The sequence below is a fragment of the Pseudomonas putida genome, from assembly GCF_001636055.1.
In the GTDB taxonomy this organism is placed as follows: domain Bacteria; phylum Pseudomonadota; class Gammaproteobacteria; order Pseudomonadales; family Pseudomonadaceae; genus Aquipseudomonas; species Aquipseudomonas machongensis.
Genome location: NZ_CP011789.1, coordinates 519,045 through 631,620, shown reverse-complemented (window position 1 = coordinate 631,620; position 112,576 = coordinate 519,045). Strand labels below are relative to the sequence as shown.

Sequence of the window (112,576 nt, the reverse complement as noted above, 5' to 3'; positions counted from 1 at the left end):
ACCCTGATGATGGCGCGCATCAGTCCACAGGCGCTGGCAGGGGGCGGCCTGGGCGCGGCGAGCTATTCGTTCGTGTCGATCTTCTGCCTGGGCGTGATCGCCGCGGTCGGCACCCTGGTGGCCTTCCGCAAAGGCGCAGGTGACATCGCCGGTGCCACGCGCCTGGCGCAGAACGGCCTGTGGTTGGCCTGGGGCCTGGCGCTGGGCGCGGCCCTGGTGTTGTGGAACCTCAAACCTTTGCTGCTGCTGTTCGGCCAGCGTCCCGACAACGTCGACATGGCCATGCAGTTCCTTACCCTGCTACCCCTGGCGCTGCCCGGCTACCTGACCTTCATGGCCCTGCGCGGCTTCACCAGCGCACTGGGCCATTCGACCCCGGTGATGGTCATCAGCCTGGTGGGCACGGTACTCAACTACCTGTTCAACCACGCGTTGATCGAAGGCATGTTCGGCCTGCCCAAGCTGGGCCTCATGGGCATCGGCCTGGTCACGGCCGTGGTGTCGCTGGGCATGGCCATCGCCCTGGCTCTATACATCCACTGGCACCGTGCATACGACGCCTATCCGCTGCGCAAGGGCCTGTCACACCCATCGCTCGATGCACTTCGCGAGTTGTGGCGGCTGGGCCTGCCGATCGGCGGTACCTACATCGTGGAAGTCGGCTTGTTCGCCTTCGCCGCCCTGTGCATGGGTGTACTGGGCGATACCGAGCTGGCCGCCCACCAGATCGCCCTGCCGATCATTTCGGCAGCGTTCATGGTGCCGACCGGGCTGTCCTATGCGGTGACCATGCGAGTCGGGCTGTACTACGGCGCAGGCAACCTGCTGGCCGCGCGCAGCGCCGGGCGCATCGGGATCGGCCTGGGCGCGGTGGTGATGTTCACCTTCGCGGTGCTGTTCTGGCTGTTCCCGGAGACCTTCGTGGGGCTGCTGGTCGACCGCAATGATCCGGCGTTCGCCGCCATCTTCGCGCTCGCCGTGCAGCTGGTGATGGTGGCCGCCTGGTTCGAGCTGTTCGACGGCACGCAGACCATCGCCATGGGCTCGATCCGCGGCCTGAAGGACGCCAAGACCACGTTCGTGATCGGTCTGCTGTGCTACTGGCTGGTGGGCGCGCCATGCGCCTGGGTGTTCGCCTTCACGCTCGGCGGGGGTGCGGTGGGTATCTGGTGGGGCTTGGCGCTGGGGCTGGCGTGTGCGGCGGTGGCGCTGACGCTGGCATTCGAATGGCGGATGAAGCGGTTGCTGGGCAAGGCGGCCGTGGGGGCGGCGGTTTCGGCCTGAAATCAGTGGCGGCCCTATCGCGGGCCGCTACCGGCTAAACACTCACCAACTGCGGCTTGGCCGCCTGGAACAGGTAGACGATCAGCTCATCGATCGGCAGCGGCCGGCTCACCAGGAACCCTTGCACCTGGTCGCAACCGAAATCACGCAGCAGACCCAGTTGCTCATCGCTTTCCACCCCTTCGGCCACCACTTCCAGGTTGAGGTTGTGCGCCAGGTTGATCATCGCGTGCACCAGCTTGCGGTTTTCTTCGCGCTGTTCCATGCCGGCGACGAAGCTGCGATCGACCTTGAGCAAGGTGATGGGCAGGCTGTTCAGGTGCACGAACGACGAAAAACCAGTGCCAAAGTCATCCAGCGAGAAACGCACACCCAGGCGCCCCAGTGCATCCATGGTCTGGCGCACCACTTCGTTGCGGCGCATCACCGCGGTCTCGGTCAGCTCGAACTCCAGCCAACGCGCATCGACGCCGTGTTCGACGATCAGCCGGCTCAGGGTCGCCAACAGCTGGCTGTCCTGGAACTGGCGGAAGCTCAGGTTCACCGCCATGTGCAGCGGCGCCAGGCCGTGCTCGCCCAGGGCCTGCATGTCACGCAGGGCGCGGGAGATCACCCAGTAGCCCAGCGGTACGATCAGCCCGCTCTGCTCGGCCAGCGGCACGAACTCGCTCGGCGGCAGCAGGCCACGCTCGGCATGCCGCCAGCGCACCAGTGCCTCGAGGCCGACGATGGTGCCGTCCTTGAGGTTCAAGCGCGGCTGGTAGTGCAGCTCCAGCTCGTCACGACGCAGGGCCCGACGCAGCTCGCTTTCCAGGTCGGCGAGGCTGCGGGCGTTGCTGTTTATTCGCTCGTTGAACACGTAATACGTGCAGCCTTGGCTGCCCTTGGCCTGGCGCATGGCGATGTGCGCATGCCACATCAACGGATCGGCGCCCGCTTGCGCACGGGCATGGGCCAGGCCCAGGCTGCAACCAAGCAGCAGGCTTTCGCCATCGATCCAGTACGGCTCGGCCAGGGCTTCGACGATACGCTCGGCGGTGCGCTCGGCGCGGCTGGGGTCGCGGCGGGTGTCGATCAGCAGCGCGAACTCATCGCTGCCCAGGCGCGCCAACTGATCACCGGCCTCCAGCTGCTGCTTGAGTCGGTTGACCACCTGCAGGATCAGGCGATCACCGCCCTGGTGCCCCAGGGCGTCGTTGACGTGACGGAAGTTGTCCAGGTCCAGGTGACCGAGGGCCAGGCCGCGGCCTGCGTTCTCCGCCAGGCGTGCGCTGAGCAGTGCCTGGAAGCCCTGGCGATTGGCGATGCCGGTGAGCGGGTCCTGCTCGGCCAGGCGTTGCAAGGTGGCGACCAGCACACCGCGTTCACGCACATGACGCAACGAGCGGCGCAGCGCGTCACTGCTCAGTTGCCCACGCACCAGCCAGTCACTTACGCCCACCGGAGGCGTCTCGGGCTCGTGCTCCAGCAGCAGGATGGTCGGCAGGTCGCAGCGTCCGGGTGTCGGCTGCAGGTCGGGCGTGGCCAGTACCACGGCTTGGCGATCGTGAACGAACAGGCTGTCCACCGCCTCCCAGTTCGGCGCAGTCAGCAGTACCGCGCTGCCAGCCAGCGGCTGGACACATTCGCGCAGCAACGCAGCCCATTCCGGCTCATCGGCCAACAGCAGCAAGCGCAACGGTTCGACGGGCGTGGACAAGCGGGCTCCTTAGGGCTCGAACAGTGTGACCGAGGATGTGCCGTATCCTAACCGACAAGTGGAAATGATTCTCACTTTTATATGTGGCGTTCCCTGCCCCGCATCTCGACGGATTTTGCCGTGCATCCTGCGCGAAAGTCGCAACGCCCGCAAATCTGAATGGTGCGCTGCATCACACTGTCAGACGGTCGCGCCATAACCGACCCATGCCTGCTAGAATGCGCGGCTATTTTCTGGTTACTCCCGGTTTCTAGCATGTCCCGACTCAACCCCCGGCAACAGGAAGCCCGAGACTACGTCGGCGGCCCTCTATTGGTGCTCGCCGGTGCAGGCTCCGGCAAGACCAGCGTGATCACGCGCAAGATTGCCCACCTCATCCAGAACTGCGGCATCCGTGCCCAGTACATCGTCGCGATGACCTTCACCAACAAGGCCGCGCGCGAGATGAAGGAGCGGGTCGGCACCCTGCTGCGTCCAGGCGAAGGCCGGGGCCTGACGGTGTGCACCTTCCACAACCTGGGCCTGAACATCATCCGCCGGGAACACCAGCGCCTGGGCTACAAGCCGGGCTTCTCGATCTTCGACGAGTCCGACATCAAGGCGCTGCTGTCGGACATCATGCAGAAGGAATACTCCGGCGACGACGGGCTGGACGAGATCAAGAACATGATCGGCTCGTGGAAGAACGACCTGATCCTGCCCGCCGAAGCCCTGGAGAAAGCGCGCAACCCGCGCGAGCAGACCGCCGCCATCGTCTACACCCACTACCAGCGCACGCTCAAGGCGTACAACGCGGTGGACTTCGACGACCTGATCCTGCTGCCGGTCAAGCTGTTCCAGGAGCACACCGACGTGCTGGAACGCTGGCAGAACCGCGTGCGCTACCTGCTGGTCGACGAATACCAGGACACCAACGCCAGCCAGTACCTGCTGGTGAAGATGCTCATCGGCATGCGCAACCAGTTCACCGTGGTGGGCGACGACGACCAGTCGATCTACGCCTGGCGTGGCGCGCGCCCGGAAAACCTGATGCTGCTCAAGGAGGACTATCCCTCCCTGAAAGTGGTGATGCTCGAGCAGAACTACCGCTCCACCAGCCGCATCCTGCGCTGCGCCAACGTGCTGATCGCCAACAACCCCCACGACTTCGAGAAGCAGCTGTGGAGCGAGATGGGCGTGGGCGACGAAATCCGCGTGATCCGCTGCAAGAACGAGGAAGCCGAGGCCGAGCGCGTGGCCATGGAAATCCTCACCTTGCACCTGCGCACCAATCGCCCGTACAGCGACTTCGCCATCCTCTACCGCGGCAACTACCAGGCCAAGCTGATCGAGCTGAAGCTGCAGCACCACCAGGTGCCCTATCGCCTGTCGGGCGGCAACAGCTTCTTCGGTCGCCAGGAGGTCAAGGACCTCATGGCCTACCTGCGCCTGCTGGTCAACCCGGACGACGACAACGCCTACCTGCGGGTGATCAACGTGCCGCGCCGCGAGATCGGCTCGACCACGCTCGAAAAGCTCGGCAACTACGCCACCGAGCGCGGCGTGTCGATGTACGCGGCAAGCGAGGAGCTGGGCTTGGGCGAGCACCTCGATGCGCGCTACACCGAGCGCCTGCAGCGCTTCAAGCACTGGCTCGACGGCGTGCGTCACAAGGTTGCCCTGGAAGACCCGATCGCTGCGCTGCACGAGATGGTCAAGGACATCGACTACGAGAACTGGATCCGCCAGAACACCGCCAGCGACAAGGCGGCGGATTTCCGCATCGGCAACGTCTGGTTCCTGATCGATGCGCTGAAGAACACCCTCGAGAAGGACGAAGAGGGTGACATGACCATCGAGGACGCCATCGGCAAGCTGGTGCTGCGCGACATGCTCGAGCGCCAGCAGGAAGAGGAAGAAAACGCCGAGGGTGTGCAGATGATGACCCTGCACGCCTCCAAGGGCCTGGAATTCCCCTACGTATTCATCATGGGCATGGAGGAAGAAATCCTCCCCCACCGCTCGAGCATCGAAGCCGACACCATCGAGGAAGAGCGCCGCCTGGCCTATGTGGGCATCACCCGCGCCCGTCAGACTCTGGCCTTCACCTTCGCCGCCAAGCGCAAGCAGTACGGCGAGATCATCGACTGCACGCCCAGCCGGTTCCTGGATGAACTGCCGCCGGACGACCTGGCCTGGGAAGGCCTGGAGGATGCGCCTGTGGAGGTGAAGGCGGCGCGGGGCAATAACGCGCTGGCCGACATCCGGGCCATGCTCAAACGCTGACCAACCGTTACTCTTTAAACCTTTGCCGCGACCTTCTGGATGCGGCCACCTTTGCTACATCGAGGAATACACAGTGGAAGCACTGCAGCAGAAGATTCGCGAAGAAGGCATCGTGCTTTCCGATCAGGTTCTCAAAGTCGACGCGTTTCTCAACCACCAGATCGACCCTGCGCTGATGCAACTGATCGGTGACGAGTTCGCCCGCCTGTTCGCAGACTCGGGCGTGACCAAGATCGTCACCATCGAAGCGTCGGGCATCGCCCCGGCGGTGATGACCGGCCTGAAGCTGGGCGTGCCGGTGATCTTCGCCCGCAAGCATCAGTCGCTGACCCTGACCGAGAACCTGCTGACCGCTTCGGTGTATTCCTTCACCAAGCAGACCGAGAACACCGTGGCCATCTCGCCGCGTCACCTCAACAGCAGTGATCGCGTGCTGGTGATCGATGACTTCCTGGCCAACGGCAAGGCTTCACAGGCGCTGATTTCGATCATCAAGCAGGCCGGCGCCACCGTGGCGGGCCTGGGGATCGTCATCGAGAAATCGTTCCAGGGCGGTCGCGCCGAGCTGGACAGCCAAGGCTATCGCGTCGAATCGCTGGCTCGGGTGAAGTCGCTGGAAGGTGGGGTCGTGACCTTCATCGAATAAGGCCGCTACGCGAGCTCTGTGGGAGCGGGTTTACCCGCTCCCACAGGGGCCAGCATGTCCGAGCGTTTATTTTGCAGCCTGCAACCCCGCCAGCAGCAACCGCTGGTACAGCTCCTCCTTCAGCCCCTGCGGTTCACTCAGCCCCATCCGCACCAGATGCGCCGTATAGGCCTGAGGTTCTGGCGCATCCAGCGCCGCCTTGCCCAGCTCCAGCACCTCGCTCAGCTTGAACTTGCTCTTGAGCCAGTTCAGCGCCCGCAGCAGGTCCTGCTCCTCAGGCGTGAAGTCGCTGCCCAGCGGGTACTCGGGGAACAACCCCGCATACCGCGCCCTGATCGCTTCCAGGCGCTCGGGCGTGTTGTCGGTGAAGCGTGCCGATAGCTCGAAGTCCCGCGCCAGCTTGCCGGCCTTCTTGGCCTGCTCCATCAAAGGTTTCTGAAAACGTGAGTCACTGATTGCCAGCAACCGTGCGATCACCTCGCTGTCGGTCTGCCCACGCAGATCGGCGATGCCGTATTCGGTGATCACGATGTCACGCAGGTGCCGGGGAATGGTGCAATGTCCATACTGCCAGAACACATTCGACGTCACCTCGCCACCCGCCTCGCGCCAGCTACGCAGCAGCAGGATCGAGCGCCCGCCCTCCAGTGCATGGCCCTGGGCGACGAAGTTGTACTGCCCGCCCACACCGCTGAGCACCCGGCCATCTTCCAGCTGATCGGCCACCCCGGCACCGAGCAGGGTCATGCCAAACACCGTGTTGACGAAGCGCGCATCGCGGCGCTGGCGACGCTTGAGTGCTTCGTCGCCATACAGCTCGTTAATGAAGCTGATGGCGGTCATGGCGAAGCGTTTGCGCTGCTCAAGAGGCATCTGCCGCAAGCGCTGGTAGAAATCTGCGGTGCCGAGAAAGAACCCGCCATGCACCAGCACGCCCTGCTCGTCGGCCGGGCGCCGCACCACGCCTGCTTCGGCCAGCGCCAGCAGGCCGTTGACGAACATCTCGCTGCAGCCGTAGAGCCCTTGGGCGAAGGCATCCATACCACCCTCACGCTCGATCAGCGTTTTCCAGGGGTTCAGGTCCAGGTCTTCGAGCAACGCGCGGTAGGCGTCGTTGTCGTCCTGGCGCGCGAGCAGCGCTGCGGCCACGGCATCGCCCATGGCGCCGATGCCGATCTGCAGGGTGCCGCCATCACGCACCAGGGTGCTGGCGTACAGGCCGATGCAGTGGTCCTGGAGGGTGACCGGCATGTTCGGGGTGCAGAACAGTCGACGCTGCTCGGGGGTATCGATCAGCAGGTCGAAATCCTGTGCAGGCAGTTCGGCGTCGCCCGGCATGTAGGGCAGTTCGGCATGCACCTGGCCGAGCATGAGGATGGTTTCGCCTGCGGCACGGCGTTTGGCGATCATTGGCAGCAGGTCGAGGGTAATGTCGGGGTTGCAGGCTAGGCTCAGGTGATCCGGACGCTCGGGCGTAGCGGCAACGATCTGGGCGATGAGGTTCAAGCCCTTGGCGTTGATATCGCGCGCAGCGTGGCTGTAGTTGCTACTGACGTAGTCCTGCTGGGCGGTCTCGCTGTGCAGCAGCGAACCGGGCTGCATGAAGAACTGCTCGACACGGATGTTGGCCGGGAGGGTGTCGTTGCGCAGGTCGGCGAGGTAGTCGAGCTCTTCGTAGTCGGCGAAGACGCGCTCGACGAAGGGTTCGAGGAAGCGCCGCTGCAGGCCGTCACCCAGCGGCGGTCTGCCCAGGCTGAGGGCGGTGTAGATTGTCAGGCGCCGCTCGGGCAGGCTGCGGATGCGGGCATAGAGGGCGTTGACGAAGGCATTGGGTTTGCCCAGGCCCAGGGGCAGGCCCATGTGGATATGGGCCGGGAGGCGGGCCAGGACCTGGTCGACGGCCTGGTCGATCGAGCAGCGATGGGGCATCGGGGGCTCCTGTGGCTTTGTGGGGGCTTGCAGGCTGTGACCATTACCCTGGCTGATTTGCTGACCAGACCGGCCCTTTCGCGGGCAAGCCCGCTCCTACAGGTTGGGACCATTGCCCTGGCTGATTTGCTGAACAGGCCGGCCCTTTCGCGGGCAAGCCCGCTCCTACAGGTTGTGATCATTACCCTAGCTGATTTGCTGACCGGGCCGACCTTTTCCCGGGACCGGCACCTACCCATAAATGCAAAAGCCCGCCATCAATGGCGGGCTTTACGCAAATCCAGTCCGGTCTACAGCCCGGACATCTTCTTGATCGCCCCCTTGAGCTCCTCATCCGAGCAGTCGGCGCAGGTGCCCTTGGGCGGCATGGCGTTGATGCCGGTGATGGCCTTGGCCAGAATCCCGTCGAGGCCGCCCTGGTGATCGGCGCGCTCTTTCCAGGCCGCCGTGTCGCCGATCTTCGGCGCGTTCAGCAGGCCCGTGCCATGGCAGGCATTGCAGTGCTTGGCGATGATTTCGTCGGGTGTCTTGGCGCCACCGCCACCGGCCGATACGGCCACTTCCATGCCTTTGCACTCCTGGCCCTGGACGCACACCTGCCCCACCGGCTCCAGGCGCTTGGCGATGTCGTCGTTGGTCGCAGCGCTTGCATTGAGTGCCCAGAGGGCGAATACGGCTGCTGGTACGGCCAGCATTTTCTTGATTTGGTTCACGCGTACACCCTCATGGTGGCTAATCACGCCCGCCGCCACGGTTGGCGAGCGTTGAAAAGTATAGCGGCTACCCGGAAGGCGTGAAACGACCCCACACAGGAAAGGGGTATTGGCGAAACAATACGCTGCGCTGGATCAAAAGTTCGAAGGCGTGGCAGCACTGATCAGGCGGGCAGGTTCGTCGAAAGGGTTGCGGAAACGGTGCGGACGGGTGCTCTCGAAGTAGTAGCTGTCGCCCGCTTCGAGGATGAAGGTTTCGGCGCCGACCACCAGTTCAAGACGGCCTTCGAGGAGGATTCCGGTCTCTTCGCCATCGTGTGTGAGCATCTCTTCACCCGTGTCGGCCCCCGGCGGATAAACCTCGTTGAGAAAGGCGATGGCACGGTTGGGGTGCGATTTGCCGACCAGCTTCATGGTCACCGCGCCGTCGGAAATGTCGATCAGCTCGTGGGCCTTGTAGACGATCTGGGTGGGGCTTTCCGGCGCAAGCTCGACGGAAAAGAACTCGACCATCGACATGGGAATGCCGCTCAGCACCTTGCGCAGGGAGCTGATCGACGGGCTCACGCTGTTCTTCTCGATCATCGAGATGGTGCTGTTGGTTACGCCCGCCCGTTTGGCGAGTTCGCGCTGGGACAGGCCCTTGAGCTTGCGGATGGCTTGCAGTCGTTCGCCGACGTCCAAAGCTTGCGCCTCCAGAAACGGTCGAGATGGGGTCAAATGTGAACGATATCATGGCAATGCCGTTCAGTATTTACAACACGCAAGACCCCAGCCTGTCCGCTTCAGCGCCTCATTCGCCGTAATAATCCAATGGCACGCGCCGCAGGTTGCAGAAGATCTGGTAGGGAATGGTGCCCGCCTGTTGCGCCACGTCACTGGCCAGGACCTGCTTGCCCCACAGCTCGACCGGGCTGCCGATACCCGCTTCGGGCACTTCGGTGAGGTCGACGCAGAGCATGTCCATCGAGACCCGACCAATCAGTTGAGTACGCTTGCCGGCGACCACCACCGGGGTGCCGGTGGGCGCGTGGCGTGGGTAGCCATCGGCGTAACCCATCGCGACCACGCCAACCCGGGTCGGGCGCGGGCTGGTGAACTTGGCACCGTAGCCGACTGGCTCACCGGTCGGCAGTTCGCGCACGCTGATGATCCGCGATTGCAGGGTCATTACCGGTTGCAGGCGCGCAGCTGCGGCCTGCTCGACTTCGAACGGCGTGGCCCCGTACAGCATGATGCCCGGACGCACCCAATCACTCGGCACCTGCGGCCAGCCCAGCACACCGGGGGAGTTGCGCAGGCTGCACTCGGCGGCCAGCCCCTGGCGGGCGGCCTGGAACACGGCGACCTGCTGCTCGGTGGTCGAGGCATCGAGCTCGTCGGCACGGGCGAAGTGGGTCATCAGCACGATGCGCGCGACCTTGCCGCTGGCCAGCAGGCGCTGGTAGGCCTCGTGGTAGTCCTTGGGGTGCAGGCCCACGCGGTGCATGCCGCTGTCGAGCTTGAGCCAGATGTTCAGCGGCTTGCGCACAGCGGTCTGCTCGATCGCTTCGAGCTGCCACAGCGAGTGCACCACGCACCACAGGTCGTGCTCGGCGATCAGCGCCAGCTCGCTGGCCTCGAAGAAGCCTTCGAGCAGCAGCACCGGAGCCTTGATCCCTGCGGCACGCAGCTCCAGGGCCTCTTCGATGCAGGCAACGGCGAAACCGTCAGCCTCGGTCTCCAGCGCCAGGGCGCAACGTACCGCACCGTGGCCGTAGGCATCGGCCTTGACCACGGCAAGGGCCTTGGCGCCGGACAATTCACGGGCCAGGCGGTAGTTGTGACGGAGGGCTTGGAGGTCGATCAGGGCACGGGCGGGGCGCATGGAGGGCAGCCTTCTGGTGGATCTGTTTATGACGGAGGAACGGTGCTGGCCTTTTCGCGGGCAAGCCCGCTCCCACAAGTCCTCATCCTGCCGTGGGAGCGGGCTTTCCCGCGAAGAGGCCAGCGCTGCAATTACTGGTGAGCCGATACCGGGCTACCGTGGCCAGCACTCTCGCGGCTGTTGCCGTAGCGCGAGATATCCAGCCCTTCGGCACTGATCTGCGGCTTCTTGCGCGCGATCAGGTCGGCCAGCAGGCGACCGGAACCGCAAGCCATGGTCCAGCCCAGGGTGCCGTGACCTGTATTGAGGAACAGGTTGCGGAACGCGGTGCCACCGACGATCGGGGTGCCATCCGGAGTGGCCGGGCGCAGGCCGGTCCAGAAACTGGCCTGGCTCAGGTCGCCGCCGCGAGGATAAAGGTCGTTGACGATCATCTCCAGCGTTTCGCGTCGACGCGGGTTCAGCGACAAGTCAAAACCGGCGATTTCAGCCATGCCACCGACACGGATACGGTTGTCGAAACGGGTGATGGCGACTTTGTAGGTTTCGTCGAGAATGGTCGACGTCGGCGCCATGTCGGCATCGGTGATCGGCACGGTCAGCGAGTAGCCCTTGAGCGGATACACCGGTGCCTTGATGCCCAGCGGCTTGAGCAGTTGCGGCGAATAGCTGCCCAGCGCCAGCACGTAGCGATCGGCTGTCTCCAGCTTGCCGTCGATCCACACGCCATTGATACGGTCACCGGCATGGTCCAGGCGCTGGATGTTCTGGCCGAAGCGGAACTCGACGCCCAGCTTGATGGCCATGTCGGCCAGCTTGGTGGTGAACAGCTGGCAGTCGCCGGTCTGGTCGTTGGGCAGGCGCAGGGCGCCAGCAAGGATGTCCTTCACGCCCGCCAGCGCAGGCTCCACGCGGGCGATGCCGTCGCGGTCGAGCAATTCGTAAGGCACGCCAGACTGCTCGAGCACGGCAATATCCTTGGCTGCGGCATCGACCTGGGCCTGGGTGCGGAACAGTTGGGTGGTGCCCAGGGTGCGGCTCTCGTAGGCGATGCCGGTTTCGGCGCGCAGCTCGTCGAGGCAGTCGCGGCTGTACTCGGACAGGCGCACCATGCGCTCCTTGTTCACCGCATAGCGATTGGCGGTGCAGTTGCGCAGCATCTGCGCCATCCACAGGTACTGGTCGACGTCACCGGTCAGCTTGATGGCAAGCGGTGCGTGGCGCTCGAGCAGCCACTTGATGGCCTTGAGCGGCACGCCTGGCGCGGCCCAGGGCGAGGCATAGCCGGGCGAGATCTGGCCAGCGTTGGCGAAGCTGGTTTCCATGGCCGCAGCCGGCTGGCGATCGACCACCGTCACTTCGAAACCTTGCCGGGCCAGGTAATAGGCACTGGCGGTTCCGATCACACCGCTACCAAGTACCAGAACTCGCATCGTTTATCCCTCGCACGCGGTACACCGCAGTCTTTTGTTGAAATGGCATGGATGCGCGCAGTATAAGAATCTCAGCCCAGTGCTTTTCACTATATAAAAACCTATATTTGGCGAGAATTCTCGGCAAAAACGCCTTTCACGGAGGGGCATCCCCTATGAGAACCCAACACCAAAGCAAACGTGAACTGGACAAGATCGACCGCAACATCCTGCGCATCCTGCAGAATGACGGGCGTATCTCCTTCACCGAGCTGGGCGAGAAAGTCGGGTTGTCCACCACCCCCTGCACCGAACGTGTCCGCCGCCTGGAACGTGAGGGCATCATCATGGGCTACAACGCCCGCCTCAATCCGCAACACCTCAAGGGCAGTCTGCTGGTGTTCGTCGAGATCAGCCTGGACTACAAGTCCGGCGACACCTTCGAAGAGTTCCGCCGCGCCGTCCTCAAGCTGCCGCATGTGCTGGAGTGCCACCTGGTGTCGGGAGACTTCGACTACCTGGTGAAGGCGCGCATTTCCGAGATGGCCTCGTACCGCAAGCTGCTGGGCGACATCCTGCTCAAGCTGCCGCATGTGCGCGAATCGAAGAGCTACATCGTGATGGAAGAAGTCAAAGAGAGCCTCTGCCTGCCAATTCCGGACTGAACCGTCAGACCAGCACCTGGCGGGTGCTGGCGATATAGCCATGGATCAGCCGCTCGGCCTCGGGCTCGATCGGCTGCTGCGGACCACGACCACGGGGGCAGGCCATGCGCGGCGTGGTACCGAACAGGCGGCAGATCAGCGGGCGCTCTTCATAGACGGTGCAGCCTTGCGGGCCGAGGTGCACACAGTCCAAGCGCTCCAGCGCGGCATCCTGCTCGGCCTGGGTCTTGCGTGGCAGGCGAGCCATCTCTTCACTGGATGTGGTAACCGGGCCACAGCAGTCGTGGCAGCCGGGCTCGCATTCGAAGGACGGGATGAGTTCGCGCAGGAACTGGATCTTGTGGTTGCAGGGCATGGGCGGTGTGTCGTCGAGGTTTGTGAGGATTATAGGGCCATTCGCCGAGCAAGCCCTCGCCCGGTTGCCCAACCGCGAAACCCCAGCTTATCCTCGCCCCCTTCGCACCGACTCCAGGGCCTTCCCAGATGATCCACAGCGCGCAGCACGCCGCCTCCTACTATGCCGCCAGCAGCGCGCCGCAACCGGACTACCCCAGCCTCGAAGGCGAGCACAGCGCCGATGTGTGCATCGTCGGCGGCGGTTACTCGGGCCTGAATACCGCCATCGAGCTGGCCGAGCGCGGCTTCTCGGTGATCCTGCTCGAAGCCCGCAAGATCGGCTGGGGCGCCAGCGGTCGCAATGGCGGGCAGTTGATCCGCGGCGTTGGCCACGATGTCGAGCAGTTCCTGCCAGTGCTCGGCGAGGATGGCGTGCGCAGCCTCAAGCTGATGGGCCTGGAGGCCGTGGAGATCGCACGTCAGCGTATCGAGCGCCACGCCATCGCCTGCGACCTGACCTGGGGTTACTGCGACCTGGCATACAAGCCCGCCGAGCTGGACGGCTTCGCTGAAAATGCCGAAGAGCTGCGCAGCCTGGGCTACCGCCACGAGGTCCGCGTGGTGCCCGCGTCCGAGATCCGCAGCGTGGTCGGATCCGACAGCTTCGTCGGCGGCCTGGTCGACATGGGCTCGGGCCACCTGCATCCACTCAACCTGGCCCTGGGCGAAGCGGCCGCCGCCGAGCGCCTGGGCGTGAAGCTGCACGAGGGTTCGGCAGTAACCCGCATCGACTACGGCCCGCAAGTCCAGGTGCACACGGCGCGGGGCCGCGTGCGCGCCAGTACGCTGGTGCTGTGCACCAACGCCTACCACAACGACCTCAACCGCGAACTGGGCGGCAAGGTGCTGCCCGCCGGCAGCTACATCATCGCCACCGAACCCCTGGGCGAAGCACGTGCCCGCCAGTTGCTGCCACAGAACATGGCCGTGTGCGACCAGCGCGTGGCGCTGGATTACTTCCGCCTGTCCGCCGACCACCGCCTGCTCTTCGGCGGCGCCTGCCACTACTCCGGACGCGACCCGAAGGACATCGGCGCCTACATGGGCCCGAAGATGCTCAAGGTGTTCCCGCAGCTGGCCGGCGTGCGCATCGACTACCAGTGGGGCGGCATGATCGGCATCGGTGCCAATCGCCTGCCGCAGGTCGGGCGCCTGGCCAGCCATGCCAACGTCTATTACGCCCAGGCCTACTCCGGCCACGGCCTGAACGCCACGCACCTGGCCGGACGCCTGCTGGGCGAGGCCATCAGCGGCCAGCAGGCGGGGCGCTTCGACCTGTTCGCCAAGGTACCGCACGCGACCTTCCCTGGCGGCAAGCACCTGCGCTCGCCGCTGCTGGCGCTGGGGATGCTCTGGTACCGACTCAAGGAGCTGCTCTGATCACGCTCGCCAGAATGGCTTGCACCCTTCCTCCCGAGCCTGCTGGCGGCTGATGCCGATATCCAGCAACTGGTGATCGCTCAACTCGCGCAGCACCCTGCGCGAGCGCCAGCGATGCACCATCAGCCCCAGGCGACCCAAGCCCACAGGGGCACTGGAAACCTTGGGCCACTGCCCTGCGCGCAATTCTTCCGCCAACAGTTGCAGCCGTACATCGCTCAAGCCGTTCATTGCCATGTCTCCTGATTGCCTCGAAAGCTGGAGAAAGCATGCGCTCGGCAGACATGCACGATACAGATTCAACACAGGATTATTATTTCCATACAGAATTGGCGCAACGACGGCTGAATGCCGTATTTTTGGCCAATCTGTATCGCTCACCTTGCCCAACGTGTGCAGGAGTATGCCGTGACCCTCTACATGAACCTCGCCGAATTGCTCGGTGCCCGGATCGAACAAGGCCTGTATCGTCCCGGCGAACGGCTGCCGTCGGTGCGCTCATTGAGCCTGGAACACGGCGTCAGCCTGAGCACCGTACAGCAGGCCTATCGCCAGCTGGAGGACAACGGCCTGGTGGCTCCGCGCCCCAAGTCCGGCTACTTCGTCACGGAAAATCGCAGCCTGCCGGCCCTGCCCGCCATCAGCCGCCCCGCCCAACGCCCTGTGGATATTTCCCAGTGGGAACAAGTGCTCGAATTGGTACGTGCCAGCCCTCACCCCGACGTGATCCAGCTCGGCCGCGGCATGCCCGACATCGAGAGCCCGACGCTCAAGCCCCTGCTGCGCAGCCTTGCCCAGCTCAGCCGGCGCCTGGACATGCCAGGGCTGTACTACGACAACATCCACGGCAACGAAGCCCTGCGTGAACAGATCGCCCGCCTGACGCTCGACTCAGGTTGCAACCTCGGGCCAGGCGACCTGGTGGTGACAACTGGTTGTCACGAAGCGCTGTCGACCAGCATCCGCGCAGTGTGCGAGCCGGGCGACATCGTCGCGGTGGATTCGCCCAGCTTCCACGGCGCCATGCAGACGCTCAAGGGCCTGGGCATGAAGGCGCTGGAGATCCCCACGGACCCAACCACTGGTATCAGCCTGGAGGCGCTGGAACTGGCGCTGGAGCAATGGCCGATCAAGCTCATCCAGATCACCCCCAGTTGCAACAACCCGCTGGGCTACATCATGCCCGAGGCGCGCAAGAAGGCCCTGCTGACCCTGGCCCAGCGCTACGACGTGGCGATTCTCGAAGACGATGTGTACGGCGACCTGGCCTACACCTACCCACGCCCACGCACCATCAAATCGTTCGACGAGGATGGCCGCGTACTGCTCTGCAGCTCGTTCTCCAAGACTCTGGCCCCAGGCCTGCGGGTCGGCTGGGTGGCGCCCGGGCGCTATCTGGAGCGGGTGCTGCACATGAAGTACATCAGTACCGGCAGCACGGCCTGCCAGCCCCAGTTGGCGATCGCCGACTTCATCGCCGAAGGCCACTATCAGCCGCACCTGCGCCGAGTCCGGGCGCAGTACCAGCGCGCCCGCGACCAGATGAGCGACTGGGTGACCCGCTACTTCCCGCCCGGCACCCGCGCCAGCCGGCCCCAGGGTGGCTTCATGCTGTGGGTGGAACTGCCCGAGAGCTTCGACACGCTGCGGCTCAACCGTGCGCTACTGGAACAGGGCGTACAGATCGCCGTCGGCAGCATTTTTTCGGCGTCGGGCAAGTACCGGCACTGCCTGCGCATGAATTTCGCCACCCGCGCCACCCCGGAAATCGAGGCGGCGGTACGCAAGGTAGGTGAAACTGCCTATCGCCTACTGGCGCAGGACAGTGACGCCGGGTAACTTTGCAGCGCTTTGCACGGTCCAACCTTCCAGTGACCTGTCGTACAGGACGATTCGCCTTTGAGACTCCAGCGGGCTCTGCCCCTCCTGCTGGCGCTGCTGCTCGGCCTGAGCGGCTGCGCCAGCGTCGATGCACCTCGCGACGTGAGCCAGGCGCTGCCGGCCAACGACTCGGCGTTCGGCCGCTCAGTCCAGCGTCAGGCCGCGCCCTATGAGGGGCGCTCCGGCTTTCGCCTGCTACCGAACAGCAACGAAGCCTTCCGCGCCCGCGCCGAGCTGATTCGCAACGCCCAGACCAGCATCGACCTGCAGTACTACATCGTCCACGATGGCCTGAGCACCCGCGCCCTGGTGCACGAGCTGCTGCGCGCCGCCGACCGCGGCGTGCGGGTGCGCATCCTGCTCGACGACACCACCAGCGATGGCCTGGACAGCCTGATCGGCACCCTCGCCGCCCACCCTCATATCCAGATTCGCGTGTTCAACCCGCTGCACCTGGGCCGCAGCACCGGCCTGACGCGTGCCATGGGGCGGCTGTTCAACCTGTCGCTGCAGCACCGACGCATGCACAACAAGCTGTTCCTGGTCGACAACAGTATGGCCATCGTCGGCGGCCGCAACCTGGGTGACGAGTACTTCGACGCCGAGCCCAACCTGAACTTCACCGACATCGACCTGCTGGGTGTAGGGCCTGTGGCCGAGCAACTCGGGCACAGCTTCGACCAGTACTGGAACAGCGCCCTGAGTCGGCCGATCGGCGACTTCCTGTGGAGCACGCCGGACGCCAGCGACCTGCGCGCTAGCCGCCAGCGCCTGGAAACCTGGCTGGCGCAGGCCAGGGTGCAGCGCAAGGCGCTGTACGACCGACTGATGGCCTATCAGACCGCGCCACGCCTGGACATCTGGCGCAACGAGCTGATCTGGGCACACAGCCAGGCGCTGTGGGATGCGCCGAGCAAGGTGCTGGCCCGCGGCGAGCCCGACCCCCAATTGCTGATGACCCAGCAACTGGCGCCGGACCTGAAGAACGTACACCGCGAGCTGATCCTCGTCTCGGCCTACTTCGTGCCGGGCGAGCCAGGCCTGCTGTACCTCACCAGCCGCGCCGACGCCGGCACCTCGGTCAAGCTGCTGACCAACTCGCTCGAAGCCACCGATGTGCCGGCCGTGCACGGCGGCTATGCACCCTATCGCCGAGCCCTGCTAGAACATGGCGTGGAGCTGTTCGAGCTGCGTCGCCAGCCCGGCGACCCGAGCGCCGCGCGCGGCGTCCTCAGCTTCAAGGGCCAGTCCGACTCGAGCCTGCACAGCAAGGCAATGGTCTTCGACCGGCGCAAGACCTTCATTGGCTCCTTCAACTTCGATCCCCGCTCGGTGCTGTGGAACACCGAGGTCGGGGTGATGGTCGACAGCCCCGAGTTGGCCGAGTACACCCGCGCGCTGGCCGAACAGGGCATGGCGCCGGCCTTGAGCTATCAACCGAAGCTGGTGGACGGGAAGATGGTCTGGGTGACCGAGGACAATGGCCAGGTGCATACCCTGACCGCTGAGCCGGGCGGAATATGGCGCCGGTTCAATGCCTGGGTGGCCAAGGCGGTGGGTTTGGAGAAGATGCTCTAGCGGACGGGCCGCGCGAGTGCGGCCCGGCTATTTCAGGCAGAGGCGGGCTCGAACGCACCGGGACGCCGGGTCAGCAGCACCAGCCCTGCAGCCCCTGCAGCCATCAGGAACAGCAAGGCATGTCCACTGACCCACTGGCTCCCTGCCCCGGCCAGCAACGGCCCGAGCAAACAACCGATACCCCACAGTTGCGCCACATGGGCGTTGGCACGCACCAATGCGTCATCGCGATAACGCTCGCCGATCAGGATCAGCGACAGGGTGAACAAGCCCCCCGCGCTCGCACCGAACAGTACCCACAGCGGCCACACCGCCGGGGTGTGCAGCAGCAGCGGAATCGCCAGGCTCGAACCCAGCAGACTCACCGCACAGCCACTGAACAAGGCTTGCCGGGACATGCGATCGGCCAGGGCGCCAATTGGCAACTGCAGCACGGCATCGCCGACCACCACGGTGCTGACCATGAACAACGCCACTTCGGCGGTGAAGCCCTGCTGCAACACATACACCGGCAGAAGCGTCAGAATCATCGCCTCGAATGCCGCGAACAACGCAATGGCCCAGGCAATGACCGGCAAACGCCGACAGAAGGCGAACAGGTCGCGGAAGGTGACGCTGCACGCCTCGGTCGACGGCGCACCACCGCGGCCAAGCAGGAGCAAGGGTGCGAGCAACAGCAGGCCGCTGGCGGCCCAGAAACCGAAATCATCTTCCGAGCCGAGAAAGCCCAGCACCAGCGGCCCGGCCAGCTGGCTCAGGGCATAGCTGCTGCCATACAGCGCCACCAGCCGCCCGCGCCACTGCTCGACCACCAACTGGTTGATCCAGCTTTCGCCGAGGATGAACACCACCGTCAGTGACATGCCGATCAGCAGGCGTAGCGCCAGCCACAGCGGATAGCTGGGCAACACTGCCACCAGCACGATCGACAACGCACCGCCCCACAGGCACAGGCGCATCGCCGATGGCACGCCGACCCAACCCGCCAGGCGGCTGGCCAGGCTCGCGCCGAGCAATACGCCGATTGCCGGCATCGCCGCCATCACGCCAATGGCGAACCCGCCGTAGCCCCAGCCTTCCAGGCGCAGGGATACCAGCGGCATGCTCACGCCGAGCGCAAGCCCGACACTGAGCACCGACGCCAGTACGGCAAAGTAGGTTCCCCAACGCATTGCAGACCCCCAGGTAAATTTGTTCAGGCCCATTCGCGGGCAAGCCCGCTCCCACAGGTACGCCGCCGCTCGCAAGGACGGCGCTGGGCCTGTGGGAGCGGGCTTGCCCGCGAAGAAGACTACCGGTTTACAGCTTGATCCAGGTCGCCTTCAGCTCGGTGTACTTCTCCAGTGCATGCAGCGACTTGTCACGGCCGTTGCCCGACTGCTTGAAGCCGCCGAAGGGTGCGGTCATGTCGCCGCCGTCGTACTGGTTGACCCACACGCTGCCAGCACGCACGGCGCGGGCAGTCTTGTGCGCCTTGGAGATATCGGCGGTCCAGATGCCAGCTGCCAGGCCATACGGGGTATCGTTGGCGATGGCGATGGCCTCTTCGGCGGTGTCGAAGGCGATCACCGACAGCACCGGGCCGAAGATTTCTTCCTGGGCGATCTTCATGGCGTTGGTCACGCCGTCGAAGATGGTCGGCTCGACGTAGGTGCCGCCGGTCTCTTCGAGGATGCGTTTGCCACCGGCCAGCAGTTTGGCGCCGTCCTGATGACCGGCGTCGATGTACGACAGCACGGTGTTCATCTGCTGAGTATCGACCAGCGCACCGACCGTGGTGGCCGGATCCAATGGGTTGCCTGGCTTCCAGGCCTTGAGGGCCTCGACCACCAGCGGCAGGAACTTGTCCTTGATCGAGCGCTCGACCAGCAGACGCGAGCCAGCGGTGCAGACCTCGCCCTGGTTGAAGGCGATGGCGCTGGCAGCGGCTTCGGCGGCGGCCTGCAGGTCAGGGGCGTCGGCGAAGACGATGTTCGGGCTCTTGCCACCGGCTTCCAGCCAGATGCGCTTCATGTTCGATTCGCCCGCGTACACCATCAGTTGCTTGGCGATCTTGGTAGAACCGGTGAACACCAGGGTATCGACATCCATGTGCAGGGCCAGGGCCTTGCCGACGGTGTGGCCATAGCCAGGCAGCACGTTCAGCACGCCTGCCGGGATGCCGGCCTCGATGGCCAGTTGGGCGATGCGGATGGCGGTCAGCGGGGACTTCTCGGACGGCTTGAGCACCACCGAGTTGCCGGTGGCCAGCGCCGGGCCGAGTTTCCAGCAGGCCATCAACAGCGGGAAGTTCCATGGAACGATGGCACCCACGACGCCTACCGGCTCACGGGTCACCAGGCCCAGTTGGTCGTGCGGGGTCGGTGCGACCTCGTCGTAGACCTTGTCGATGGCTTCGGCAGTCCAGTGGATGGCCTGGGCAGCGCCCGGAATATCGATGGTGGAGGAGTCGCCGATCGGCTTGCCCATGTCCAGGGTTTCCAGCAGCGCCAGTTCCTCGACATGCTTGCGCAGCAGGTCGGCGAAGCGGATCAGCTTGGCCTTGCGCTTGGCAGGAGCCAGTTGCGACCAGACGCCAGAGTCGAAGGTGGCGCGAGCGTTTTCCACGGCGCGGTTGGCGTCGGCCAGGTCACAACTGGCAACCTTGGCCAGGAAACGTCCGTCGACCGGGCTCAGGCACTCGAAGGTTTCGCCGGAGGCGGCGTCGGTGTATTCGCCGTTGATGAAGGCGCGGCCTTCGATCTTCAGTTGCTGGGCACGCTGTTCCCAATCCGCACGAGTCAGGGTGGTCATACGAAACTCCTCCTCTTGTTAAGGTGCAGCCCCGTATTGAGGACTCACGGGCACTGTCAGAAATTCTGGCCGGGCGACAAGCGCACACGGGCATCCGACACCCTAAACCAGGCCGGTTAAACTATCAATATATTTGACACGAATGGCTTAAAAGCCTACTGATGTGCATTTTATTAAACAACAACAGGGTATCCAGCATGAGCATCGACAGCATCATCGACTTCGCCCAGGTCCTTACCGAAGCCGAGCGCTATCGCCCGGCGGCCGAGAAAATTCTCAAGGGCGAGCCGGACCAGGCGGTTTACAACCACTATTCGAGCCCCTGCGGGCAGTTCGCCGCGGGCGTCTGGGAGGGTGAGGTCGGCCAGTGGACGGTGAATTACACCGAGCACGAGTATTGCGAGATCGTCCAGGGCGTTTCGGTCCTGCGCGACCAGGATGGCGGCGCCAAGACCCTGCGGGCCGGTGACCGCTTCGTCATCCCGGCCGGTTTCAAGGGCACCTGGGAGGTGCTGGAAGCGTGCCGCAAGATCTATGTGATGTTCGAGCAGAAGTAACGGGGCTTGCGAGGATTAAGTACCGCATCCGTCGAACGGGAGGCTGCAACGATGGCAGCGTCCATTTCCGGACAGTCGACAAGGAACAGCATATGACTACCGACATCCTCGCCCCTGCACGCCACGTCATCGGTTCGCGCTACGTTGAAAGCGTGGGCGCCTACATTCTCGAGCTGACGGGCCTGAGTGCAGTTCGGATTGTTACCGGCGCCGCAGACCTGCGGGACTACAGGTCCGACCAGGTCAGGATCGATGTAGACGACGAAGGCATCATAAGCGGCCTGCGCAACTACTGAACCCTGTGGCGCGTAAGCTACGCCTGAAAAGGCAGCAATAAAAAAACCCGCTTCCTTTCGGTTGCGGGTTTTTTTGGTTGCCGATCAATTACTTGATCTTGGCTTCCTTGTACACCACGTGCTTGCGGACGACCGGATCGTATTTCTTGATCTCGATCTTGTCCGGAGTGGTGCGCTTGTTCTTGTCGGTGGTGTAGAAGTGGCCGGTACCGGCACTCGAAACCAGACGGATCAATTCACGCATGATGTTCTCCCTTAAACCTTGGCGCCAGCTTTACGGATGTCGACCAGAACGGCATCGATGCCGCGCTTGTCGATGATACGCATGCCTTTGGCGGAAACGCGCAGACGCACGAAACGATTCTCGGATTCAACCCAGAAACGGTGGTGCTGCAGGTTCGGCAGGAAACGACGACGGGTTTTGTTGTTTGCGTGGGAAATGTTGTTCCCGGTTACCGGACCCTTACCGGTAACTTGACAGACTCTCGACATGCCTCAGCCCTCTAAAACCACATGCCCAACCCGGCATGGGTTGGCCGCTTAATCTCTCAGTCTATGGCGCCAAGGCGCCGTGTTTCCGGGGGTCTTATCGAACCGGCTCAGATGAGCGACAGACCGAGCCCCTAGAAAAGAGCGCTGCTTTATACCAGAAAGGGTCGGCCACAACAACAGAAGATGCACATTCCGATCGGGCCGATCGCGCCCGGCCAGCATAGCGACAAGGCCCGCGCACTGTCGACCGCTCGTCGCCGCGCAGCATAAAAATCAGGTGGTCATTTCCCGACTGGCGCACTAGGGTAGGACGTTTCCGCCTCCAGACTGCACTGGCAGATGGGCCCCTGACCAGCCGAGGATCCACCATGCGCGTCGCCGCCCTTTCCGTTCTATTCACTTCCCTGCTCGCCGCAGGCATCGCCCAGGCAGCTCCGCTGTCGGTGTGCACCGAGGCCAGCCCGGAAGGTTTCGACGTGGTTCAGTACAACTCGCTGACCACTACCAACGCCTCGGCCGACGTGCTGATGAACCGCCTGGTCGAGTTCGACGCGGCCCAGGGCAAGGTGGTGCCGAGCCTTGCACAAAGCTGGACGGTCTCCAAAGACGGCCTGGTCTATGACTTCACGTTGCGCGGCGGCGTGAAATTCCACAGCACCGACTACTTCAAGCCGACCCGCGAACTGGACGCCGACGACGTGTTGTTCAGCTTCCAGCGCATGCTCTACCCCGCCCATGCCTGGCACAAGACCGCACCCGGCGGTTATCCGCACGCCCAGTCGCTGCAGTTGGGCAACCTGATCAAGTCGATCGAGGCGCCCGATCCACAGAGCGTGCGCTTTACCCTCACCCATCCGGACGCGACCTTCCTGGCCACCCTGAGCATGGGCTTCGCCTCGATCTACTCGGCCGAGTATGCCGACAAGCTGCTCAAGGCCGGCACGCCCGAGAAGCTCAATAGCCAGCCCATCGGCACCGGCCCGTTCGTCTTCCAGCGCTTCCAGAAGGACGCCCTGGTGCGTTATCGCGCCAACCCCGACTACTTCGGCGGCAAGCCTGCGGTCGACCCGCTGGTGTTCGCCATCACCACCGACCCGAACGTGCGCCTGCAGAAGCTCAAGCGCAACGAATGCCAGGTAGCCCTGTCGCCCAAGCCGCTGGACATCGCCGAAGCCGCGAAGAACGACAAGCTGAAGGTAGCCTCCACCCCGGCCTTCATGACCGCCTTCGTGGCCATCAACAGCGAGCACCCGCCGCTGGACAAACCCGAAGTGCGCCAGGCGATCAACCTCGCCTTCGACAAACCGGCCTACCTCAAGGCCGTGTTCGATGACACCGCCATCGCCGCCAACGGCCCCTACCCGCCCAATACCTGGAGTTACGCCAAGGACCTGCCCGGCTACGCGCTGGACCTGAAGAAGGCCAAGGCGTTGCTGACCAAGGCCGGCCTGGCCGACGGCTTCAGCACCACGATCTGGACCCGGCCGTCGGGCAGCCTGCTCAACCCCAACCCTAGCCTCGGCGCACAAATGCTCCAGGCCGACCTGGCGAAAATCGGCATCAAAGCCGAGATCCGTGTGATCGAGTGGGGCGAGCTGATCCGCCGGGCGAAGGCCGGTGAACATGACCTGCTGTTCATGGGCTGGGCGGGCGACAACGGCGACCCGGACAACTTCCTCAGCCCGCAATTCTCGTGCGCGGCGGTCAAGTCCGGGACCAACTTCGCGCGTTTTTGCGACAGCCGTCTCGACCAGTTGATCAACGCCGGACGCACCACCAACGACCAGAGCGTGCGCAGCCGCCTGTACCAGCAGGCGCAGACGCTGATCCAACAACAGGCGCTGTGGCTGCCGTTGGCGCACCCGACCGCCTCGACCCTGCTGAGCAAGGGCGTCGAGGGCTATCAGGTGAGCCCATTCGGGCGGGTGGACTTCAGCAAGGTGTCGGTGGAGCGCTGACTGGCATTCGGTGTCGGCCTTTTCGCCGCTGCGATTTACCCGCGAAAAGGCCGGCACTGCCTCCACTACGCCCCGATCCAACCCTGTTCCACCATCGACAACGGCTCGCCATCGCCTACGATCACGTGATCGAGCACACGCACGTCGATCAGCGCCAGCGCCTGCTTCAACGTGCGCGTCAGGTGGACATCGTCCTGGCTCGGCGCGCTGTTGCCCGACGGGTGGTTGTGACAGATGATCAACGCCGCCGCGTTATGCAGCAGCGACCGGCGCACCACCTCACGCGGATAGATGCTCGCCCGGTCTATCGTGCCGCGAAACAGGATCTCGAACGCCACGGGCCGGTGCCGGGTGTCCAGGAACAGGCAGCCGAACACCTCGCAGCGCTCATGACGCAGCATCGACTTCAGGTAGCGCCGCACCGCAGCAGGGCTTTCCAGCGCCGGCGCGCGTTCGATGGTTTCGTCCAGGTAGCGTCGTCCGATCTCCAGCAGTGCCTGCAATTGCGCGTACTTCACCGGCCCGATGCCCGGCTCGCGCAGCAGCGCGGCGCGGTCGGCCTCGAGAAACACCCGCAACCCGCCAAAGCGCTTGAGCAGGCTGCGCGCCAGGTCGACCACGTTGCGCCCGGCAACGCCAGAGCCCAACAGCACTGCCAACAACTCCCCATCCGACAGCACCTGCGCCCCACGCGCCAGCAACTTCTCCCTCGGCCGCTCGTCCAGCGGCCATTCCCTGATGTTCATACCCCTCCTTGCGTTGTACTGCGGCGCCTTCAAGCCCTGTGTTAATCTATTTCGCCTCGTTAAATGCGACGTTCTGCCGCAGGCAATTTCAAACGTCGCCGCCCGCTTTCACTGGAAAAAGGCAAGCCTATGCAGCGGCTGTATCGCAAGCGCATCGTTCTCGGCGTGGGTGGCGGCATTGCCGCCTACAAGAGCGCCGAGCTGATTCGCCGACTCCTGGAACACGGCGCGCAGGTGCGTGTCGTCATGACCCGCGGCGGCGCCGAGTTCATCACTCCGCTGACCCTGCAGGCGCTCTCCGGCCACCCGGTGCACATGGACCTGCTCGACCCTGCCGCCGAGGCTGCCATGGGTCATATCGAACTGGCCAAGTGGGCCGACCTGGTGCTGATCGCCCCGGCCACCGCCGACCTGATGGCGCGCATGGCCCAGGGCATGGCCGATGACCTGCTGACCACACTGGTGCTGGCCACCGACGCCACCGTCGCCGTCGCCCCGGCCATGAACCAGGCCATGTGGCGCGACCCGGCCACCCAGGACAACCTCGAGCTGCTCAAGCGCCGTGGCATCCAGGTATTCGGCCCGGCCTCCGGCAGCCAGGCCTGTGGCGACGTCGGCCTGGGCCGCATGCTCGAAGCCACCGACCTTGCCTGGTGCGCCGCCGAGAGCTTCAAGCGCCAGGCCCTGACCGGCAAGCACGTGCTGATCACCGCCGGCCCGACCCAGGAAAACATCGATCCGGTGCGCTACATCACCAATCATAGTTCCGGGAAGATGGGCTTTGCCCTGGCCGAAGCGGCCGCCGAAGCCGGGGCCCGGGTGACCCTCGTCACCGGCCCCGTGCACCTGCAGACCCCCGACCGGGTCAACCGCATCGACGTGGTGAGCGCGCGGGACATGCTCGCGGCCTGTGAAGCAGCCATGCCGTGCGACCTGTTCATCGCCTCGGCAGCAGTCGCGGACTACCGTCCCGAGGTGGTCGCCCCGCAAAAGCTCAAGAAAGACCCTACGACCGGCGACGGCATGCTGCTGCAGATGGTGCGCAATCCGGATATCCTTGCCACCCTCGCTGGCCGTGCTGACCGCCCGTTCAGCGTCGGTTTCGCAGCCGAGACCGAGCACCTGCTCGATTACGCAACGCGCAAGCTCAAGGACAAGAACCTCGACCTGATCGTCGCCAATGATGTGGCCAACCCCAGCATCGGCTTCAACAGCGAGGAAAACGCCCTGACCGTAATCGACCGCCAGCAGCACCAGACCCTCTTCGCGCAGACCAGCAAGGGCAAGATCGCCCGGCAACTGGTCGCCTTCATCGCCGAACGGCTCAATCAGGTTCAATAAGTTCCATGCACGCTCTTCAAGCCAAGATCCTCGACCCACGCCTGGGTACCGAATTCCCCCTGCCGCAATACGCCACCCCCGGCTCCGCTGGCCTGGACCTGCGCGCCCTGCTCAAGGAAGACACCGTCCTCGAGCCGGGACAGACCCTGCTGATCCCCACCGGCCTGTCGATCTACATCGGCGATCCAGGCCTGGCAGCGATGATCCTGCCGCGCTCGGGCCTTGGTCATAAGCACGGCGTAGTGCTGGGCAACCTGGTCGGCCTGATCGACTCGGACTACCAGGGCGAGCTCATGGTCTCGTGCTGGAACCGCGGCAACACGCCGTTCACCATCAGCATCGGCGAGCGCATCGCCCAGCTGATCCTGGTACCGGTGGTGCAGGCGCATTTCGACATCGTCGAAGCCTTCGACGAAACCCAGCGTGGCAGCGGCGGTTTCGGTCATTCCGGGACCCGCTGAGCCGACCGTCGGGGCCATGGACGGCGAACTCTCGGGGCTATCTACCGTCCAAGCGTTCAGTTTGCGCTTACCCAGAAGCCTTTGACCCTTGGAGTCCCCAGAGATGAACGACATGGCCCAGCTGGTACCCGCATTGCCAGACAGCATCTTCCGCGCCTATGACATCCGCGGCATCGTCGGCAAGACGCTGCACGCCGAAACCGCCTACTGGATCGGCCGCGCCATCGGCGCCCAGACCCTCGCTCAGGGCGAGCCGAAGATCTCCGTGGGCCGCGACGGCCGCCTGTCCGGCCCGATGCTGGTCGAGCAACTGATCAAGGGCCTGGCCGATGCCGGTTGCCAGGTCAGCGACGTCGGCCTGGTGCCCACCCCCGCGCTGTACTACGCCGCCAATGTGCTGGCCGGTACGTCAGGCGTGATGCTCACCGGCAGCCACAACCCGTCGGACTACAACGGCTTCAAGATCGTCATCGCCGGCGACACCCTCGCCAACGAGCAGATCCAGGCCCTGCTGACCCGCCTCAAGACCAACGACGTACCGCGCGGCGAAGGCCACGTGGAAAAGGTCGAGATCCTCGAGCGCTACTACCAGCAGATCACCGGCGACGTGAAGCTGTCGAAAAAGCTCAAGGTCGTGGTCGACTGCGGCAACGGCGCCGCCGGGGTGATCGCCCCGCAACTGATCGAGGCCCTCGGCTGCGAGGTGATCCCGCTGTTCTGCGAGGTCGACGGCAACTTCCCCAACCACCACCCGGACCCGGGCAAGCCGGAGAACCTCGAAGACCTGATCGCCAAGGTCAGGGAAACCGGCGCCGACATCGGCCTGGCCTTCGACGGCGACGGTGACCGCGTGGGCGTGGTCACCAACACCGGCAGCATCGTCTACCCCGATCGCCTGCTGATGCTCTTCGCCCAGGACGTGCTGTCGCGCAACCCCGGCGCCGAGATCATCTTCGACGTCAAATGCACCCGTCGCCTGACTCCACTGATCGAACAGCACGGCGGCCGCGCCCTGATGTGGAAGACCGGTCATTCGTTGATCAAGAAGAAGATGAAACTGACCGGCTCGCTGCTGGCCGGCGAGATGAGCGGACACATCTTCATCAAGGAACGCTGGTACGGTTTCGACGACGGTATCTACAGTGCCGCACGCCTGCTGGAAATCCTCAGCAAGGCCGACCAGGATGCCGAAAGCCTGTTCGCCGCGTTCCCGAACGATATTTCCACACCGGAAATCAACATCGATGTGACCGACGAGAGTAAATTCAGCATCATTGATGCACTGCAACGCGACGCCGACTGGGGCGAAGCCAACCTGACCACCATCGACGGTGTACGGGTCGACTACCCACACGGCTGGGGCCTGGTCCGCGCCTCCAACACCACACCGGTGCTGGTGCTGCGCTTCGAGGCCGACAGCGAGGCAGAACTCGACCGTATCAAGGCTGTATTCCGCACGCAGTTGCTGCGGGTCGATCCCGGCCTGCAACTGCCGTTCTGACCGACTATCTGTTCCTCACTGGAGCCCTGCATGACCCTCGATCGCGATGCCGCTTCCCATGTAGCCGAGGTTTTGTCCGAAGCACTGCCCTACATCCGCCGCTTTGTCGGCAAGACCCTGGTGATCAAGTACGGCGGCAACGCGATGGAGAGCGAAGAGCTCAAGACCGGCTTTGCCCGTGACATCGTGCTGATGAAGGCGGTGGGCATCAACCCGGTGGTCGTGCACGGCGGCGGCCCGCAGATCGGCGACCTGCTCAAGCGCCTGTCGATCGAGAGCCACTTCATCGACGGCATGCGCGTCACCGATTCGGCGACCATGGACGTGGTGGAGATGGTCCTGGGCGGCCAGGTCAACAAGGATATCGTCAACCTGATCAACCGCCACGGCGGCAGCGCCATCGGCCTGACCGGCAAGGATGCGGAGCTGATCCGCGCCAAGAAGCTCACCGTCAGCCGCCAGACCCCCGAGATGACCACCCCGGAAATCATCGACATCGGCCATGTCGGCGAAGTCGTGGGCGTGAACACCGAGCTGCTGAACATGCTGGTCAAGGGCGACTTCATCCCGGTGATCGCGCCGATCGGCGTGGGTGCCAACGGCGAGTCTTACAACATCAACGCTGACCTGGTCGCCGGCAAAGTCGCCGAAGCCCTGAAAGCCGAGAAGCTGATGCTGCTGACCAACATTGCCGGCCTGATGGACAAGCAGGGCCAGGTGCTCACCGGGCTGACCACCGAGCAGGTCAACGAGCTGATCGCCGACGGCACCATCTACGGTGGCATGCTGCCGAAGATCAAGTGCGCACTGGAAGCCGTGCAGGGCGGCGTGAACAGCTCGCACATCATCGATGGCCGCGTACCGAACGCGGTGCTGCTGGAGATTTTCACCGACAGCGGCGTGGGTACCCTGATCACCAATCGCAAGCGCCACTGATGCTTTGAGCGACGGCCCGCTCCTGCATAACCCGTAGGAGCGGGCTTGCCCGCGAAAAGTACACCGCGGTAATGGCACCGGCCATACGGGTGTTCGCTGCGATTCTGCGCCCCGACAAGCTTGCTCCTCCAAGGATCGCGCAGGCTTGGCCGAACCAGAACAATGAAACATGGCGCAATGCCATTATTTTTCTCTGTCCCGCCCTCAACTTTCTCTCTAGGCTGCCGACACAACGTGGCAGAATGCACGCCCGTTGCAAATAGTTGCTATTTACCTGGAGAACTCGCGTGAAATACGCATCACAAGGACTCGTGCTGGCAGCTGCCGTCGCGCTCGGGTCCATCGCCGGCTGCGCTACCGAAACTTCCACCGCCGTGGCCGTACAACAGGTCGAGAGCGTCAGCCGCCCGTACAGCGGCGTGCGTGCACCGATCGCCGTAGGCAAGTTCGACAACCGTTCGAGCTACATGCGCGGCATCTTCTCCGACGGCGTCGACCGCCTCGGCGGCCAGGCCAAGACCATCCTGATCACCCACCTGCAGCAGACCGGCCGTTTCAACGTGCTGGACCGCGACAACATGGGTGAGATCCAGCAGGAAGCCGCAATCAAAGGCCAGGTCCAGCGCCTGAAGGGCGCCGATTTCGTGGTGACGGGCGACGTTACCGAATTCGGCCGCAAGGAAGTCGGTGACCACCAGCTGTTCGGCATCCTCGGTCGCGGCAAGACCCAGATTGCCTACGCCAAGGTCGCGCTGAACATCGTCAACATCAGCACCTCCGAAGTGGTCTATTCGAGCCAGGGCGCCGGCGAATACGCCCTGTCCAACCGTGAAGTCATCGGCTTCGGCGGTACCGCCAGCTACGACTCGACCCTCAACGGCAAGGTTCTCGACCTGGCCATGCGCGAAGCGGTGAACAAGCTGGTCGGCGCTGTCGAAAGCGGCCAGTGGAAGCCGCAAGCGCAGTAAGACCCTGCAGCAAGACGACAACGACAAGGAAGCACGTAGATGAGCATCACCCGCTCGGCCTGGCGCACTGGCGCCGGGCTCCTGCTGGCCAGCGCCCTGCTGGTCGGTTGCAACTCGCAGAAGCCGCTGTACCAGTGGGAAAGCTACCAGCCGCAAGTACGCGAATACTTCAACGACCAGTCGAAGGAAGAACAGGTCATCGCCCTGGAGCGCGACCTGGAAAAGATCAAGGCCAAGAACGGCGCCGTCCCTCCTGGGTATCACGCGCAACTGGGCCTGCTCTACTCGAGCCTGGGCAAGGACGACCAGATGATCCAGCAGTTCCGCACCGAGAAGGCGCTGTTCCCTGAGTCGGCGGCGTACATGGACTTCCTGATGAAGAACGCCACGCAAGGAGCGAAGCAGTGATCAAGCGCCTTACCCAACTGATCGTCGGCGCCTGCGTGCTGGCCCTGTTCGCCGGCTGTGCCGAGCGCAAGACCACCGACTACGCGGCCTTCAAGCAGAGCCGCCCGAAGTCGATCCTGATCGTGCCGCCGCTGAACAACTCGCCGGACGTCAAGGCCAGCTACAGCATGCTCGCGCAGGTCACCTACCCGCTGGCCGAAGCCGGCTACTACGTGATGCCGGTGGCGCTGGTCGCCGAGACCTTCCGCCAGAACGGCATGACCACCCCGGCTGACATCCATGAGCTGCCGATGGCCAAGCTGCACGAGATCTTCGGCGCCGATGCGGCGCTGTACGTGACCGTCAGCGACTACGGCACCCGCTACATGGTGCTGAGCAGCGCAACCATCGTGACCGCCAGTGCCAAGCTGGTCGACCTGAAGTCCGGCACCACGCTGTGGACCGGTACTGCATCCGCCTCCAGCGAAGAAGGCCGGCAGAACCAGGGCGGCCTGATCGGCATGCTGATCACTGCGGCAGTGAACCAGGTCATCAGCAGCGTGCAGGAAGACGCAGGTTACCCGATCGCCGGTATCACCAGTGCCCGCCTGCTGTCGCCGAACCCGAACGGCGGGATCCTGTATGGGCCGCGTTCGCCGAAGTACGGCACGGACTAAGCGGCGACCGCTTCGCGGGCAAGCCCGCTCCCACAGAGGTTTACCGCCGTTGTGGGAGTGGGATTGCCCGCGAACGATCCACCGCCGATCCAATGAAAAAGGCGACCCTCATGGGTCGCCTTTTTCATTACCGGTCCGAGATCAGATCCCGTACTGCGCCCGATAGGCCTCGACCGCCGGCAGGTGCTGCTTGAGCTGAGGATCGTCGGCCAGGAACTCCAGTACCTGGGTCAGCGAAACGATACTGACCACCGGAATGCCGAAATCACGCTCCACTTCCTGGATCGCCGAGAGCTCGCCATTGCCGCGCTCTTCGCGGTTCAGTGCGATCAGTACGCCTGCGGCCTTGGCCTGCTGGCCCTTGATGATCTGCATGACCTCACGGATGGCGGTACCGGCAGTGATCACGTCGTCGATGATCAGCACGTCACCGGCCAGCGGGGCGCCGACCAGGCTGCCGCCCTCGCCGTGGTCCTTGGCCTCCTTGCGGTTGAAGCACCATGGCACGTCGAGCTGATGCTGCTCGGCCAGGGACACCGCCGTGGCCGCTGCCAGCGGGATGCCCTTGTACGCGGGACCGAACAGCACGTCGAAGGGGATCTTGCTGTCGACGATCGCGGCTGCATAGCAGCGCCCCAGCTGGGCCAGGGCCGATCCGCTGTTGAACAGCCCGGCGTTGAAGAAGTACGGGCTGGTACGCCCCGATTTCAGGGTGAATTCACCGAAGCGCAGAACGCCGCGATCGATGGCAAAACGAATGAAGTCGCGCTGATACGGCTGCATGAAAAGTCCCGGACACCACGGATTTAGCTAAATGAGTTGAGCTCGGGTATCATACACGCACGAGATTTTTGGGGCCATTTATGCGGATCATCAGTGTGAACGTGAATGGCATTCAGGCTGCGGCCGAGCGTGGACTGCTCAGCTGGCTGCAAGCCCAGAATGCCGACGTCATCTGCCTTCAGGATACCCGCGCCTCGGCCTTTGAACTCGACGACCCAGCTTTCCAGCTCGATGGCTATTTCCTTTATGCCTGCGAAGCGGAGGTGCCTGCCCAAGGTGGCGTGGCGCTCTACTCGCGGATGCAGCCCAAGGCAGTCATCACCGGCCTGGGCTTCGAGACGGCCGACCGTTACGGGCGCTACCTGCAAGCAGATTTCGACAAGGTAAGCATCGCCAGCCTGCTGCTGCCTTCGGGAATGAACGGCGACGAAGACTTGAACCAGAAATTCAAGTTGATGGACGACTTCGCCAAGTACCTGGACAAGCAGCGTCGCAAGCGTCGCGAATACATCTATTGCGGCTCGTTCTACGTGGCGCAGCAGAAGCTCGACATCAAGAACTGGCGCGACAGCCAGCAATCGCCGGGCTTCCTGCCGCCCGAACGCGCCTGGATGGACGCGATCATCGGCGAGATGGGCTATGTCGACGCCCTGCGCGAAGTCAGCCGCGAAGGTGACCAGTACAGCTGGTGGCCGGACAACGAACAGGCCGAGATGCTCAACCTGGGCTATCGCTTCGACTATCAGATCCTCACCCAGGGTCTGCGCCGCTTCGTGCGCAGTGCTCGCCTGCCGCGCCAGCCACGCTTCTCGCAGCACGCGCCGCTGATCGTCGACTACGACTGGACGCTGACCATCTGAAGACCTGGGGGGGCCTTTGATCAGGCCCCCGCATTTCGTTACGGACTCTCCTCCACCTCGCCAGGCAGCTCCTCATCCAGGTGCAGCCAGGGTAGCCGGCTGCCCGTCCAGATATGCCGGCTGGCCCTCACCTGCTCTGGCCGGTCCAGCGTCGCCACCGTCACATCGATGCTCAGCGGGCTATGCGTCGTCTCCAGCGCCACATGCGCGCCGCAGTCGCCGCAGAAGAACCGTGTACAACTGGCCGGCGCCACATAGCGCTTCGGCTCGCCCGCCATCCACTGGAAACCCTTGCGCGGCAGGGTAAGCCACGTCACCACCAGCCCGCCGCTGACCCGTCGACAGATCGAGCAGTGGCAGTGGGCGACATCCGTCAGATCGCCCTCCAGCCGGTAGCGCAAGGCACCGCAATGGCACCCGCCTTCCTGTACGTCATTCATGAAACGACCTCCTGTCGCCTTCATCGAGGCGAAAGCTGGCTGAAAGCTTACCCCCCTAGGATAGCGCCACCACCGGCGACAGACCGGCCAGCCAGGGTGTCGGCATTACGTACGAACCCGGCCCAATCAACAACAACAATGGTGATACCGATGTTTTCCTGTGCCCGCCTTCCTGCAGTACCCCTCCCGCTATTCCATGCACAGCGCCTGACGCGCTGATCCGCTCGAATCGTCCGTCCTTTCGCCGCGCCACGCCTGGAGTACCGCCATGCTGACCTTCCTTGGCTTTGCCATGGTCATCACCTTCATGTACCTGATCATGACCAAGCGCCTGTCGGCCTTGATCGCCCTGATCCTGGTACCGATCATTTTCGCCCTGTTCGGCGGCTTCTCCGCCAAGATCGGCCCCATGATGCTCGAAGGCATCAGCAAGCTCGCGCCCACCGGCGTGATGCTGATGTTCGCCATCCTCTACTTCGCCCTGATGATCGACTCCGGCCTGTTCGACCCGGCCGTGCGCAAGATCCTCAAGCTGGTCAAGGGCGACCCGCTGAAAGTCTCGGTCGGCACTGCCGTGCTGGCTTTGGTGGTCTCGCTCGACGGTGACGGCGCCACCACCTACATGATCTGCTGCGCCGCCATGCTGCCGCTGTACAGCCGCCTGGGCATGAGCCCGCGAATCATGGCCGGTTTGATCATCCTCGCCGGTGGCGTGATGAACATGACCCCCTGGGGTGGTCCGACCGCTCGCGCCGCCAGCGCGCTGCATGTAGACCCGTCGGACATCTTCGTGCCGATGATCCCGGCCATGGCCTTCGGTGTGCTGGCGATCCTCGCCATCGCCTACATGTACGGCAAGCGCGAGCGTGCCCGCCTGGGTGAGCTGCACCTGCCGACCGACGACATCGATCACAGCGAAATCAGCGTGTCGCAGTTCCCCGAAGCGCGCCGCCCCAAGCTGATCTGGTTCAACGGCGCCCTGACCGCTGCCCTGATGGTCGCGCTGATCTCCGGCGTGCTGCCGCTGCCGGTGCTGTTCATGATCGCCTTCAGTATCGCCATGATCGTCAACTACCCCTGCCTGCAGCAGCAGAAGGACCGCATCGCAGCCCACGCCGGCAGCGTGCTGGCCGTGACCGGGCTGATCTTCGCCGCCGGTATCTTCACCGGCATTCTGTCCGGCACTGGCATGGTCGAGGCCATGTCCAAGAGCCTGCTGGCGGTGATCCCGGATGCGCTCGGCCCGTACCTGGCGGCCATCACCGCGATCGTCAGCATGCCGTTCACCTTCTTCATGTCCAATGACGCCTTCTACTACGGCGTGCTGCCGGTACTGGCCGAAGCCGCCAGCCACTACGGCATCACCCCGGTGGAAATGGCCCGTGCGTCGATCGTCGGACAACCGGTACACCTGCTCAGCCCGCTGGTACCCTCCACCTACCTGCTGGTAGCCCTGGCAGGGATCGAATTCGGCGATCACCAGCGCTTCACCCTCAAGTGGGCAGTTCTGGTGTGCCTGTGCATAATGCTCGCCGCCTTGCTCATGGGAGTTTTCCCACTGATCAGTAGTCTGTAAGACAAGAGCACCACCCCACCGCGACACGCCCGCTCTCCCGGGCGCGTCGCCTTCATCGTTCGAAGGAATACACATGGAATGGCTGACCAGCCCGGAAATCTGGGTTGCCTTTTTCACCCTGACCGCACTCGAGATCGTGCTCGGGATCGACAACATCATCATGATCTCGATCCTGGTCAGCCGCATGCCCAAGCACATGCAGCCGCGCACGCGGATCTTCGGCCTGGCGCTGGCGATGGTCACCCGGATCATGCTGCTGCTCTCGATCACTTGGGTAATGCGCCTGACCGACGACCTGTTCGTGGTCTTCGGCGAGGGCATTTCGGGGCGCGACCTGATCCTGTTCTTCGGCGGCCTGTTCCTGCTGTGGAAAAGCTCCCAGGAGATCTACCACGGCCTCGAGGGTGAGGAGGAAAGCAGCGACGAACCCAAAGGCGCTGGCGGCAAGTTCTTCTACACCATCATCCAGATCGCCATCATCGACATCGTGTTCTCGCTGGACTCGGTGATCACCGCGGTGGGCATGGTCTCGCACGTTCCGGTGATGATCGCCGCGATCATCGTCGCCGTGCTGGTGATGATGCTTTGCGCCGGCACCATCAGCGATTTCATCGACAAGCACCCGTCGCTGAAGATGCTCGCGCTGTCGTTCCTGATCGTGGTCGGCACCGTGCTGATCGCCGAGTCCTTCGACGTGCACGTGCCGAAGGGCTATGTGTACTTCGCCATGGCGTTCTCGCTGGCGGTGGAAGCGATCAACATCCGCATGCGTACTGCAATGGCGCGCAAGGAAGGCAAGGAGCATGATCCGGTGAAACTGCGCAAGGACATTCCGGGTCAGTAAGTACCGGACGTCACTGAAAAGGCCCTTCGGGGCCTTTTTCGTTTGTCTGGACTGGCCCTGAACCACCCAACATGCTTGTGACAGAAATGTTTCAAATAAATGCCCGCCATGCCAAGCTGGCGACAACCGCGCAAAACAACTAAAGCTTCAGTGAGCACTGAATACAACGCCCACCCCCGGGCCAGGCTCACGGCTTCACCCATTGGCCCCGCACTGGGGCGTCGGTAATAAGGGGGCCTCGAACATGCTCACCCTGCTCAACCTGCTTTCCGCCGTGGCGCTGCTCGTCTGGGGCACGCATATCGTGCGCACCGGTATTCTTCGGGTTTACGGCTCGAACCTGCGCCGCGTGCTCAGCCAGAACATGGACCGTCGTGCGCTGGCCTTCATTGCTGGCATCGTCGTCACCGCCGTGGTGCAGAGCAGCAACGCCACCGCCATGCTGGTCACTTCCTTCGTCGGCCAGGGCCTGATGGCCATGACCCCAGCCCTGGCGATCATGCTCGGTGCCGACGTGGGTACTGCGCTGATGGCGCGGGTGCTGACCTTCGACCTGTCGTGGCTGTCGCCGTTGCTGGTGTTCGTCGGGGTGATCTTCTTCCTGTCGCGCAAGCAGACGCGCCTCGGCCAGATGGGCCGGGTGGCCATTGGCCTGGGCCTGATCATCCTGGCACTTGAACTGATCGTGCAGGCTGCTGCGCCGATCACCCATGCACAGGGTGTGAAAGTGCTGTTCGCCTCGCTGACCGGCGATATCCTGCTCGACGCCCTGGTCGGCGCCCTGTTCGCCATGATCACCTACTCCAGCCTCGCTGCCGTGCTGCTCACCGCGACCCTGGCCGGTGCCGAGGTGATCAGCCTGCCGGTGGCCATCGGCCTGGTGGTCGGCGCCAACATCGGCAGTGGAATGCTGGCCTTCATCAGCGCCCGCATGCAGAACGCTGCCGGGCGTCGCGTGGCGTTGGGCAGCCTGCTGTACAAGCTGATCGGCCTGCTGCTGATCATTCCGGTGCTGCACCCGCTGGTGGACTGGATGGACTCGCTGAGTTTCAGCCCGCAAGAGCTGGTGATCGGCTTCCATTTGCTCTACAACACCCTGCGTTGCCTGGTCATGCTGCCTACGGTCAAACCTATGGGGCGCCTGTGCACCACCCTGCTACCCGAACGCGAAGTCGCCAACGGCCAGGTCAAGCCCCGGCACCTCGACGCCTCGGCGCTGGAAACCCCCAGCCTGGCATTGGCCAACGCAGCCCGCGAGACCCTGCGCCTGGGCGACATCGTCGACAGCCTGCTCGAGGCCATGCTCGGCGCCCTGCGCGGCAGCCAGACCGCACTGCCACAACAGACCCGCGCCCTGGGCGAGGACGCCGAGGCCCTGTACAGCGCCATCAAGCTGTACCTGGCGCAGATGTCACGCGAGGACCTGAGCGAGCAGGACAACCGGCGCTGGGCCGAGATCATCGAACTGTCGATCAACCTCAAGCTGGCCAGCGACCTGATCGAGCGCATGCTGCGCAAGGTGCAGCAGCAGAAGACCTCACAACGCCGGGAGTTCTCCCAGGTCGGCCTGGAAGAACTGACGGGCCTTCAGGAGCAACTGCTGGCCAACCTGCGCCTGGGCCTGTCGGTGTTCCTCAGCGCCGACCCTGAGAGCGCACGCCTGCTGTTGCGCGAGAAACGCCGCTTCCGCGCCCAGGAACGGCGCCTGGCCCACGCCCATGTCAGTCGCCTGCAACGCAAGGTGGTGCAGAGTATCGAGACCAGTTCGCTACACTTGGAGCTGATCGCCGACATGAAGCGGTTGAACTCTTTGTTCTGCAGCAGTGCCTATGTGGTACTGGGCGGCGCGGACACCGGCGGGCTTCTGCTCGACAGCGTGCCGGACGACGCCCGCCTGTCCTGACCCCCGCACACCTGGAGACCGGCCCGGAAGCCCGCCCATGCGTTGCCTGACCTTCATTTGCCTGATCCTCTGCAGCCTGCCCTCGTTCGCCCTCGACCGCTCGCGGGTCGAAGGCTATCTGTTGCCCAACGGCCTGCAGGTGATTCTCAAGTCTGGGTACGAACGCGACCATGTGTCGATCCGCCTTGTGGTCGGCGTGGGCCTCGACGACTTCGAGTGCAACCAGCGCGAATTGCCGCACCTGCTCGAACACCTGCTGTTCAGCGGCATCGACGAGACCGGCGAAGGCGGCCTGGAAGAGCGCCTGCAGGCGCTGGGCGGGGAGTGGAACGCCTTCACCAGCGCCGCCGATACCACCTTCGTCATCGAGGCGCCGGCACGCAACCAGCGCAAGGTGCTCGACCTGCTGCTGGCGGCGGTGCGGGACACGAAGATCGATGCCAAGGCCCTGGCCACCGCCAAGAAAATCATCGAGCGCGAGGACGGCGGCCATTACGGCCACCTGCAGCGCTGGCTGGACCGCCAGGACATCGGCCACCCGGCCAGCGACCAGCTTGCCGTGGAACTGGGGCTCAAATGCCCGGAGCGCTCGGATATCGACGGCATGACCCTCAAACAGGTGCAGGCCATGCGCGAGCATTGGTACGCCGCCAACAACATGAGCCTGATCGTCGTCGGTGGCCTCGACCGCCTGCTGCCGGCCTATCTGGAGCGTACCTACGGCGAGCTGCCAGCCACCGAGCCAGGCGAGCGGCGCAACCTCGACAGCATCAGCCAGCAGGCCGAGCAACGCCGCGACCTGACCCGTGGCTGGCTGGGTGACACCGCCAGGCTGCACTGGCTGTTCATCGAGCCGGTACTCGACAGCAATCACGACCAGACCCTCGAGCTGCTCTCGCGCTACCTCGACTGGGCTGCGTACGATCAACTGCGATTGCGCCACGGCCTGGCCTACGGCCCCTCCGTGCGGCGTGAAAGTTTCGGCGACAGTGGCATGCTCAGCTTCAACGCCGATCTCGAGCGCCAGGACATCGACGAAGCGGTGAAAGTGCTGCAGGACCTGTTCGAGCACCTGCGCAAGCACGGCCTGGATGCAGACACCTTTGCCCGCCTCAAGGAGGCCGCGATTGCCCGCGAAAGCTGGACCACCCAGGGCAACAGCGCACTGGCCGACTACTACTGGGGCGCGCTGAACGACTACGATGACGGCCGTTTCGCAGACCCGATCGGCAAACTGCGCAAGGTCAGCCTGAAGGAGGCCAACGAGGCGCTGCGGTTGTTGCTCAAGGAACCTGGCTACCTGCGCATCGAGAAGCCACTGCTGGGCTATGACGAGCTGTACGGGTTGGTGGCGCTGGGGTTGGGGCTGATACTCGCCATCGGGCTGATCCGCAAAAGGCGCCAGCCGGCGGATCGCCCCAGCGGCGCTACACGGGACAGCTGATTCGGCGGTATCCTGTTTCGGCCTCTTCGCCATTGCGACTTGCCCACGAAGAGGCCAGAACAGTCACCCCTTATCGCTGCCCATCCCCATGCCTCCCATACCCCACATCGTCCAACGCATCATCGAACTGCTCAAACGCTACCCCGGGGTCATCGCCCTTGGCGGCTTCCTGTCCGGCATTGGCAGTTTCATCCTGGTCGACCGCCAGGCCGGCCTCGCCAGTTGGATCGCCGTGCTGATGCTGATCAGCTGGGTCTGGCTGATGCTCGAGAACACCCTGACGGGACTGTTCGCACGCACGTTCAAGCGCGAAATCCCGCAGCCACTTTTGCGTTACGCCACACAGATGATCCACCAGGAAAGTCTGTTCTTCGTCCTGCCGTTCTTCTTCATCACCACCACCTGGAACAGCGGCCAGCTGGTGTTCACCGGCTTGCTCGGCGCAGCCGGGCTGATCTCCATCGTCGATCCGCTGTACTACAAATGGCTCGCACCGCGGCGCTGGCTGTTCCTCGCGCTGCACACCCTGACCCTGTTCGCCGCGCTGCTCACGGCGCTGCCGATCATCCTGCACCTGACCACCGCACAGAGCTTCAAGCTGGCGCTGATCGCGGCCATGGCGCTGTCATTCCCGAGCCTGGCCAGCAGTTTCCCGATCAACAACTGGCGCCGCGCCGTGGCGCTGGTCCTGGTGACCCTGACCGTGGGCGGAGGCGGTTGGCTGCTGCGCTCATGGGTGCCCCCGGCGACCCTGTGGATGACCGAAGTGGCGGTGACCACCGAGCTGCAGGACCGCCAGCCCGGCGAATCGCTGGACGAGATCGCCGCCAGCCGCATTCGCAGCGCAGGGCTGTACGCCTACACCGCAATCAACGCCCCGCGCGGGCTGAACGAGCGGATCTATCACGTGTGGCAGCAGGACGGTAAAGAGGTCGACCGCATCGCCCTGGACATCCACGGTGGGCGCAAGGAAGGCTACCGGGCCTGGACCCACAAGCAGAACTTCCCGCCCAACCCGGTGGGCAAGTGGCAGGTGCGGGTGCTGACCGAGGATGGCCAGGTGATCGGCGTACTGCGCTTCAAGGTGGTCGAGGATGTACCGGCGGGGTGAAGCTTCATCATCGCGTCGCCTCCATCGCCGTTGCGACTTGCCCCGCGATTGAAGCCACCGCCGCTGCAACAGGCTATGATCTGACCCACCGCCGTCGTGCAGAGTCAGAAGCATGGAGCCCAGCGCCACCCTCGACACCCGCCAGCACCCCGCGCGCCTGCTGATCGCTGGCGACTGGACCCTGGCCCACTACACCAGCCTCAAGCGCGACAGCGAGCGCCTGCGCGACCAGTACGGTGCTGACACGATCGCCGACCTCAGCCAGCTTGGGCGCCTGGACACCGCCGGTGCCTCGCTGCTGGCCGAGTTGCTGGGCGCCGAGCGCCTGTCGCACTGCACCGACGAGCTCCCCGAGGCCAGCCGAGCCTTGCTCAGGACGGTGTATGGCTCGGTGCAGGACTACTGCATCCCGATCAAGGAAGCCGAACAACCGGTCCTGCTGCAATTGCTCGCACGCATCGGCTGCGCCGTCGACACGCTCTGGCAGGACACCCGGCAACTACTCGGTTTCGTCGGCCTGATCCTCGCCACCCTCGCCACTCGGCTCCTGCAACCACACAAGTGGCGGGTCACCCCGGTGGTCGCGCACATCGAGCAGACAGGCCTGGACGCCGCGCCCATCGTCGCCTTGCTGACCTTCCTGGTCGGCGCCGTAGTGGCCTTTCTCGGGGCCACGGTGCTGGCCGACTTCGGTGCGACGGTCTTTACCGTCGACCTGGTGGCCTTCTCCTTCCTGCGCGAATTCGCCGTACTGCTCACCGCGATCCTGATGGCCGGGCGCACGGCCAGCGCCTTCACCGCGCAGCTCGGTTCGATGAAGGCCAACGAGGAGATCGACGCCATCCGCACCCTGGGCCTGAACCCCATCGAACTGCTGGTGGTGCCGCGGGTTCTGGCGCTGCTGATCGCCTTGCCGCTACTGACCTTCGTCGCCATGGTCTGCGGCATCGTCGGCGGCGCGGTGGTCTGTGCGCTGTCGTTGGACATCCCGCCGGCCATGTTCCTCTCGCTGCTGCAGAGCGACATTGGCGTGCAGCACTTCCTGGTCGGCCTGCTCAAGGCGCCGTTCTTCGCCTTCCTGATCGCCGCCATCGGCTGCCTGGAAGGTTTCAAGGTCAGTGGCAGCGCCGAGTCGGTCGGGGCCCACACTACCTCGGCAGTGGTGCAGTCGATCTTCGTGGTCATCGTGCTGGATGCCGTGGCTGCGTTGTTCTTCATGGAGATGGGCTGGTGAGTGGCACACGTGAAGCGGTGATCGAAGCCCGTGGCCTGTGCAACCGTTTCGGTAGTCAGAGCGTGCACGAGAACCTCGACCTGGACCTGTACCGCGGCGAGATCCTCGCCGTGGTCGGCGGTTCGGGGAGCGGCAAGTCGGTGCTGCTGCGCAGCATCATTGGCCTGCGTCGGCCCAACGAGGGCAGGGTGAAGGTGTTCGGCCAGGACCTGGCCACGCTGAACGACGACCAACGCTCGCAGGTGGAACGGCGCTTCGGTGTGCTGTTCCAGAAGGGCGCGTTGTTCTCGTCACTGACCGTCACCGAGAACGTCGCGTTGCCGTTGATCGAGCATGCCGGGCTGTCACGCGCCGACGCCGAACACCTGGCCGGGGTCAAGCTGGCGCTGGCGGGGCTGCCGATCAGCGCCGCCGACAAGTACCCGGCCTCGCTGTCCGGCGGCATGATCAAGCGCGCGGCCCTGGCCCGCGCGCTGGCACTGGACCCGGACATCCTGTTCCTCGACGAACCCACCGCAGGCCTGGACCCGATCGGCGCAGCGGCATTCGACCAACTGATCCTGACCCTGCGCGACGCCCTCGGGCTTTCGGTGTTCCTCATCACCCACGACCTGGACACCCTCTACACCATCACCGACCGGGTGGCGGTGCTGTCGCAGAAGAGGGTACTGGTCGCAGGCCCGCTGGCCGAGGTCGAACGCACCGACGATCCCTGGATTCACGAATACTTTCACGGCCCGCGCGGACGTGCAGCCGAACAGGCAGCCGCAAGCGCGGGACAGGAGCACTGACGATGGAAACCCGAGCTCATCACGTCCTCATCGGACTGGTCACCGTGCTGGTCGTGGCCGGCGCCATGCTGTTCGGCCTGTGGCTGACCAAATCCAGCGTCGACGATGCCTTCAAAGATTATGAAGTGGTGTTCAACGAGGCCGTTTCGGGCCTGTCCCGGGGAAGCGCGGTGCAGTACAACGGCATCAAGGTCGGCGATGTCAGCACCTTGCGCCTCGACCCGCAGGACCCGCGCCGGGTACTGGCGCGCATCCGCCTGAGCGCCGACACACCGGTCAAGGAAGACACCCAGGCCAAGCTCACGCTCGCCGGGGTGACCGGCAACTCGTTCATCCAGCTCAGCGGCGGCACGCCGCAGAGCCCATCGCTCAAGGGCAAGGGCGGACAGCTGCCGGTGATCGTCGCCTCGCCGTCGCCGATCTCACGCCTGCTCAACGACAGCAGCGACCTGGTGACCAACATCAACCTGCTGCTGCACAACGCCAACCAGATGTTCTCGGAAAACAACATCGAACGCCTGAGCAACACCCTGGCCAACCTCGAACAGACTACCGGTGCCTTCGCCAGCCAGAAGGGCGGCATCGCCCAGGCCATCGAACAACTCGGCCAGGTCGGCAAACAGGCCAGCGCCACCCTGGCCGAGACACAGGCGCTGATGCGCAACGCCAATGGCCTGCTCGGCAGCGAGGGCAAGCAAGCCTTCGGCAGCGCGGAGCAGGCCATGCAGTCGCTGGCTCAGAGCACCGCGACCATCAATGACCTGCTCAAGAACAACCGCGAGGCGCTCGACGACGGCGCCCAAGGCCTGAATCAGCTGGCCCCGGCAATCCGCGAGCTGCGCGAAACCCTCAATGCCCTCAAGGGCATCTCCCGGCGCCTGGAGGCCGACCCCAGCGGCTACCTGCTGGGCCGCGACCCAACCAAGGAGTTCCAGCCATGAGGCCGTCCCTTCGCCTGCTCGCCGCAGGCAGCCTGCTGAGCCTGGCCAGCGCCTGCTCGATCCTGCCACAGGCCGAGCCCACCGATATCTATCGCCTGCCGGTGAACCAGCAGAGCCGCCCGGCGACACCCGTGGATTGGTCGCTGCGCCTGAACAAGCCGCTGGCCAGCGAAGTCCTGGCCGGGCCGCGTATCGCCGTGATTGCGCAAGGCGACGTGATCAGCAGCTACAAGGGCGCGCGCTGGAGCGATCCGGTGCCACTGCTGGTGCGCAATCGCCTGCTCGATGCCTTCCAGCGGGACGGCCGGGTGCAGCGCCTGAGCGCCGATGACAGCAATCTGCAGGCCGACTACGAGCTGGCGGGTGAGCTGCAAGCGTTCCAGAGCGAATACCGCGAAAACGGGGTGCAGGTACTGATCCGCTACGACGCGCGGCTGGTGCAAGGGCGCAGCCAGCGCATCCTTGCCAGCCAACGCTTCGAGGTGCTCCAGCCACTGGCCGACAAGCAGGTGCCGGCAGTGGTCAGCGGCTTTGGCGCTGCCAGCGACCAGCTCGCGCGCCAGGTGGTGGACTGGACAGTCGCCCAGGCCTCACGGATGCAGGCTCAGGCGAAGAACCAGTAGCAGACGAAGATCGCCGCGATCACCCCGGACAGCTCGGCCAGCAGCGCGCAGCCCACTGCGTGACGCACGCGCTGGATGCCCACGGCGCCGAAGTACACCGCCAACACGTAGAAGGTGGTTTCGGTACTGCCCTGAATGGTCGCGGCCACGAGCGCCGGGAAGCTGTCGACGCCGTGGGTCTGCATGGTCTCGATCAGCATCGCCCGCGCCGCGCTGCCGGAGAACGGCTTGACCAGTGCCGTGGGCAGGCCTTCCACGAAGCGGCTGTCCACACCCATCCACTCGACCGCATGGCGGATGCCGCCCAGCGCCAGCTCGAGCGCCCCGGAGGCACGCAGCACACCCACTGCGACCAGCATCGCGACCAGATAGGGCAACAGGCTCTTGGCGACGTCGAAGCCTTCTTTGGCGCCCTCGACGAAGGCCTCGTAGACCTTCACCTTGCGCAGCGCACCGATCACCAGAAACAGCATGATCACGCCGAACAGCGTCAGGTTGCCGAGGATCGACGACAGGCTCGCCAACGCAGCCGCCGACAACGTGCCGAGAAACGCCATGAAGCCACCGAGCAGCAGGGCGCCGGGGATGAAGTAGGCCAGCACCACCGGATCCCACAGGCGCAGGCGCTGCATCACGGCAACCGACAGCAGGCCGACCAGGGTCGAGACGCTGGTCGCCAGCAGGATGGGCAGGAACACCAGCGTCGGGTCGGGAGCGCCTTGCTGGGCGCGGTACATGAAGATGGTGACCGGCAGCAGGGTCAGCGACGAGGCGTTGAGCACCAGGAACAGGATCTGCGCGTTACTCGCCGTGGTGCTGCTGGGGTTGAGCTCCTGCAGCGCACGCATGGCCTTCAGGCCGATGGGCGTGGCGGCGTTGTCCAGGCCCAGGCCGTTGGCAGCGAAGTTCATGGTGATCAGGCCCAGGGCAGGGTGGCCAGGCGGCACTTCCGGCATCAGACGCGCGAACAGCGGGCCGAGAACCTTGGCCAGCCATTCGACGATACCGGCCTTTTCGGCAATCTTGAGAAAGCCCAGCCACAAGGTGAGGGTACCGAACAGCAGGACCATGACCTCGACCGACAGCTTGGCCATGGCGAAGATGCTCTCGACCATCGCGGCGAAGATTCCCGCGTTGCCACCGACCAGCCACTGGGCCAGGGCGGAGATGGCCGCTACCACGAAAAAGCCGAGCCAGAGGCCGTTGAGCATCTGCAATCCCCCTGAAAAATGCCCGAATGATATCGCATAAGGCGCCCTGAATCCGATCCCTGCAAGAGCGGCCGACAGGGGTGGTGTCGGACGCCACAATGCAAAAAGCCCCGACGGGTCGGGGCTCTTGCTTGCAACCAGAGGTCTACTGGTTGACGGTCTTGCCCGCCACCACCGCTTCTTTTTTCTTGCCGTTGGCCTGGAACAGCGAGTTGTAGTACGCCTCGCCCTTGGCGCTGTCGTACATGCCTTGCCACTTGGCGATCACCACGGCGGCCAGGGCGTTGCCCACCACGTTCAGTGCGGTACGGGCCATGTCCATGATGCGGTCGACACCGGCGATGAAAGCCAGGCCTTCCAGCGGAATGCCCACGCTGCCTAGGGTCGCCAGCAGCACCACGAAGGAGACGCCCGGCACACCGGCGATACCCTTGGAGGTGACCATCAGGGTCAGCACCAGCAGCAACTGTTGGCTGATCGACAGGTCGATGCCGTACAGCTGGGCGATGAAGATCGCCGCGATGCTCTGGTACAGGGTCGAACCGTCGAGGTTGAACGAGTAGCCGGTCGGTACCACGAAGGAGCAAATCGACTTCGGCGCACCGTACTTCTCCATCTTCTCGATCACGCGCGGCAGCACGGTCTCGGAGCTGGAGGTGGAGTAGGCGAGGATCAGCTCGTCCTTCATGATGCGCATGATCTTGATGATCGAGAAGCCGAACACGCGTGCCACCAGGCCCAGCACCATGAAGGCGAAGAAGGCGATGGCGAAGTACACCAGCAACACCAGCTTGGCCAGCGGCAGCAGCGAGGCGAAGCCGAAGTTGGCGACGGTCGCGGCGATCAGGGCGAATACGCCGATCGGGGCGTAGTTCATGATCATGTGGGTGACCTTGAACATGGTCTCCGACACACCCTGGAAAGTACGCACCAGCGGCTCGCGCAGGTCGGCGTTGAGGCTCGAGAGGCCCATGCCGAACATGACCGAGAAGAAGATGATCGGCAGCATCTCGCCACGCATCAGCGCTGCGAAGATGTTCGATGGGATCAGGTTGAGCAGGGTCTCGATGAACGCATGCTCATGCTGTACCTCGGCCGCCGTGGCCTGGTACTTGGAGATGTCGACGGTGCCCAGGGTGCTCATGTCGATGCCGGCACCTGGGTGGAACACATTGGCCAGTACCAGACCGACGACGATGGCGATGGTGGTCACCACTTCGAAGTAGAGAATGGTCTTCAGGCCGATGCTGCCCAGTTTCTTCGCGTCGCCAACCCCGGCGATGCCCACGATCAGCGACGAAATCACGATCGGGACGACGATCATCTTGATCAGGCGAATGAAGATGTCGCCGGCGGGCTGGAGGACGTTGCTGATCCACCATGCCTTTTCTGCACTGAAATGATTCAGTAGCGCGCCGACTGCAACGCCCAGGACGAGACCGATCACGATCTGCCAGGCGAGGCTCAGTTTTGCCTTCTTCATGTCGTTACCTTTGTTGTAGTGGTCATGGCCAGCAGATCGGAAAAGCGCGTCCCAGAGCCTTTGGCAACGTCACGGGCAGCGATTGGCTTCCGTCTGGCGACCCTGTTCTCAGGTCAACGCCAGCGAGCGAACGAGCGCTCGGGCCAGCTAAAAAGGCGGCAACTATTGCGACGTGGACAGGGCCAGTCTAATGCCGGAAACGACTACCCCATGCCGAATCGGCATAGCAAAAGACAGCAAATCGGCCAATTCAGCGGCCAAAAAATCCAGGCGTTCGGTTTTCCGAACAAGACCAAACCGCCATTTTTAGGCAGAAACGACTGGATCAGTTCGAGGGTGGTGGAGGGTTGTTCGACAATCCGAATGGGAGAAAACACACCCTGCGCACAGCGCAATCGAGGGGAAAAAAATTCGATATACGGTTACGACAAAATGTGTCTTGAGAGAAAAATCGTACAAGTACGTTCTGGAAGGGAAATTTCTGTAAGGACGCTTCGGAAGCCAGGTCGAGTGTTAGTGCCTTTTCCGACACCACTGACCTGGATCTTCCGATGCTGTCTCTCCTGACCCGGCCCTCGTCGGAGGTACTCCCTGTACCCCTAGGCCACTCCGATCCTGACGCGATCAGAACAGCCCGGCCCCCTGGTCATGTGCTGCCTCTCCTCGAGGCGGCGCATCATGGACGACGCAACGGTAAATACGTTCAACGTCCATCCGATTAAGGTGCGCGACCGTAGGTCAGTACCAGTTCGGATCGCGCTTGAGCTGCTCCTGCAGCAGCTTCTTCATGCCGTCATCCGGCTCGCCCAGCCAGCGATAATCCGCATGGCGGGTCGGCGACTTGTCTGAGGGCAGACCTTCGGGAACCTCCACGAGCATCCCGTAGGCTTCATCCTTGTCCCAGCTGAACGCAACGATCAGGCGCTTGTACGTGCAGTTGTCGTCCGACTCGCAGAGAGGGCCGACCAGATACTTGTCGCCGTCCTCGGTCACCGCAGACATCTGCTGCGCAGAGCTGCCGCTGAGGTTGATCACCCACTCGGGCAGGCGTTCTTCATTCTTTATGGTCTTCTGCCAGGTCTGGCGGTATTCCGGGTCCGACCCCAGCAACTGGTTAGCCCGTACCTGACCGTCATTGGCTGCCATCGCCGCCGAGCCACCGCCCACGAGCAGGGCGGTGACCAGGGCGTTAAAGAGCATCCTGCTCATGGGCGTCCTCTACCGCGTCCGAAGAAGAAGGAAGCGACGAACAGGACCAGGAAGACAATGAACAGGATCTTCGCGATACCCGTTGCGGCGCCGGCGATACCACCGAAGCCCAGCACTGCGGCGACAATGGCGATGATCAGGAATGTGATAGCCCAGCTCAGCATGGTGTTTCTCCTTTCTTTTCGGGATAGGGTCGGTGTGGCACTAGAACACCCAGCGTTCCTGAGGAACGATGTTTTCCAGGGTGGCCGGCGAAGCATTGGCCGAAGGCAGCGGCTGTGCCGCCTTGACCAGGGTGGTGGCGTGATTCGTCTTCAATTGCGTCAACAACGCAGTCTGAGCAGCTACCTGGTCGGCCAGGCGCGCGGTCTGCCAGCTGTGATAGAACAGGCCGCCGGCGAGGGTCAGTACCAGTGCCATCGCCAGGTACAGAAACTGATGCACGGGCAGCGCTGCGTCCTGCGAACGGTTGACTGATTGGCGATTCATGCCGGCTCCTCCTGCTGTATTTGTTATCCAAACCTTGAGGGAGTTATTGCAGCCTGCATGCCAGCTTTTTAATCTCAAAAAAATCTTTATAAATCAGTCAGTTATGCGCAAATGGAAAATGCAGCAAGGACGTATCCTGCACGATGCCTTGCTGCACGCCGTGCGTTTTGCACGATTCAACCTTCCACTTTGCTCGCCACCTTCAGCAGGTCCGCATCCACGCCCCGTACTCCGAGGATCTGCCCCGCAATCTGCACGGCGATGGTCTTCTGCTCCTGGCTGACCACCTCGCCAGACAGTCGCACCAGGCCTTCCTGGCTCGCGACCTTGATGTTCGGCCCGTCGAGATTACGGCTGTAGCGCAAGCTGCTTTGTACCTTGTCGATGATCCAGGCATCGCTGGGCTGCGGCCCTGTCGGAACAGTCGGCGGATTTTCACGGGCCTGGGCCATGGCTGCGGAATCCAGGCTGATCAGATTGTTGACCAGGTACACGCCCTCGCTGGTACGGGCGATGACCCCGGCCAGCTCCTTGGCCTCGACGTTGTCGACGCGACCGCGCATGGTCACCACGCCCTCGCGGCTCTCGACCTCGATTGGCGCCTTTTCCGTCACCCGGCTCCAGAGCAGGCGCGCGCGGATGATCGCGGTCAAGGTGGCGTCCTCAAGGCGTTGGGCGTAGGCACGCCGCTCAAGCGGCTGCTCCGCCAGCTCGGCATTGACCTGCAGACGGTTATCCACCCGCTCGATACCGCGGGTGGCCAAGGCGACACGCTCGGCCAGGTCGCGCTCGACAGGATTTTCCACCTCACCGCTGAGGCGGGCCTGCTGCCCCTCCACCTGCACCTCTATGCGGAACGGATTGAGTACCTTGTTGAGGGAAACCGCAGTCTGCACGGCGCCCTCCAGCCGTGCATCCTGCAACGGGTCGGCGACAACGGGACCGACTGCCAGCAGCAGGCCGGCAGCCAGGGCGCAATGACGTGGGAACAAAGGCATGGCACTTCTCCTTTTTCGTAACAAATCCAACCAACCTCGCAACCTGCATGCCAGCGTCACAAATGCTGGAAAATCTATTTATTTCAATCTGTTAGCCAATAAACAGAGCAACAGCTAGCATGCACAGGACGGAATCCTTCAGAATCGACCATGCAACTTGCCCGATTTTTCCGACACTAACTGAGATCAATCCCATAGGAGCGCAGGAAAAATGGAACCAGCCCAGGACAAGCAAGGCCGCATTCTGCTGGTGGACGACGAGTCCGCGATCCTGCGCACCTTCCGTTACTGCCTCGAAGACGAGGGCTACAGCGTCGCCACGGCCAACAGTGCCGTTCAGGCAGAGACCCTGTTGCAACGCCAGGTGTTCGATCTGTGCTTCCTCGACCTGCGCCTGGGAGAGGACAACGGCCTAGACGTGCTGGCCCAGATGCGCATCCAGGCGCCCTGGATGCGCGTGGTGATCGTCACTGCACACTCGGCGATCGATACCGCAGTGGATGCCATCCAGGCCGGCGCTGCCGACTATCTGGTCAAACCCTGCAGCCCCGATCAGTTGCGCCTGGCCACCGCCAAGCAACTGGAGGTGCGCCAACTGTCGGCGCGCCTGGAAGCGCTGGAAGGCGAAGTGCGCAAGCCCAAGGACGGTCTCGACTCCCACAGCCCGCAAATGATGGCGGTGCTGGAAACCGCGCGGCAGGTGGCGACCACCGATGCCAATATCCTCATCCTGGGGGAGTCCGGCACCGGCAAGGGCGAACTGGCCCGCGCCATTCACGGCTGGAGCAAGCGCGCACGCAAGGCCTGCGTGACCATCAACTGCCCCTCGCTGAACGCCGAGCTGATGGAAAGCGAACTGTTTGGTCATACCCGTGGCGCCTTCACCGGCGCCAGCGAGAGCACGCTCGGGCGGGTCAGCCAGGCGGACGGCGGCACGCTGTTCCTCGACGAAATCGGTGATTTCCCACTGACCCTGCAGCCCAAACTGCTGCGTTTCATCCAGGACAAGGAATACGAAAGGGTCGGCGATCCGGTCACCCGTCGGGCGGACGTTCGCATCCTCGCCGCAACCAACCTCAACCTTGAGGAGATGGTGCGCGAGAGCCGCTTCCGTGAAGACCTGCTGTACCGCCTCAACGTCATCACCCTGCACCTGCCGCCACTGCGCGAGCGCAGCGAGGACATCCTTACGCTCGCCGATCGCTTCCTCGCCCGTTTCGTGAAGGAGTATTCGCGCCCGGCGCGGGGATTCAGCGACGAGGCCCGTGCGGCACTGCTCAACTACCGCTGGCCGGGCAACATCCGCGAACTGCGCAACGTGGTGGAGCGCGCCAGCATCATCTGCCCGCAGGAGCGCGTGGAAATCAGCCACCTGGGGATGGGCGAGCAGCCCACCGGCAACGCCGCGAAGGTTGGCGCAGCGTTGAGTCTCGATGAGCTGGAGCGCGCCCACATCGGTGCCGTCCTGGCAGCCAGCGATACCCTCGACCAGGCCGCCAAGACCCTCGGTATCGATGCCTCCACCCTGTACCGCAAGCGCAAGCAGTACAACCTGTGAAGTGGCCCATGAAGCTGCGCACGCGGCTGTTCCTGAGCATCTCGGCACTGGTGACGGTAGCGTTGCTGGGGTTGCTGCTGGGGCTGATCAGCGTGCTGCAGATGGCAGCGGTGCAGCAAAAGCTGGTGCGTGACACCACCCATACCCTGGAAGTCGGGCTGAAGCTGCGGCAGAACCTGGGCGAGCAGTTGAACCTGATACTCGATCCAGATACCGATCCGAAAAGCTTGGCAAGCCTGCAGGAAAACTTCCAGGCGCTATTGGTGGCAGGCCTCGAACAGGGCGGTGAACGCACCGGATTCAGCAAGGCCAGCAGCAACTACCAGACCTTCCTCCAGGCCTATCGCGACAGCACCTCACCGTCGCGCAGCATGGGCGTCGACGACCCTTTGGGCGCCGCGTTCAACCAGGTCCGTACCGACCTGATCGACTCGCACAAGCAGGCGCTGGAGCACATTTCCCGCAGCGAAGAACATGCTCGCGATCATGCCCTGCTGGTCAGTGGTGCATTGGGCCTGATGGGCCTGGCGGTGGTGGTGCTGGGCTTCATCACCGCGCATAACATCGCGCGTCGCTTCGGCCAGCCGATCGAGGCCTTGGCCAAGGCAGCCGACCAGGTTGGCCAAGGCAACTTCGACGTTACCCTACCTGTGACCCAAGCCACCGAACTCAACCAATTGACCCGCCGTTTCGGCCTGATGGCCGACGCCCTGCGCAAGCACCAGGCCACCAATGTCGATGAGCTGCTGGCCGGCCAACAGCGCCTGCAGGCCGTGCTCGACAGCATCGACGATGGCCTACTGATCATCGATCGCCAAGGTCGCCTGGAACACCTCAACCCCGTGGCCCAACGGCAGTTGGGCTGGAATGCCTCGCGGCTTGGCAGCAACCTGGCCGAAGCCCTGAACCGCCCGGAGCTGGAGCAACAGATGCGCCAGGTGCTGCGCGGCGGCAGCCTGGACCGGCCACCGGATGACCTGAGCATCGAGGTGGAAGAAGAGACCCGTCTGCTGACCTTCAGTCTGACACCCGTCAGCCACCCGCAAGGGCCGATTCTCGGCGCGGTGATGGTGTTGCATGACGTGACCGAACAGCGTGCGTTCGAGCGCGTACGCAGCGAGTTCGTCCTGCGTGCCTCCCATGAACTGCGCACCCCGGTCACCGGCATGCATATGGCTTTCGGCCTGCTGCGCGAGCGGGTCTCGTTCCCGCCCGAAGCGCGGGAAAACGATCTGCTCGACACCATCGGCGAAGAAATGCAGCGTCTGACTCAACTGATCAACGACCTGCTCAATTTCTCTCGTTACCAGAGCGGACTGCAGAAACTGGAACTGGCGCCCTGTACACTCGATGACCTGCTGGAGCGTGCCCGGGCACGCTTCGCCGAGTCGGCGGCGCACAAGCAGATCGAACTGGTCAGCGAGCTGGAGCCTCCCTTGCCGCACATCCAGGTCGACCTTGCGCAGATCGACCGGGTGCTGGACAACCTGCTGCACAACGCCATCCGCCACACCGCCAGTGGCGGGCACATTCGCCTGCACGCACGACGGCATGCCGAGCGGGTGATCATCAGCGTCGAGGACGACGGCGAAGGCATTGCCTATGGCCAGCAAGGGCGAATCTTCGAGCCGTTCGTGCAGGTCGGACGCAAGAAGGGTGGCGCGGGGCTGGGCCTGGCCCTGTGCAAGGAAATCGTGCAACTGCATGGCGGGCGCATGGGCGTGTTCTCTCGGCCGGGGCAGGGGACGCAGTTCTACATGGCCCTGCCGGTGTGAGGCGCCTGTTCAAGGCTCATCATCGATCCGCCGCCCGCCCATCCGCCGTCCGCGCGTGATCAGCTCGGCGAACTGTCGGGCGTTGAGCGGATGGGCGAACAGCCAACCCTGCCCATAGTTGACCCCTTCGCTGTTGAGCAACACGGCCTGGTCCTCGCACTCGATCCCCTCGGCGATCACCCGCAGGTGCAGGTCATGGGCCATGCGGATGATATGCGGGGCGACGCCGCTGCTGGCGGCGTCGTGGCCCAGGGCGTCGATGAACGCCTTGTCGATCTTCAGGCAATCGACCGGCAGGGTCTGCAGGTAGGCCAGGCTGCAGTAGCCGGTGCCGAAATCGTCGATCAGTACCTGATGCCCGACCGAGCGCAGGGCCTGCAGGTTGTCGCGGGCCACCACCACATCGATCAGGCCACGCTCGGTCACTTCGAATGCGATCTGCGTTGCGGACACCCGATGCTGGGCCAGCAACCGCGCTGCGACCCGGCCGATACGCGGCACCATCACATCGCACGCTGCCAGGTTCACCGAGATGTACAAGTGCCGATTGGCCCGCAACAACTGGCCCAGTTGCTCCAGTACCCGCTGCAGGACGAAGTCGGTGATCGGGCGGATCTGCCCGGTGTTCTCGGCAAGCGGGATGAACAGCTCCGGGCTGGTCAGGCTGCCATCCGGTCGGCGCCAGCGCACCAGTGCTTCGGCGCCGACACAACGGCGGCTGTCCAGTTCGAAGATCGGTTGGTAGAGCACCTGCAGCTCGCCACGGCGCAGCGCCTGCTGCAACTCCGAGCTCATCGAGCGCCGCTGCAGGATCAGTTGCAGCACCAGCCAGCCGATGCAGCAGGCGAGCAGCAGGCTACCGGGGAACAACAACCAGAGCATGCCGTTGAGCTTCAGCGGCAGGCTTGCACGGGGGGCGATGAGGACGAGTTGGTAGTCCGGTGACTTGGTCGGCATCCGGTAGACGAGGCGGTCGCTGAGCTCGATCAGCGCCTTGCGTGACGGTGGCGGCCAGTCCGGCGCAGGTGGCCAGGGCTGGGGAGGGCCCAGCACGGGGATCGCCCGGCTGCCGCGGTCGAGCACTACCAGCAGGCTGCCACCGGGCGGGAGATCGACCACGTCGGTCAGGTGGCCGCGTGAGGTGGACACCAGGAAATGGCCACGCCCCAGCATCAACGCCGCAAGATTTTCGTTCGGCTCGGTGGTGGTGTTCAGCCAGTAACTGTAGGTCGGCCCCTGGATGTCGGGTGCGCGCATGGGCCGCATGACCTGCTCCCCACCCCGGCTGGAGCAGGCGATGTCTCCGTCGACATAGACCGCCTCGTAGACAAAACGGTAGCTCAGGCCCACCTGACGCAGCGCAGACAACATCGCTGCATCACAGCCGCGCATCGGCAGCGTCTGCAGTTGGTCGACCCCCTCGCGCAATTGACCGAACACTTGCTCCAGGCGCTCGAGAAAACGCTCGCCGCGGGCATTCATCTGCGCGCTTTCGCTCTGTTTCATCTGCTGCAGGGTGACACCGACACTGGCGGTCAGCAGCAGCGCAGCACTGGCCAACGCGACCAGAGAGGCCAACAGCCAGGGGCGGTAGAAAATTTGGCGCACAGAGGCGATCAGCGAAGACATGCGCGGCATCCAGTTGAATACCAAAGGTATAGCAACTGGATGAACAGTTGGCGCGGTGCGATAGGCGGTCCTGATTCACCGCATGCTGTTGAGCACCTGCAGTATTGCCGCGGTCTGCGCATCGGGCATGCCGTCGAAGCGCTGCGCGCGGAAATGCATCTGGAAAGCGGCGATCACATGGCGGGTCGAGACATCCAGCTCGCCAGTCTGCTCGATGGCATAGCCGAAGCGGGCCAATTGTTGCTGGTACCAGAGCGGGCTCGGTGGATTGGCCTCGAAATACACCTGCTGGCGCGCCACGGAGGCAGCGTTCGGCCAGATCCCCAGGCCTGCGTCAGCCAGGCGCTTCCAGGGGAACAGCGGCCCCGGGTCGAGCTTGCGCAAAGGCGCGATGTCGCTATGGCCAATGATGTTGCGCGGCTGGATGTTGTAGCGCTGGACGATATCCTTGACCAAGGCGATCACTGCCTCGATCTGCGCTTCGCTGTAGGGGTGCCAGACACGTCCGCTGGGGGTATCGGTATAGCCGGGATTGACGATCTCGATACCGATCGAGCTCGAGTTGAGCCAGGTGCGGCCCTGCCACTGACTGTCGCCGGCATGCCAGGAGCGGCGGCTTTCATCCACCAGCTGGTAGACCGTGGCATTGCCATCGCCAACCAGGTAATGGCTGCTGACCTCGCCATGGGTCAGCAGCGCCAGCGAGCGCTCCAGCGAAGCGTTGGTGTAGTGCAGGACGACGAACTGGATGCGGCTGTCCTGGTTCGCCGAGGTGTGGCTGCGGTCGATGCGCAGACCGCTGGAGCAGCCGGCGAGCAGGATGAGGAGAAGGGCAGTAGCGAACGTTTTCATCGGATGGAGGCACGTCATGTGTCGGTATAAGCGCTACAGTATAACGTGCTATCGCCGATTACCCATTCCCAACGATGCCCGCTCAGCGGACTGAGCGCACGACCCGTGTCGAAAGCAACAGGGCTGGCGTAGCGGTACTTGCTACCCTTGCTCGACGCGATTGCGCCCCTGGTCCTTGGCGCGGTACAGCGCTTCGTCCGCACGCTTGAGCACCTGGTCGCCACGCTCGCCGGAGCGGAAGGCGCTGACGCCGATGGACGTGGTGATCACCACGCGCTCGCCCTTGAAGTGAAACGGGCAGGCCTCGATCGCCGCACGCAGCGCTTCGGCAACCTGCAGCGCTGTGGGGGGAGATGTCTGGGGGAGCAGCAGGACGAACTCCTCGCCACCAAAGCGGGCGATGAAGTCGCGCCCGCGCAAGCGCTTGCGCAACTGGTCGGCAACGATCTTCAGCACCTTGTCGCCAGCCAGGTGGCCATAGCCGTCGTTGATGCGTTTGAAATGATCGAGGTCGAGGATGGCCATGGCCAGGTGGCCGCCATTCTCCTCCCAGTCGGCAAGCTCGCGCTCGACCCGCTCGCTCCAGGCGGCGCGATTGGGCAGCCCGGTCAGCGGATCGACCAGTGCTTTCTGCCGCTGCTCTTCCAAGTGCTCACGGTAGCCAAGCGCCTCCTGCTCCATGCTCGCCACTCGCTCGGCCAGGCCTTGCAGGCGTCCGGCCAGTTCCTGCTCACGGCGATCGCGTTCGTGCTGGTGGTCATCCATGGTGACCAGCAGGCCCTCGAGCCGGTGGTCCAGCAGGTGCTTGAGGCTGTCGATGTCCACTGCGCCCTGGACGCTGGTTTGCAGGCCATCGACCTGTTCACGCAGCTGACTGTCCAACTCGCGAGCGGCAGTGCTGTTGTCGGCGTGGCCCTCGCTGGCCTCCTGCAGGTGGCTGTGGAAGGTCTCCAGGCGCTCGTTGATCTGCTGCAGGTAGGCTTCGAACTCATGCTGGCCGCTGTCGTTGATTGCCAGCATCAACACCGCCAGGTCGTCCAGTACCGGGATCAGCTCGTACCAGTTCAGCCCGCGCGCCACCCGCTCGCGCATTTCCAGGGCCTGGGCCTTGTGGCGCTCCGGCAGGCTCAGGTCGTCGAGCAGGCCGATCAGGGTTTCTTCGATGTGCGCGGCAACCTGGCTGTAGGGCGGCTCGACGGCATCAGGCAGGGCGTAAGGGCCGTCTTCACCGACTGGTTGTTCTTCCGGGGACTCGGTGGCGGGGGCTTCGTCCGCTGGCGTGCTGTCGGCGGCGGTCTCCGGCTCGACAGGCTCGGACTCGGCGGGAGGAGCGACTGGCTCGGGTTCGACAATGCTCGCCGGCTCGCGGGCGTCGTCAACTGGCTCCACCGTCTCGGCAGCACCGGCCAATTGCGCAACCGGCGCCGGGGCCTCGGGGGCGGGCTCGACAGAGCGGGGCGCCGCAGGCAGAGGCTCCAGTTCATCAGCATCGATCGTGCTGTGTGCCGCAGAGGCTGGGCTCGAGGCTGGGGCTGGGGCTGGGGCTGGGGCTGGGGCTGGGGCTGGGGCTGGGGCTGGGGATCGTGGCTCAGGTTCGCGCACAGGCAACGGTTCGCCCGTTGGCTCGACGGTCTGGCTCTGTGACGTTGCGCGCGAGGGTGCCGGTTCGTGCTCCGGCTCCGGCGCTTCGGCCTGAGCACCCTCTTCGCGACCGCCAAACAAGCGTTGCAGGAAGCCTGGCCGGGCCTCTTCGGTCGCCTTGCGCAGCGACGACAGCGCGCGCCCCTGCAGACCGCTGAGCTCGCCAAGCAGCGGCGGCAACTCACGCGACTGGCTGACACCGCCGTCGAGCTTCTTGGCCAACTTCTTGAGCGGACGGGAAACGTCGCCGGGCAGCTCAAGCCCCTGCAACTGGGAAACCAGCGAGGTCAGCGCATCGCTGACCTGGTTCATCCGCGTTTCGCGACGCTGCTCCGACTCGAGCACGGCCTTTTCCAGTCGTGGGATAAGCCCGGCGAGCCCCGCGTCCATGCTGTCACTGCGGATGACCTCGCGCATCTCCTTCATGCACTGGTCGACGACCTTGTCACTACCCTCGGCGGCCAGCGTGCTGCGGACCAGGCCACGGCGCAGCAGGTCGAGGCGAGCTTCCCAGCGACGCTCGAGCTTTTCCTGCCGTTCGATGCTTTTTAGATATTTTTCTTTCCAGCGCTCGGCTTCGTCGGTCATGCCTGGATCCGCAACGGTAATAGCATCAGAGGGTATGTGAATACTGGATTTCGGCGCGAAGCGCGAACTCTTGAGTGTGTCAGCGCACGACCGGCAGGGTATCCACAGTCAAGGCATCCGGCAATCGGATCTCGACCGCCACAGGCAGGTGGTCGGAAATCGGCTGCGACAGCACCTCGACTCGTTCAAGCGTCAGGCTCGGGCTGAGCAGGATGTGATCAAGGCAGCGTTGCGGGCGCCAGCTGGGGAAGGTCGCCTCAACCTGTGGGGCGATCAGTCCGAGGTCGCGCAAGGGCGAGCGCTCGAGCAGGTCGTTGGCGTGGGTGTTCATGTCGCCCATGAGGATCTGATGGCGGTAGCCGCCGATCAGCTCACGGATATACCCCAGTTGCAGGGCACGGGTCTTGGCGCCGAGCGCCAGGTGCATCATCACCACGATCAGCGCGTCCTCGCCTTCGCCGAAACGCACCAGGATCGCCCCACGACCGGCCGGACCGGGAAGGGGGTGGTCTTCAAGGTGCTGGGGCTTGAGCCGGCTGAGCACGCCGTTGCTGTGCTGGGCGAAACGCCCGAGATTGCGGTTGAGCTGCTGATACCAGTAGGGGAAGGCACCGAGCTGGGCCAAGTGCTCGACCTGGTTGACATAGCCCGAACGCAGGCTGCCGCCGTCGGCTTCCTGCAGGGCAACCAGGTCGAAATCAGCGAGCAGGTCGCCGATCTTCTGCAGGTTGCCGGCCCGCCCGGTATGCGGCAGCAGGTGCTGCCAGCTGCGGGTCAGGTAGTGGCGGTAGCGCTCGGTGCTGATACCGACCTGGATATTGAAGCTGAGCAGCCGCAGGCGACCATCCTCCGGCAGGCCTGGGGCCTGCAGATGATGTTCGTTGACCCGCGGCTGATGCAGGCCAACACTTCGCGTGGTACGCAAGCGGGCCATGGCTGCGCCGCTTACTTAGCGGCACGCTCCTTGGCGATCAGTTGGTCGGCAACGTTCAGGACGCCTTCCGGCCCGCCAGCGGTACCCAGGTCGAAGCGGTACTTGCCGTTGACCACCATGCTCGGTACGCCGGTGATTTCGTACTTCTTCGCCAGTTCCTTGGCCTGGTTGACCTGGCCCTTGATGGCGAACGAGTTGAAGGTAGCGAGGAACTTGTCCTTGTCCACGCCTTGGGTGGCGAGGAAGTCGGCCATGTCCTGCGGGTCGGTCAGGCGCTTGCGCTGGTTCTGGATGGCGTCGAAGACCGCGGCGTGAACCTTGTGCTCGACGCCCATGGCTTCGAGGGTGAGGAACATCTGGCCGTGGGCATCCCAAGGGCCGCCGAACATGGCCGGGACGCGCTTGAAATTGACGTCGGCCGGCAGCTTGTCGATCCAGGGATTGATGGTGGGTTCGAAGTGGTAGCAGTGCGGGCAGCCGTACCAGAACAGCTCGACGACTTCGATCTTGCCTGGCTGCGAGACCGGGACCGGGTTGCTCAGCTCGATATATTCCTTGCCCGCCACAGGCTCGGCGGCCTGCACCGCGGCCATACCGAATACGCTGGCGGCGACCAGCGCAGCGCTGAGAATCAGTTTACGCATGCTTTACTCCTGAGCAATCAATGGTCGCCTCGACACGACCTATGCTGTGACAGGCCATGAAGGGCTCGAGTTCTGTAGTGTAACGGCTGGGACCATAAAAAAGGGCGGCCTACGCCACCCTTTTCATGTTTAGCGATGTTGCATTAACCGAGTGTTAACGCTCGTCTCAATGCAGCCCCTGGATATAGCTGGCCAACGCATCGATATCCTTGTTGCTCAGCTTGCCGGCGATGGTGCGCATGGTCATGGCATCGCCATCGTTGGTGCGATTACCTTCACGGAAGTCGGTGAGCTGCTTGCTGACATACTGCGAGTGCTGGCCGCTCAGGTGAGGGAAGCCGGCAAGGGCGATGCCTGCGCCGTTAGGGGAGTGGCAACCGGTGCAGGCGGGCATGCCTTTCTCCAGGTCACCGCCGTTGAACAGCGCACGTCCACGCTCGACCAGCTTGGGATCTGCCGCGCCGACACTGCCTTTCTGGCTGGCGAAGTAAGCGGCGATATCGGCCAGGTCCTGGTCATTGAAGGCGGCCAGCATGCCGGTCATTTCCAGCACCGTGCGCTTGCCCGACTTGATGTCGTGCAATTGCTTCTCAAGGTAGCGCTGGCCCTGGCCGGCCAGTTTCGGGAAGTTCGGCGCCAGGCTGTTGCCGTCAGGGTTATGGCAGGCACCACAGACCGCAGTCTTCGCCTGGCCGGCAGCGGCATCGCCTTTGATGGGGTCGGCAGCAGTGGCCGCACCTGCGACACCCATGGTCAACAGCAGACTCACGAATAGTTTGTTCATCAGCTAATCCAACACGGCTAAGGGTGAAATGTTATGTATCGGGACTGCCACTCATCCAAAGGATGACCAATCGGTAGTCCTCGGCACTGCAGTCCATGCACAATCCACGCGGCGGCATAGCCTTGAAACCCTGGGTAACATGCGCCACCAGTACATCCACACCTCGCGCCAGCCTCGGTTCCCAGGCCGCCGCATCGCCCTTCCTGGGGGCCTGTGGCAGCTGACCGGCGTGACAGGCCGCACATGTGCGGTTGTACAACGCCTCGGGATCCTGTGTAGCCTGTGCGCTGAAAAACGGCTGGAACATACCGACCGCCAGCAGCCATTTCGCCATGCGGAACGACCTGACAGGGTTGGGGGCCGCGCTGCGTTCTGATGCGCGAGCTAGTGATCGACACCCCATGCTCGTCCTCCTTCGCTGGGAGAATGAGCACACAAAAACTGGGGCATTATATACTTCCGCCCTCCAAACGGAAACGCGGCCTGGATCAGGCAACACCCACATCGGATATCCCATGCAAGTCAAGAACCCCATCCTCGGCCTCTGCCAGAAAGCCAAATTCGCCCTCAGCGCTGCCAAGGTCGAACAATGCCCGGAAGACCAGGGCTACGAGGTGGCTTTCGCCGGCCGCTCCAATGCCGGTAAGTCCAGCGCCCTCAATACCCTGACCCATGCCAGCCTGGCGCGTACCTCCAAGACCCCGGGGCGCACCCAGCTGTTGAATTTCTTCAGTCTGGACGATGAACGGCGTTTGGTCGACCTGCCAGGTTACGGTTATGCGAAAGTGCCGATTCCGCTCAAGCAGCACTGGCAGAAACACCTGGAGGCCTACCTGGGCGGGCGCGAATGCCTGCGCGGCGTGATCCTGCTGATGGACGTGCGCCACCCGATGACCGACTTCGACAAGATGATGCTCGACTGGGCCAAGGCCAGCGGCATGCCCATGCACATCCTGCTGACCAAGGCCGACAAGCTCACTCACGGCGCGGGCAAGAACACCCTGCTCAAGGTGCAGTCGGAAATTCGCAAGGGCTGGGGCGACGCGGCGTCCATCCAGCTGTTTTCGGCACCCAAGCGCCAGGGGCTGGAAGAGGCCTATCGGGTCTTGGCGGACTGGATGGAGCTGGAAGACAAGCCGGTGGCTTGAAGATCCACCTGCACGCTGTGGCGGCGGGCTGATCCGCTGCCGCAGGCTTCTCCAGCAGCCATGAGGCAAATTCCGGGCAAAAAAAACCCCGGACTTCATATGGGGAGGGGGAAGTTCGGGGTCCAAGTCCGGACCGCTAGGGCGGGGTCCAGATATCTGCCAACACTTAACACAACATAGGAGCATCGAAAGGCTTCACCAGCCATTCAGTTACTCTGAGTTCCGGTTCACCGGTTTAGTTCCGAAGCCTTGAAAACTATTTGCGATAGTTTCATGAAACTTCAGAACCGGGGGCGAGGAGCCCAGCCTGCGGATCCGCGACACTACGCCACAGATCCTACTCCTCTTCGCCACGCCGTTTAGTGAGCTTCGTCCCAATTCGAACCAACGCCGACCTCGACCAGCAGCGGCACATCGAGCTGCGCGGCGTTGCTCATGTAGGGGCGAATTTCGGCCTTCACCTGCTCGACCAGGTCTTCACGCACCTCCAGCACCAGTTCGTCGTGCACCTGCAGGATCACCCGTGCATCCAGGCCACTGTCGTTCAGCCAGTTGTCTACCGCGACCATGGCGCGCTTGACGATATCGGCCGCGGTGCCCTGCATCGGCGCGTTGATCGCGGTGCGTTCGGCGCCTTTGCGCAGGGCCGGGTTCTTCGCATTGATGTCCGGCAGATACAGGCGCCGCCCGAACAGCGTCTCGACGAAGCCTTGCTCGGCGGCCTGGGTGCGAGTGCGCTCCATGTAGGCCAGCACGCCGGGATAGCGGGCAAAGTAACGGTCGATGTAGTCCTGCGACTGCTTGCGGTCGACGCCGATCTGCTTGGCCAGACCGAAGGCGCTCATGCCGTAGATCAAGCCGAAGTTGATGGCCTTGGCGCTGCGGCGCTGGTCATTGGTGACGGCCTCCAGCGCCACGCCGAATACCTCCGCGGCCGTTGCGCGGTGCACATCGAGGTCATTGCGGAAGGCATGCAGCAGGCCTTCATCCTTGGCCAGGTGGGCCATGATGCGCAGCTCGATCTGCGAGTAGTCCGCGGCCAGCAGCTTGTAGCCGGGGCTGGCGACGAAGGCCTGGCGGATGCGTCGGCCTTCGGGAGTGCGTACCGGAATGTTCTGCAGGTTCGGGTCGCTGGACGACAAGCGCCCGGTGGCGGCCACCGCCTGCTGGTAGGAGGTGTGGATACGCCCGGTACGCGGGTTGATCTGCTCCGGCAGCTTGTCGGTGTAGGTACTCTTGAGCTTGCTGAGCGAGCGGTATTCCATCAGCACCGTTGGCAGCGGATAGCCTTCGGCGGCCAGGTCTGCTAGCACGGCTTCGGCCGTGGAAGCCTGGCCCTTGGCGGTCTTGCTCAATACCGGCATGCCCAGCTTGTCATAGAGGATCACCCCCAGCTGCTTGGGTGAGCCCAGATTGAACTCCTCGCCCGCCAGCTCGAACGCCCGACGTTCGAGCTCGGCCATCTTCACGCCCAGCTCACCGCTCTGCACCTTGAGCAGCGCAGCGTCGACCAGCGCGCCCTGGCGCTCGATTCTGGCCAGCACCGGCACCAGCGGCATCTCGATATCCATCAGCACCGGCTGCACGCTGGGGGTTTTCGCCAGGCGTGCCTGCAGTGCGTGGTGCAGGCGCAGGGTGATGTCGGCATCTTCGGCGGCGTACGGGCCAGCCTTGTCCAGATGGATCTGGTTGAAGGTCAACTGCTTGGCGCCCTTGCCAGCAATATCCTCGAACGCAATGGTGCTGTGGTCGAGGTATTTCTGCGCAAGGCTGTCCATGTCGTGGCGCGTAGCAGTGGAGTCGAGCACATAGGACTCGAGCATGGTGTCATAGGCCACGCCGCGCATCTGGATCGGCAGCGAAGCGTTGGCCAGGATATTGATGTCGTACTTGGCGTTCTGCCCGACCTTGGCCTTGGCCGGGTCTTCCAGCAGCGGCTTGAGCGCCGTTAGCACCGCGTCGCGGTCCAGCTGCGTCGGAGCACCTTCGTAGTCATGGGCCAGCGGCACATAGGCCGCTTCATGGGGCTCGACCGCGAACGACAGGCCGACCAGCTCCGCACGCTGGGCATCCAGGCCGGTGGTCTCGGTGTCGAAGGCGAACAGCGGCGCCTGGCGCAGCTTCTCGAGCCAGACATCGAAGCGCGCCTGGTCGAGGATGGTTTCGTATTTCGCCTCGACCTGGGCAGCAGGCTCCTCGACCGGAGCAATGGTGTCACCCTCCCGGGCGGCGTCGCGCTGTACCTCGGCGACCCAGCTCTTGAACTCCATTTCGGTATACAGCGCCAGCAATGCTTCGCGGTCCGGCTCGCCGCATACCAGGGCATCGACTTGGACATCCAGCTCGACATCGACCTTGATGGTCGCCAGCTCATACGACAGGAACGCCGCGTCGCGGTGCTCCTCGAGCTTGGCCGGCAGGGTCTTGGCGCCGCGAATGGCCAGGCCCGGAACCTTGTCGAGGTTCTGGTACAGGTCACGCAGACCGCCACCGATACCGGTCAACAGGCCCACTGCGGTCTTCTCGCCGACCCCCGGAACACCGGGAATGTTGTCGACCTTGTCACCCATCAGGGCCAGGAAGTCGATGATGTGCTCAGGGCCCACGCCGAACTTCTCGTGCACGCCTGCCACGTCGAGCACCGTGCCGGTCATGGTGTTGACCAGGGTGATGTGGCCGTCTACCAGTTGCGCCATGTCCTTGTCGCCGGTCGAGATGATGACCGGACGCCCGGCTGCCGCACTGCTGCGGGCCAGGGTACCGATCACGTCGTCGGCCTCGACACCCTCGACGCACAGCAGCGGGTAGCCCAGGGCCCTGACGCTGGCGTGCAACGGTTCGACCTGCACACGCAGATCGTCGGGCATGCTCGGGCGGTTGGCCTTGTACTCGGCGAACATGGCGTCGCGGAAAGTGCCGCCCTTGGCGTCGAAGACCACCGCGAACAGGCTGTCCGGGTACTGCTTGCGCAAGCTCTTGAGCATGTTCAACACGCCCTTGACCGCACCGGTGGGCATGCCTTTGGAGGTGGTCAGCGGCGGCAGGGCGTGAAAGGCGCGGTAGAGGTAGGACGAACCGTCCACCAGGACGAGAGGCGCTTGGCTCATGAGGAGAATCAACCTTTTCGACGGGTCCGGAGCTAGAATAGCCGGATCAGTGACGACAAAAGGACTTAGGTTATCATGCGTACACCCATTCGCCTGTTACTGCTCAGCCTGCTGGCCACCATGCCGGTCGTTACGCTGGCGGCGGACGACGCCCCATCGGCAGATCCCGATGTGACCATTCGCACGGAAGGCGACAGAACCATCCAGGAGTACCGTCAGAACGGTTTCCTGTATGCGATCAAGATCACGCCGAAAAACGGCAAGCCTTATTTCCTGGTACGCGCCGATGGCTCCGATGGCAATTTCATTCGATCCGACCAGCCGGACATGCTGATTCCGTCCTGGAAAATCTTCGAATGGTAAGCTAGTAACGCGTATCGTTCTTATCAACCAGGCACCTCCTCAAGGAGGTGCCCGTATGGGCAACTTTTCAACATGTCAGTCTTCACCCCTGTGTCCCGGCCTGAGCTGGAAACCTTTCTGGCGCCGTACGAGCTGGGCCGTCTGCTCGACTTCCAGGGCATTGCCGCCGGAACCGAAAACAGCAATTTCTTCGTAAGCCTGGAAAAAGGGGAATTCGTCCTGACGCTGATCGAGCGGGGGCCGGCCGAAGACATGCCGTTCTTCATCGAACTGCTCGACGTCCTGCATGACGCCGACATGCCCGTTCCCTACGCTGTGCGCGATCGCGACGGCAAGGGCCTGCGCGAACTGTGCGGCAAGCCGGCACTGCTGCAGCCACGGCTTTCGGGCAAGCACGTCAAGGCGCCGAACAACCAGCACTGCGCCCAGGTTGGCGAGCTGTTGGCGCATATCCACCTGGCGACCCGCGAGCGCATCATCGAGCGCCGCACCGATCGGGGCCTGGACTGGATGCTGGCCTCAGGCGCCGACCTGCTGCCGGGCCTGAGCACCGAACAGGCGCAGCTGCTGCAACCGGCGCTGGACGAAATCGCCGCGCACAAGGCGCAGATCCTGGCACTGCCCAGGGCCAACCTGCACGCCGACCTGTTCCGCGACAACGTGATGTTCGAAGGCACCCACCTGACCGGGCTGATCGATTTCTACAACGCCTGCTCCGGGCCGATGCTGTATGACATCGCCATCACCATCAACGACTGGTGCCTGGACGCCGACGGCGGCATCGATCTGCCGCGCGCCCAGGCGCTGCTGGGGGCGTACGCGGCGCTGCGGCCGTTCACTGCGGCCGAGGCAGAGCTGTGGCAGGTGATGCTGCGCGTGGGTTGCGTACGCTTCTGGCTGTCGCGCCTGATCGCGGCGCGGGACTTCGCCGGCATGGACGTGACGATCCATGATCCGAGCGAGTTCGAGGTGCGTTTGGTGCAGCGTCAGCAGGTGGCTTTGAAGTTGCCGTTTGCGCTGTAAGCGCGGCGGCCCTATCGCGGGGCAAGTCGCAGCGGCGGTTCGCCGCTGCGACTTGCCCCGCGATAGGGCCGGGTCAGCCGCTAGAGATGCTCCAGGCAACCCACCAGGTCGTTGCCCAGCTTCTCCAGCAAACGCTCGTAGCCCTTGCCATCCACCGGATCGTTCCCACCCAGTGCATCCAGCTCCGCCAAGGTCACCGGCAGCCCGGCCACCAGTGTTTCGGCCAGGCGCGGGCGGATCGGCGGCTCGCTGAACACGCAGGTCGGGCCAACTTCCTGCAGACGCTTGCGCATGGCCGCGACATGCTGGGCACCCGGCTGCACTTCGGCGGCGACGCTGAACACGCCGGTATGACGCAGCCCGTACTCGGCTTCGAAATAATCGAACGCTTCGTGGAACACGAAGTAAGGCTTGCCGGCAATGCCTGCCACACGGGCCTTGATCCGCTGGTCGAGCGCGTCCAGACGCTCGACGAAGGCCTTCTGGTTGGCCTGATAGCGCGCCGCATTGGCCGGATCCGCCGCCGCCAGGTCGCTGGCCATTTTCGCCGAAATCACCCGGGCATTGACCGATGACAGCCACAGGTGCGCATCGAGCGACCCCGGCTGGTGGTCATGGTCGTGATCGTCGTGGTCTTCTTCATGCGAGTGGCTGTCCTCGCCAAAACGACGCAGCTTCATGTCCGCCAACGTCTGCACGGCGATGGTCGGCTTGCTGCGGTTTTTCAGCACGCGCGGCAGGAAGCTCTCCATGTCCGGTCCGATCCAGTACAGCAGGTCGGCATCGCCCACCTTCCGTACGTCGGACGGGCGCAAGGCGTAGTTGTGCGGCGAGGCGCCGGGCGGCAGCAGCACTTCGGGGCTGCCGACACCGTCCTGAACCGCGGCAGCGATCTGCTGCAGGGGCTTGATGCTGGTCAGCACACGCACGTCGGCCTGGGCCGAGAAGGTGATGAAAGCGACAAAGAGAGCAAGGAATCGGGACACAGTGGATACTCGGCTCGTCAGAAACAGGTAACATAATAACGTCTCCATCGATAACCGTCGCCGCCCATGTCAATCACGCCGCTGGCTCACCGTCCCCACGATCATTCCCATTGCGTCCACAGCGCCTTGGCCGAAGCCGACGCCCTGTGCGTCCGCCAGGGTCTGCGCCTGACCGCGCTGCGCCGCCGTGTGCTGGAGCTGGTGTGGCAAAGCCACAAACCGCTGGGCGCCTACGACATCCTCGCCGTGCTCAGCGAACAGGACGGCCGCCGCGCCGCACCACCGACCGTGTACCGCGCCCTGGACTTCCTGCTCGAGAACGGCCTGGTGCACCGCATCGCCTCGCTCAACGCCTTCATCGGCTGCAGCCACCCTGAACACAAGCACCAAGGCCAGTTCCTGATCTGCCGCGAATGCCACGTGGCCATCGAACTGGAGCAGGAGAGCATCAGCGGCGCCATCGTCGCCAGTGCCAAGGCCGTGGGCTTTGCCGTCGACACCCAGACCGTCGAAGTGGTCGGCCTTTGCAGTAACTGCCGGGGCGCCGCATGAGCGACGCGCTGATCCGCCTGGAGCAGGTCGGCGTCACCTTTGGCGGCGAAGCGGTGCTCGACAGCATCGACCTGTCGGTAGCACCACGCCAGATCGTCACCCTGATCGGCCCCAACGGTGCTGGCAAGACCACACTGGTGCGCGCCGTGCTCGGTCTGCTCAAGCCGAACAGTGGCAAGGTCTGGCGCAAGCCGCGCCTGCGCATCGGCTACATGCCGCAGAAGATACAGGTAGACGCCACCCTGCCGCTTTCGGTACTGCGTTTCCTGCGCCTGGTGCCGGGCGTGGATCGCGCCGCGGCGTTGTCGGCATTGCAGGAGGTGGGCGCCGAACACGTCATCGACAGCCCGATCCAGACGGTCTCCGGGGGCGAGATGCAACGGGTATTGCTGGCGCGGGCGCTGCTGCGCGAGCCTGAACTGCTGGTGCTCGACGAACCGGTACAGGGCGTCGACGTGGTTGGCCAGACCGAGCTGTACAACCTCATCACCCGCCTGCGCGACCGCCATGGCTGCGGTGTGCTGATGGTCTCCCACGACCTGCACCTGGTGATGAGCGCCACCGACCAGGTGGTCTGTCTGAACCGCCACGTGTGCTGCTCCGGGCACCCGGAGCAGGTCAGCAACGACCCGGCCTTCGTCGAGCTGTTCGGCCAGAACGCTCCCAGCCTTGCGGTCTACCATCACCATCATGATCACAGCCACGATCTGCACGGCGCGGTGATCGCCCCTGGCGCCCATGTTCACGGAGAGCACTGCAAGCATGGCTGATTTTCTTCTGTACGCCTTGCTTGCCGGTCTTTCCCTGGCGCTGGTGGCCGGCCCACTGGGCTCCTTCGTGGTCTGGCGGCGCATGGCCTATTTCGGCGACACCTTGTCCCATGCCGCGCTGCTGGGCGTGGCCCTGGGCTTCGTGCTGGACGTCAGCCCCACGCTCGCGGTAACGGTCGGCTGCCTGCTGCTGGCGATCCTGCTGGTGACCCTGCAACAGCGCCAGCCGCTGGCCTCCGACACCCTGCTCGGCATCCTCGCACCCAGCACCCTGTCGCTTGGACTGGTGGTGCTGAGCTTCATGCACGATGTGCGCATCGACCTGATGGCCTACCTGTTCGGTGATCTGCTGGCGATCAGTACCACCGACCTTTCATGGATTCTCGGCGGCAGCGTGTTGGTGCTGGGCTTGCTTGCGGTGCTCTGGCGCCCGCTGCTGGCAATCACCGTGCACGAGGAGCTGGCGATGGTCGAGGGCCTGCCAGTGGCGGCCCTGCGTATGGCGCTGATGCTGCTGATCGCGGTGGTGATCGCAGTGGCGATGAAGATCGTCGGCGTGCTGCTGATCACCTCGCTGCTGATCATCCCGGCCGCTGCGGCACAGCGTCACGCGCGCTCGCCAGAGCAGATGGCCCTGGGCGCCAGTTTGCTGGGCGTGGCAGCGGTTTGCGGGGGGCTGGCGATGTCCTGGTTCAAGGATACGCCTGCTGGTCCATCGATCGTGGTCTGTGCCGCAGTGCTATTCTTGCTGAGCCTGGCATTGCCCAAGCGCTGAAATTTCAGGGTGCGCATTGACGCACCCTGCAACCTTTGCGCCCGTAAAGGGTCTGTAAGACTTGTTTTCGAGCGTGCGCACCTGGGTGTAGACTTGCTCGCTTTTTGCGCAAATAGAGAGTCGCAGGAATGAAGCCGTTCGCCTCCCGTTATCTGCTTGTTGCCGCGTTTTCCCTGTTACTGGCCGCCTGTTCCAGTGCCCCGGTCGAGCAGCCGGTCGCGCCTGCGCAGCCAGACGCCTGGCAGCAGTTGCAACAGAACATCGCCAGCAACGAGCTGGCCACTGCCGAAGACCAGCTCGCCAGCCTGCAGGCACAGTCGCCGAACGATGCGCGTATCGAGCAATACCAGCGCCAGATCGCCGAAGCCTACCTGCAACGCAGCCAGATCGTCCTGCAGAAAGGCGACGTCAATGCGGCCGCCACTGCGCTGGCCCGCGCCCGTGCACTGATGCCCCAGGCACCCGCGCTGACCGGCGGTGATGCCGTCGCCCATGCTCGCCAGGCCGAGCTGGACAAGGCTGAAGCCGCGCTGAAGGCTGCAGAATCCAAGCCACAGGCACGGGTCATCGACCCGGCGGCACCGAGCACGGTGATTGCACTGAAAACTACGGACATTGCAGCCATGCGCAAGCAACTGGATAACATCGCCGCCGATGTGGTGAGTTACCAGTGCGAAGTGGTGTTCCAGGTGCCACGTACACAGGATGCACCGTGGCTCAAGACGCTGCTGCAGAAGCGGGTGAAGCGGATCGATGCAGACTTTGTGCTGAAGCAGAAGCACGAGATCCAGCGGGCATTGCCAGCACAAGTGGTGCTGGTGCCGCATCAGCGCTGAGACAGCGTCGACATCTTCGCGGGTAAACCCGCCCCCACAGATGCGTACATAACCTGTGGGAGCGGGTTTACCCGCGAACAGATGCTACGGCATCAAGCCGGAATCGCTTCTGCAGCCGCCTCCCGTTCCCACACCCGGTGCCCTTCGACCGCCTTTACGAAGGCTTCCACGGTCTTCTGGTCATCCCCAAGCAGCAACCCCTTGTCCTCCTTGAGCCCCAGCGCCCCCAGGAGCGCCTTGCCATCATTGGCCAGAGCGATCGCCTTGAGGTGCTTGTAGCCCTCGAGCAGGAAGTGCTTGGCCACACCGCTGCCCGCCAGCGCATCCAGCGAGGCCTTGCCAGCGGGCACCAGGATCCCGTCGAACATGACCGAAGGCATGCCTTCCATCGACGCATCCACCGCCAGCGCCTTGCCGCCAGAGGTCTTCACCGGCGCCGAGGTCGGCCCCAGCAGCATGGGACGTGCGCTGTGGGCCTCCAGCGCCTTGACCAGCCTGTCGACGCTTTCGTCATCCACGCCATTGGCCACCAGCAACGCGATCTTGCGCCCCTTGATGCCCACATCGCCCGGATGATTCATCTGGCTCAGGGCCGGCGACGCCTTGAGTTTCGACTCCTTAGCCTTGACCGTCCCGCTCTTGGGCGCCGGCAAACCAAGATTCTGCGCGACCGCCGCCGCAAGCTTCAGGTCGATATTAGCCAGAATCTCATTAACCTCTCGCGCACGAATATGCTCGCGCTCGACCTTGCCCAGTTCGAAGCTGTAGGCCTTGATGATGTGCTGTTGTTCGGTGTCGCTCATGCTGTGGAAGAACAGCCGGGCTTGCGAGAAGTGATCGCCGAACGACTCGCTGCGCTGGCGGATCTTGTGCGCGTCGACGCGCTCCTGGTAGCTCTCGAAGCCACCGTCCTGCGGCGCTGCTGGGGTTTCTTTCGGCCAGCCAGCATCGATCGAGTTGGGCTCGTAGGCGGCGCGGCCCTTGTGAATGGTGTGACGGTGCATGGCATCGCGCTGATTGTTGTCATTGCGCGCCACCGGCCGGTTGATCGGGATCTCGTGGAAGTTCGGCCCACCCAGGCGGCTGATCTGAGTGTCGGTGTAAGAGAACAGCCGGCCTTGCAGCAGCGGGTCATTGGTGAAGTCGATGCCCGGCACGATATGCCCCGGGCAAAAGGCGATCTGTTCGATTTCGGCGAAGAAGTTGTCCGGATTGCGGTTGAGCACCATCTTGCCCAGCGGCGTCACCGGCACCAGTTCTTCGGGAATTATCTTGGTCGGGTCGAGCAGGTCGAAGTCGAACTTGTGCTCGTCTTCCTCCGGCACGATCTGCACGCCCAGCTCCCACTCGGGATAGTCACCGGTCTCGATGGCCTCCCACAGATCGCGGCGATGGTAGTCGGTGTCCTTGCCCGCCAGCTTCTGCGCCTCGTCCCACAATACCGAATGCACGCCCTGACGCGGCTTCCAGTGGAACTTGACGAAATTGGCTACGCCCTCGGCGTTGATCAGCCGGAAGGTATGCACACCGAAGCCTTCCATCATCCGCAGGCTACGCGGGATGGCGCGGTCGGACATGGCCCACATCACCATGTGCGCCGACTCGGGCACCAGCGAAACGAAGTCCCAGAACGTATCGTGGGCCGAGCCACCGGTTGGTATTTCGTTGTGCGGCTCAGGCTTCACCGCGTGGACGAAGTCGGGAAACTTGATCGCATCCTGGATGAAAAACACCGGCATGTTGTTGCCAACCAGGTCAAAGTTGCCTTCATCGGTATAGAACTTGACGGCAAATCCACGGACATCACGCACTGTATCACCTGAGCCACGCGGCCCCTGCACCGTGGAGAAACGCACGAACACCGGGGTGATCTTCTCGGCATCCTGCAGGAAGCCGGCTTTGGTCAGGGCGCTGTGATCGCCATAACTCTGGAAATAACCATGGGCACCGGTACCTCGGGCGTGCACGATGCGCTCCGGGATGCGCTCGTGGTCGAAGTGGGTGATCTTCTCGCGCATGATGAAGTCTTCGAGCAGCGAAGGCCCGCGCGCGCCCGCCTTGAGGGTGTTCTGATTGTCGGCGATACGTACGCCCTGGTTGGTACGCAGCGCCTGGCCGGTAGCGTCGTTACGGTCCTGTTCGAGGCTTTGCAGCTTGGCATTGGTGTTGGCGCGGTCAGGCGTCTGGGTACCGGCCAGTTCGCTCTGCTTGGGCGCATCCGTCCTGTTGCTCGACATCTTGGCTCTCCTCATCAGTCTTCAGGCTGCCCGTTCGGGCTTGTTCAAGTAATGACTGGACCGTTTCGCCAAGCGTTCCATCGGGATTACCGGTTGTCGCGTTATGCCGGATCGATTGGTCGATTACGAAATAAATGCTAAGAACAACTATGGGAAAAGGCTAAAATGCGCCACCGCAGCTCACCGCTGCCCCCAATTTCCATGCGCCCCACAAGGTTCGCTACGTGATCGAGTTCCAACGTGTGCACAAGACCTACCGCGTCGCCGGTAGGGACATCCCCGCCCTGAATCCGACCAGCCTGACCATCGAGAATGGCCAGGTGTTCGGCCTGATCGGCCACTCCGGCGCTGGCAAGAGCACCATGCTGCGCCTGATCAACCGCCTCGAAGCGCCGTCCGGCGGCAAGATCATCGTCGATGGCGAAGACGTCACCGCCTTCGACGCCAACCAGCTGCGCCGCTTCCGCCAGCAGGTCGGCATGATCTTCCAGCACTTCAACCTGCTCGCCTCGAAAACCGTCGCAGACAACGTCGCCCTGCCACTGGTGCTGGCCGGCGAGCTGTCGCGCGCAGAGATCGACAAGCGCGTCAGCCAGTTGCTGGCCCGCGTCGGATTGTCGGACCACGCGAAAAAATACCCGGCACAACTGTCGGGCGGCCAGAAACAACGCGTGGGCATCGCCCGGGCGCTGTCGACCAACCCGAAGATCCTGCTGTGTGACGAGGCCACCAGCGCCCTCGACCCGCAGACCACCGCCTCGGTGCTGCAACTGCTGGCCGAGATCAACCGCGAGCTGAAGCTCACCATCGTGCTGATCACCCACGAGATGGATGTGATCCGCCGAGTCTGCGACCGCGTGGCGGTGATGGACGCCGGGGTGATCGTCGAGCAGGGGCCGGTGGCGGACGTGTTCCTGCACCCGCAACACCCGACCACCAAGCGCTTCGTCCAGGAAGACGAGCAGGTCGACGAGGGCGAGCAGCGCGACGACTTCGCCCACGTGCCGGGCCGCATCGTGCGCCTGACGTTCCAGGGCGACGCCACCTACGCGCCGCTGCTGGGTACCGTGGCCCGGGAGACCGGGGTGGACTACAGCATCCTGGCCGGCCGTATCGACCGCATCAAGGATGTCCCCTACGGCCAACTGACTCTCGCCGTCACCGGCGGCAACATCGACGCAGCGTTTGACCGCTTCAAGGCGGCTGACGTACACATGGAGGTCCTGCGCTGATGGACGCCCTGAATTTCTTCGCCAACGTCGACTGGGCCGAGATTTCCCTCGCCACCGGCGACACCCTGATCATGCTGTTCGGCTCGCTGCTGTTCACGGTGCTGCTCGGCCTGCCACTGGGCGTGCTGCTGTTCCTCTGCGGGCCCCGGCAGATGTTCGAGCAGAAGGGCGTCTACGCGCTGCTGTCGCTGATCGTCAACATCCTGCGTTCGCTGCCGTTCATCATCCTGTTGATCGTGATGATTCCGATCACCGTGCTGATCACCGGTACCTCGCTGGGCGTGGCCGGTGCCATTCCGCCACTGGTCGTGGGCGCCACGCCATTCTTCGCGCGCCTGGTCGAGACCGCACTGCGCGAGGTGGACCGCGGCATCATCGAAGCCACCCAGTCGATGGGCGCCACCACCCGCCAGATCATCACCAACGCCTTGCTGCCGGAGGCCCGTCCGGGCATCTTCGCGGCCATCACCGTCACCGCCATCACCCTGGTGTCCTACACCGCGATGGCCGGTGTGGTGGGCGCGGGCGGCCTCGGCGACCTGGCCATCCGCTTCGGCTACCAGCGTTTCCAGACCGACGTGATGATCGTCACGGTGGTACTGCTGTTGGTACTGGTGCAGATTCTGCAGAGCGTCGGCGACAAGCTGGTCGTACATTTTTCCCGTAAGTAAGCCTAACAGGGTCGGCCCGGCCGTCCCGTTCGGGGGCCGTCGCGGCCCTCACAAGGAGTGATCGATGAAAAAGCTGTTCGCTGTCGTCGCCGCCGTCGCGGCCTTCTCGGCCAATGCCGCCGAAACCCTGACCGTCGCCGCCACCCCGGTGCCGCACGCCGAGATCCTCAACTTCGTCAAACCACAGCTGGCGAAGGAAGGCGTGGAGCTGAAGGTCAAGGAGTTCACCGACTACATTCAACCGAACGTGCAGGTCGCGGAAAAACGCCTGGACGCCAACTTCTTCCAGCACCAGCCTTACCTGGATGAATTCAACAAGGCCAAGGGCACCAAGCTGGTCAGCGTTGCCGGCGTGCACATCGAGCCACTGGGCATCTACTCGGCCAAGATCAAGAAGCTCGATGAACTGCCATCGGGCGCCACCGTGGTCATCCCCAATGACGCCACCAACGGCGGCCGCGCTCTGCTGCTGCTGGACAAGGCTGGCGTGATCAAGCTCAAGGACAACACCAACATCCTGTCCACCGTGAAGGATGTGGCTGAAAATCCGAAGGGTGTGAAATTCCGCGAACTGGAAGCGGCCACCATCCCGCGCGTGCTGACCCAGGTCGATGCAGCGCTGATCAACACCAACTACGCCCTGGAAGCCAAGCTCAATCCAGAGAAGGACGCCCTGGCCATCGAAGGCAGCGACTCGCCGTACGTGAACATCCTGGTGACCCGTGAGGACAACAAGGACGCGGACGCGGTGAAGAAGCTGGTGCAGGCTCTGCACTCGCCTGAGGTGAAGCAGTTCATCAACGAGAAGTACAAGGGCGCCGTGGTGCCGGCGTTCTAAGCCGAACGATCGCGCTGGATTTTTTCGCGGGCAAGCCGGAACGCCGACTTGCCCGCGAAGCTTTTGGGGGCCATCAATCCCGCTTGACCAGCCCCGGCAACTGCGCCACCAGCTTCTGGTTGTTGAACGGCGCACGAATGAACCCGCGCTGACGCCCGTCCGGCCCGACCACCGCCAGGTTGCCACTGTGATCGACGGTGTACCCTGGCTTGCTGGTGTCCGCCGGGATGAACGGAATGCTCAGGGCATTGGCCAGCTTCTGGGTATCCTCGATGGAACCTGCCAGCCCCACGAAATCCTTGTCGAAATAGCCCAGGTACTGCTTGAGCTGCTGAGCCGTGTCGCGGTTCGGGTCGACGCTTACCAGTACCACCTGCAAACGGTCGATTGCCTCCTTGGGCAACTCGCTCTTCACCTGGCGCAACTGCGCCAACGTGGTTGGGCAGATGTCCGGGCAGTAGGTGTAGCCGAAGAACAGCAACGACCACTTGCCCTTCAACTGATCCAGCGCCACTGGCTGGCCGTTCTGGTCGTTCATGGTCACATCCGGCACGCTGCGGCTCTGCGGCAGGAGGATGATGCCGGCATCGATCAGCTCGGCCGGGTTGGCCTCGCTACGGCCATTGAGCACCTTGTTGACGGTCAAGCCCATGATCAGCGCGACCAGGGCAACGAGGATGAAGACGGTTTTCTGGGTTCGGGTCATAGGTTCAGCAACAGGTAGTGGTCAACGAGCAGGGCGATGAACAGCAGGAACAGGTACGCGATAGAGTACTTGAAGGTGCCGATCGCCGCGTGCGGCCGGGTGCCACGGTACAACACCCAGGCCCACTGGACAAAGCGCAGCCCCAGCAACAGGGCGCAGGCCAGGTAGAGCGGGCCGCTCATGTGGATGGCGTAGGGCAGCAGGCTCACCGCCAGCAGCACCAGGCTGTAGAGCAGGATGTGCAGCTTGGTGTAGTGCTCGCCGTGGGTCACCGGCAGCATGGGTATCTCGGCCTTGGCGTATTCCTCCTTGCGGTGGATGGCCAGGGCCCAGAAGTGCGGTGGCGTCCAGGCAAAGATGATCAGCACCAGCAACAGCGGCTCCGCGCTCAGGTGGCCGCTGACCGCGACCCAACCCAGCAACGGCGGGGCGGCGCCCGCCAGGCCGCCGATCACGATGTTCTGCGGCGTGGCGCGCTTGAGAAAGCCGGTGTAGACGACCGCATAGCCCAACAGGGAGGCGAGCGTGAGCCAGGCTGTGAGCGGATTGGTGAAGGCCAGCAGCAACGCCATCCCGGCGATTGCCAAGGCCAGGGCGAACGCCAGCGCCGGCAGGGGCGCAACCCGTCCCTTGGCCACCGGCCGCTTGCAGGTGCGGGCCATCAAGGCGTCGATGCGCCGGTCCAGCACATGGTTGACCACCGCCGCGCCACCGGCGCACAGGGCGATGCCCAAATTGCCGAACAGCAGCACCGTCCACGGCACACCCGCGCGGGTGGCGAGGAACATGCCTACCAGCGAGGTGATCAGCATCAGCACCACCACCTTGGGCTTGGTCAGCTCCAGGTAGTCGCGCCAGCCGGCGCGCTGCCGCCCTTGGCTCAGAACCGTCGCCACGTGTCGTTCCTCAGGTGATGGGAAACGCCAGGCGTGACCGGCCGCAGGCGCCAGCCCAGGCCGACACGCACCTTGTCGACCACCCGAATGCGGTAGTTCACCAGCACCATGGTCAGCAGCAGCAGGGCGCCCCCGGCGTTGTGCGCCACAGCCACCCCCAGCGGCAGGTGCAGCAGCACGTTGCTGATTCCCAACCCCACCTGCAGCGCCAGGGCAGCAAGCACCAGCCGGGCCAGGCCGGACAGGCCATTGCGGTGCAGCTTCCAGCTCAGCATCAACAGCACTGCCACGACCATCAACGCGCCCAGGCGATGGCTGATGTGGATGGCCGTACGCGCGTCACTGTCGAGCTGCCCACCCAGGTAGTTGGGGCCGACGTGCTGGGTGAGATGGAAACCGTTGCTGAAGTCTGCCGCAGGCCACCATTGACCATGGCAGGTCGGCAAGTCGATGCAGGCGACTGCCGCGTAGTTGGCACTCACCCACCCGCCCAGGGCGATCTGCCCAATCACCACCAGCAGTGCCAGCGCAGCCACCCGACGCAGGCTCAACGGCAGCTTGGGCGGTGGCGCAAAGGCCCGGGATAGACGCAGGGATAACAGGAACAGCAAGCTCAGGGTGGTGAAGCCTCCGAGTAGATGCGCCGTGACCACCTGCGGCCAGAGTTTGAGGGTCACCGTCCACATGCCGAACGCTGCCTGTGCCAGCACCACGGCCAGCAGCAGCACCGGCAACCGGTAGGGACCGCCGTCGCGGCCATGACGACGTACCGCACCTATCGCCAGCCAAGCGATGACCAGCGCCAGGGTGCCGGCGAAATAACGATGCACCATCTCCGCCCAGCCCTTGGCTTCTTCCACTGGATGCTCGGGGAAGTGCAACTCGGCATGGGCCAGTTGCGCATCGGTCTTGGGCACCCCAATGAAGCCATAGCAGCCGGGCCAGTCGGGGCAGCCGAGGCCGGCGTGAGTCAGGCGCGTGTAGGCGCCGAGCAGCACGACGACCAGTGCCAGCAGGGTGGCGAACACAGCGAGTCGGTAACCGGGTCTGGCCATGCTGGCCTCCTAGCCGATGTTGGACAGCTTGAGCAGGTGGCGCAGGTCGTCGAGCACATGCTTGCCCTTGACCTTGGCGTCGTAGCGCAGCACCAGGTTGCCGTGGGGATCGACGATCCACAGTTGCGCGCCGGGCTCGACGACCTTTGTGCGATAGCGGTCGGCATCCAGCGGATAGCGCTGCAGTTGCGGATACTCGCGCTCGAGCAGCGCCTGGTAGTCGCCACTCACGGGCGTCGCGGTTGCCAGCGCATGGCTGGCGCGGCTGGCATCGCGGCCAAGGCCGACCTGGATCTGTCGGGCGAGGTAGACCAGTTGCTGGCAGTCCTCGGTGCAGGCATCGGGCGTGCTGACCAGCAGTTGCCAGCGCTCGTCCTGAGCCTGGATGCCGATATCGGCGCGGCTTTGGCCATTGCCGATCATCACGCCATGGTAGCTGCGCCCCTCCGGCACCCAAAACTTGAGCTTGTACATGCTGGTGGCGAGGATCATCGGACCGAGGGTCACCAGCAGGATCAGGATCAGCTGCAAGCGCCCGCGGGTGCGGGACTTGCGCCCTTCAGGCACGTCCAGTGGACTCGTGGCGGCGGCCATGGCGTTTCTCCTTGTTGTCGTTGTGCCAGCCGAAATACAGGTACAGCAGCACCAGCGCCGTGCTCAGGGCGAACCACTGCACGGCATAGCCGAGGTGTTTTTCCGGGCCCATGGCAACGACCGGCCAATCCAGCCGATAGCTGGCAGGGCCTGGTTCCAGGCGCAGTTCATGGGCGAAGCCTTCGCGCGCCAGCTGCTGCCAGAGCTGCGCGGGATCGACAGCGGTCAGCAGGTGCGGCCACTGGCCGCCGGGCGGGTCGGGGTGCAGCTGAAAGGTGCTGCCTGGCGGCACATAGACCGTGGCATGCAACGCCAGGGGCTGGGCCGGGGTGTCGAAACGCACAGGCACGCGGCGGTCCGGCCAGGGCAACCAGCCGCGATTGACCAGCAACCACTGGCCGCTGGCCTGGTCGTGGAAGGGTTGCAGCAGCTCGACACCGGCCTGGCCGTCGCGCAGGCGGTTGTCCAGCAGCAGGCTGTGCTCGGGGTCGAACTGACCGAACAGGCGCACACGGTAGAAGGCCGGCTCAGGCAGTTGCACAAGCTGCGCTACGGCCACCGGTGCCTCGATGCGCCGCTCGGCGTAGCTGTCGAGCAGTTGGCGCTTTTCTTCGGCCCGACGCAGTTGCCAGCAGCCAAGCGCGATCAGCCCCGGCAGCAGTGCGAACACCACCAGGGTCGGGACCAGCCCTGGGCGAAATGGCCTCACCGCGGCCTCGCCCTGTCGATCGCTATACTTGTCCACATCACTGCATCCCCCCGGAGTTTCGCCATGCTCAAGGCCGCGATTGTCCTGATGCTGTTGGCCACTATCGCCAGCCTGTTCAGTGGCCTGGTGTTCCTGGTCAAGGACGATGACCAGTCGACCCGCTTGCTCAAGGCCCTGACCGTGCGCGTGATCCTGGCCGCCCTGACCGTCGGCCTGGTGGCCTGGGGTTTCATCAGCGGGCAGCTGGTTTCGCAAGCGCCGTTCTGAATTGCCCCACCCACAGGGTCCACCTTGCGGCTAAAGCACATACACAAAGATGAACAACCCCACCCACACCACATCCACGAAGTGCCAGTACCAGCTGGCCGCCTCGAACCCGAAATGCTTGTCCGGGTTGAAATGCCCGCGCAGCACGCGCACGAACATCACGATCAGGATCAAGGTGCCGAGCGTGACGTGCGCACCATGAAAACCGGTGAGCATGAAGAAGGTCGCGCCGTAGATTCCCGAGCCCAGGGTCAGGCCAAGGTGCACGTAGGCCTCGTAGTATTCGTAGGCCTGCAGCGCCAGGAACGATAGCCCCAGCAGGATGGTCAGCCCCAGCCACAGTTTCAGCGCGCCGCGATGGCCCTTGCGCAGGGCATGATGGGCGATGGTGATGGTGACGCTGGAGCTGACCAGCAGGAGGGTGTTGATCAGCGGCAGGTGCCAGGGGTTGATGATGTCCTTGGGCGGCGGGAACAGCTTCGGATCGGGCGTGTGCAGCAGCGGCCAGACGAACTCGAAGCTGGGCCAGAGCATGTGCGTCACGCCCTTGGCCCCTTCGCCGCCGATCCAGGGTCCGGCCAGCACCCGCACATAGAACAGCGCCCCGAAGAAGGCCATGAAGAACATCACCTCCGAGAAGATGAACCAGCTCATGCCCCAGCGGAACGAGCGGTCCATCTGCGCGCTATACAGCCCGGCATGGCTCTCCTTGACCACCGCACCGAACCAGCCGAACAACATGTAGGCCAGAAACAGCGCACCGACGAAGAAGATCAGCGGCCCGTGGGATTCCGGATGTCCGGCCTTGAGGTCGTTGAACCAGGTACCCAGGCCGAACACCGTGATGAACAGCCCGATAGTGGCGATGATCGGCCACTTGCTCTGCGCCGGAACGTAGTAGTGCTCATGACTTGCCATTGCTGTTCTCCTTCCCTCAGCGGGCGCCCTGAACGTCCTGTACCGCGGCATGGGCGACCGGCGGGTGACGCGCAGTGATGTCGAACAAGGTGTAGGCCAGGGTCAGGTGCTTCACATTGCCCGGCAGGTCGCGGTCGACGATGAAGCGCACCGGCATCTCGATGCGCTCGCCGGGCTGCAGCACCTGCTGGGTGAAACAGAAGCACTCGGTCTTGTGGAAATACGCGGCCGCTTCGGCCGGGGTGATGCTAGGAACGGCCTGCGCACTCATCGGCCGGTCGGTCGGGTTGTGCGCGACGAACACCATCTGGTTCACCGCACCCGGATTCACTTCGAGCTGGTCAGCGGTGGAGTAGAAGTCCCAGACCATGTCGCTCGCGTTGGTCGACATGAACTGCACCCGCACCGTGCGCGAGGGGTCGCTGACCTGGCTGCCCTCGTACTGCCCGCCCGTCTTGCCGTTGATACCGAAGGCCTTGCACATCACGTCGTAGATCGGCACCAGGGCAAAGCCGAAGGCGAACATCACCACCGTCAGCATCAACAGGCGCAGCACCAGGCGTTTGAGCGACAGGCCGGTCATCGCGTCAGTCTCCTATTTCACTTCCGGCGGGGTCTGGAAGGTGTGGTAGGGCGCAGGCGAGGGCACCGACCACTCCAGCCCGTCGGCGCCATCCCAGGGCTTGGCCGGAGCCGGCTCGCCGCCGCGGATGCACTTGATGACGATGAACAGGAAGAAGACCTGCGTGGCGCCGAACATGAACGCACCGATGGAGGAGATCATGTTGAAGTCGGCGAACTGGAGGTTGTAGTCCGGAATGCGTCGCGGCATCCCGGCCAGCCCGACGAAATGCATGGGGAAAAAGGCCAGGTTCATGCCCACGAACGACAGCCAGAAATGCAGCTTGGCCAGGGTTTCGTCGTACATGTGCCCGGTCCATTTCGGCAGCCAGTAGTAGGCCGAAGCGAAGATGCCGAAGATCGCGCCAGGCACCAGCACGTAATGGAAGTGGGCGACCACGAAGTAGGTGTCGTGGTACTGGAAGTCCGCCGGGGCGATAGCCAGCATCAACCCCGAGAAGCCGCCGATGGTGAACAGGATGACGAAGGCGATGGCGAACAGCATCGGCGCCTCGAAGGTCATCGCGCCCTGCCACATGGTGCTGACCCAGTTGAACACCTTCACCCCGGTGGGCACGGCGATCAGCATGGTGGCATACATGAAGAACAGCTCGCCCACCACCGGGATGCCGACCACGAACATGTGGTGTGCCCAGACGATGAACGACAGGAAGGCGATCGCGCCGGTGGCATAGACCATCGAGGTGTAGCCGAACAGCGGTTTGCGCGAGAACGCCGGGATGATCGAGCTGACCGCGCCGAAGGCCGGCAGGATCATGATGTACACCTCCGGATGACCGAAGAACCAGAACACGTGCTGGAACAGCACCGGATCGCCGCCACCCGCCGCGCTGAAGAAGCTGGTGCCGAAGTGGATGTCCATCAGCATCATGGTCACCACGCCGGCCAGCACCGGCATCACCGCGATCAGCAGGAAGGCGGTGATCAGCCAGGTCCAGACGAACAGCGGCATCTTCATCAGGGTCATGCCCGGGGCGCGCAGGTTGAGGATGGTGGCGATGACGTTGATCGCGCCCATGATCGAACTGATACCCATCAGGTGGATGGCGAAGATGAAGAAGGTCACGCTGGCCGGCGCATAGGTGGTCGACAGCGGCGCATAGAAGGTCCAACCGAAGTTCGGCCCGCCGCCGGGGCTGAACAGGGTCGAGACCAGCAGCAGGAAGGCCGCCGGCAGCAGCCAGAAGCTGAAGTTGTTCATCCGTGGCAGGGCCATGTCCGGAGCGCCGATCATCAGCGGAATCATCCAGTTGGCCAGGCCGACGAACGCCGGCATCACCGCGCCGAACACCATGATCAGCCCGTGCATGGTGGTCATCTGGTTGAAGAATGCCGGCTCCACGATCTGCAGGCCCGGCTGGAACAGCTCGGCGCGGATCACCATGGCGAACGAGCCGCCAAGCAGGAACATGGCGAAGCTGAACCACAGGTACATCGTGCCGATGTCCTTGTGGTTGGTGGTCAGTACCCAGCGCATCAGGCCCTTGGCCGGACCATGCGCATGGTCATGGCCGTGCTCGTCGATCACTGCACTCATGTCCTGTCTCCTGCAATCCGCTGATTGCCACGGCTAACCCGGTTCATTGCGCGTCCGCCTGCTTGAGCGCCAGTACGTCCTTCGGCGTGACCATGTCGCCCTTGTTGTTGCCCCAGGCGTTGCGTTCGTAGGTGACCACCGCGGCGATATCGACCTCCGACAGTTGCTTGCCGAACGCCGCCATGGCGGTGCCGGGCTTACCATGGAAGACGATGCCCAGGTGCGCTTCCTTGGGCCCGGTGGCGATCTTCGAGCCCTTGAGCGCCGGGAACATCGGCGGCAAGCCCTGGCCTTCGGCCTGGTGACAGGCCACGCAGGTGGTGTGGTAGACCTTGTCGCCGCGCTCGACCAGCTCTTCGAGCGTCCACTCCTTGCTGGTCAGCTCCTTGAGCTTGGCCGCTTCGGCCTTGCGCTCGCCGAGCCAGGTGTCGTAGTCGGCCTTGGACTTCACCTCGACCACCACGGGCATGAAGCCGTGGTCCTTGCCGCACAGCTCGGTGCACTGGCCGCGGTAGATGCCCGGCTTCTCGATGCGCGTCCAGGCTTCGTTGACGAAACCGGGAATGGCATCACGCTTGACCGCAAAGGCCGGCACCCACCAGGAATGGATCACGTCGGCGGCGGTCACCAGGAAACGCACCTTGGCCCCGACCGGCAACACCAGCGGCTGATCGACCTCGAGCAGGTAATGCTCGTCCTTGGGCGCCTGGTTGCGGATCTGCTCGGACGGGGTGGCGAGGTTGCTGAAGAATTCGACGTCCTGGCCCAGGTATTTGTAGTGCCATTTCCACTGGTAGCCGGTGACCTGGATATCGATGTCCGACTCGCTGGCGTCGTAGATGTCGATCAGGGTCTTGGTGGCCGGGATGGCCATGGCGACGAGGATGAGGAACGGGACGACCGTCCACATGATCTCGACCCAGGTGTGCTCGTGGAAATGCGCAGGCTGCTGCCCGGTGGAACGGCGATGGATGACCATCGACCAGAACATCGCGCCGAACACCACGACGCCGATGACCACGCAGATCCAGAAGATGGTCATGTGCAGGTCGAACACGGCGTGGGAGACTTCCGTCGCCCCCGGAGCCATGTTCACGGTCCAGGCAGCGTGTGCCTGACCGAACACCGTCCACAACAGGAGGCCCATCCAGACATGTGGATGTCGCATCATTGCGGGTTCCCCTTATCGTTCTTGTAGTCCCGGAGGCGTGGACGACGTTTTCTACGACATAAGGGGGGGAACGGGGGTCAAGACTGCCTGGCTTCGACGACCGAGCCCCCTGCAAACGGCAGTCGGGCCTCATCAACGAATCACGTTCAAGCGGAGTATAGACAGCGGCCAATGGCACGCAACGCGTGATGTGAAAACAACTTCACGCACTGGCTGAAATTGCTGAAAGGATTATTCCAGAGCGTTCGGGGCACAATAGTGGCACATTGATATAACCCAGCGGAACAAGTGCCTTGTTGTTATAACAAATGCGTCTTAGCAATCTACGCAGCCGAGCTAACTTAGTGTCTTCCGTTTGTAACGCCTTGTCCCTGGAGTTGTCATGAACATCGCAGCTGTACGCGAGCAGATCGAAAACGCCCATCAACATGAGAGCCGCACAGGCCAACTGAAGCAACGCCTCGAACAACAACTGCCTCACCTGCATCCTTCGATTCAACTGCCCCCGCAGGACGCCCAGGGTACCTTGACGCGTTTCGTCCGCGCCTACATCGACCAGGTTCCGGAGTTGCTCGAAGCGGCCAACGCCGTCGCCCGCGAGGCCGGCATCGAGTCGCAGATCAAGCCAGTGCTGAAAATCGCCGAAGCCTATTTCCTGCAGCCCCCGGAGGTGATGCAGGGACACGTCGGCCTGGATTGCCTGCTCGATGAAGCCTATCTGGCCCATCGTCTGGTCGAGGAGGTCAACGACCTGTATATCCGCCACTTCCAGCAGCCGCTGATTCCGGTGGACACCACCGTGGCCAACCTCATCGCCCACCAGTTGATCGGCGAGGACTTCGCCAACCAGCTGGATGAAGTGGTGCATCACTCGGTCGAAGAAATGCTCGATGACGAAAGCTTTGCCGTGGAGTCGGTCGAAGCCTATCGCAACACCCTCAGCAGCCCCGAGACCGGCGCAGCCTGGAAGCGCTGGCCGTGCCTGTCGCGCCAATTGAGTGTGGAGCTGGCGCTGTAACACGACGATTCGATCATTGACGGGGCGCAATGCGCCCCTTGATGGTTGCGGGCGCTTTCGGATCGATCGCCAATAGTGGCAAAATGCCTCAACCCCTTGTTTGAGGCATGGATGCTGAAGCCCTCCCTTTTTTCCCTGCGCCAGGCGCTGTTCGGCCTGTCAGTCGTACTGATCGCGTTGCTCGACCCCTTCGGTATCGCCAGCTCGACCGACGATGCCTCGTCGCGCTGGCTCAACCGCCTGTTGGCAGCTACCTACGCCGACAAGGGCCAGCAACAGGTCGTGGTGGTCTTGATCGACGATGACTATCTGCTGCGCAACGACACCTACTGGCCGCTGCCGTACAACGAGCAGAGCAAGCTGTTCAAGCGCCTGCTGGCCTATGAGCCGGCGGCAGTGTTCGTCGACCTGCTCTACAGCCACGACCACTCGCGTGAAATCCCCGGGCAGCCCCCGCGCATGGAAAGCCAGCTGCTGGCCAATGTGTTCGAACGCTATCGCCAGCAGGATATCCCGCTGTACCTGGCCGATACCGGCCTGCCGCGGGCAAGCGAAGGCGCGGTCAACACCCTGCCGCGCCTGGCCGAGGTCAGCACACCAGCGCTGGTGAGCTGGAGCGACTTCGGCAACCAGTACCCGCTCGCCGTGAAGACGCCCTTGGGCACGCTGGAAACTCCGGCCCTGCGGCTCTACCGCGACTATTGCCGCCACCAGGCATGCACAGACCTGCCCGCAGACCCCGCCAGCGCTGCCGAGCTTGCTCCGATGACCGTGCAATGGGGCGTGTACCGCTCGCCCGAGCAGGAAAAGGTCGCCGATGTCAGCACCTGCGATATTCCGGGATTGTTCGAGCAACTGAAGCAGGCGGTGTTCTGGAAGCTGGGCAAACAGGCACGGGCGACCTGCGCGTACACCCTGACGCTGTCGCCTACCGACCTTGAGGTCACCGACCCGGACGACCGCAAGCTGCTCGAATCACTGCTGCGCGGGAAGCTGGTCCTGGTCGGCGCGCAGATCGCTGGCACCGGCGACCTCACCCAATCTGCGCTGCACGGCAAGATTCCCGGCGTCTACTGGCATGCCATGGCCCTGGACAACCTGATCAACTGGGGCATGAACTACTACCGGGCCACGCCCAGCCTCGCCGACCTCGGCATTCCGGCAGGCTCCGTCGATGTACTGGATATCCTCGAACTGCTCCTGCTGGGCGGCATCACCCTGCTCAAGGGCAGCCTGGACGCCCCGCTGTTCACCCGCGCGCTGTTCATCCAACGGCGTCGCCCAAGGCTGCGGCCACTGGCTGCCTGGGCCTTGGTACTCGCCGCCATCGTCCTGCTCAGTTGCGGGCTTTGGTACTACAACTACACGCCGGCCAACGTGCTCGGCCTGTTGCTGTTGTCGCTCACGTTGTTCAGCGCAAGGATCCAGGCCCTGTTCGCCAACAGGGCCTGACACCCGGAATTTCTCTATCAAAGGACCCCAGAGATGATCAAGAGCTCCCTATTGCTGCTGTCGCTGCTGGTCAGCCAGAGCGTGATGGCCACCCCCGAGCCGGTAGTCGAAGCCTGGCTGCGCAAGTCGGTGGCAGTGCTGGACGACCAGGGCAAATCGCTGCGCCAGGTCGACAGCAGCAGCCTGCCAAAAGCGCCCAAGGTGCTGCAGTACAACAAGGAGCTGGACATCATCCAGGTAGGACTGCCCGAGGGTAACGTCTGGATGGACACCATGGCGGTGCGGGTAAACCCGCCGTTGAACATCGTCAAGTTCCCCTGCCAGACCCTGCAAAGCGGCTATTCCGACGACCACCAGAACAACTCGACCATCGGCTACGGCGCCGGGTGCAAGAAATGAGTACGGGCAAGCTCAAGGGCGTCGCTGCCGCCCTGTCGCTGGCAATGCTCGGCGGCTGCAACACGCTCAACGGGGCCAACGACGCCTTGCAGAACCTGGTCGGCCCCTCGACCCAGTCGCGGCTGGACGGGCGTTATGTCGATCATCAGGACGTGCGTTCGTATTATCGGCTCGACCCACAGAAAACCCAGCAACTGCGCTTGAGCTTCGACGGCCGGGCGATTCCCGCCGACGAGATCCGCCAGCAGAACCTGGTGCGCATCCCGGCCCTGGAAAGCTACCTGCAAGGTATCGTCAACCGCCTGGCCAAAGGCTGGCCGGGGCAGGCACCGAACCTGCAGGTACGCATCGTCGACAGCTACGCCTTCGGCCCCTCGGCCGACCCCTACGGCAACCTGTTCGTGCCGCTGGGCATGCTCGACAACGTCGAGAGCGAGGATGAAATCGCGGCCATGCTCGGCCACGAGATGAGCCATGTGCTGCTGCGCCATCATGATCGTCGCGCAGCGTTCCAGGAGCAGAAACAGTTGCTCACCAACATCACCACCACGGTGGTGATCGCAACCGTGGCAAAGAATACCGGACGCAACAAGCAGACCGGCGCGCTGTTCAGCAAGGACCCGGTGGGTACGCAGAAGGCCATCGGGAATACCGTGCTCTACACCTCGCTGGCCAACAGCTTCTCGGACAATGTCTGGAGCACCGCCTGGGGCCGCACCCAGGAAGACCAGGCTGACCTGCTCGGCGCCGACCTGATGATCCGCGCCGGCTACGCGCCGCGGGCCTCGAGTGTCAGCCTGCAACGCCTGGAAGACTTCCAGGGCAAGCAGAAGCCTTTGCTCGCAAGCTTCCTGCAAGAGCGCCAGACGGCGATGACCGACTCGCTGAAAAAACTCGACCTCAACCGCACCACCCAGGAACTTCAGACCCTGCTCAACCAGGGCTTGGGCACGGCATTGAACGCCACCGGCCAGTACCTGACCCGCTCGCACATGTCGCCGATCCAGCGAGACGAAGAGCTGCGCCAGTATCTGGACCGCGAATACCAGCAACAGACCCAGGCGCGGGTAAACCGTCGCACCTGGCCGCAGGTGCGCGATTCGGCGACGGTGCAGCGTTCGCTGCAGGCTTACCGGGACGCCTACGCAGCCACCGCTGCACTGGAGCAGAAGAAGACCCGCGAAGCCGAGGCCTTCGTCAGCCGTGCGCTGGCGTCTCCTGTCGGTAACCAGCCAGGCATCCGGCGTGCGGCTTTCGCCGTGCATTCGGCGCAGGGCAACGGCCGCGCGGCCCTCGCTGACCTGCAGGGCATCCAGGACTGGTCGCTGGCAAGCCCGATGGTCTATGACTTGATCATCGGTCATCACCTGCGCAACCGCGATCCCCAGGCAGCGTTGGGGATGATCGACAAGGCCGAACAGAACCTGGGCTCAGAGGAGTTGTTCATCACCGAGAAGCTGCTGGCCAATCGTCAACTCCAGGCCGATGACCAGGTAAAGCAGGTACTGCGCAAATGCGAGCAGTACCCCAGCCGTAAAGAAGGCTGCCGCAAGCTGGTGCCCAAGTCGGCCTGAGACCTGGGCACACGACGCCTCAGACTTGCACGCTGCGTCGCAAGCGGCCCTCGATGCGCCGCTTGAGCCCGCGCTGCTCGATGGACAGACGTGAGCCGGCGGCGCGGCTCGCGCGCCCCCAGTCCTCGAGCAGCTCCAGCACCGAGTGGTCGATGTAGCTCAGGTTCGCCAGCGGTACATGCAGATGCGTTCCGGCAGGCACGCTTTCCAGCACCTGGGTCAGGGCAGGCACCTTGAGAAAGGTGGCCGCACCGCTCAGGCGCAGCTCCATGTGCCCATGGCGCGGCAGCTCGACCAGGTTGATCTTGAGGCGCGCAGCCTTGAACGCCAGCTTGAGCAAGGTCAGGGCAAAGCCCAGCAGCACCCCGGTCAGCAGGTCGGTGAAGATGATCGCCAGCGCCGTGGCGGCGTAGGTGAACATCGGCATCCGGCCATAGCGCCCGAGGCCGCGGAAGGCCTTGAAATCGACCAGCTTGATACCGGTGTACACCAGCACGCCCGCCAGGCTTGCCACCGGAATCTGCTGCAGCACGCTGCTCAGCACCACCACGAACGCCAGCAACCACAGGCCATGCAGGATCGCCGAGGCGCGAGTCTTTGCACCGGCCTGAACGTTGGCCGAACTGCGCACGATCACGCCGGTCATCGGCAATGCCCCCAGCACACCGCACAGCATGTTGCCGATACCTTGCGCCGACAGCTCCCGGTCGAAATCCGAACGCTGGCCGTTGTGCATGCGATCCACCGCCGCAGCCGACAGCAGCGTCTCGGCGCTGGCGATGAAGGCCAGGGCGAAGGCGGCCACCAGCAAGGTTGGATCGGCCAGTTTGAGCAGGTCGTCCGGACGGATCCAGTCAATCGCCTCCGACAGGTCTGCAGGCACCTGCACACGGTTGACCGGCAGCGCCAGCCAGATGCTGATCGCGGTCATTGTCGCCACGCCCAGCAAGGCACCGGGGATGAAGCGCAGGCGCTGCGGGCGCCAGCGTTCCCAGCCCCACATCATCGCAATGGTGCCCAGGCCCAAAGCGCCGGCCTGCCAGCCATTGCCGGCGGCTTCAAACGGTAATGCCGAGGCCAGGGTCGCGGGGAAGCCCAGCAGGTTCTCGACCCCCGAGGGCTGTGGCGCGCTGTCGAACATGACATGCACCTGCGACAGCACGATCAGCACGCCGATACCGGCCAGCATGCCGTACACCACCGCCGGTGCAGTGACGCGAAACCAGCAGCCCAGGCGCAGCCGCCCGGCCAGCAACTGCAACAGGCCTGCCAGCAGCAGGATCGGCCCGAGCATGGCCACGCCATGCTGGCGCACCAGCTCGAACACCAACACCGCAAGGCCTGCGGCCGGGCCGCTGACCTGCAGGGGCGAGCCGGCCAGGAAGCCCACGACGATGCCACCGATGATCCCGGTGATCAGCCCTTTGGCGGGCGGCATGCCCGAGGCGATCGCGATGCCCATGCACAGCGGCAGGGCCACCAGGAACACCACGACCGAAGCCAGCAACTCTCGCGGCAAGGCCGCTTTTATCTGTGTCATGTTCACCATAACGCTCCTTTTCTGATTCACGGCCATTCCACTGGCCGACGGCACGGGGATCCCTGAATCGCGCGCAGGCGCGGGCCGCCAGCAGGATTGCCGGCCAGTAGGTCAGGGAAATTCAAGGCAGCAGAAAGCCCTGCCGCGCCTGGTGGGCGCAGCCGGCTATCAAGGTTTCTTCAGGTGTTGGGGTCGCTTAGTAGCGGCCTCTCGGAGTTGCGCACGGCACTGGCTCGCCAGCAGCCAGGGGCAGGAAGCTGTCGCTCGCGGCGTCGTAGGCTTCGATGCGGCTGGTTTCGATATCGTAGATCCAGCCGTGAATGTAGAGCTGTCCGGCCGCCAGGCGCGAGGCGACCGAAGGGTGGGTGCGCAGGTGATGCAGCTGAGCGATGACGTTTTCCTTGGTCAGCACCTGCATGCTCTCGTGTTCCGTTTCGCACGAGCAGTTGCTCTCGACCACGGTACGGGCCACTTCGGCGTGGCGCAGCCAGGCGGAAACGGTCGGCATCTTGATCAGCGACTGCGGGTTGAGCACCGCGCGCATCGCACCGCAGTCGGAGTGGCCGCAGACGATGATGTGGTGAACGCCCAAGGCCAACACAGCGTATTCGATGGCGCTGGAAACACCGCCGTTCATCTGCCCGTAGGGCGGTACCACGTTGCCGACGTTACGGGTCACGAACAGATCGCCCGGCGAGCTCTGGGTGATCAGTTCAGGCACGATGCGCGAGTCGGCGCAGGTGATGAACATCGCGCGCGGCTTCTGCGCGGTGGCGAGCTTCTTGAACAGCTCCTGCTGCTCGGGGAAAACGTCATGGTGAAACTTCAGGAAGCCGTCGACGATGTGCTTCAGGGCGGCATCGGCGCTCTCGGCGGGAGCGGCCGGAACGGGCTTGGATGGGTCCTTGACGGGCATGATTCATCCTCTTGACGGTTTGTAGGTAAGTTCCATTTTACCGGGGAAAGATTCTGGCTATGCGGAGAATTAGATGACGCGCACAGGTAATAAATCACAGTCGCTGTGGACTGACTTCCTACGCTAGCGGAGAAAACTTAACTGAAACTGAATTCGGAGGCTCTAGAACGGGCGTTCCAGGTTTTCGAGGGGAGACTTGGATAATAGCAAAAAAGCATCAGCCGCCAATACCCTCCAATGAAATTATTGGTAGGTATGAGTCAGGTTACAGGGTAGTGGAACTGTACGGTGGGGGTTCTTCGTGGGTGAACCCGTTTCCACAAAACCTTCAGCGTCTCAAAACAACGCCATCTGCTCCCCAGGTGGGCAGAACAACGTGCAATCCAGAGCCAGCCCCTCCCGCCCTTCAAAACCCAACTGCCGCGAAGCCTTGCGAAAACGCTGCGCCAGCAGCTCGGCAAAGACTCCTTCACCCCGCATCCGCGCGCCAAAGCGGCTGTCATACAGCTCACCACCCCGGCTCTGACGAATCAGGCTGAGCACGTGGGCCGCACGCTGCGGATAATGGTCCTGCAACCACTGTTCGAACAACGGCGCCACCTCCAGCGGCAGGCGCAGCATCATGTAGGCGGCGCTCTGCGCGCCAGCCTCCCTGGCGGCCTGCAGAAGGTGCTCCAGTTCGCTGTCGTTGATCATCGGGATCATCGGCGAACACAGCACCCCCACCGGCACACCCGCCTCGCGCAACACGCGGATCGCCCGCAGGCGCGCCTTGGGTGCCGCCGCGCGGGGCTCGAGGGTGCGTTTGAGTTCGTCGTCGAGGGTGGTCAGGCTGATCATCACCCGCGCCAGGCGCTGGCTGGCCAGTTCGCTCAAGATGTCCAGATCTCGTAGCACCAGCGAGCCCTTGGTGACGATGGTCACCGGGTGCCGGTAGCGCAGCAGCACCTCGAGCAGGCGACGGGTCAACTGATGCTCGCGCTCTATGGGCTGGTAAGGGTCGGTGTTGGCGCCGAGGTTGATCGGGGCGCAGACATAGCCCGGCTTGCTCAACTGCTGTTCGAGCACCTCGGCGGCATTGGTCTTGGCGATGAGCTTGGTCTCGAAGTCGAGGCCGGGGGAGAGGTCCCAATAGGCGTGGCTGGGCCGGGCGTAGCAATAGATGCAGCCGTGTTCACAACCGCGGTAGGGGTTGATCGAACGGTCGAAGGGCAGGTCGGGCGAGGTGTTGCGGGCGATGATGGTCTTGGCGGTTTCGATCCGCACCTCGGTGCCCTGGGTGAGTGGGACTTCCTGGTGCCAGCCGTCGTCCTCGACCACCGAATGGCTGGGGGCGAAGCGGTTGTGGGGGTTGGTGGCAGTACCGCGACCACGGACTGGGGTTGGTTTCATGGTGGAAAACCCGGATTACTGTATATGAATACAGTAATCCGGGTTTGCTCAGAAGACCAGTGCCGTCAGGCGGACAGGGTCAATCCGGCTTCTTGAGTTTCGGATTCGGGAAGAACTGAACCGTCTGCACCTTTACCGGCTCGGCCTTGACCGCCTGCTGGTTTACCCGGGTACCGAGCTCCTTGGGCACCGACAAGCCCTGCTCGTTGAGGGTGTCGGTGAAGCCGCAGGCCACACACTCGCGGTGTGGCACGCCGTCTTCGTTCCACATCATCAACTTGTCGGGCTCGCTGCACGCCGGGCATACCGCCCCGGCGATAAAGCGTTTCTTGGTCTTGATCACGACGCCCTCACTCATGCCGCCGCATCCTCGGTCAGGCCACTATGACGCAGCAGCGCATCGATGGAAGGCTCACGACCACGGAAATCGACGAACAGCACCATTGGCTCGCGCGAACCGCCCCGGGCCAGGATCGCCTCGCGGAACGCGCGGCCGGTCTCGGCATTGAGCACGCCTTCTTCCTCGAAGCGCGAGAAGGCGTCGGCCGACAGCACTTCGGCCCACTTGTAGCTGTAGTAGCCCGCCGCATAGCCGCCAGCGAAGATGTGCGCAAAGCTGTTGGGGAAGCGGTTATAGGCCGGCGGACGCATCACCGTGACCTCATCGCGCACGCCCTCGAGCACCTGCAGCACACTGCGGCCGTCGCCATGGGTGGCGTGCAGCTCGAAGTCGAACAGCGAGAACTCCAGCTGGCGCACCATCATCATCCCGGACTGGAAGTTCTTCGCCGCCAGCATCTTGTCCAGCAGGTCCTGGGGCAACGGCTCGCCGGTCTCGTAGTGGCCAGAAATCAGCGCCAGGCCTTCAGGCTCCCAGCACCAGTTCTCCATGAACTGGCTCGGCAGCTCGACCGCGTCCCAGGCCACACCGTTGATGCCCGACACACCGGCATGCTCGATGCGGGTGAGCAGGTGGTGCAGGCCGTGGCCGAACTCGTGGAACAGCGTGGTGACTTCGTCGTGGGTGAGCAGCGCCGGCTTGCCCGGTGCAGCCGGGGTGAAGTTGCACACCAGGTTGGCCACCGGGCTCTGCAAGGCGCCTGCCGCGGTGCGGCGACGATCGCGGGCACCGTCCATCCAGGCGCCGCCGCGCTTGTTGGCACGGGCGTAGAGGTCGAAGAAGAAGCGCCCGACGTGCTGGCCGTTCTCCTTGATCTCGAACAGGCGCACATCCGGGTGCCAGGCGTCGAAGCCCTTGAGTTCGGCGATTTCGATGCCGTAGAGGCGTTGGACGATGCTGAACAGGCCGCTCAGCACCTTGTCGATCGGGAAGTAGGCACGCAGGGTTTCCTGCGACACGCTGTAGCGCTGCTCACGCAGCTTCTCGCCGTAATAGCCGGCGTCCCAACTGGCCAGCTCCGGGGTGCCCTGCTCGGCGGCGTAGGCCTTGAGCTGCTCCAGGTCCTGGGCCGCGAACGGCTTGGAGCGCTTGGCCAGGTCACGCAGGAAGCTCAGCACCTGGTCGCTGGATTCGGCCATCTTGGTGGCCAGGCTCAGCTCGGCGTAGTTGGCGTAGCCCAGCAGCGCGGCCAGTTCCTGACGCAGGTCGAGGATCTCGGCCATCACCGGGCCGTTGTCGAACTGCCCAGCGTTCGGGCCCTGGTCGGACGCGCGGGTGCAGTAGGCGGCGTACAGTTCTTCGCGCAGCGCGCGGTCGCTGGCGTAGGTCATCACCGCGTAGTAGCTGGGGAATTCCAGCGTGATCAGCCAGCCGTCGAGGCCTTTGGCCTGGGCAGCGGCGGCCATCTGCGCCTTGGCCGATTCGGTCAGGCCGTCCAGCGCGGCTTCGTCGGTGACGTGCTTGGTCCAGGCCTGGGTGGCGTCGAGCAACTGGTTGGAGAAGCGGCTGCCCAGTTCGCTGAGCTTGCTCTGCACTTCGGCGTAGCGCTGCTGCTTGTCGGCCGGCAGGTCGATGCCCGACAGACGGAAGTCACGCAGGGCGTGCTCGAGAATAGTCTTCTGCGCCACGTCGAAACTGGCGGCCTCGGCGCTGTTGGCCAGCGCCTGGTAGGCATCGAACAGGGCGCGGTTCTGCCCCATCTCGGTGGAATAGGCGCTCAGCGCCGGCAGGCACGACTCGTAGGCCTCGCGCAGTTCCTTGCTGTTGCACACCGCATTGAGGTGGCTGACCGGGCTCCAGGCCGCGCCCAGGCGGTCGTTGAGTTCGTCCATCGCCAGCACCAGGCCGGCCCAGGAGGGATTCTTGCCCTGCTGCGCGAGGATATCGGCGATGGCCTTGCGGTTGTCGGCCAGGATCTGCTCGATCGCCGGCAGCACGTGTTCGGCGCGGATTGCGGAGAAGGGTGGCAGGTCGTGGGACTGCAGAAGCGGGTTGTTCGCACTCACGGTTTGGATACCTTGGCAGGAGAAACACGGGACCATCTTAATTACAATCGACGCCGACCGCAGCAGGCAGCCTGCCTATCGGCATTGCAGAGGGACACTATCATGGCCATCCGGACCTTCCGGGAACACACGCCGAAAGTCGGCCCACGCGCCTTCGTCGACCGTTCGGCGGTGGTGATCGGCGACGTGCAGATCGGTGAAGACAGCTCGGTCTGGCCGCTGACCGTGGTGCGCGGCGACATGCACCGCATCCGCATCGGCGCGCGCACCAGCGTGCAGGATGGCAGCGTGCTGCACATCACCCACGCCGGCCCCTTCAACCCGGACGGCTTCCCGCTGATCATCGGCGACGAAGTGACCATCGGTCACAAGGTGATGCTGCACGGCTGCACACTGGGCAACCGGATCCTGGTCGGCATGGGCAGCACTATCATGGATGGCGCCATCGTCGAGGACGAGGTGATCATCGGCGCAGGCAGCCTGGTACCGCCCGGCAAGCGCCTGGAGAGCGGCTACCTGTATGTCGGCAGCCCGGTAAGGCAGGCCCGGCCGCTGAACGAAAAGGAACGCGCGTTCTTCCCCTACAGCGCCAGCAACTACGTGAAGCTCAAGGACCAGCACCTGGCCGAAGGCTACGATCAACCGGAATGACGCATTCGCGGGCAAGCCCGCTCCCACAGGCTCTGTGATGATCCTGTAGGAGCGGGCTTGCCCGCGAAGCAGTCGACGCAAGACTTGAGTGGAACCGCATACATGCACCAGCAAAACATTCTCTTCGACCTTGACGGCACCCTTACCGACCCCCGCCTGGGCATCACCCGCTCGATCCAGTACGCCCTGGCCAAGCTGGGTATCGACGAGCCCGACCTGACCCGCCTCGAGCACTTCATCGGCCCGCCCTTGCTGCAGGCCTTCATGCAGTTCTACGGCTTCGACGAGGCCAAGGCCTGGGAGGCGGTCAACTTCTACCGCGAGCGTTTCCGGGTCACCGGCCTGTACGAGAACCTGGTGTTCGACGGTGTGCCGGAACTGCTGCAAGCGCTCAATGGCCAGGGCCGCACCCTCTACGTCGCAACCTCCAAGCCTTGGGAGTTCGCCCGCGAGATCGCCCGCCATTTCGCCTTCGACCGGCATTTCAAGGTGATCTACGGCAGTGAGCTGGATGGCACCCGCACCAACAAGGTCGAGCTGATCCGCCATCTGCTGGACGAAGAACGCCTGGACCCGGCGCAGACCCTGATGATCGGCGACCGCAAGCACGACCTGATCGGCGCCCGCAGCAATGGCCTGCAGGCTGTAGCGGTGGGCTACGGGTTCGGCAGCCGCGAAGAGCTGGTGGCCGAGGCGCCGGAGTTTCATTTCGACACGGTGGCAGATTTGCACCGGGCGTTCATCAAGGCTTGATGGCCACGGGGCCGCGCGCGGCCCCGGCATATCAAGGCTGTGCCATCAACCGCTGCAAGGCCGCTTTTCGCTGATCGATCGGCTGCTGCCCCAAGTGCTCGACCCGCTGATAGAACAGCGTCCAGTCCCCGCCTGCCTCACGAAACAACGCCGCAAACGCCGGCACCCACTGGTCATACAGGCCGAACGGCAGCAGCTTGGCGTTGCTCATCGGCCCATACACCCAGGCGTCATAACGGCGATCACCGGCCCAGTCCCGATCGCGCAGCTCGCGGTATTCACGTCGCAATCGCGCGAACTCGGCCTGCTTGGCCACCCGCTTGTCGGCATCAGCAAGCGTCCCGGCATAGATCGCCTGCAGGCGCTCGCGACTCGCCAGCACCAGGCGGATGAACTGTTCACGCTGCCGCGCCCCATCCTCGTGAGCCGCCGCAAGCCCGCGCGCCATGCGCCATTGCCGCGTGCCCTCCTGTTCGACGAAGGTGGCGAAGGACTCGTTGAATTCGGTGTCGTCCTTCACGTAGAAGCGCTGGTGCGCCAGCTCGTGAAAGATCAGCGTGGCCAGGCGCTCCTCGCCCCAGCCCACCATCGACGAGAGGATCGGATCGTCGAACCAGCCCAGGGTCGAGTAAGCCTCGACACCCCCGACGTACACATCCAGCCCCTCCTCGCGCATCAGCGTTGCCGCGCCGCGCGCCGCACCCTGGCGGTAGTAGCCGCGGTAGGCGACGCAACCGGCGATGGGGAAGCAGTGAGTGACCGGCTGCAGCGACAACTCCGGCGTGGCGAACACATTCCACACCACATAAGGCCGGCCAAGATCGGCGTACACCCGGTAGCTACGGTTGTCCGGCAGCTTCAGGTGCTCGCTGGCGAAGGTGCGGGCCTGTTCGGCATGCAGCAGGCGCTGGCGCAGCCGTTCGTCAGTCGCAGGATCGGCCAGCATGCGCTCCACCGGCTGGCGTGCACGCAGCAGTTGCCATTGCCCTTCGGCCAGTTGGCCGTAGTAGCCGAGGCTGCCGCAACCGCTCAGCAGGAGCGCGGCCAGCAGCGGAACAAAAGGGCTGAAAACGCGGTCGAGAGCCCGGTGGCCTGAGCGCTGTAGCAGAAAAAGTCGAAACATCAGGGCTGTTCATCCCGCTCAAGGCCTGTGCGTTCCAAGACTATCTCGCCAGGGGACCCTTTCGCCATGCGTACACTGTTTGCCGTCGGCACCTTCGGGCTGCTGAGCGCCTGCTCCACCTTGCCCGACCCCGATCCCAACCAGGCCTGGATCGACCTCGCCCGCGACGACGACACCTCGCTGCACGCCGTGCAGGTGGACGAGCGCGACTGGGCCGACAACCGCTATTTCGAAGTGCCGCCAGGTAGCCATGAACTGACGGTGCGTTACCAGTTTCCAGTCTCCCCGAGCAATATCGGCCCGGTCGACGAGCCACTGTGGCGCGACTGCCAACTGAACCTGACCTTCAAGGATTTCAGCGCCGGCCAGCGCTACAGCCTGCAAGCCGGCAGCATTGGCTTGCGCCCTTGGGTGAAACTCTATGACGGACAGCAGAAACTGATCGGCCAGGGCCTGCCAGCAGGCTGTCAGCGCACCTGATCAGCGCTATGCTTGTAACCTGTGACCCGCAAGCGGAGTTTCGTCATGCGCCAGCCCATGATGCTGATCGCCCTCAGTGCACTGGGGGCTTGCGCCAGCCCCTTGCCACCCAAAGACCCGGCCCAGGCCTGGGTCGATCTCTACACCGTCACCCCCGGTCGCACCATCATGGCCGACAAGCTCGATGGCAAACGCCTCGACGACGGCCGTTACTTCCAAATCACGCCGGGCCGCCACGAACTGGTGGTGCGCTTCGACTACGAGCTGACTGCCGGGCTCTTCACCACCAGCCCGACCGAGCGCACCTGCTACCTGACCGTGCGCTTCGACAACTTCAAGGCCGGCGAACGCTATCGCCTCGAAGCCCGGGCCCCGGCGATGCAGCCGCAGGTATACCTGTACGACGCCAATCGCCAGGTGCTCGTGGACGAGCCAAGCAACATCTTCTGCATTCCATGAACAACGGGGTCGCACTGCGACCCCGCTGCAACGACCGCTATTGGTCGTTCTTCTGGTAGATGATCTTCTTGGTCCCGCCATCGCAGCTGCCAACGACCATGTTCTGATCACTGACTTCGCTGTTCGGTACGATTTCCAGGGTGTAGGAAGGCACCCCAGCCGCCTGGATCTTCGCCTCGATCTCGGTCTTGAGCTCCTCGCACGGCTTGACTGCCGCCAGCGCGGAGGTGGCCAGCAACGAAGCCAGCACGGCGAATGCTACGCGGATCATGGAACGGCTCCTCAAAGGGCAGGCAAGCTGCCGACCCTTCCAGACTACAGCAAGCAACGCCTCACCTACGAGAGCAGCGTCGCATCCAGGCTGATCGTCGCGTTGAGCACTTTGGACACCGGACATCCCGCCTTGGCCTTGTTGGCGATCTCCTGGAACTGCGCCTCACTGGCACCAGGCACCTTGGCCTTGAGGGTGAGGTGCACGGCGGTGATGGCAAAGCCATCGGACTGCTTGTCGAGGGTGACTTCAGCGATGGTGTCGATGCGCTCGGGCGTCAGCCCGGCCTCACCCAGCATCATCGATAGCGCCATCGAGAAGCAGCCCGCGTGGGCCGCGCCGATCAGCTCTTCGGGGTTGGTCCCAGGCGATCCTTCGAAGCGGGTATTGAAGCCATAGGGATTCTGCTTGAGGGCGCCACTCTCGGTGGACAGCAGGCCCTTGCCATCCTTGAGCCCTCCCTGCCAGATCGCCGATGCTGTCTTTTTCATGATGCCTCCTGGTTGTTCAGTGGGTGTCACTACGGATTCTGAGGACACTGCCTACAGCAAGTTCAGATCAATCCATAGCCAACCATTGAATCCATCGCCGGGTGCCCATACAGAGTCACAAAGGCCCTTGGCCAATCACTTTCCTGCGGAGGCTCCGATGACGCAGCTGCGCGACCTGAAGATATCCACCCTCGACCTGGTGCCCGTGCGCGCCGATGCCGGCCCAGCCCAGTCGCTACGCAACTCGCTGGACCTGGCGCAGCATGTGGAGCGTTTGGGCTACAACCGATTCTGGGTGGCCGAGCACCACAACATGGACGGCATCGCCAGCTCGGCGACCTCGGTGCTGATGGGCTATCTCGCCGGCGGGACCTCGCGCATCCGCATCGGCTCGGGCGGGGTGATGCTGCCCAACCATGCGCCGCTGGTGATCGCCGAGCAGTTCGGCACCCTGGCCAGCCTCTACCCCGGTCGCATCGACCTCGGCCTGGGCCGCGCGCCCGGCTCCGACCAGATGACCGCCCGCGCCCTGCGCCGCGAGCGCTCTGGCAGCGCCGACGACTTCCCCGATGATGTCGAAGAACTGTCGCGCTACCTCGGCCCGCGCACCGACGATCAGAAAGTCATCGCCGTGCCCGGCTATGACACCGAAGTACCGATGTGGCTGCTGGGTTCGAGCCTGTTCAGCGCGCAACTGGCCGGCATGCGTGGCATGCCCTACGCCTTCGCCTCGCATTTTGCGCCGCGCTACATGCACGAGGCGATCCGCATCTACCGCGACCATTTCAAGCCATCGACGACGCTGGACAAACCCTACGTGATGTTGGGTATCCCGATGGTGGTGGCGGACAGCGACGAGAAGGCCGAATACCTGGCGACCTCGGTCTACCAGCGCATCCTCGCGCTGATCCGCGGCCAGAGCCTGATGCAGCGCCCACCCGTGCAAAGCATGGACGGGCTGTGGCTGCCCCATGAGCGTGATGCGGTGGGGAGCTTCCTCGGGCTGGCGATGATCGGTAGCCCGCAGAAGGTGCGGGCGAAGGTGGAGGTGCTGCTGGAGCAGACAGGCGCAGATGAGCTGATCTTTACCTGCGACTTGTATGAACATGCGGACCGGCTACGCTCGTACGAGCTGCTGGCGCAGGCGTTGAAGGGCGAGTAAATGCCACCTGTGGGAGGGCGTGCGCCGCGAAAAAAACGTGTAGCCTGTACAAGGCAACGCGGTGTCTTTTTCGCGGGTAAACCCGCTCCCACACTTACAGCGTTCGGTTGAGCTCAGCGTCGCCTCAACCCCGGCGATAGACGATTTCCTTGGTCCCGGCCTCGCAACTGCCAATCACCTTGCCGGCCGGCGTGCCCTTGTCGACGATCTCCAGCGTATACCCCTGAACGCCCTTGGCATCGAGCTTGGCTGCAATTTCGCTCTTGAGCTCCTCGCACGGCTTGCCTGCCGCCATGGCACCACCGGCCAGCATCATCAGGCCCACTGCCAGAAACACTTTCTTCATCGTTACCGTTCCTTATGCGGATCAAAAAAGCAGAATAGGGCGCCGGCATGTACCGGTGCCCCCTGGAAGTCATACGCCATAAAGCAGGAACAGGCTATCCCCGCACTGTTTCAACTGTTGGCGATGCGGAACCCGACCTTGAGCGTGACCTGGAAATGCGCGGCCTTGTTGTCACGGATGTGACCACGAGTTTCGACCACCTCGAACCACTCCAGGTGCTTGATGCTCTTGCCGGCTTCGGCGAGGGCATTGTTGATCGCATCTTCGATACTCGTGGGCGAGGAACCGACGAGTTCAATCTTCTTGTAGGTGTGATGATCGGACATGAGCGCTCTCCTTGAATGATGTGCTGGATTGAGCCTAGCAGCGCAGGCCCGGTTTACCTGCGAGCCATCGCCTCGGGTGAAAGTTCGATCGCACTTTCGCCACATCGCGCAGTCGCACTCTTTACACCCTACTCAGCGAAGGAGAGTCCACATGGCCCGTAACGCACTGCGCAAGACCTCACTGGAAAGCATGGAAGCTGAGATCGAAAGCCTGCTCAAGACGCTGGAAGACCTCAAAGGCGATGCTTCGGAAGAAACGCAGAAAACCATGAAGGCGCTGCGCGGCAACGCCCAGAACGCTCTCAAGCATTCGCGCAGCCTGCTGACCGACGCCTACGAAGAAGTGAAGACCCGCACCCGGGAAACCGGCATCGCCACCCGTGACTACGCCCAGGAACACCCCTGGACCACGGCTGGCGTGGCCGTTGGCGCATTGGGTCTGCTCGCCGCCTACCTGCTGTGCCGTCGCAACTAACCCTGCGCCTGCAACTCCCGGCGCAACCACTGCGCCAACTGCTCGGCGCGCCCATCTGCGGCGCGCCGCGGCACCCATAGCGCCAACGCCGCCGGCGTCGGCGAAAACCCCCACGGCGCCGCCAGGCGTCCCGCTCGCAGGTCGTCCGCCACCAGCGGTTGCGGCGCGATCGCCACCCCCAAACCGGCCACCGCTGCCTCCAGCAGGTAGTACAGGTGCTCGAATGCCTGGCCGAAGGTCAGCGCACTGGCATCCAACCCTTGCTGCGCAGCCCAGGTCGGCCACGCCTGAGGGCGCGAGGTGGTGTGCAGCAGGGCCTCGCCCAACAGGGCACGCGCAGGGGCCTGGTGCAGACGCTCGAAGCCGGGAAAGTGCGGGCTGAGCACCGGCCCGATACGTTCCTCGGCCAGCACATGCACCTGCATGTCCGCGGGCCACGGCGGCTCGGCATACACCAGCAATGCATCCAACCCTGGGCGGCGCGGATCGAGATCCCCCTCTCCGGCCGACAAGTGCAGGCGCAGCTCAGGCAGATCGGCCTTCAAACGCCCGAGGCGAGGAATGAACCACCGCGCCAACAGGCTGCCGGAGCACCCCAGTACGAAGGGCGCATCGCTGACATCGCGGCTGAGTTCGGCGCACACACTGCGCAGGCGATCGAAGGCATCGAAGCTGGCATCACGCAGGCGAGCCCCGGCATCTGTGAGTTTGACGCCACGCCCATCCTTGACGAACAGGGCAACGCCCAAATGCTCCTCGAGCACCTTGATCTGCCGGCTCACCGCGCCATGTGTCACGTGCAGCTGTTCGGCGGCCTGGCTGACGCTGTTCAGCCGGGCAGTGGCCTCGAAGGCGCGCAGGGCATTGAGGGGTGGGAGGTCCTGGGGCATTTGACTTGTGAGTTTTCCTGACGAGTTGTCGCAATCTTATCGGTTTTCAGGGGACGTTGCGCTGGGTAGAGTAGGCCCATCGATCAGTGGTGGCCTCTTCGCGGGCAAGCCCGCTCCCACAAGTGCAGTGCCGTATTGAGCATCACACCGTTTCTGTGGGAGCGGGCTTGCCCGCGAAGAAGGCAACACGATATCCAATCCAGACCCCTATGGAGCGCCCCATGTCCCAGTCCCAATACCGCCCCGGCCCTGACGCCAATGGCCTGTTCGGCTCGTTCGGCGGCCGCTACGTAGCCGAAACCCTGATGCCCCTGGTCCTGGACCTGGCCCGCGAATATGAAGCGGCCAAGGCCGACCCCGAGTTCCTCGAGCAACTCGCCTACTTCCAGCGCGACTACATCGGCCGCCCCAACCCGCTGTACTTCGCCGAGCGCCTGACCGAGCACTGCGGCGGCGCGAAGATCTTCTTCAAGCGTGAAGAACTCAACCACACCGGCGCGCACAAGGTGAACAACTGCATCGGCCAAGTGTTGCTGGCCAAGCGCATGGGCAAGAAGCGCCTGATCGCCGAGACCGGCGCCGGCATGCACGGCGTGGCCACCGCCACCGTCGCTGCGCGCTTCGGCCTGCCTTGCGTGATCTACATGGGCGCCACCGACATCGAGCGCCAGCAGGCCAACGTGTTCCGCATGAAGCTGCTGGGCGCCGAGATCGTTCCGGTCACCGCCGGCACCGGCACCCTGAAAGACGCCATGAACGAGGCCCTGCGCGACTGGGTCACCAACGTCGAAGACACCTTCTACCTGATCGGCACCGTGGCCGGCCCGCACCCTTACCCGGCGATGGTTCGCGACTTCCAGTCGATCATCGGCAAGGAAACCCGCGCCCAGTTGCACGAGAAGGAAGGCCGCCTGCCGGACAGCCTGGTCGCCTGCGTCGGCGGCGGCTCCAACGCCATGGGCCTGTTCCACAACTTCCTCGAAGACGAAAGCGTGCAGATCATCGGCGTCGAAGCCGGTGGCCATGGTGTGCACACCGACAAGCATGCCGCCAGCCTCAATGGTGGAGTCCCTGGCGTACTGCACGGCAACCGCACCTACCTGCTGCAGGACGACGATGGCCAGATCACCGATGCCCACTCGATTTCCGCAGGCCTGGACTACCCCGGCATCGGCCCCGAGCACGCCTACCTGCACGAAGTGAAGCGGGTCGAATACGTCAGCATCACCGACGACGAGGCCCTGGACGCCTTCCACGCCACCTGCCGCCTCGAAGGCATCATCCCGGCGCTGGAGAGCTCCCACGCCCTGGCCGAGGCGATCAAGCGCGCCCCGAGCCTGCCCAAGGATCACTTGATGGTCGTGTGCCTGTCCGGCCGCGGCGACAAAGACATGCAAACCGTGATGAACCACATGGCTGCCCAGGAGAAACAGGCATGAGCCGTCTTGAACAACGTTTCGCCGACCTGAAGGCCGAAGGCCGCTCGGCGCTGGTCACCTTCATCACCGCAGGCGACCCTGGCTACCAGGCCTCGCTGGAAATCCTCAAGGGCCTGCCCGACGCCGGCGCCGACGTGATCGAGCTGGGCATGCCCTTCACCGACCCGATGGCCGACGGCGTGGCGATCCAGCTCGCCACCCTGCGCGCCCTGGAAGCCGGCCAGACCCTGGCGAAAACCCTGGAGATGGTCCGCGAATTCCGCGTCGGCAACCAGACCACGCCGATCGTGCTGATGGGCTACTACAACCCGATCCATCGCTTTGGCGTGGAACAGTTCGTCGCCGAGGCGAAGGCCGTTGGCGTCGATGGCCTGATCATCGTCGACCTGCCACCAGAGCACGACGCCGAGCTGGCAACCCCGGCCCAGGCCGCGGGCATCGACTTCATCCGCCTGACCACCCCGACTACCGACGACGTGCGTCTGCCACGTGTGCTCGAGCGCAGCTCGGGTTTCGTCTACTACGTGTCGGTGGCGGGTGTAACCGGTGCGGGCTCGGCGACCACCGAGCACGTCAAGGAGGCCATCACCCGCCTGCGTCGCCATACCGACCTGCCGATCAGCGTCGGTTTCGGCATCCGCACGCCGGAGCAGGCTGCAGCGATCGCCAAGCTGTCCGACGGCGTGGTGGTGGGCTCGGCACTGGTCGACAAGATCGCCCAGGCCAAGTCACCCGAGCAGGCTGTGAGCGATGTACTGAGCCTGTGCTCGGCGCTGGCTGAAGGGGTGCGCGGCGCTCGCCGCTGATCCGGTAGCGCTTTCTTCGCGGGTGAACCCGCTCCCACAGGAATGACACCGAACCCTGTGGGAGCGGGTTCACCGGCGAATCGATCACCGCTATTGCTTGAAGATCGACAGGTCCAATGGCCTGATCGCCCCCATCCAGATCGCATGATCGCGATGGTCCGCCAGCTCATCGCCGGTCAGTGGATGCAAAAACACCACCAAGCCCCTGCGATACAGCGCCAGCCACGGCAACACCACACCCACCACCTCCGGCCCGAAGGCCAGTTGGCAACTCCAGTCCGGGTGCGGGCCGACCGGTTTCTGGTGCATGCGGCCCATGGTCACGGGGAACAGCCGAGCCGCCTCTTCGCACAGTTGCCGGGCTTGTTCCTGGGTCGAGGCGTCGTAGTACACGTGGGCATGGTAGCCCTTGATCCTTTGCACGATAGCTCCTGAAATGCGGGGGGTTGCGGGTAGGACTATACGCCGGAGGGCCTCGTCGCGGGCCTGCTCCGTGACGGCATCACTGAGTCCCTCGCTCGCGCTCCAGCCACTCCACGAACCGTTCGATCAACGCCCCACGCCGCTTGCGCGGGGGCAACACCACGTAATACCCACGCGACGAACGCAAACTCCCTTCCACCGGCCGGCACAGCAATCCCTGCTCGACCAGCCCATCGACCAGATGCCCCCAGCCAATCCCGACACCTTGCCCGGCGATTGCCGCCTGGATCAGCAGGGTGTAGTTGTCGAACCGCAGCTGCCCCGGTGGCGGCGGGCTCGCCAGGCCAAAGCCACGAAACACTCCGGCCCAATCGAACCAGCGGCTGGCCTGCTCACCGCGCAAATGCAACAACGGCAAGCGTTGCAAAGCCACGGCTGACAAGGGTTTGCCATCAGTCAGCCGAGGGCTGCAAACCGGAAAGACCTCTTCATCGAACAACCAGCGGCTTTCGCCCTGATGAAAGCGCCCGTCGCCAAACAGCACGGCCACATCGATATCGGGGCGCAACATCCCCTGGCTGCGCTCGCCGGTCACCAGGCTCACGTCCACCTGTGGATAAGCCTCGTGAAAACGCTGCAGCCGGGGCATCAGCCAGAAAGCGGCAAAGGCGAAGTCGGTGGCCACCTGCAGCACCTCGCGCTGCCCACGACCGCTGGCCTCGGCAATGCCTTCATCCATCGCCTGCAAACCCTGGTGGACCTGCTCGAACAGCGACTGGCCCGCATCCGTCAGCGCGATACCCCGGTAGATCCGGTCGAACAGGCGCGTGCCCAGCTGCGCCTCAAGCCGCTTGACCTGCTGGCTCACAGCCGGCTGGGTGGTGCCCAGCTCCAGTGCCGCCGCCGTAAAACCGCGCAGACGCGCCGCCGCCTCAAACACGCGCAAGCTTTCCAGTGACATGCCCGCAAGGTGCTCAAACATAAGCTCAGCTAATCCCAGTCATTGCCCGCCATGGGCTTTACCCATGTTATCCACAGTCGCATCCTCGATCGCAAGCAATTCACATAACGTTCGACGATGGAAGGGCACTTCATGAAGCAACCCAATATCCTGTTCATCATGGCCGACCAGATGGCCGCGCCCATGCTGCCGATCTACAACCCCTCGCCGATCAGGATGCCCAACCTCGCCCGCCTCGCCGAACAGGCAGTGGTCTTCGACTCTGCCTACTGCAACAGCCCGCTGTGCGCGCCGTCGCGCTTCACCCTGGTCAGCGGCCAGTTGCCCAGCCGTATCGGCGCCTACGACAACGCCGCCGACTTTCCCGCCGACATCCCCACGTACGCCCACTACCTGCGCCGCCTCGGCTACCGCACCGCGCTGTCGGGCAAGATGCACTTCTGCGGCCCTGACCAGTTGCACGGCTATGAAGAGCGCCTGACCAGCGACATCTATCCCGCCGATTACGGCTGGGCGGTGAACTGGGACGCCCCCGACGTGCGCCCGAGCTGGTACCACAACATGTCCTCGGTGCTGCAGGCCGGGCCGTGCGTGCGCACCAACCAGCTGGATTTCGACGAGGAAGTGGTGTTCAAGGCGCAGCAGTACCTGTACGACCACGTTCGCGAGGATGACGGTCGCCCGTTCTGCCTGACCGTCTCGATGACCCACCCGCACGACCCCTACACCATCCCGCGGCGCTACTGGGATCTCTACGAGTCTGTGGATATCCCCCTGCCACGCGACGAAATCACCCAGGATCAGCAAGACCCTCACTCGCAGCGCCTGCTAAAGGTCTACGACCTGTGGAACAAGCCGCTGCCTGTGGACAAGATCCGCGACGCGCGACGCGCCTACTTCGGCGCCTGCAGCTACATCGACGACAACATCGGCAGGCTGCTGCAGACCCTCAAGGATTGCGGCCTGGCCGACGACACGCTGATCGTGTTCTCCGGCGATCATGGCGACATGCTTGGCGAGCGCGGGCTCTGGTACAAGATGCACTGGTTCGAGATGTCGGCGCGGGTGCCATTGCTGGTGCATGCGCCCAAGCGTTTCGCCGCGGCGCGGGTCAGCGCCAGCGTGTCCACCTGTGACCTGCTGCCGACCCTGGTCGAGCTGGCGGGCGGGGCTGTGGATAACAGCCTGCACCTGGACGGCCGCTCGCTGCTCGGCCACCTGCAAGGGCAGGGCGGGCACGACGAGGTGATTGGCGAATACATGGCCGAGGGTACGGTCGGGCCGCTGATGATGATTCGGCGTGGCGCGTACAAGTTCGTGTACAGCGAAGACGACCCGTGCCTACTCTACGACCTGAGCCGCGACCCGCACGAGCGGGAGAACCTCACCGGCAGCCCGGATCACCAGGGCTTGCTGCAGGCATTTGTCGATGAAGCCAGGCAACGCTGGGACGTTTCCAGCCTGCGCCAGCAGGTGCTGGCCAGCCAACGCCGCCGCCGTCTGGTGGCCGAGGCCCTGGCCATCGGCAAACTGAAAAGCTGGGATCACCAACCCTTGGTCGACGCCAGCCAACAGTACATGCGCAACCATATCGATCTCGATGACCTCGAGCGCAAGGCACGTTATCCACAGCCCGCACCCATGGATTGAGAAGAGAGGCCGCCATGCAGAAGTTCTCCACCGCCGTGATCGCCCTGGCCCTGGGCCTGAGCACCTTGACCGCCCAAGCGGCCGACAGCGACACGCAATGCAGCACCGTCAAACTGGCTGACCCCGGCTGGAGCGATATCGCCTCCACCAACGCCATCACCCGCCTGTTGCTCGAAAGCCTGGGTTACCAGGTGAAGATCGACAGCCTTGCTGTACCGATCATCTACGGCGGCCTGAAAGACGGCCGCGTGGACGCCTTCCTCGGCAACTGGATGCCAGCGCAGCAGGGCTTTCATGACAAGTTCATCGCCACCGGCGACGTGAAACAATTGTCGCGCAACCTCGAAGGCACCGAGTTCACCCTGGCAGTGCCCGACTACGTGTGGAATGCCGGTATCAAGGACTTCGCCGACCTGCAGAAACACGCCGAGCAGTTCGACAAGAAGCTCTACGGCATCGGCTCCGGCGCGCCGGCCAACCTGTCGCTCAAGGAAATCATCGACAAGAATGAGTTCAACCTCGGGCAGTGGAAGCTGATCGAGTCCAGCGAGCAGGCGATGCTGGCGCAGGTCGACCGCGCCGTGAAGAAGAACCAGTTCATCACCTTCCTCGGCTGGACACCGCACCCGATGAACGTGAAGCTGAAGATGCACTACCTCACCGGTGGCGAGAAATGGTTCGGCAGCAAGGGCGAGGTGTTCACCCTGGTGCGCAACGGTTATCCACAGGCCTGCCCGAATGCCGCGAAACTGCTGGGCAACCTGGCATTTACCCTGGATATGGAGAACGCCATCATGGCCGAGGTCGTGGACAAGAAGGTCAGTTTCGACCAGGCAGCCAAAGCGTGGGTGAAGGCGCATCCACAAGTCCTGGAGGCGTGGCTCGCCGGCGTGAGCAGCAAGGCTGGCGGTGATGCACTGGAGGCCGTCAAGGCCAAACTCTGATTGCCCGCTGCCGCGGTGGGTATGAATCCGCTCCAGAAAGGGGCAAAACTCAGGACTGTGAATAACCCATGCCCCGCCTGACCCAGCTGCTGCCCTTCCTGACCTGGCTTCCCCGGCAATCGCGCCGCAGCCTGCGCCAGGACCTACTGGTGGGTCTGAGCGGCGCGATTCTCGCCCTGCCGCAGTCCATCGCCTATGCGTTGATTGCCGGCCTGCCCGCCGAGTACGGCCTGTATGCGGCCATCGTGCCGGTACTGATCGCCTGCCTGTGGGGGTCGTCGTGGCACCTGATCTGCGGTCCCACCGCCGCCATCTCCATCGTCCTCTACGCCAGCATCAGCCCGCTGGCCGTGGCCGGCAGCAGCGACTACGTGACCCTCGTCCTGCTGCTGACCTTTCTTGGCGGGGTGTTCCAGCTGCTGCTCGGGCTGCTGCGCTTCGGCACGCTGGTCAACTTCGTCTCCCATTCAGTGGTGCTCGGCTTCACCCTGGGCGCCGCCATCGTCATTGCCCTTGGCCAGTTGCCGAACCTGATGGGCATCGACTTGCCCAGCCAGGCCACGGCACTCAAGACGGCCCAGGACCTGTTCGCCCATGCCCGCGAAGTGGACGTGCCCTCGCTGGGGCTGGGCCTGGCCACCTTGCTGATCGGCATCGCCATCAAGCTCTTGCGCCCGCGCTGGCCGGCGCTGTTGATAAGCCTGGTACTGGTGAGCCTGGTGGCGTGGCTGCTGCCCGGATACTTCGCTCACGTGCCCCGCGTTCCCGCGTTCAGCGGCCATCTGCCGCCCCTGAGCCCGCTGCCGTTGCTCGACCTGGACCTGATCCTGCGCCTGCTGCCCAGCGCCGTGGCGGTGGGCATGCTCGGGCTGGTCACCAGCCTGTCGATCGCCCGCTCGTTGTCAGCACGTTCCGAACAACTGATCGACGCCGACCAGGAGATTCGCGCCCAGGGTTTTTCCAACATGGTCGGGGCGTTTTTCTCGGGTTACCTGTCGTCTGGTTCGTTCACCCGCTCCGGACTGAGCTTCGAGGCGGGCGCCCGCTCCCCTATGGCCGGGGTGTTCTCGGCGCTGTGGGTGGCGCTGTTCGCCGTGGCCGGTGCCGGGCTCATCGCTCACCTGCCGATCCCGGCGATGGCCGGCAGCATCCTGCTGATTTGTTGGGGACTGGTGGATCACAAGGCGATTCGCGCGCTGTTCCGCGTCAGCCGTTCGGAGTTCCTGGTGATGGCGCTGACCGCGGCGGCAACCCTGTTACTGGAGTTGCAGACGGCGATCTACGCGGGAGTGCTGGCGTCGCTGTTCTTCTACCTCAAGCGCACCTCGCGGCCACGGGTGCAGCAGAGCCGTGAAGGGGAGGCGGACGTGCTGCGGGTCGGTGGCTCGATCTTCTTCGGTGCCGCGCATTATCTGCAGGTACGCCTGCAGCGCTGCCAAGGGCCGCATGTGGTGATCGACGCGCGGCAGATCAACTTCATCGACTATTCGGGTGTGGATATGTTGCATCGCGAGGCGCGCCGGCTGGCGCGCAATGGCGGCAGCCTGACCCTGCATCGGGCCAGGCCCCAGGTGGTGGAGGAGTTGCAGAAGCTGGAGGGGATCGACGGGTGTCCGATCAGGTTCGAGGAGTAATCTCTACCCCCGCGCCAACTGCCTCCGCAATTCATCCAGCACCGGCCCGGTGTCAGGCCGAATCCCGCGCCAGACGTAAAACGCCTCGGCCGCCTGCTCGGCGAGCATTCCCAGCCCATCCAGCACTTTCGCCGCCCCAAGCTTCGTCGCCCACTGGCAGAACGGCGTCGGCTCCTTGCCATACATCATGTCGTAGCACACGGTGCGACCGGCCTCGACCAGACTCTCGGCGATCGGCGGCAACTCCCCCGAAAGGCTCGCCGAAGTGGCGTTGATGATCACGTCCACCGGCTCCTGCAGCCAGGCAAAACCGCTGGCGACCACCGGCCCGAGTTCATCGAACTCGCGCGCCAGCTGCTCGGCCTTTTCCACCGTACGATTGGCGATCACCAGCGATTGCGGCTTATGCGCCAGGATCGGCTCCAGCACGCCACGCACCGCACCACCGGCGCCGAGAATCAGGATGCGCTTGCCCGCCAGCGTGACCCCGGCATTCACCGTCAGGTCGCGCACAAGGCCTGCGCCATCGGTGTTGTCGCCCTGCAACGTGCCATCGGCCAACAAGGTCAGCGTGTTGACCGCGCCCGCGCGTTGCGCCCGTGGCGTGAGGCTGTCGCACAGGCGGTACGCCTCTTCCTTGAACGGCACGGTCACGTTGGCGCCGCTGCCCTGCTTGAAGAAGCCGCGGGCGCAGTCGCTGAACTCGTCCAGCGGCGCCAGCAGGGTGCTGTATTCCAGATCCTGGCCGGTCTGCTCGGCGAACAGGCGGTGGATCAGCGGCGACTTGCTGTGGCCGATGGGGTTACCGAAAACGACGTACTGGTCCATGGGAAATCCTCGGTTATCCACAGATTCACTGGCCGAGCCAGTCGCGATCCTGCAGGAAATACTCGGTCAGGCGCGCTTCCTCGCTGCCAGGGGTGGCCTTCCAGTCGTAGCCCCAGCGAACCTGCGGCGGCAACGACATGAGGATGGATTCGGTACGTCCGCCGGATTGCAGGCCGAACAGCGTACCGCGGTCGTAGACCAGGTTGAACTCGACATAGCGCCCACGGCGATATTCCTGGAATTCACGCTGCTGCGCGGTGTAGGGGGTGTTCTTGCGCCGCTGCACGATCGGCAGGTACGCCTCGATGTAGGCATCGCCGATGGCACGGATGAAGGCGAAGCAGGTATCGAAATCCCACTCGTTCAGGTCATCGAAGAACAGCCCGCCAATGCCACGGGGTTCGCCGCGGTGCTTGAGGTGGAAGTAGCGGTCGCACCAGGCCTTGTAGCGCGGGTACACGTCGGCGCCGAAGGGGGCACAGGCCTGTTCGGCGACGCGGTGCCAGTGGATGCAGTCTTCCTCGTTGCCGTAGTACGGGGTCAGGTCGAAGCCGCCACCGAACCACCACACTGCCTCTTCGCCCTCTTTCTCGGCGATGAAGAACCGCACGTTGGCGTGGGACGTCGGCACATGCGGGTTGTACGGGTGAATCACCAGCGACACGCCCAGCGCCTCGAAGCCACGCCCGGCCAGCTCCGGACGGTGCGCGCTGGCCGACGGCGGCAGGCCTGCGCCGAACACGTGGGAGAAGTTGACCCCGCCTTTCTCGATCAGCTTGCCCTCGCCGATCACCCGGGTGCGACCACCGCCGCCAGCATCACGAACCCAGGCGTCCTCGACGAAGCGGGCGCCGCCGTCCTCGGTTTCGAGGGCGGCGCAGATGCGGTCTTGCAGGTCGAGCAGATAGGCCTTCACGGCCTCGGTACGGCTGGTCATCGGGTCACCTGGGAGGGGCAGGGAGGAATTCGCCGCGTAGCATACCACCGGCCAGCGCCGCGCCGCAGTTGACGGCAGTCAAGCAAAGGCGTCCGATAGAGGGCCTTTGCGATGACGACAACAGGAGTGTGTGATGGCCAAGCGTATTCAGTTCAGCCAGCATGGCGGCCCGGAAGTCCTGCAGCTCGTGGACTTCGAACCGACACCGCCCGGCCCGCAGCAGGTGCGCGTGCGCAACCATGCGATCGGTCTGAATTTCATCGATACCTATTTCCGTGGCGGGCTCTACGCGCCGCCATCACTGCCTTCAGGCCTGGGCACCGAAGGTGCGGGTGTGGTCGATGCGGTGGGCGAGGGCGTCACCCGCTTGAAGGTCGGCGACCGCGTCGGCTACGGCGGCGGGCCGCTGGGCGCCTATGGCGAATACCACACCCTGCCGGAAGCGAACCTGGTGAAGCTGCCTGACAGCATCAGCTTCGAGCAGGCTGCGGCCGTGATGCTCAAGGGCCTGACCACCCAGTACCTGCTCAAGCAGACCTACGCGGTGCAGCCCGGCGACTTCATTCTGTTCCACGCCGCAGCAGGTGGCGTCGGCTCGCTGGCTTGCCAATGGGCCAAGGCCTTGGGCGCCAAGCTGATCGGCACTGTCAGCTCGCCCGAAAAAGCCGAACGCGCCAAGGCGCTGGGGGCCTGGGCGACCATCGACTACAGCCATGAAGACGTGGCCAAGCGTGTGCTGGAGCTGACCGAAGGCAAGAAGTGCGCGGTGGTGTATGACGGCGTAGGTGCCGACACCTGGCTGACTTCGCTCGACTGCCTGCGCCCGCGTGGCTTGATGGTGAGCTTCGGCAATGCCTCCGGCGCGGTGAGTGGCGTGAATCTGGGAATTCTGTCGCAGAAGGGCTCGCTGTACGTGACCCGACCGACCCTGGCCAGCTACGCCAATAACGCCGAGAACACCCAGGCCATGGCCGATGACCTGTTCGCGATGATTGCCAGTGGCAAGCTGGTGGTGGATATCCAGCAGCGCTATCCGCTGAGCGAGGCGGCGAAAGCGCAGGAGGCCTTGTCGGCGCGCCAGACGGTGGGGTCGACGGTGCTGTTGCCCTGAGGGCCCCATCGCGGGACAAGCCCGCTCCTACAGGTTCAGCGCCGTTCATGCGTGCCGCGCGGTTCCTGTAGGAGCGGGCTTGCCCGCGAAAAGCACACCGCGGTTCGTCGCCCCGACAAGCCCGCTCCCACCGAGGGCTCTGCTCAAGTCATCAGGCTTGGGGGCTACCCGCAGACTCGATCCCATCCAGCATCGCTTCGACCAGGCCCTCTGCCAGCTCGATGGCATGCAGGCTCGACCAGAACATGCCCCGACCGCCGTCGCTCAGGTGGTCAACGGCTTTGATGCCAGTGTCGTAGGCACAGCGTAGGTAGAGGGCGACGTGGACCAAGGCGTCGTGGGGTTCGATGTCGGGGTTGACGGTGAAGAGAGGGGGATGGCCGGCGTCGCAGCGGCCGAAGGGGTGGGCGGTGGTTTTGGGGAGTGGTGGATCGGGGACTAGCTTCTTCATAATTGCTCCAGTGATGGAGCTGACACCCTTTCGTTGCCACACGGTTGGGTGGCAGCTGTACGCGGAGTGGTAAACCGGACTGGAGGCATTTCCGGCAGGCAAAAGCCTCCCGCGCACAGCCGCCATAAGCGGCATTGCCCCAGAAACACCGGGTTACCACACCCGATCGCCAAGTTTGTTCGGCGACGGTCTGGAGCCTAGAGGTAGACGTTCCCACTGAGAAGGTAATGGCGGTCGACAGGCTGCGTAGGATATTTCCCTAAGTCAGAAATGTGCAGTCTTGAGGATCAGAATCAGAAAACCCTGATGAGCGGTGCCTCTCTCCCTTGTAGGAGCAACTGTCTTGCTCAAAATCTAAAGGTCAGCCCAATCCCCTGTGGGAGCGGGCTTGTCCCGCGAACACCGGCAGAGCCGGTGCCATGCACCGCGGTGGCCTTTTCGCGGGCAAGCCCGCTCCTACAAGTGTCGAACAATCACCCCGGCCGCACGACTTCGCCCGTGACCAGATCGCGAATCACACTCGGATTCCTGCGTCCGCCCAGCGCGCCGCCGAGCACCAGGTCCAGCTGGTTGTGGAAATACTGCTCGACCCGCAACCGGCTCTTGGCCGCCGGCCGCCCGGCCGGGTTGGCGGAGGTGGAGATCAGCGGCCCGACCAGCGCGCACAGCTCACGCACCTGCGGATGATCGCTGACCCGCAGCGCCACCGTATCGTGCTGACCGGTCACCCATTCGGGCAACAGGTCCTGGTGCGGCACCAGCCAGGTGTTCGGGCCCGGCCAGGTGCTGCCCATGCGGTCGATCCAGTCTTCGGGGAAATCCTCGAACAGGAAGTCGAACTGGCGGATGTTGTCGGCGACCAGGATCAGGCCCTTATCCACAGGGCGTGACTTGAGCGCCAACAGGCGGTACACCGCGTCTTCGTTCCACGGGTCGCAGCCCAGGCCCCAGACCGCTTCCGTTGGATAGGCGATCACCGCACCCGCCTTCACCTCACGCGCGGCTTGTTGCACACGCCAACTGCTCACCATTGCTGTCTCTCCGCTTTAAGCCTGATGCGCA

General features: G+C 63.9%; 112 protein-coding genes and 1 pseudogene (1 of these 113 running past the window's edge). 56 read left to right on the top strand and 57 right to left on the bottom strand.

The window, feature by feature from the left end; all coding sequences use genetic code 11:
• Nucleotides 1–1,284, top strand: the 3' portion of a protein-coding gene (locus AB688_RS02780; RefSeq protein WP_054894103.1) for a NorM family multidrug efflux MATE transporter. 99 nt of this gene lie to the left of the window's left edge; 1,284 of the gene's 1,383 nt are visible here — the last part of the coding sequence; the start codon falls outside the window, past its left edge; it ends in the stop codon at nt 1,282–1,284.
• A 34-nt stretch (nt 1,285–1,318) separates the two neighbouring features.
• Here AB688_RS02780 and AB688_RS02775 read toward each other — a convergent pair whose 3' ends face one another.
• Nucleotides 1,319–2,983, bottom strand: a complete 1,665-nt coding sequence (locus AB688_RS02775; RefSeq protein ID WP_063542041.1) for a putative bifunctional diguanylate cyclase/phosphodiesterase — start codon at nt 2,981–2,983, stop codon at nt 1,319–1,321.
• A gap of 255 nt (nt 2,984–3,238) precedes the next feature.
• Here AB688_RS02775 and rep point away from each other — a divergent pair, with 255 nt between their 5' ends.
• The gene (gene rep / locus AB688_RS02770; protein WP_054894105.1) at nt 3,239–5,248 is read left to right on the top strand and encodes a DNA helicase Rep; all 2,010 of its coding nucleotides are present in this window, start codon (nt 3,239–3,241) and stop codon (nt 5,246–5,248) included.
• A 73-nt stretch (nt 5,249–5,321) separates the two neighbouring features.
• Nucleotides 5,322–5,894 (top strand): xanthine phosphoribosyltransferase, encoded by a 573-nt coding sequence (locus AB688_RS02765; protein ID WP_011536381.1) that lies wholly within the window; start codon nt 5,322–5,324, stop codon nt 5,892–5,894.
• A 66-nt stretch (nt 5,895–5,960) separates the two neighbouring features.
• On the opposite strand, the gene AB688_RS02760 is transcribed toward AB688_RS02765, so the two are convergent.
• The 5 genes from AB688_RS02760 to dadA all read right to left on the bottom strand — a co-directional run bounded on the left by AB688_RS02760 (nt 5,961) and on the right by dadA (nt 11,836).
• Entirely contained in the window at nt 5,961–7,823 is a 1,863-nt protein-coding gene (locus AB688_RS02760; RefSeq protein WP_063542039.1) for an acetyl-CoA hydrolase/transferase C-terminal domain-containing protein, read from the bottom strand.
• Nucleotides 7,824–8,113: 290 nt separating this feature from the next.
• Nucleotides 8,114–8,518, bottom strand: a complete 405-nt coding sequence (locus AB688_RS02755; RefSeq protein WP_054894126.1) for a c-type cytochrome — start codon at nt 8,516–8,518, stop codon at nt 8,114–8,116.
• A gap of 153 nt (nt 8,519–8,671) precedes the next feature.
• A complete protein-coding gene (locus tag AB688_RS02750; RefSeq protein WP_054894107.1) occupies nt 8,672–9,220 on the bottom strand; it encodes a cupin domain-containing protein in 549 nt (182 codons plus the stop codon).
• Nucleotides 9,221–9,329: 109 nt separating this feature from the next.
• Nucleotides 9,330–10,403, bottom strand: coding sequence for an alanine racemase (alr, locus tag AB688_RS02745; RefSeq protein ID WP_054894108.1), 1,074 nt, complete (start codon nt 10,401–10,403; stop codon nt 9,330–9,332).
• 131 nt (nt 10,404–10,534) lie between these two features.
• Nucleotides 10,535–11,836, bottom strand: a complete 1,302-nt coding sequence (gene dadA, locus AB688_RS02740) for a D-amino acid dehydrogenase (protein ID WP_054894109.1) — start codon at nt 11,834–11,836, stop codon at nt 10,535–10,537.
• A gap of 155 nt (nt 11,837–11,991) precedes the next feature.
• Between dadA and dadR the strand changes: the two genes are divergently transcribed.
• A complete protein-coding gene (gene dadR, locus AB688_RS02735; protein ID WP_003258963.1) occupies nt 11,992–12,480 on the top strand; it encodes a transcriptional regulator DadR in 489 nt (162 codons plus the stop codon).
• 4 nt (nt 12,481–12,484) lie between these two features.
• On the opposite strand, the gene AB688_RS02730 is transcribed toward dadR, so the two are convergent.
• Nucleotides 12,485–12,835, bottom strand: coding sequence for a YkgJ family cysteine cluster protein (locus AB688_RS02730; protein WP_054894110.1), 351 nt, complete (start codon nt 12,833–12,835; stop codon nt 12,485–12,487).
• Nucleotides 12,836–12,963: 128 nt separating this feature from the next.
• Between AB688_RS02730 and AB688_RS02725 the strand changes: the two genes are divergently transcribed.
• Nucleotides 12,964–14,256, top strand: coding sequence for an NAD(P)/FAD-dependent oxidoreductase (locus tag AB688_RS02725; protein ID WP_054894111.1), 1,293 nt, complete (start codon nt 12,964–12,966; stop codon nt 14,254–14,256).
• On the opposite strand, the gene AB688_RS02720 is transcribed toward AB688_RS02725, so the two are convergent.
• Nucleotides 14,257–14,487: a DUF1127 domain-containing protein gene (locus AB688_RS02720; protein ID WP_063542038.1), complete on the bottom strand. Its 231-nt coding sequence runs from the start codon at nt 14,485–14,487 to the stop codon at nt 14,257–14,259.
• 177 nt (nt 14,488–14,664) lie between these two features.
• Between AB688_RS02720 and AB688_RS02715 the strand changes: the two genes are divergently transcribed.
• The gene (locus tag AB688_RS02715; RefSeq protein WP_172964799.1) at nt 14,665–16,095 is read left to right on the top strand and encodes a PLP-dependent aminotransferase family protein; all 1,431 of its coding nucleotides are present in this window, start codon (nt 14,665–14,667) and stop codon (nt 16,093–16,095) included.
• 60 nt (nt 16,096–16,155) lie between these two features.
• Nucleotides 16,156–17,715, top strand: coding sequence for a phospholipase D family protein (locus AB688_RS02710; RefSeq protein ID WP_054894114.1), 1,560 nt, complete (start codon nt 16,156–16,158; stop codon nt 17,713–17,715).
• Nucleotides 17,716–17,747: 32 nt separating this feature from the next.
• Here the strand turns inward: AB688_RS02710 and AB688_RS02705 are convergent, their stop codons facing one another.
• Nucleotides 17,748–18,887 carry an MFS transporter gene (locus AB688_RS02705; protein WP_054894115.1) on the bottom strand — a complete coding sequence of 380 codons (1,140 nt, stop codon included), beginning with the start codon at nt 18,885–18,887 and terminating at the stop codon, nt 17,748–17,750.
• 127 nt (nt 18,888–19,014) lie between these two features.
• Nucleotides 19,015–20,508 carry an aldehyde dehydrogenase gene (locus AB688_RS02700; RefSeq protein WP_054894116.1) on the bottom strand — a complete coding sequence of 498 codons (1,494 nt, stop codon included), beginning with the start codon at nt 20,506–20,508 and terminating at the stop codon, nt 19,015–19,017.
• Nucleotides 20,509–20,705: 197 nt separating this feature from the next.
• Here AB688_RS02700 and AB688_RS02695 point away from each other — a divergent pair, with 197 nt between their 5' ends.
• On the top strand, nt 20,706–21,065 hold the full coding sequence (locus tag AB688_RS02695) for a cupin domain-containing protein (RefSeq protein ID WP_054894117.1): 360 nt from the start codon (nt 20,706–20,708) through the stop codon (nt 21,063–21,065).
• Between the two features lie 92 nt (nt 21,066–21,157).
• A complete protein-coding gene (locus tag AB688_RS02690; protein ID WP_063542036.1) occupies nt 21,158–21,361 on the top strand; it encodes a hypothetical protein in 204 nt (67 codons plus the stop codon).
• Between the two features lie 88 nt (nt 21,362–21,449).
• On the opposite strand, the gene rpmG is transcribed toward AB688_RS02690, so the two are convergent.
• Together rpmG and rpmB are read right to left on the bottom strand one after the other, a co-directional pair.
• Nucleotides 21,450–21,605, bottom strand: coding sequence for a 50S ribosomal protein L33 (gene rpmG / locus AB688_RS02685; RefSeq protein ID WP_003253507.1), 156 nt, complete (start codon nt 21,603–21,605; stop codon nt 21,450–21,452).
• An 11-nt stretch (nt 21,606–21,616) separates the two neighbouring features.
• Nucleotides 21,617–21,853: a 50S ribosomal protein L28 gene (rpmB, locus tag AB688_RS02680; RefSeq protein ID WP_054894119.1), complete on the bottom strand. Its 237-nt coding sequence runs from the start codon at nt 21,851–21,853 to the stop codon at nt 21,617–21,619.
• A 368-nt stretch (nt 21,854–22,221) separates the two neighbouring features.
• Between rpmB and AB688_RS02675 the strand changes: the two genes are divergently transcribed.
• Complete coding sequence (locus tag AB688_RS02675) at nt 22,222–23,811, top strand: ABC transporter substrate-binding protein (RefSeq protein WP_054894120.1); 1,590 nt, start codon at nt 22,222–22,224, stop codon at nt 23,809–23,811.
• A gap of 65 nt (nt 23,812–23,876) precedes the next feature.
• Here the strand turns inward: AB688_RS02675 and radC are convergent, their stop codons facing one another.
• Nucleotides 23,877–24,557, bottom strand: a complete 681-nt coding sequence (gene radC / locus AB688_RS02670) for a RadC family protein (RefSeq protein WP_063542035.1) — start codon at nt 24,555–24,557, stop codon at nt 23,877–23,879.
• Between the two features lie 129 nt (nt 24,558–24,686).
• Between radC and coaBC the strand changes: the two genes are divergently transcribed.
• The 7 genes and pseudogenes from coaBC (at nt 24,687) to AB688_RS02635 (ending at nt 30,828) form a co-directional block, all read left to right on the top strand.
• Nucleotides 24,687–25,898 (top strand): bifunctional phosphopantothenoylcysteine decarboxylase/phosphopantothenate--cysteine ligase CoaBC, encoded by a 1,212-nt coding sequence (gene coaBC, locus AB688_RS02665; RefSeq protein WP_054894122.1) that lies wholly within the window; start codon nt 24,687–24,689, stop codon nt 25,896–25,898.
• A 5-nt stretch (nt 25,899–25,903) separates the two neighbouring features.
• On the top strand, nt 25,904–26,359 hold the full coding sequence (gene dut, locus AB688_RS02660) for a dUTP diphosphatase (RefSeq protein ID WP_063542034.1): 456 nt from the start codon (nt 25,904–25,906) through the stop codon (nt 26,357–26,359).
• A 127-nt stretch (nt 26,360–26,486) separates the two neighbouring features.
• Nucleotides 26,487–27,860: pseudogene (locus AB688_RS02655) on the top strand (phosphomannomutase/phosphoglucomutase); the annotation flags it as partial.
• A gap of 30 nt (nt 27,861–27,890) precedes the next feature.
• Entirely contained in the window at nt 27,891–28,796 is a 906-nt protein-coding gene (argB, locus tag AB688_RS02650) for an acetylglutamate kinase (RefSeq protein ID WP_063542032.1), read from the top strand.
• A gap of 287 nt (nt 28,797–29,083) precedes the next feature.
• On the top strand, nt 29,084–29,764 hold the full coding sequence (locus AB688_RS02645; RefSeq protein ID WP_054926178.1) for a CsgG/HfaB family protein: 681 nt from the start codon (nt 29,084–29,086) through the stop codon (nt 29,762–29,764).
• Nucleotides 29,765–29,803: 39 nt separating this feature from the next.
• Entirely contained in the window at nt 29,804–30,172 is a 369-nt protein-coding gene (locus AB688_RS02640) for a DUF4810 domain-containing protein (RefSeq protein WP_054893326.1), read from the top strand.
• Between the two features lie 17 nt (nt 30,173–30,189).
• Nucleotides 30,190–30,828, top strand: coding sequence for a DUF799 domain-containing protein (locus tag AB688_RS02635; protein WP_232233654.1), 639 nt, complete (start codon nt 30,190–30,192; stop codon nt 30,826–30,828).
• A 141-nt stretch (nt 30,829–30,969) separates the two neighbouring features.
• Here the strand turns inward: AB688_RS02635 and pyrE are convergent, their stop codons facing one another.
• Nucleotides 30,970–31,611, bottom strand: coding sequence for an orotate phosphoribosyltransferase (gene pyrE, locus AB688_RS02630; protein WP_054893328.1), 642 nt, complete (start codon nt 31,609–31,611; stop codon nt 30,970–30,972).
• A gap of 80 nt (nt 31,612–31,691) precedes the next feature.
• Between pyrE and AB688_RS02625 the strand changes: the two genes are divergently transcribed.
• A complete protein-coding gene (locus AB688_RS02625; protein ID WP_054893329.1) occupies nt 31,692–32,471 on the top strand; it encodes an exodeoxyribonuclease III in 780 nt (259 codons plus the stop codon).
• A gap of 38 nt (nt 32,472–32,509) precedes the next feature.
• Here AB688_RS02625 and AB688_RS02620 read toward each other — a convergent pair whose 3' ends face one another.
• The gene (locus AB688_RS02620; protein WP_063542030.1) at nt 32,510–32,911 is read right to left on the bottom strand and encodes a GFA family protein; all 402 of its coding nucleotides are present in this window, start codon (nt 32,909–32,911) and stop codon (nt 32,510–32,512) included.
• A gap of 268 nt (nt 32,912–33,179) precedes the next feature.
• Between AB688_RS02620 and AB688_RS02615 the strand changes: the two genes are divergently transcribed.
• From AB688_RS02615 to AB688_RS02575, 9 genes are all read left to right on the top strand, one after another.
• Nucleotides 33,180–34,487, top strand: a complete 1,308-nt coding sequence (locus AB688_RS02615) for a CitMHS family transporter (RefSeq protein ID WP_054893331.1) — start codon at nt 33,180–33,182, stop codon at nt 34,485–34,487.
• Between the two features lie 73 nt (nt 34,488–34,560).
• Entirely contained in the window at nt 34,561–35,331 is a 771-nt protein-coding gene (locus tag AB688_RS02610) for a TerC family protein (RefSeq protein ID WP_054893332.1), read from the top strand.
• Between the two features lie 244 nt (nt 35,332–35,575).
• Nucleotides 35,576–37,234 (top strand): Na/Pi cotransporter family protein, encoded by a 1,659-nt coding sequence (locus tag AB688_RS02605; protein ID WP_054893333.1) that lies wholly within the window; start codon nt 35,576–35,578, stop codon nt 37,232–37,234.
• A 37-nt stretch (nt 37,235–37,271) separates the two neighbouring features.
• Entirely contained in the window at nt 37,272–38,678 is a 1,407-nt protein-coding gene (locus AB688_RS02600) for a M16 family metallopeptidase (protein ID WP_063542028.1), read from the top strand.
• Nucleotides 38,679–38,766: 88 nt separating this feature from the next.
• Nucleotides 38,767–39,789 carry a DUF5924 family protein gene (locus AB688_RS02595; protein WP_063542026.1) on the top strand — a complete coding sequence of 341 codons (1,023 nt, stop codon included), beginning with the start codon at nt 38,767–38,769 and terminating at the stop codon, nt 39,787–39,789.
• A gap of 112 nt (nt 39,790–39,901) precedes the next feature.
• Nucleotides 39,902–41,023, top strand: a complete 1,122-nt coding sequence (locus AB688_RS02590; protein WP_054893335.1) for an ABC transporter permease — start codon at nt 39,902–39,904, stop codon at nt 41,021–41,023.
• Nucleotides 41,020–41,814 carry an ABC transporter ATP-binding protein gene (locus AB688_RS02585; protein WP_063542024.1) on the top strand — a complete coding sequence of 265 codons (795 nt, stop codon included), beginning with the start codon at nt 41,020–41,022 and terminating at the stop codon, nt 41,812–41,814. Before AB688_RS02590 ends, AB688_RS02585 begins: the two co-directional genes overlap by 4 nt.
• Before the next feature lie 2 nt (nt 41,815–41,816).
• Complete coding sequence (locus tag AB688_RS02580; protein WP_063542022.1) at nt 41,817–42,755, top strand: MlaD family protein; 939 nt, start codon at nt 41,817–41,819, stop codon at nt 42,753–42,755.
• Entirely contained in the window at nt 42,752–43,378 is a 627-nt protein-coding gene (locus AB688_RS02575; RefSeq protein ID WP_054893338.1) for an ABC-type transport auxiliary lipoprotein family protein, read from the top strand. Before AB688_RS02580 ends, AB688_RS02575 begins: the two co-directional genes overlap by 4 nt.
• Here AB688_RS02575 and AB688_RS02570 read toward each other — a convergent pair.
• The 6 genes from AB688_RS02570 to AB688_RS02550 form a co-directional block, all read right to left on the bottom strand.
• The gene (locus tag AB688_RS02570; protein WP_054893339.1) at nt 43,360–44,589 is read right to left on the bottom strand and encodes a nucleoside recognition domain-containing protein; all 1,230 of its coding nucleotides are present in this window, start codon (nt 44,587–44,589) and stop codon (nt 43,360–43,362) included. The genes AB688_RS02575 and AB688_RS02570 overlap by 19 nt on opposite strands.
• 145 nt (nt 44,590–44,734) lie before the next feature.
• Nucleotides 44,735–46,072, bottom strand: a complete 1,338-nt coding sequence (gene gltP, locus AB688_RS02565) for a glutamate/aspartate:proton symporter GltP (RefSeq protein WP_054893340.1) — start codon at nt 46,070–46,072, stop codon at nt 44,735–44,737.
• 738 nt (nt 46,073–46,810) lie between these two features.
• The gene (locus tag AB688_RS02560; RefSeq protein WP_063542020.1) at nt 46,811–47,281 is read right to left on the bottom strand and encodes an inhibitor of vertebrate lysozyme family protein; all 471 of its coding nucleotides are present in this window, start codon (nt 47,279–47,281) and stop codon (nt 46,811–46,813) included.
• Nucleotides 47,278–47,445 (bottom strand): DUF1328 domain-containing protein, encoded by a 168-nt coding sequence (locus tag AB688_RS26015; protein WP_028695791.1) that lies wholly within the window; start codon nt 47,443–47,445, stop codon nt 47,278–47,280. The genes AB688_RS02560 and AB688_RS26015 overlap by 4 nt, the downstream gene beginning before the upstream one ends.
• A 40-nt stretch (nt 47,446–47,485) precedes the next feature.
• The gene (locus AB688_RS02555) at nt 47,486–47,770 is read right to left on the bottom strand and encodes a hypothetical protein (protein WP_063542018.1); all 285 of its coding nucleotides are present in this window, start codon (nt 47,768–47,770) and stop codon (nt 47,486–47,488) included.
• 176 nt (nt 47,771–47,946) lie between these two features.
• The gene (locus AB688_RS02550; RefSeq protein WP_054893343.1) at nt 47,947–48,768 is read right to left on the bottom strand and encodes a BON domain-containing protein; all 822 of its coding nucleotides are present in this window, start codon (nt 48,766–48,768) and stop codon (nt 47,947–47,949) included.
• A gap of 211 nt (nt 48,769–48,979) precedes the next feature.
• Here AB688_RS02550 and algB point away from each other — a divergent pair, with 211 nt between their 5' ends.
• Nucleotides 48,980–50,326 (top strand): sigma-54-dependent response regulator transcription factor AlgB, encoded by a 1,347-nt coding sequence (gene algB, locus AB688_RS02545; RefSeq protein ID WP_063542016.1) that lies wholly within the window; start codon nt 48,980–48,982, stop codon nt 50,324–50,326.
• A gap of 8 nt (nt 50,327–50,334) precedes the next feature.
• Complete coding sequence (locus AB688_RS02540; protein ID WP_063542014.1) at nt 50,335–52,101, top strand: KinB sensor domain-containing domain; 1,767 nt, start codon at nt 50,335–50,337, stop codon at nt 52,099–52,101.
• 9 nt (nt 52,102–52,110) lie between these two features.
• On the opposite strand, the gene AB688_RS02535 is transcribed toward AB688_RS02540, so the two are convergent.
• The 7 genes from AB688_RS02535 to AB688_RS02505 form a co-directional block, all read right to left on the bottom strand.
• A complete protein-coding gene (locus AB688_RS02535) occupies nt 52,111–53,730 on the bottom strand; it encodes an EAL domain-containing protein (RefSeq protein WP_063542012.1) in 1,620 nt (539 codons plus the stop codon).
• 75 nt (nt 53,731–53,805) lie between these two features.
• Nucleotides 53,806–54,582 carry an N-acetylmuramoyl-L-alanine amidase gene (locus AB688_RS02530; RefSeq protein WP_054893347.1) on the bottom strand — a complete coding sequence of 259 codons (777 nt, stop codon included), beginning with the start codon at nt 54,580–54,582 and terminating at the stop codon, nt 53,806–53,808.
• Nucleotides 54,583–54,723: 141 nt separating this feature from the next.
• A complete protein-coding gene (locus AB688_RS02525) occupies nt 54,724–56,811 on the bottom strand; it encodes a GGDEF domain-containing protein (protein WP_063542010.1) in 2,088 nt (695 codons plus the stop codon).
• 79 nt (nt 56,812–56,890) lie between these two features.
• A complete protein-coding gene (locus AB688_RS02520) occupies nt 56,891–57,745 on the bottom strand; it encodes an endonuclease/exonuclease/phosphatase family protein (RefSeq protein WP_063542008.1) in 855 nt (284 codons plus the stop codon).
• Between the two features lie 11 nt (nt 57,746–57,756).
• Nucleotides 57,757–58,389 (bottom strand): thiol:disulfide interchange protein DsbA, encoded by a 633-nt coding sequence (dsbA, locus tag AB688_RS02515; RefSeq protein ID WP_063542006.1) that lies wholly within the window; start codon nt 58,387–58,389, stop codon nt 57,757–57,759.
• Nucleotides 58,390–58,555: 166 nt separating this feature from the next.
• Nucleotides 58,556–59,173, bottom strand: a complete 618-nt coding sequence (locus AB688_RS02510; RefSeq protein WP_063542004.1) for a c-type cytochrome — start codon at nt 59,171–59,173, stop codon at nt 58,556–58,558.
• Between the two features lie 31 nt (nt 59,174–59,204).
• Nucleotides 59,205–59,507: a c-type cytochrome gene (locus tag AB688_RS02505; protein ID WP_054893352.1), complete on the bottom strand. Its 303-nt coding sequence runs from the start codon at nt 59,505–59,507 to the stop codon at nt 59,205–59,207.
• Between the two features lie 181 nt (nt 59,508–59,688).
• Between AB688_RS02505 and yihA the strand changes: the two genes are divergently transcribed.
• Nucleotides 59,689–60,321, top strand: a complete 633-nt coding sequence (gene yihA, locus AB688_RS02500) for a ribosome biogenesis GTP-binding protein YihA/YsxC (protein ID WP_054893353.1) — start codon at nt 59,689–59,691, stop codon at nt 60,319–60,321.
• Nucleotides 60,322–60,680: 359 nt separating this feature from the next.
• Here the strand turns inward: yihA and polA are convergent, their stop codons facing one another.
• Entirely contained in the window at nt 60,681–63,428 is a 2,748-nt protein-coding gene (polA, locus tag AB688_RS02495; protein WP_063542002.1) for a DNA polymerase I, read from the bottom strand.
• A gap of 75 nt (nt 63,429–63,503) precedes the next feature.
• On the opposite strand from polA, the gene AB688_RS02490 reads away from it, so the two are divergent.
• The gene (locus tag AB688_RS02490) at nt 63,504–63,791 is read left to right on the top strand and encodes a DUF2782 domain-containing protein (protein WP_063542000.1); all 288 of its coding nucleotides are present in this window, start codon (nt 63,504–63,506) and stop codon (nt 63,789–63,791) included.
• Nucleotides 63,792–63,863: 72 nt separating this feature from the next.
• Nucleotides 63,864–64,814, top strand: a complete 951-nt coding sequence (locus tag AB688_RS02485) for a homoserine kinase (protein ID WP_054893356.1) — start codon at nt 63,864–63,866, stop codon at nt 64,812–64,814.
• Between the two features lie 80 nt (nt 64,815–64,894).
• On the opposite strand, the gene AB688_RS02480 is transcribed toward AB688_RS02485, so the two are convergent.
• The gene (locus AB688_RS02480) at nt 64,895–65,848 is read right to left on the bottom strand and encodes a zinc ABC transporter substrate-binding protein (RefSeq protein ID WP_371105625.1); all 954 of its coding nucleotides are present in this window, start codon (nt 65,846–65,848) and stop codon (nt 64,895–64,897) included.
• Between the two features lie 18 nt (nt 65,849–65,866).
• Here AB688_RS02480 and zur point away from each other — a divergent pair, with 18 nt between their 5' ends.
• The 4 genes from zur to AB688_RS02460 all read left to right on the top strand — a co-directional run bounded on the left by zur (nt 65,867) and on the right by AB688_RS02460 (nt 68,733).
• On the top strand, nt 65,867–66,352 hold the full coding sequence (gene zur / locus AB688_RS02475; RefSeq protein ID WP_054893358.1) for a zinc uptake transcriptional repressor Zur: 486 nt from the start codon (nt 65,867–65,869) through the stop codon (nt 66,350–66,352).
• The gene (znuC, locus tag AB688_RS02470) at nt 66,349–67,122 is read left to right on the top strand and encodes a zinc ABC transporter ATP-binding protein ZnuC (protein WP_054893359.1); all 774 of its coding nucleotides are present in this window, start codon (nt 66,349–66,351) and stop codon (nt 67,120–67,122) included. Before zur ends, znuC begins: the two co-directional genes overlap by 4 nt.
• Entirely contained in the window at nt 67,115–67,897 is a 783-nt protein-coding gene (gene znuB / locus AB688_RS02465) for a zinc ABC transporter permease subunit ZnuB (protein WP_063541998.1), read from the top strand. Before znuC ends, znuB begins: the two co-directional genes overlap by 8 nt.
• 128 nt (nt 67,898–68,025) lie before the next feature.
• Nucleotides 68,026–68,733: a PA5502 family lipoprotein gene (locus AB688_RS02460; protein ID WP_063541996.1), complete on the top strand. Its 708-nt coding sequence runs from the start codon at nt 68,026–68,028 to the stop codon at nt 68,731–68,733.
• Between the two features lie 92 nt (nt 68,734–68,825).
• On the opposite strand, the gene katE is transcribed toward AB688_RS02460, so the two are convergent.
• Nucleotides 68,826–70,970: a catalase HPII gene (gene katE, locus AB688_RS02455; RefSeq protein WP_063541994.1), complete on the bottom strand. Its 2,145-nt coding sequence runs from the start codon at nt 70,968–70,970 to the stop codon at nt 68,826–68,828.
• Nucleotides 70,971–71,194: 224 nt separating this feature from the next.
• On the opposite strand from katE, the gene AB688_RS02450 reads away from it, so the two are divergent.
• The 3 genes from AB688_RS02450 to AB688_RS02440 all read left to right on the top strand — a co-directional run bounded on the left by AB688_RS02450 (nt 71,195) and on the right by AB688_RS02440 (nt 73,711).
• Nucleotides 71,195–72,202: a methionine ABC transporter ATP-binding protein gene (locus AB688_RS02450; RefSeq protein WP_054893363.1), complete on the top strand. Its 1,008-nt coding sequence runs from the start codon at nt 71,195–71,197 to the stop codon at nt 72,200–72,202.
• Nucleotides 72,202–72,873, top strand: a complete 672-nt coding sequence (locus AB688_RS02445; RefSeq protein WP_054893364.1) for a methionine ABC transporter permease — start codon at nt 72,202–72,204, stop codon at nt 72,871–72,873. The genes AB688_RS02450 and AB688_RS02445 overlap by 1 nt, the downstream gene beginning before the upstream one ends.
• Nucleotides 72,874–72,937: 64 nt before the next feature.
• Nucleotides 72,938–73,711: a MetQ/NlpA family ABC transporter substrate-binding protein gene (locus AB688_RS02440; protein WP_063541992.1), complete on the top strand. Its 774-nt coding sequence runs from the start codon at nt 72,938–72,940 to the stop codon at nt 73,709–73,711.
• 73 nt (nt 73,712–73,784) lie between these two features.
• On the opposite strand, the gene AB688_RS02435 is transcribed toward AB688_RS02440, so the two are convergent.
• The 5 genes from AB688_RS02435 to AB688_RS02415 are packed head-to-tail and all read right to left on the bottom strand — an operon-like array spanning nt 73,785 to nt 77,671.
• Nucleotides 73,785–74,417: an SCO family protein gene (locus tag AB688_RS02435; RefSeq protein ID WP_054893366.1), complete on the bottom strand. Its 633-nt coding sequence runs from the start codon at nt 74,415–74,417 to the stop codon at nt 73,785–73,787.
• Complete coding sequence (gene cyoE, locus AB688_RS02430) at nt 74,414–75,313, bottom strand: heme o synthase (RefSeq protein ID WP_054893367.1); 900 nt, start codon at nt 75,311–75,313, stop codon at nt 74,414–74,416. The genes AB688_RS02435 and cyoE overlap by 4 nt, the downstream gene beginning before the upstream one ends.
• Nucleotides 75,298–76,368, bottom strand: a complete 1,071-nt coding sequence (locus AB688_RS02425) for a COX15/CtaA family protein (RefSeq protein ID WP_063541990.1) — start codon at nt 76,366–76,368, stop codon at nt 75,298–75,300. The genes cyoE and AB688_RS02425 overlap by 16 nt, the downstream gene beginning before the upstream one ends.
• Before the next feature lie 9 nt (nt 76,369–76,377).
• Nucleotides 76,378–76,962 carry a hypothetical protein gene (locus tag AB688_RS02420; protein ID WP_063541988.1) on the bottom strand — a complete coding sequence of 195 codons (585 nt, stop codon included), beginning with the start codon at nt 76,960–76,962 and terminating at the stop codon, nt 76,378–76,380.
• Nucleotides 76,928–77,671, bottom strand: a complete 744-nt coding sequence (locus tag AB688_RS02415; RefSeq protein ID WP_063546604.1) for an SURF1 family protein — start codon at nt 77,669–77,671, stop codon at nt 76,928–76,930. The genes AB688_RS02420 and AB688_RS02415 overlap by 35 nt, the downstream gene beginning before the upstream one ends.
• Nucleotides 77,672–77,734: 63 nt before the next feature.
• Between AB688_RS02415 and AB688_RS02410 the strand changes: the two genes are divergently transcribed.
• Nucleotides 77,735–77,938: a twin transmembrane helix small protein gene (locus AB688_RS02410; protein WP_063541986.1), complete on the top strand. Its 204-nt coding sequence runs from the start codon at nt 77,735–77,737 to the stop codon at nt 77,936–77,938.
• Between the two features lie 30 nt (nt 77,939–77,968).
• Here the strand turns inward: AB688_RS02410 and AB688_RS02405 are convergent, their stop codons facing one another.
• The 4 genes from AB688_RS02405 to coxB are packed head-to-tail and all read right to left on the bottom strand — an operon-like array spanning nt 77,969 to nt 82,206.
• Nucleotides 77,969–78,856: a cytochrome c oxidase subunit 3 gene (locus tag AB688_RS02405; protein ID WP_054893371.1), complete on the bottom strand. Its 888-nt coding sequence runs from the start codon at nt 78,854–78,856 to the stop codon at nt 77,969–77,971.
• A gap of 16 nt (nt 78,857–78,872) precedes the next feature.
• Nucleotides 78,873–79,439 carry a cytochrome c oxidase assembly protein gene (locus AB688_RS02400; protein WP_063541984.1) on the bottom strand — a complete coding sequence of 189 codons (567 nt, stop codon included), beginning with the start codon at nt 79,437–79,439 and terminating at the stop codon, nt 78,873–78,875.
• Nucleotides 79,440–79,451: 12 nt separating this feature from the next.
• On the bottom strand, nt 79,452–81,035 hold the full coding sequence (gene ctaD / locus AB688_RS02395; RefSeq protein WP_063541982.1) for a cytochrome c oxidase subunit I: 1,584 nt from the start codon (nt 81,033–81,035) through the stop codon (nt 79,452–79,454).
• A gap of 43 nt (nt 81,036–81,078) precedes the next feature.
• Nucleotides 81,079–82,206, bottom strand: coding sequence for a cytochrome c oxidase subunit II (gene coxB / locus AB688_RS02390; RefSeq protein WP_063541980.1), 1,128 nt, complete (start codon nt 82,204–82,206; stop codon nt 81,079–81,081).
• A gap of 382 nt (nt 82,207–82,588) precedes the next feature.
• Between coxB and AB688_RS02385 the strand changes: the two genes are divergently transcribed.
• From AB688_RS02385 to AB688_RS02370, 4 genes are all read left to right on the top strand, one after another.
• Complete coding sequence (locus AB688_RS02385; RefSeq protein ID WP_063541978.1) at nt 82,589–83,224, top strand: hypothetical protein; 636 nt, start codon at nt 82,589–82,591, stop codon at nt 83,222–83,224.
• Nucleotides 83,225–83,335: 111 nt separating this feature from the next.
• Nucleotides 83,336–84,676, top strand: a complete 1,341-nt coding sequence (locus AB688_RS02380) for a CHASE2 domain-containing protein (protein ID WP_063541976.1) — start codon at nt 83,336–83,338, stop codon at nt 84,674–84,676.
• Between the two features lie 33 nt (nt 84,677–84,709).
• On the top strand, nt 84,710–85,075 hold the full coding sequence (locus AB688_RS02375) for a hypothetical protein (RefSeq protein ID WP_054893377.1): 366 nt from the start codon (nt 84,710–84,712) through the stop codon (nt 85,073–85,075).
• A complete protein-coding gene (locus tag AB688_RS02370) occupies nt 85,072–86,649 on the top strand; it encodes a M48 family metallopeptidase (RefSeq protein WP_063541974.1) in 1,578 nt (525 codons plus the stop codon). Before AB688_RS02375 ends, AB688_RS02370 begins: the two co-directional genes overlap by 4 nt.
• A gap of 19 nt (nt 86,650–86,668) precedes the next feature.
• Here the strand turns inward: AB688_RS02370 and AB688_RS02365 are convergent, their stop codons facing one another.
• From AB688_RS02365 to prlC, 5 genes are all read right to left on the bottom strand, one after another.
• The gene (locus AB688_RS02365) at nt 86,669–88,198 is read right to left on the bottom strand and encodes a SulP family inorganic anion transporter (RefSeq protein WP_162714335.1); all 1,530 of its coding nucleotides are present in this window, start codon (nt 88,196–88,198) and stop codon (nt 86,669–86,671) included.
• A gap of 187 nt (nt 88,199–88,385) precedes the next feature.
• A complete protein-coding gene (locus tag AB688_RS02360) occupies nt 88,386–89,105 on the bottom strand; it encodes a carbonic anhydrase (RefSeq protein ID WP_063541972.1) in 720 nt (239 codons plus the stop codon).
• Nucleotides 89,106–89,441: 336 nt separating this feature from the next.
• Entirely contained in the window at nt 89,442–90,497 is a 1,056-nt protein-coding gene (locus AB688_RS02355; RefSeq protein ID WP_063541970.1) for a PA0069 family radical SAM protein, read from the bottom strand.
• A gap of 79 nt (nt 90,498–90,576) precedes the next feature.
• Nucleotides 90,577–90,855 carry a YheV family putative zinc ribbon protein gene (locus tag AB688_RS02350; protein ID WP_054893381.1) on the bottom strand — a complete coding sequence of 93 codons (279 nt, stop codon included), beginning with the start codon at nt 90,853–90,855 and terminating at the stop codon, nt 90,577–90,579.
• Complete coding sequence (gene prlC, locus AB688_RS02345; RefSeq protein WP_054893382.1) at nt 90,852–92,939, bottom strand: oligopeptidase A; 2,088 nt, start codon at nt 92,937–92,939, stop codon at nt 90,852–90,854. Before prlC ends, AB688_RS02350 begins: the two co-directional genes overlap by 4 nt.
• A gap of 66 nt (nt 92,940–93,005) precedes the next feature.
• Between prlC and AB688_RS02340 the strand changes: the two genes are divergently transcribed.
• Both AB688_RS02340 and AB688_RS02335 read left to right on the top strand, forming a co-directional pair.
• Nucleotides 93,006–93,554: a gamma carbonic anhydrase family protein gene (locus AB688_RS02340; protein WP_054893383.1), complete on the top strand. Its 549-nt coding sequence runs from the start codon at nt 93,006–93,008 to the stop codon at nt 93,552–93,554.
• Nucleotides 93,555–93,656: 102 nt separating this feature from the next.
• Nucleotides 93,657–94,307: an HAD family hydrolase gene (locus AB688_RS02335; RefSeq protein WP_054893384.1), complete on the top strand. Its 651-nt coding sequence runs from the start codon at nt 93,657–93,659 to the stop codon at nt 94,305–94,307.
• A gap of 31 nt (nt 94,308–94,338) precedes the next feature.
• On the opposite strand, the gene AB688_RS02330 is transcribed toward AB688_RS02335, so the two are convergent.
• On the bottom strand, nt 94,339–95,430 hold the full coding sequence (locus AB688_RS02330) for an aminopeptidase (RefSeq protein ID WP_063541968.1): 1,092 nt from the start codon (nt 95,428–95,430) through the stop codon (nt 94,339–94,341).
• Between the two features lie 66 nt (nt 95,431–95,496).
• Between AB688_RS02330 and AB688_RS02325 the strand changes: the two genes are divergently transcribed.
• Both AB688_RS02325 and AB688_RS02320 read left to right on the top strand, forming a co-directional pair.
• The gene (locus tag AB688_RS02325) at nt 95,497–95,910 is read left to right on the top strand and encodes a hypothetical protein (RefSeq protein WP_063541966.1); all 414 of its coding nucleotides are present in this window, start codon (nt 95,497–95,499) and stop codon (nt 95,908–95,910) included.
• A gap of 45 nt (nt 95,911–95,955) precedes the next feature.
• Entirely contained in the window at nt 95,956–96,369 is a 414-nt protein-coding gene (locus tag AB688_RS02320) for a hypothetical protein (RefSeq protein WP_054893387.1), read from the top strand.
• A 37-nt stretch (nt 96,370–96,406) separates the two neighbouring features.
• On the opposite strand, the gene AB688_RS02315 is transcribed toward AB688_RS02320, so the two are convergent.
• Together AB688_RS02315 and AB688_RS02310 are read right to left on the bottom strand one after the other, a co-directional pair.
• Nucleotides 96,407–96,640 (bottom strand): DUF1161 domain-containing protein, encoded by a 234-nt coding sequence (locus AB688_RS02315; protein WP_063541964.1) that lies wholly within the window; start codon nt 96,638–96,640, stop codon nt 96,407–96,409.
• Between the two features lie 65 nt (nt 96,641–96,705).
• A complete protein-coding gene (locus AB688_RS02310; protein ID WP_063541962.1) occupies nt 96,706–97,131 on the bottom strand; it encodes an OsmC family protein in 426 nt (141 codons plus the stop codon).
• A gap of 157 nt (nt 97,132–97,288) precedes the next feature.
• Between AB688_RS02310 and AB688_RS02305 the strand changes: the two genes are divergently transcribed.
• Nucleotides 97,289–98,293 (top strand): LLM class flavin-dependent oxidoreductase, encoded by a 1,005-nt coding sequence (locus AB688_RS02305; protein ID WP_063541960.1) that lies wholly within the window; start codon nt 97,289–97,291, stop codon nt 98,291–98,293.
• Between the two features lie 124 nt (nt 98,294–98,417).
• Here AB688_RS02305 and AB688_RS02300 read toward each other — a convergent pair whose 3' ends face one another.
• Together AB688_RS02300 and AB688_RS02295 are read right to left on the bottom strand one after the other, a co-directional pair.
• The gene (locus tag AB688_RS02300) at nt 98,418–98,639 is read right to left on the bottom strand and encodes a DUF1161 domain-containing protein (RefSeq protein WP_054893391.1); all 222 of its coding nucleotides are present in this window, start codon (nt 98,637–98,639) and stop codon (nt 98,418–98,420) included.
• 110 nt (nt 98,640–98,749) lie between these two features.
• Nucleotides 98,750–98,965: a dodecin gene (locus AB688_RS02295; protein ID WP_054893392.1), complete on the bottom strand. Its 216-nt coding sequence runs from the start codon at nt 98,963–98,965 to the stop codon at nt 98,750–98,752.
• Nucleotides 98,966–99,116: 151 nt separating this feature from the next.
• Between AB688_RS02295 and AB688_RS02290 the strand changes: the two genes are divergently transcribed.
• Nucleotides 99,117–99,440 carry a DUF883 family protein gene (locus AB688_RS02290; RefSeq protein ID WP_054893393.1) on the top strand — a complete coding sequence of 108 codons (324 nt, stop codon included), beginning with the start codon at nt 99,117–99,119 and terminating at the stop codon, nt 99,438–99,440.
• Here the strand turns inward: AB688_RS02290 and AB688_RS02285 are convergent.
• On the bottom strand, nt 99,437–100,330 hold the full coding sequence (locus AB688_RS02285) for a LysR family transcriptional regulator (protein WP_063541958.1): 894 nt from the start codon (nt 100,328–100,330) through the stop codon (nt 99,437–99,439). The two genes, AB688_RS02290 and AB688_RS02285, sit on opposite strands and share 4 nt — an antisense overlap.
• A 221-nt stretch (nt 100,331–100,551) precedes the next feature.
• On the opposite strand from AB688_RS02285, the gene trpB reads away from it, so the two are divergent.
• Together trpB and trpA are read left to right on the top strand one after the other, a co-directional pair.
• On the top strand, nt 100,552–101,769 hold the full coding sequence (gene trpB / locus AB688_RS02280; protein ID WP_054893395.1) for a tryptophan synthase subunit beta: 1,218 nt from the start codon (nt 100,552–100,554) through the stop codon (nt 101,767–101,769).
• Nucleotides 101,766–102,575: a tryptophan synthase subunit alpha gene (gene trpA / locus AB688_RS02275; protein ID WP_054893396.1), complete on the top strand. Its 810-nt coding sequence runs from the start codon at nt 101,766–101,768 to the stop codon at nt 102,573–102,575. The genes trpB and trpA overlap by 4 nt, the downstream gene beginning before the upstream one ends.
• 90 nt (nt 102,576–102,665) lie before the next feature.
• Here trpA and AB688_RS02270 read toward each other — a convergent pair whose 3' ends face one another.
• Entirely contained in the window at nt 102,666–102,998 is a 333-nt protein-coding gene (locus tag AB688_RS02270; protein ID WP_054893397.1) for a DOPA 4,5-dioxygenase family protein, read from the bottom strand.
• A gap of 79 nt (nt 102,999–103,077) precedes the next feature.
• The gene (locus tag AB688_RS02265; RefSeq protein WP_063541956.1) at nt 103,078–103,980 is read right to left on the bottom strand and encodes a choline sulfate utilization transcriptional regulator; all 903 of its coding nucleotides are present in this window, start codon (nt 103,978–103,980) and stop codon (nt 103,078–103,080) included.
• Between the two features lie 111 nt (nt 103,981–104,091).
• On the opposite strand from AB688_RS02265, the gene betC reads away from it, so the two are divergent.
• The 3 genes from betC to AB688_RS02250 all read left to right on the top strand — a co-directional run bounded on the left by betC (nt 104,092) and on the right by AB688_RS02250 (nt 108,187).
• Entirely contained in the window at nt 104,092–105,609 is a 1,518-nt protein-coding gene (gene betC / locus AB688_RS02260; RefSeq protein WP_063541954.1) for a choline-sulfatase, read from the top strand.
• A 14-nt stretch (nt 105,610–105,623) separates the two neighbouring features.
• The gene (choX, locus tag AB688_RS02255; protein WP_054893400.1) at nt 105,624–106,553 is read left to right on the top strand and encodes a choline ABC transporter substrate-binding protein; all 930 of its coding nucleotides are present in this window, start codon (nt 105,624–105,626) and stop codon (nt 106,551–106,553) included.
• Between the two features lie 68 nt (nt 106,554–106,621).
• Nucleotides 106,622–108,187, top strand: a complete 1,566-nt coding sequence (locus AB688_RS02250; RefSeq protein WP_063541952.1) for a SulP family inorganic anion transporter — start codon at nt 106,622–106,624, stop codon at nt 108,185–108,187.
• A gap of 3 nt (nt 108,188–108,190) precedes the next feature.
• Here AB688_RS02250 and aroE read toward each other — a convergent pair whose 3' ends face one another.
• Nucleotides 108,191–109,015: a shikimate dehydrogenase gene (aroE, locus tag AB688_RS02245; protein WP_063541950.1), complete on the bottom strand. Its 825-nt coding sequence runs from the start codon at nt 109,013–109,015 to the stop codon at nt 108,191–108,193.
• Nucleotides 109,016–109,040: 25 nt separating this feature from the next.
• A complete protein-coding gene (gene hemF / locus AB688_RS02240) occupies nt 109,041–109,952 on the bottom strand; it encodes an oxygen-dependent coproporphyrinogen oxidase (protein WP_054893403.1) in 912 nt (303 codons plus the stop codon).
• A 133-nt stretch (nt 109,953–110,085) separates the two neighbouring features.
• Between hemF and AB688_RS02235 the strand changes: the two genes are divergently transcribed.
• Nucleotides 110,086–111,063 carry an NADPH:quinone reductase gene (locus tag AB688_RS02235; protein WP_063541948.1) on the top strand — a complete coding sequence of 326 codons (978 nt, stop codon included), beginning with the start codon at nt 110,086–110,088 and terminating at the stop codon, nt 111,061–111,063.
• A gap of 151 nt (nt 111,064–111,214) precedes the next feature.
• Here AB688_RS02235 and AB688_RS02230 read toward each other — a convergent pair whose 3' ends face one another.
• Both AB688_RS02230 and AB688_RS02225 read right to left on the bottom strand, forming a co-directional pair.
• Nucleotides 111,215–111,514, bottom strand: a complete 300-nt coding sequence (locus tag AB688_RS02230) for a DUF6124 family protein (RefSeq protein WP_063541946.1) — start codon at nt 111,512–111,514, stop codon at nt 111,215–111,217.
• 473 nt (nt 111,515–111,987) lie between these two features.
• The gene (locus AB688_RS02225) at nt 111,988–112,545 is read right to left on the bottom strand and encodes an L-threonylcarbamoyladenylate synthase (protein ID WP_063541944.1); all 558 of its coding nucleotides are present in this window, start codon (nt 112,543–112,545) and stop codon (nt 111,988–111,990) included.
• Nucleotides 112,546–112,576: the final 31 nt, after the last annotated feature.

Coding starts and splice junctions, on each gene's coding strand:
- AB688_RS02675 (WP_054894120.1), top strand. CDS start 22,222: ATGCGCGTCGCCGCCCTTTCCGTTCTATTCACTTCCCTGCTCGCCGCA.
- AB688_RS02555 (WP_063542018.1), bottom strand. CDS start 47,770: ATGAATCGCCAATCAGTCAACCGTTCGCAGGACGCAGCGCTGCCCGTG.
- dsbA (WP_063542006.1), bottom strand. CDS start 58,389: ATGCGTAAACTGATTCTCAGCGCTGCGCTGGTCGCCGCCAGCGTATTC.
- prlC (WP_054893382.1), bottom strand. CDS start 92,939: ATGGTCCCGTGTTTCTCCTGCCAAGGTATCCAAACCGTGAGTGCGAAC.
- AB688_RS02370 (WP_063541974.1), top strand. CDS start 85,072: ATGAGTACGGGCAAGCTCAAGGGCGTCGCTGCCGCCCTGTCGCTGGCA.
- AB688_RS02690 (WP_063542036.1), top strand. CDS start 21,158: ATGACTACCGACATCCTCGCCCCTGCACGCCACGTCATCGGTTCGCGC.
- rep (WP_054894105.1), top strand. CDS start 3,239: ATGTCCCGACTCAACCCCCGGCAACAGGAAGCCCGAGACTACGTCGGC.
- AB688_RS02550 (WP_054893343.1), bottom strand. CDS start 48,768: ATGCCTTTGTTCCCACGTCATTGCGCCCTGGCTGCCGGCCTGCTGCTG.
- AB688_RS02235 (WP_063541948.1), top strand. CDS start 110,086: ATGGCCAAGCGTATTCAGTTCAGCCAGCATGGCGGCCCGGAAGTCCTG.
- AB688_RS02505 (WP_054893352.1), bottom strand. CDS start 59,507: ATGGCGAAATGGCTGCTGGCGGTCGGTATGTTCCAGCCGTTTTTCAGC.
- AB688_RS02615 (WP_054893331.1), top strand. CDS start 33,180: ATGCTGACCTTCCTTGGCTTTGCCATGGTCATCACCTTCATGTACCTG.
- AB688_RS02330 (WP_063541968.1), bottom strand. CDS start 95,430: ATGTTTCGACTTTTTCTGCTACAGCGCTCAGGCCACCGGGCTCTCGAC.
- AB688_RS02290 (WP_054893393.1), top strand. CDS start 99,117: ATGGCCCGTAACGCACTGCGCAAGACCTCACTGGAAAGCATGGAAGCT.
- AB688_RS02730 (WP_054894110.1), bottom strand. CDS start 12,835: ATGCCCTGCAACCACAAGATCCAGTTCCTGCGCGAACTCATCCCGTCC.
- AB688_RS02405 (WP_054893371.1), bottom strand. CDS start 78,856: ATGGCAAGTCATGAGCACTACTACGTTCCGGCGCAGAGCAAGTGGCCG.
- zur (WP_054893358.1), top strand. CDS start 65,867: ATGTCAATCACGCCGCTGGCTCACCGTCCCCACGATCATTCCCATTGC.
- AB688_RS02700 (WP_054894116.1), bottom strand. CDS start 20,508: ATGACCACCCTGACTCGTGCGGATTGGGAACAGCGTGCCCAGCAACTG.
- AB688_RS02295 (WP_054893392.1), bottom strand. CDS start 98,965: ATGTCCGATCATCACACCTACAAGAAGATTGAACTCGTCGGTTCCTCG.
- AB688_RS02435 (WP_054893366.1), bottom strand. CDS start 74,417: ATGACCCGAACCCAGAAAACCGTCTTCATCCTCGTTGCCCTGGTCGCG.
- AB688_RS02620 (WP_063542030.1), bottom strand. CDS start 32,911: ATGAATGACGTACAGGAAGGCGGGTGCCATTGCGGTGCCTTGCGCTAC.
- AB688_RS02695 (WP_054894117.1), top strand. CDS start 20,706: ATGAGCATCGACAGCATCATCGACTTCGCCCAGGTCCTTACCGAAGCC.
- AB688_RS02460 (WP_063541996.1), top strand. CDS start 68,026: ATGAAGCCGTTCGCCTCCCGTTATCTGCTTGTTGCCGCGTTTTCCCTG.
- argB (WP_063542032.1), top strand. CDS start 27,891: ATGACCCTCGATCGCGATGCCGCTTCCCATGTAGCCGAGGTTTTGTCC.
- AB688_RS02360 (WP_063541972.1), bottom strand. CDS start 89,105: ATGCCCGTCAAGGACCCATCCAAGCCCGTTCCGGCCGCTCCCGCCGAG.
- AB688_RS02445 (WP_054893364.1), top strand. CDS start 72,202: ATGGACGCCCTGAATTTCTTCGCCAACGTCGACTGGGCCGAGATTTCC.
- AB688_RS02300 (WP_054893391.1), bottom strand. CDS start 98,639: ATGAAGAAAGTGTTTCTGGCAGTGGGCCTGATGATGCTGGCCGGTGGT.
- algB (WP_063542016.1), top strand. CDS start 48,980: ATGGAACCAGCCCAGGACAAGCAAGGCCGCATTCTGCTGGTGGACGAC.
- aroE (WP_063541950.1), bottom strand. CDS start 109,015: ATGGACCAGTACGTCGTTTTCGGTAACCCCATCGGCCACAGCAAGTCG.
- AB688_RS02485 (WP_054893356.1), top strand. CDS start 63,864: ATGTCAGTCTTCACCCCTGTGTCCCGGCCTGAGCTGGAAACCTTTCTG.
- AB688_RS02355 (WP_063541970.1), bottom strand. CDS start 90,497: ATGAAACCAACCCCAGTCCGTGGTCGCGGTACTGCCACCAACCCCCAC.
- AB688_RS02705 (WP_054894115.1), bottom strand. CDS start 18,887: ATGCGTTGGGGAACCTACTTTGCCGTACTGGCGTCGGTGCTCAGTGTC.
- AB688_RS02755 (WP_054894126.1), bottom strand. CDS start 8,518: ATGCTGGCCGTACCAGCAGCCGTATTCGCCCTCTGGGCACTCAATGCA.
- katE (WP_063541994.1), bottom strand. CDS start 70,970: ATGTCGAGCAACAGGACGGATGCGCCCAAGCAGAGCGAACTGGCCGGT.
- AB688_RS02725 (WP_054894111.1), top strand. CDS start 12,964: ATGATCCACAGCGCGCAGCACGCCGCCTCCTACTATGCCGCCAGCAGC.
- AB688_RS02640 (WP_054893326.1), top strand. CDS start 29,804: ATGAGCATCACCCGCTCGGCCTGGCGCACTGGCGCCGGGCTCCTGCTG.
- rpmG (WP_003253507.1), bottom strand. CDS start 21,605: ATGCGTGAATTGATCCGTCTGGTTTCGAGTGCCGGTACCGGCCACTTC.
- ctaD (WP_063541982.1), bottom strand. CDS start 81,035: ATGAGTGCAGTGATCGACGAGCACGGCCATGACCATGCGCATGGTCCG.
- AB688_RS02315 (WP_063541964.1), bottom strand. CDS start 96,640: ATGATCCGCGTAGCATTCGCCGTGCTGGCTTCGTTGCTGGCCACCTCC.
- dadR (WP_003258963.1), top strand. CDS start 11,992: ATGAGAACCCAACACCAAAGCAAACGTGAACTGGACAAGATCGACCGC.
- AB688_RS02575 (WP_054893338.1), top strand. CDS start 42,752: ATGAGGCCGTCCCTTCGCCTGCTCGCCGCAGGCAGCCTGCTGAGCCTG.
- AB688_RS26015 (WP_028695791.1), bottom strand. CDS start 47,445: ATGCTGAGCTGGGCTATCACATTCCTGATCATCGCCATTGTCGCCGCA.
- hemF (WP_054893403.1), bottom strand. CDS start 109,952: ATGACCAGCCGTACCGAGGCCGTGAAGGCCTATCTGCTCGACCTGCAA.
- AB688_RS02230 (WP_063541946.1), bottom strand. CDS start 111,514: ATGAAGAAGCTAGTCCCCGATCCACCACTCCCCAAAACCACCGCCCAC.
- AB688_RS02350 (WP_054893381.1), bottom strand. CDS start 90,855: ATGAGTGAGGGCGTCGTGATCAAGACCAAGAAACGCTTTATCGCCGGG.
- AB688_RS02525 (WP_063542010.1), bottom strand. CDS start 56,811: ATGACCGACGAAGCCGAGCGCTGGAAAGAAAAATATCTAAAAAGCATC.
- AB688_RS02600 (WP_063542028.1), top strand. CDS start 37,272: ATGCGTTGCCTGACCTTCATTTGCCTGATCCTCTGCAGCCTGCCCTCG.
- AB688_RS02480 (WP_371105625.1), bottom strand. CDS start 65,848: ATGGAGACGTTATTATGTTACCTGTTTCTGACGAGCCGAGTATCCACT.
- AB688_RS02510 (WP_063542004.1), bottom strand. CDS start 59,173: ATGAACAAACTATTCGTGAGTCTGCTGTTGACCATGGGTGTCGCAGGT.
- AB688_RS02440 (WP_063541992.1), top strand. CDS start 72,938: ATGAAAAAGCTGTTCGCTGTCGTCGCCGCCGTCGCGGCCTTCTCGGCC.
- AB688_RS02325 (WP_063541966.1), top strand. CDS start 95,497: ATGCGTACACTGTTTGCCGTCGGCACCTTCGGGCTGCTGAGCGCCTGC.
- AB688_RS02420 (WP_063541988.1), bottom strand. CDS start 76,962: ATGGCCGCCGCCACGAGTCCACTGGACGTGCCTGAAGGGCGCAAGTCC.
- dut (WP_063542034.1), top strand. CDS start 25,904: ATGCACGCTCTTCAAGCCAAGATCCTCGACCCACGCCTGGGTACCGAA.
- radC (WP_063542035.1), bottom strand. CDS start 24,557: ATGAACATCAGGGAATGGCCGCTGGACGAGCGGCCGAGGGAGAAGTTG.
- yihA (WP_054893353.1), top strand. CDS start 59,689: ATGCAAGTCAAGAACCCCATCCTCGGCCTCTGCCAGAAAGCCAAATTC.
- AB688_RS02375 (WP_054893377.1), top strand. CDS start 84,710: ATGATCAAGAGCTCCCTATTGCTGCTGTCGCTGCTGGTCAGCCAGAGC.
- AB688_RS02580 (WP_063542022.1), top strand. CDS start 41,817: ATGGAAACCCGAGCTCATCACGTCCTCATCGGACTGGTCACCGTGCTG.
- AB688_RS02570 (WP_054893339.1), bottom strand. CDS start 44,589: ATGCTCAACGGCCTCTGGCTCGGCTTTTTCGTGGTAGCGGCCATCTCC.
- AB688_RS02225 (WP_063541944.1), bottom strand. CDS start 112,545: ATGGTGAGCAGTTGGCGTGTGCAACAAGCCGCGCGTGAGGTGAAGGCG.
- AB688_RS02610 (WP_054893332.1), top strand. CDS start 34,561: ATGGAATGGCTGACCAGCCCGGAAATCTGGGTTGCCTTTTTCACCCTG.
- AB688_RS02305 (WP_063541960.1), top strand. CDS start 97,289: ATGACGCAGCTGCGCGACCTGAAGATATCCACCCTCGACCTGGTGCCC.
- choX (WP_054893400.1), top strand. CDS start 105,624: ATGCAGAAGTTCTCCACCGCCGTGATCGCCCTGGCCCTGGGCCTGAGC.
- AB688_RS02520 (WP_063542008.1), bottom strand. CDS start 57,745: ATGGCCCGCTTGCGTACCACGCGAAGTGTTGGCCTGCATCAGCCGCGG.
- AB688_RS02490 (WP_063542000.1), top strand. CDS start 63,504: ATGCGTACACCCATTCGCCTGTTACTGCTCAGCCTGCTGGCCACCATG.
- AB688_RS02340 (WP_054893383.1), top strand. CDS start 93,006: ATGGCCATCCGGACCTTCCGGGAACACACGCCGAAAGTCGGCCCACGC.
- rpmB (WP_054894119.1), bottom strand. CDS start 21,853: ATGTCGAGAGTCTGTCAAGTTACCGGTAAGGGTCCGGTAACCGGGAAC.
- AB688_RS02625 (WP_054893329.1), top strand. CDS start 31,692: ATGCGGATCATCAGTGTGAACGTGAATGGCATTCAGGCTGCGGCCGAG.
- alr (WP_054894108.1), bottom strand. CDS start 10,403: ATGCGCCCCGCCCGTGCCCTGATCGACCTCCAAGCCCTCCGTCACAAC.
- AB688_RS02720 (WP_063542038.1), bottom strand. CDS start 14,487: ATGAACGGCTTGAGCGATGTACGGCTGCAACTGTTGGCGGAAGAATTG.
- AB688_RS02590 (WP_054893335.1), top strand. CDS start 39,902: ATGGAGCCCAGCGCCACCCTCGACACCCGCCAGCACCCCGCGCGCCTG.
- trpA (WP_054893396.1), top strand. CDS start 101,766: ATGAGCCGTCTTGAACAACGTTTCGCCGACCTGAAGGCCGAAGGCCGC.
- pyrE (WP_054893328.1), bottom strand. CDS start 31,611: ATGCAGCCGTATCAGCGCGACTTCATTCGTTTTGCCATCGATCGCGGC.
- AB688_RS02265 (WP_063541956.1), bottom strand. CDS start 103,980: ATGTTTGAGCACCTTGCGGGCATGTCACTGGAAAGCTTGCGCGTGTTT.
- AB688_RS02285 (WP_063541958.1), bottom strand. CDS start 100,330: ATGCCCCAGGACCTCCCACCCCTCAATGCCCTGCGCGCCTTCGAGGCC.
- AB688_RS02595 (WP_063542026.1), top strand. CDS start 38,767: ATGCCTCCCATACCCCACATCGTCCAACGCATCATCGAACTGCTCAAA.
- AB688_RS02320 (WP_054893387.1), top strand. CDS start 95,956: ATGCGCCAGCCCATGATGCTGATCGCCCTCAGTGCACTGGGGGCTTGC.
- AB688_RS02250 (WP_063541952.1), top strand. CDS start 106,622: ATGCCCCGCCTGACCCAGCTGCTGCCCTTCCTGACCTGGCTTCCCCGG.
- polA (WP_063542002.1), bottom strand. CDS start 63,428: ATGAGCCAAGCGCCTCTCGTCCTGGTGGACGGTTCGTCCTACCTCTAC.
- AB688_RS02540 (WP_063542014.1), top strand. CDS start 50,335: ATGAAGCTGCGCACGCGGCTGTTCCTGAGCATCTCGGCACTGGTGACG.
- AB688_RS02560 (WP_063542020.1), bottom strand. CDS start 47,281: ATGAGCAGGATGCTCTTTAACGCCCTGGTCACCGCCCTGCTCGTGGGC.
- AB688_RS02760 (WP_063542039.1), bottom strand. CDS start 7,823: ATGCCCCATCGCTGCTCGATCGACCAGGCCGTCGACCAGGTCCTGGCC.
- AB688_RS02530 (WP_054893347.1), bottom strand. CDS start 54,582: ATGAAAACGTTCGCTACTGCCCTTCTCCTCATCCTGCTCGCCGGCTGC.
- znuC (WP_054893359.1), top strand. CDS start 66,349: ATGAGCGACGCGCTGATCCGCCTGGAGCAGGTCGGCGTCACCTTTGGC.
- trpB (WP_054893395.1), top strand. CDS start 100,552: ATGTCCCAGTCCCAATACCGCCCCGGCCCTGACGCCAATGGCCTGTTC.
- AB688_RS02380 (WP_063541976.1), top strand. CDS start 83,336: ATGCTGAAGCCCTCCCTTTTTTCCCTGCGCCAGGCGCTGTTCGGCCTG.
- AB688_RS02425 (WP_063541990.1), bottom strand. CDS start 76,368: ATGGCCAGACCCGGTTACCGACTCGCTGTGTTCGCCACCCTGCTGGCA.
- gltP (WP_054893340.1), bottom strand. CDS start 46,072: ATGAAGAAGGCAAAACTGAGCCTCGCCTGGCAGATCGTGATCGGTCTC.
- AB688_RS02385 (WP_063541978.1), top strand. CDS start 82,589: ATGAACATCGCAGCTGTACGCGAGCAGATCGAAAACGCCCATCAACAT.
- AB688_RS02365 (WP_162714335.1), bottom strand. CDS start 88,198: ATGGTGAACATGACACAGATAAAAGCGGCCTTGCCGCGAGAGTTGCTG.
- AB688_RS02400 (WP_063541984.1), bottom strand. CDS start 79,439: ATGACCGGCCTGTCGCTCAAACGCCTGGTGCTGCGCCTGTTGATGCTG.
- coaBC (WP_054894122.1), top strand. CDS start 24,687: ATGCAGCGGCTGTATCGCAAGCGCATCGTTCTCGGCGTGGGTGGCGGC.
- AB688_RS02410 (WP_063541986.1), top strand. CDS start 77,735: ATGCTCAAGGCCGCGATTGTCCTGATGCTGTTGGCCACTATCGCCAGC.
- AB688_RS02535 (WP_063542012.1), bottom strand. CDS start 53,730: ATGTCTTCGCTGATCGCCTCTGTGCGCCAAATTTTCTACCGCCCCTGG.
- dadA (WP_054894109.1), bottom strand. CDS start 11,836: ATGCGAGTTCTGGTACTTGGTAGCGGTGTGATCGGAACCGCCAGTGCC.
- znuB (WP_063541998.1), top strand. CDS start 67,115: ATGGCTGATTTTCTTCTGTACGCCTTGCTTGCCGGTCTTTCCCTGGCG.
- coxB (WP_063541980.1), bottom strand. CDS start 82,206: ATGATGCGACATCCACATGTCTGGATGGGCCTCCTGTTGTGGACGGTG.
- AB688_RS02605 (WP_054893333.1), top strand. CDS start 35,576: ATGCTCACCCTGCTCAACCTGCTTTCCGCCGTGGCGCTGCTCGTCTGG.
- AB688_RS02310 (WP_063541962.1), bottom strand. CDS start 97,131: ATGAAAAAGACAGCATCGGCGATCTGGCAGGGAGGGCTCAAGGATGGC.
- AB688_RS02335 (WP_054893384.1), top strand. CDS start 93,657: ATGCACCAGCAAAACATTCTCTTCGACCTTGACGGCACCCTTACCGAC.
- betC (WP_063541954.1), top strand. CDS start 104,092: ATGAAGCAACCCAATATCCTGTTCATCATGGCCGACCAGATGGCCGCG.